The sequence below is a fragment of the Histidinibacterium aquaticum genome, assembly GCF_008710275.1.
GTDB lineage: Bacteria > Pseudomonadota > Alphaproteobacteria > Rhodobacterales > Rhodobacteraceae > Oceanicola > Oceanicola aquaticus.
This window is the reverse complement of the sequence record NZ_VYQE01000002.1, coordinates 54,868-168,998: the sequence shown is the minus strand read 5'-3', so window position 1 is coordinate 168,998 and position 114,131 is coordinate 54,868. Positions and strand designations below refer to the sequence as shown.

Annotated in this window: 109 protein-coding genes and 2 pseudogenes (2 of these 111 only partly in view); 57 read left to right on the top strand and 54 right to left on the bottom strand. The window is 63.0% G+C overall.

Going from position 1 to position 114,131, the window contains the following annotated elements:
• From F3S47_RS06195 to F3S47_RS06185, 3 genes are all read right to left on the bottom strand, one after another.
• Positions 1–155 carry the start of a multicopper oxidase family protein gene (locus tag F3S47_RS06195; RefSeq protein WP_150444385.1) on the bottom strand. Its footprint begins 1,231 nt before the window's first position, so only the first 155 of its 1,386 coding nucleotides appear in the window; the start codon lies at positions 153–155; its stop codon lies beyond the left edge, outside the window.
• Between the two features lies 1 nt (position 156).
• Positions 157–588, bottom strand: coding sequence for a c-type cytochrome (locus tag F3S47_RS06190; RefSeq protein ID WP_150444384.1), 432 nt, complete (start codon positions 586–588; stop codon positions 157–159).
• Between the two features lie 87 nt (positions 589–675).
• The gene (locus tag F3S47_RS06185; protein ID WP_150444383.1) at positions 676–987 is read right to left on the bottom strand and encodes a hypothetical protein; all 312 of its coding nucleotides are present in this window, start codon (positions 985–987) and stop codon (positions 676–678) included.
• Positions 988–1,268: 281 nt separating this feature from the next.
• On the opposite strand from F3S47_RS06185, the gene F3S47_RS06180 reads away from it, so the two are divergent.
• Both F3S47_RS06180 and F3S47_RS06175 read left to right on the top strand, forming a co-directional pair.
• Complete coding sequence (locus F3S47_RS06180; protein WP_150444382.1) at positions 1,269–1,640, top strand: hypothetical protein; 372 nt, start codon at positions 1,269–1,271, stop codon at positions 1,638–1,640.
• Positions 1,641–1,741: 101 nt separating this feature from the next.
• Positions 1,742–2,212 (top strand): cupredoxin domain-containing protein, encoded by a 471-nt coding sequence (locus F3S47_RS06175; protein ID WP_150444381.1) that lies wholly within the window; start codon positions 1,742–1,744, stop codon positions 2,210–2,212.
• A 278-nt stretch (positions 2,213–2,490) separates the two neighbouring features.
• Here F3S47_RS06175 and F3S47_RS06170 read toward each other — a convergent pair whose 3' ends face one another.
• Entirely contained in the window at positions 2,491–3,291 is an 801-nt protein-coding gene (locus tag F3S47_RS06170) for a MauE/DoxX family redox-associated membrane protein (RefSeq protein WP_150444380.1), read from the bottom strand.
• 208 nt (positions 3,292–3,499) lie between these two features.
• On the opposite strand from F3S47_RS06170, the gene F3S47_RS06165 reads away from it, so the two are divergent.
• Complete coding sequence (locus F3S47_RS06165) at positions 3,500–3,772, top strand: metal-sensitive transcriptional regulator (protein ID WP_150444379.1); 273 nt, start codon at positions 3,500–3,502, stop codon at positions 3,770–3,772.
• A gap of 243 nt (positions 3,773–4,015) precedes the next feature.
• Here F3S47_RS06165 and ald read toward each other — a convergent pair whose 3' ends face one another.
• From ald to F3S47_RS06120, 9 genes are all read right to left on the bottom strand, one after another.
• Positions 4,016–5,131, bottom strand: coding sequence for an alanine dehydrogenase (ald, locus tag F3S47_RS06160; RefSeq protein WP_150444378.1), 1,116 nt, complete (start codon positions 5,129–5,131; stop codon positions 4,016–4,018).
• A gap of 263 nt (positions 5,132–5,394) precedes the next feature.
• Positions 5,395–6,357 (bottom strand): ABC transporter ATP-binding protein, encoded by a 963-nt coding sequence (locus F3S47_RS06155; RefSeq protein WP_150444377.1) that lies wholly within the window; start codon positions 6,355–6,357, stop codon positions 5,395–5,397.
• Positions 6,354–7,340 (bottom strand): ABC transporter ATP-binding protein, encoded by a 987-nt coding sequence (locus F3S47_RS06150; protein WP_150444376.1) that lies wholly within the window; start codon positions 7,338–7,340, stop codon positions 6,354–6,356. The genes F3S47_RS06155 and F3S47_RS06150 overlap by 4 nt, the downstream gene beginning before the upstream one ends.
• A 10-nt stretch (positions 7,341–7,350) precedes the next feature.
• Complete coding sequence (locus tag F3S47_RS06145) at positions 7,351–8,304, bottom strand: ABC transporter permease (protein ID WP_150444375.1); 954 nt, start codon at positions 8,302–8,304, stop codon at positions 7,351–7,353.
• A complete protein-coding gene (locus F3S47_RS06140; protein WP_150444374.1) occupies positions 8,304–9,287 on the bottom strand; it encodes an ABC transporter permease in 984 nt (327 codons plus the stop codon). Before F3S47_RS06140 ends, F3S47_RS06145 begins: the two co-directional genes overlap by 1 nt.
• 94 nt (positions 9,288–9,381) lie before the next feature.
• The gene (locus F3S47_RS06135; RefSeq protein WP_150444373.1) at positions 9,382–10,953 is read right to left on the bottom strand and encodes an ABC transporter substrate-binding protein; all 1,572 of its coding nucleotides are present in this window, start codon (positions 10,951–10,953) and stop codon (positions 9,382–9,384) included.
• A 45-nt stretch (positions 10,954–10,998) separates the two neighbouring features.
• Positions 10,999–12,096, bottom strand: a complete 1,098-nt coding sequence (locus F3S47_RS06130; protein WP_223877740.1) for a M24 family metallopeptidase — start codon at positions 12,094–12,096, stop codon at positions 10,999–11,001.
• 9 nt (positions 12,097–12,105) lie between these two features.
• Entirely contained in the window at positions 12,106–13,512 is a 1,407-nt protein-coding gene (locus F3S47_RS06125; protein WP_150444372.1) for a M20 family metallopeptidase, read from the bottom strand.
• 561 nt (positions 13,513–14,073) lie between these two features.
• Positions 14,074–15,534, bottom strand: a complete 1,461-nt coding sequence (locus F3S47_RS06120) for an aldo/keto reductase (protein WP_150444371.1) — start codon at positions 15,532–15,534, stop codon at positions 14,074–14,076.
• 253 nt (positions 15,535–15,787) lie between these two features.
• Here F3S47_RS06120 and F3S47_RS06115 point away from each other — a divergent pair, with 253 nt between their 5' ends.
• The 6 genes from F3S47_RS06115 to F3S47_RS06090 all read left to right on the top strand — a co-directional run bounded on the left by F3S47_RS06115 (position 15,788) and on the right by F3S47_RS06090 (position 20,110).
• Positions 15,788–16,591 (top strand): transporter substrate-binding domain-containing protein, encoded by an 804-nt coding sequence (locus F3S47_RS06115; protein ID WP_150444370.1) that lies wholly within the window; start codon positions 15,788–15,790, stop codon positions 16,589–16,591.
• 71 nt (positions 16,592–16,662) lie between these two features.
• Positions 16,663–17,340, top strand: a complete 678-nt coding sequence (locus F3S47_RS06110) for an amino acid ABC transporter permease (RefSeq protein ID WP_150444369.1) — start codon at positions 16,663–16,665, stop codon at positions 17,338–17,340.
• A complete protein-coding gene (locus F3S47_RS06105) occupies positions 17,340–18,038 on the top strand; it encodes an amino acid ABC transporter permease (RefSeq protein WP_223877739.1) in 699 nt (232 codons plus the stop codon). The genes F3S47_RS06110 and F3S47_RS06105 overlap by 1 nt, the downstream gene beginning before the upstream one ends.
• Positions 18,004–18,741, top strand: coding sequence for an amino acid ABC transporter ATP-binding protein (locus tag F3S47_RS06100; RefSeq protein ID WP_150444368.1), 738 nt, complete (start codon positions 18,004–18,006; stop codon positions 18,739–18,741). The genes F3S47_RS06105 and F3S47_RS06100 overlap by 35 nt, the downstream gene beginning before the upstream one ends.
• Positions 18,738–19,628, top strand: coding sequence for a polysaccharide deacetylase family protein (locus tag F3S47_RS06095; protein WP_150444367.1), 891 nt, complete (start codon positions 18,738–18,740; stop codon positions 19,626–19,628). The genes F3S47_RS06100 and F3S47_RS06095 overlap by 4 nt, the downstream gene beginning before the upstream one ends.
• Complete coding sequence (locus tag F3S47_RS06090) at positions 19,625–20,110, top strand: GAF domain-containing protein (RefSeq protein ID WP_150444366.1); 486 nt, start codon at positions 19,625–19,627, stop codon at positions 20,108–20,110. Before F3S47_RS06095 ends, F3S47_RS06090 begins: the two co-directional genes overlap by 4 nt.
• Here the strand turns inward: F3S47_RS06090 and F3S47_RS06085 are convergent.
• From F3S47_RS06085 to F3S47_RS06065, 5 genes are read right to left on the bottom strand one after another with little or no spacing between them, the layout of a single operon-like run.
• Positions 20,090–20,686, bottom strand: coding sequence for a helix-turn-helix domain-containing protein (locus F3S47_RS06085; protein WP_223877738.1), 597 nt, complete (start codon positions 20,684–20,686; stop codon positions 20,090–20,092). The genes F3S47_RS06090 and F3S47_RS06085 overlap by 21 nt on opposite strands.
• Positions 20,687–20,746: 60 nt before the next feature.
• Complete coding sequence (locus F3S47_RS06080; protein ID WP_150444364.1) at positions 20,747–21,508, bottom strand: ABC transporter ATP-binding protein; 762 nt, start codon at positions 21,506–21,508, stop codon at positions 20,747–20,749.
• Complete coding sequence (locus F3S47_RS06075; RefSeq protein ID WP_191090099.1) at positions 21,505–22,338, bottom strand: ABC transporter ATP-binding protein; 834 nt, start codon at positions 22,336–22,338, stop codon at positions 21,505–21,507. The genes F3S47_RS06080 and F3S47_RS06075 overlap by 4 nt, the downstream gene beginning before the upstream one ends.
• Positions 22,338–23,240, bottom strand: coding sequence for an ABC transporter permease (locus F3S47_RS06070; protein WP_191090098.1), 903 nt, complete (start codon positions 23,238–23,240; stop codon positions 22,338–22,340). Before F3S47_RS06070 ends, F3S47_RS06075 begins: the two co-directional genes overlap by 1 nt.
• On the bottom strand, positions 23,240–24,232 hold the full coding sequence (locus tag F3S47_RS06065; RefSeq protein WP_223877776.1) for an ABC transporter permease: 993 nt from the start codon (positions 24,230–24,232) through the stop codon (positions 23,240–23,242). The genes F3S47_RS06070 and F3S47_RS06065 overlap by 1 nt, the downstream gene beginning before the upstream one ends.
• Before the next feature lie 245 nt (positions 24,233–24,477).
• Between F3S47_RS06065 and F3S47_RS06060 the strand changes: the two genes are divergently transcribed.
• Positions 24,478–26,067, top strand: coding sequence for an ABC transporter substrate-binding protein (locus F3S47_RS06060; RefSeq protein ID WP_150444360.1), 1,590 nt, complete (start codon positions 24,478–24,480; stop codon positions 26,065–26,067).
• Positions 26,068–26,175: 108 nt separating this feature from the next.
• Here F3S47_RS06060 and F3S47_RS06055 read toward each other — a convergent pair whose 3' ends face one another.
• The 9 genes from F3S47_RS06055 to F3S47_RS06015 all read right to left on the bottom strand — a co-directional run bounded on the left by F3S47_RS06055 (position 26,176) and on the right by F3S47_RS06015 (position 36,389).
• Positions 26,176–26,928 (bottom strand): SDR family NAD(P)-dependent oxidoreductase, encoded by a 753-nt coding sequence (locus F3S47_RS06055; protein WP_150444359.1) that lies wholly within the window; start codon positions 26,926–26,928, stop codon positions 26,176–26,178.
• Between the two features lie 51 nt (positions 26,929–26,979).
• A complete protein-coding gene (locus F3S47_RS06050; protein WP_191090097.1) occupies positions 26,980–28,128 on the bottom strand; it encodes a M24 family metallopeptidase in 1,149 nt (382 codons plus the stop codon).
• 13 nt (positions 28,129–28,141) lie between these two features.
• A complete protein-coding gene (locus F3S47_RS06045) occupies positions 28,142–29,113 on the bottom strand; it encodes an ABC transporter ATP-binding protein (protein WP_150444357.1) in 972 nt (323 codons plus the stop codon).
• Positions 29,110–30,087 carry an ABC transporter ATP-binding protein gene (locus tag F3S47_RS06040; protein WP_150444356.1) on the bottom strand — a complete coding sequence of 326 codons (978 nt, stop codon included), beginning with the start codon at positions 30,085–30,087 and terminating at the stop codon, positions 29,110–29,112. The genes F3S47_RS06045 and F3S47_RS06040 overlap by 4 nt, the downstream gene beginning before the upstream one ends.
• 7 nt (positions 30,088–30,094) lie before the next feature.
• Complete coding sequence (locus F3S47_RS06035; protein WP_150444355.1) at positions 30,095–30,985, bottom strand: ABC transporter permease; 891 nt, start codon at positions 30,983–30,985, stop codon at positions 30,095–30,097.
• Positions 30,982–31,959 (bottom strand): ABC transporter permease, encoded by a 978-nt coding sequence (locus F3S47_RS06030; protein WP_150444354.1) that lies wholly within the window; start codon positions 31,957–31,959, stop codon positions 30,982–30,984. Before F3S47_RS06030 ends, F3S47_RS06035 begins: the two co-directional genes overlap by 4 nt.
• Before the next feature lie 24 nt (positions 31,960–31,983).
• A complete protein-coding gene (locus F3S47_RS06025) occupies positions 31,984–33,591 on the bottom strand; it encodes an ABC transporter substrate-binding protein (protein WP_150444353.1) in 1,608 nt (535 codons plus the stop codon).
• A 136-nt stretch (positions 33,592–33,727) separates the two neighbouring features.
• Complete coding sequence (locus F3S47_RS06020) at positions 33,728–35,167, bottom strand: NAD-dependent succinate-semialdehyde dehydrogenase (RefSeq protein ID WP_150444352.1); 1,440 nt, start codon at positions 35,165–35,167, stop codon at positions 33,728–33,730.
• Positions 35,168–35,270: 103 nt separating this feature from the next.
• Positions 35,271–36,389 (bottom strand): NAD(P)/FAD-dependent oxidoreductase, encoded by a 1,119-nt coding sequence (locus F3S47_RS06015; protein ID WP_150444351.1) that lies wholly within the window; start codon positions 36,387–36,389, stop codon positions 35,271–35,273.
• Positions 36,390–36,492: 103 nt separating this feature from the next.
• On the opposite strand from F3S47_RS06015, the gene F3S47_RS06010 reads away from it, so the two are divergent.
• From F3S47_RS06010 to F3S47_RS05995, 4 genes are read left to right on the top strand one after another with little or no spacing between them, the layout of a single operon-like run.
• Complete coding sequence (locus F3S47_RS06010; RefSeq protein ID WP_150444350.1) at positions 36,493–37,323, top strand: sugar phosphate isomerase/epimerase family protein; 831 nt, start codon at positions 36,493–36,495, stop codon at positions 37,321–37,323.
• A gap of 17 nt (positions 37,324–37,340) precedes the next feature.
• Positions 37,341–38,279 (top strand): dihydrodipicolinate synthase family protein, encoded by a 939-nt coding sequence (locus F3S47_RS06005; RefSeq protein WP_150444349.1) that lies wholly within the window; start codon positions 37,341–37,343, stop codon positions 38,277–38,279.
• Positions 38,276–39,379: an NADH:flavin oxidoreductase/NADH oxidase gene (locus F3S47_RS06000; protein WP_150444348.1), complete on the top strand. Its 1,104-nt coding sequence runs from the start codon at positions 38,276–38,278 to the stop codon at positions 39,377–39,379. The genes F3S47_RS06005 and F3S47_RS06000 overlap by 4 nt, the downstream gene beginning before the upstream one ends.
• Before the next feature lie 53 nt (positions 39,380–39,432).
• Positions 39,433–40,122: a glutathione S-transferase family protein gene (locus tag F3S47_RS05995; protein ID WP_150444347.1), complete on the top strand. Its 690-nt coding sequence runs from the start codon at positions 39,433–39,435 to the stop codon at positions 40,120–40,122.
• Between the two features lie 15 nt (positions 40,123–40,137).
• Here F3S47_RS05995 and F3S47_RS05990 read toward each other — a convergent pair whose 3' ends face one another.
• Positions 40,138–40,899: an SDR family NAD(P)-dependent oxidoreductase gene (locus F3S47_RS05990; protein ID WP_150444346.1), complete on the bottom strand. Its 762-nt coding sequence runs from the start codon at positions 40,897–40,899 to the stop codon at positions 40,138–40,140.
• Between the two features lie 94 nt (positions 40,900–40,993).
• On the opposite strand from F3S47_RS05990, the gene F3S47_RS05985 reads away from it, so the two are divergent.
• From F3S47_RS05985 to F3S47_RS05975, 3 genes are read left to right on the top strand one after another with little or no spacing between them, the layout of a single operon-like run.
• A complete protein-coding gene (locus tag F3S47_RS05985) occupies positions 40,994–41,932 on the top strand; it encodes a 3-hydroxyacyl-CoA dehydrogenase NAD-binding domain-containing protein (protein ID WP_150444345.1) in 939 nt (312 codons plus the stop codon).
• On the top strand, positions 41,929–43,575 hold the full coding sequence (locus tag F3S47_RS05980; RefSeq protein WP_150444344.1) for a 2Fe-2S iron-sulfur cluster-binding protein: 1,647 nt from the start codon (positions 41,929–41,931) through the stop codon (positions 43,573–43,575). Before F3S47_RS05985 ends, F3S47_RS05980 begins: the two co-directional genes overlap by 4 nt.
• Positions 43,568–44,695 (top strand): NAD(P)/FAD-dependent oxidoreductase, encoded by a 1,128-nt coding sequence (locus F3S47_RS05975; protein WP_191090096.1) that lies wholly within the window; start codon positions 43,568–43,570, stop codon positions 44,693–44,695. Before F3S47_RS05980 ends, F3S47_RS05975 begins: the two co-directional genes overlap by 8 nt.
• Here F3S47_RS05975 and F3S47_RS05970 read toward each other — a convergent pair.
• Positions 44,692–45,531 (bottom strand): IclR family transcriptional regulator domain-containing protein, encoded by an 840-nt coding sequence (locus F3S47_RS05970; RefSeq protein WP_223877737.1) that lies wholly within the window; start codon positions 45,529–45,531, stop codon positions 44,692–44,694. The two genes, F3S47_RS05975 and F3S47_RS05970, sit on opposite strands and share 4 nt — an antisense overlap.
• Before the next feature lie 178 nt (positions 45,532–45,709).
• Here F3S47_RS05970 and F3S47_RS05965 point away from each other — a divergent pair, with 178 nt between their 5' ends.
• From F3S47_RS05965 to F3S47_RS05930, 8 genes are all read left to right on the top strand, one after another.
• Positions 45,710–47,047 (top strand): ABC transporter substrate-binding protein, encoded by a 1,338-nt coding sequence (locus F3S47_RS05965; protein WP_150444341.1) that lies wholly within the window; start codon positions 45,710–45,712, stop codon positions 47,045–47,047.
• Between the two features lie 79 nt (positions 47,048–47,126).
• Positions 47,127–48,038 (top strand): carbohydrate ABC transporter permease, encoded by a 912-nt coding sequence (locus tag F3S47_RS05960; protein WP_150444340.1) that lies wholly within the window; start codon positions 47,127–47,129, stop codon positions 48,036–48,038.
• Entirely contained in the window at positions 48,038–48,865 is an 828-nt protein-coding gene (locus F3S47_RS05955) for a carbohydrate ABC transporter permease (protein ID WP_150444339.1), read from the top strand. Before F3S47_RS05960 ends, F3S47_RS05955 begins: the two co-directional genes overlap by 1 nt.
• 16 nt (positions 48,866–48,881) lie before the next feature.
• The gene (locus F3S47_RS05950; RefSeq protein WP_150444338.1) at positions 48,882–49,991 is read left to right on the top strand and encodes an ABC transporter ATP-binding protein; all 1,110 of its coding nucleotides are present in this window, start codon (positions 48,882–48,884) and stop codon (positions 49,989–49,991) included.
• 26 nt (positions 49,992–50,017) lie between these two features.
• Positions 50,018–51,415, top strand: a complete 1,398-nt coding sequence (locus F3S47_RS05945) for an aminotransferase (protein ID WP_223877736.1) — start codon at positions 50,018–50,020, stop codon at positions 51,413–51,415.
• Between the two features lie 51 nt (positions 51,416–51,466).
• Positions 51,467–52,351, top strand: a complete 885-nt coding sequence (locus tag F3S47_RS05940) for a dihydrodipicolinate synthase family protein (protein ID WP_150444336.1) — start codon at positions 51,467–51,469, stop codon at positions 52,349–52,351.
• Positions 52,352–52,421: 70 nt separating this feature from the next.
• Positions 52,422–53,204, top strand: a complete 783-nt coding sequence (locus F3S47_RS05935; RefSeq protein ID WP_150444335.1) for an SDR family NAD(P)-dependent oxidoreductase — start codon at positions 52,422–52,424, stop codon at positions 53,202–53,204.
• A complete protein-coding gene (locus tag F3S47_RS05930; protein WP_150444334.1) occupies positions 53,204–53,917 on the top strand; it encodes an SDR family NAD(P)-dependent oxidoreductase in 714 nt (237 codons plus the stop codon). The genes F3S47_RS05935 and F3S47_RS05930 overlap by 1 nt, the downstream gene beginning before the upstream one ends.
• Positions 53,918–54,065: 148 nt before the next feature.
• Here the strand turns inward: F3S47_RS05930 and gcvPB are convergent, their stop codons facing one another.
• The 4 genes from gcvPB to F3S47_RS05910 form a co-directional block, all read right to left on the bottom strand.
• On the bottom strand, positions 54,066–55,610 hold the full coding sequence (gene gcvPB, locus F3S47_RS05925) for an aminomethyl-transferring glycine dehydrogenase subunit GcvPB (protein WP_150444333.1): 1,545 nt from the start codon (positions 55,608–55,610) through the stop codon (positions 54,066–54,068).
• Positions 55,607–56,986 carry an aminomethyl-transferring glycine dehydrogenase subunit GcvPA gene (gcvPA, locus tag F3S47_RS05920; RefSeq protein ID WP_223877735.1) on the bottom strand — a complete coding sequence of 460 codons (1,380 nt, stop codon included), beginning with the start codon at positions 56,984–56,986 and terminating at the stop codon, positions 55,607–55,609. Before gcvPA ends, gcvPB begins: the two co-directional genes overlap by 4 nt.
• Positions 56,987–57,008: 22 nt before the next feature.
• Positions 57,009–57,869, bottom strand: coding sequence for an ATP-NAD kinase family protein (locus tag F3S47_RS05915; protein ID WP_191090095.1), 861 nt, complete (start codon positions 57,867–57,869; stop codon positions 57,009–57,011).
• Positions 57,870–58,659: 790 nt separating this feature from the next.
• Positions 58,660–59,364 (bottom strand): IS6 family transposase, encoded by a 705-nt coding sequence (locus F3S47_RS05910; RefSeq protein ID WP_150444331.1) that lies wholly within the window; start codon positions 59,362–59,364, stop codon positions 58,660–58,662.
• Between F3S47_RS05910 and F3S47_RS05905 the strand changes: the two genes are divergently transcribed.
• Entirely contained in the window at positions 59,352–61,028 is a 1,677-nt protein-coding gene (locus F3S47_RS05905; RefSeq protein WP_150444330.1) for a recombinase family protein, read from the top strand. The two genes, F3S47_RS05910 and F3S47_RS05905, sit on opposite strands and share 13 nt — an antisense overlap.
• A gap of 407 nt (positions 61,029–61,435) precedes the next feature.
• Here the strand turns inward: F3S47_RS05905 and F3S47_RS05900 are convergent, their stop codons facing one another.
• From F3S47_RS05900 to F3S47_RS05880, 5 genes are all read right to left on the bottom strand, one after another.
• Positions 61,436–62,122: an IS6 family transposase gene (locus F3S47_RS05900; RefSeq protein ID WP_150444329.1), complete on the bottom strand. Its 687-nt coding sequence runs from the start codon at positions 62,120–62,122 to the stop codon at positions 61,436–61,438.
• 78 nt (positions 62,123–62,200) lie between these two features.
• Positions 62,201–63,145, bottom strand: coding sequence for an amino acid ABC transporter permease (locus tag F3S47_RS05895; RefSeq protein ID WP_150444328.1), 945 nt, complete (start codon positions 63,143–63,145; stop codon positions 62,201–62,203).
• A complete protein-coding gene (locus F3S47_RS05890) occupies positions 63,142–63,897 on the bottom strand; it encodes an amino acid ABC transporter ATP-binding protein (protein WP_223877734.1) in 756 nt (251 codons plus the stop codon). Before F3S47_RS05890 ends, F3S47_RS05895 begins: the two co-directional genes overlap by 4 nt.
• Positions 63,894–64,880 (bottom strand): amino acid ABC transporter permease, encoded by a 987-nt coding sequence (locus tag F3S47_RS05885; RefSeq protein ID WP_150444327.1) that lies wholly within the window; start codon positions 64,878–64,880, stop codon positions 63,894–63,896. The genes F3S47_RS05890 and F3S47_RS05885 overlap by 4 nt, the downstream gene beginning before the upstream one ends.
• A 109-nt stretch (positions 64,881–64,989) precedes the next feature.
• The gene (locus F3S47_RS05880) at positions 64,990–65,811 is read right to left on the bottom strand and encodes an ABC transporter substrate-binding protein (protein ID WP_191090094.1); all 822 of its coding nucleotides are present in this window, start codon (positions 65,809–65,811) and stop codon (positions 64,990–64,992) included.
• A 339-nt stretch (positions 65,812–66,150) separates the two neighbouring features.
• Between F3S47_RS05880 and F3S47_RS05875 the strand changes: the two genes are divergently transcribed.
• From F3S47_RS05875 to hydA, 3 genes are all read left to right on the top strand, one after another.
• Positions 66,151–67,383 (top strand): cysteine desulfurase-like protein, encoded by a 1,233-nt coding sequence (locus tag F3S47_RS05875; RefSeq protein WP_150444325.1) that lies wholly within the window; start codon positions 66,151–66,153, stop codon positions 67,381–67,383.
• A 205-nt stretch (positions 67,384–67,588) separates the two neighbouring features.
• The gene (locus F3S47_RS05870; RefSeq protein WP_191090093.1) at positions 67,589–68,482 is read left to right on the top strand and encodes a MurR/RpiR family transcriptional regulator; all 894 of its coding nucleotides are present in this window, start codon (positions 67,589–67,591) and stop codon (positions 68,480–68,482) included.
• Positions 68,483–68,493: 11 nt separating this feature from the next.
• Positions 68,494–69,879, top strand: a complete 1,386-nt coding sequence (gene hydA, locus F3S47_RS05865) for a dihydropyrimidinase (RefSeq protein WP_150444323.1) — start codon at positions 68,494–68,496, stop codon at positions 69,877–69,879.
• Between the two features lie 164 nt (positions 69,880–70,043).
• Here the strand turns inward: hydA and F3S47_RS05860 are convergent.
• Positions 70,044–70,442: pseudogene (locus tag F3S47_RS05860) on the bottom strand (DDE-type integrase/transposase/recombinase); the annotation flags it as partial.
• Positions 70,443–70,450: 8 nt separating this feature from the next.
• Here F3S47_RS05860 and F3S47_RS05855 point away from each other — a divergent pair.
• Positions 70,451–71,120, top strand: a pseudogene (locus F3S47_RS05855) (IS3 family transposase); the annotation flags it as partial.
• Positions 71,121–71,335: 215 nt separating this feature from the next.
• Here F3S47_RS05855 and F3S47_RS05850 read toward each other — a convergent pair.
• The 6 genes from F3S47_RS05850 to F3S47_RS05825 all read right to left on the bottom strand — a co-directional run bounded on the left by F3S47_RS05850 (position 71,336) and on the right by F3S47_RS05825 (position 77,580).
• Entirely contained in the window at positions 71,336–72,586 is a 1,251-nt protein-coding gene (locus F3S47_RS05850) for an aminotransferase class V-fold PLP-dependent enzyme (RefSeq protein ID WP_150444321.1), read from the bottom strand.
• Between the two features lie 114 nt (positions 72,587–72,700).
• Positions 72,701–73,375, bottom strand: a complete 675-nt coding sequence (locus tag F3S47_RS05845; RefSeq protein WP_150444320.1) for an RraA family protein — start codon at positions 73,373–73,375, stop codon at positions 72,701–72,703.
• Positions 73,372–74,898 (bottom strand): tripartite tricarboxylate transporter permease, encoded by a 1,527-nt coding sequence (locus tag F3S47_RS05840; protein ID WP_150444319.1) that lies wholly within the window; start codon positions 74,896–74,898, stop codon positions 73,372–73,374. Before F3S47_RS05840 ends, F3S47_RS05845 begins: the two co-directional genes overlap by 4 nt.
• A gap of 13 nt (positions 74,899–74,911) precedes the next feature.
• Positions 74,912–75,334 carry a tripartite tricarboxylate transporter TctB family protein gene (locus F3S47_RS05835; protein ID WP_191090091.1) on the bottom strand — a complete coding sequence of 141 codons (423 nt, stop codon included), beginning with the start codon at positions 75,332–75,334 and terminating at the stop codon, positions 74,912–74,914.
• A 45-nt stretch (positions 75,335–75,379) separates the two neighbouring features.
• Complete coding sequence (locus F3S47_RS05830) at positions 75,380–76,354, bottom strand: Bug family tripartite tricarboxylate transporter substrate binding protein (RefSeq protein WP_191090090.1); 975 nt, start codon at positions 76,352–76,354, stop codon at positions 75,380–75,382.
• A gap of 17 nt (positions 76,355–76,371) precedes the next feature.
• On the bottom strand, positions 76,372–77,580 hold the full coding sequence (locus F3S47_RS05825; RefSeq protein WP_150444316.1) for a pyridoxal phosphate-dependent aminotransferase: 1,209 nt from the start codon (positions 77,578–77,580) through the stop codon (positions 76,372–76,374).
• 190 nt (positions 77,581–77,770) lie between these two features.
• Between F3S47_RS05825 and F3S47_RS05820 the strand changes: the two genes are divergently transcribed.
• The 5 genes from F3S47_RS05820 (at position 77,771) to F3S47_RS05810 (ending at position 82,624) form a co-directional block, all read left to right on the top strand.
• Positions 77,771–78,667: a LysR family transcriptional regulator gene (locus tag F3S47_RS05820; protein ID WP_150444315.1), complete on the top strand. Its 897-nt coding sequence runs from the start codon at positions 77,771–77,773 to the stop codon at positions 78,665–78,667.
• Between the two features lie 744 nt (positions 78,668–79,411).
• The gene (locus F3S47_RS19530; RefSeq protein ID WP_223877733.1) at positions 79,412–80,152 is read left to right on the top strand and encodes an AAA family ATPase; all 741 of its coding nucleotides are present in this window, start codon (positions 79,412–79,414) and stop codon (positions 80,150–80,152) included.
• A gap of 64 nt (positions 80,153–80,216) precedes the next feature.
• A complete protein-coding gene (locus tag F3S47_RS19525) occupies positions 80,217–80,618 on the top strand; it encodes a hypothetical protein (RefSeq protein WP_223877732.1) in 402 nt (133 codons plus the stop codon).
• A 96-nt stretch (positions 80,619–80,714) separates the two neighbouring features.
• Entirely contained in the window at positions 80,715–81,041 is a 327-nt protein-coding gene (locus F3S47_RS19520; protein WP_223877731.1) for a hypothetical protein, read from the top strand.
• Between the two features lie 698 nt (positions 81,042–81,739).
• Positions 81,740–82,624: a kinetochore Spc7 family protein gene (locus tag F3S47_RS05810; protein WP_150444314.1), complete on the top strand. Its 885-nt coding sequence runs from the start codon at positions 81,740–81,742 to the stop codon at positions 82,622–82,624.
• A 262-nt stretch (positions 82,625–82,886) separates the two neighbouring features.
• Here the strand turns inward: F3S47_RS05810 and F3S47_RS05805 are convergent, their stop codons facing one another.
• Positions 82,887–85,397 carry a cation:proton antiporter gene (locus F3S47_RS05805; protein WP_150444313.1) on the bottom strand — a complete coding sequence of 837 codons (2,511 nt, stop codon included), beginning with the start codon at positions 85,395–85,397 and terminating at the stop codon, positions 82,887–82,889.
• A 172-nt stretch (positions 85,398–85,569) separates the two neighbouring features.
• Here F3S47_RS05805 and F3S47_RS05800 point away from each other — a divergent pair, with 172 nt between their 5' ends.
• Positions 85,570–86,181: a YqaA family protein gene (locus F3S47_RS05800; RefSeq protein WP_150444312.1), complete on the top strand. Its 612-nt coding sequence runs from the start codon at positions 85,570–85,572 to the stop codon at positions 86,179–86,181.
• Positions 86,182–86,412: 231 nt separating this feature from the next.
• On the opposite strand, the gene F3S47_RS05795 is transcribed toward F3S47_RS05800, so the two are convergent.
• The gene (locus tag F3S47_RS05795; protein ID WP_150444311.1) at positions 86,413–86,919 is read right to left on the bottom strand and encodes a thermonuclease family protein; all 507 of its coding nucleotides are present in this window, start codon (positions 86,917–86,919) and stop codon (positions 86,413–86,415) included.
• 287 nt (positions 86,920–87,206) lie between these two features.
• On the opposite strand from F3S47_RS05795, the gene F3S47_RS05790 reads away from it, so the two are divergent.
• From F3S47_RS05790 to F3S47_RS05760, 7 genes are all read left to right on the top strand, one after another.
• A complete protein-coding gene (locus tag F3S47_RS05790; protein ID WP_150444310.1) occupies positions 87,207–88,385 on the top strand; it encodes an NAD(P)/FAD-dependent oxidoreductase in 1,179 nt (392 codons plus the stop codon).
• A 94-nt stretch (positions 88,386–88,479) separates the two neighbouring features.
• The gene (locus F3S47_RS05785) at positions 88,480–89,448 is read left to right on the top strand and encodes a LysR family transcriptional regulator (protein WP_150444309.1); all 969 of its coding nucleotides are present in this window, start codon (positions 88,480–88,482) and stop codon (positions 89,446–89,448) included.
• Positions 89,449–89,561: 113 nt separating this feature from the next.
• Complete coding sequence (locus F3S47_RS05780; RefSeq protein ID WP_191090089.1) at positions 89,562–90,659, top strand: FAD-dependent oxidoreductase; 1,098 nt, start codon at positions 89,562–89,564, stop codon at positions 90,657–90,659.
• Between the two features lie 64 nt (positions 90,660–90,723).
• A complete protein-coding gene (locus tag F3S47_RS05775; RefSeq protein ID WP_150444307.1) occupies positions 90,724–90,960 on the top strand; it encodes a TFIIB-type zinc ribbon-containing protein in 237 nt (78 codons plus the stop codon).
• 305 nt (positions 90,961–91,265) lie between these two features.
• Positions 91,266–91,526 (top strand): hypothetical protein, encoded by a 261-nt coding sequence (locus F3S47_RS05770; protein ID WP_191090088.1) that lies wholly within the window; start codon positions 91,266–91,268, stop codon positions 91,524–91,526.
• A 15-nt stretch (positions 91,527–91,541) separates the two neighbouring features.
• The gene (locus F3S47_RS05765) at positions 91,542–91,910 is read left to right on the top strand and encodes an SPW repeat domain-containing protein (protein ID WP_150444306.1); all 369 of its coding nucleotides are present in this window, start codon (positions 91,542–91,544) and stop codon (positions 91,908–91,910) included.
• 238 nt (positions 91,911–92,148) lie between these two features.
• Entirely contained in the window at positions 92,149–93,126 is a 978-nt protein-coding gene (locus tag F3S47_RS05760; RefSeq protein WP_150444305.1) for a calcium/sodium antiporter, read from the top strand.
• 172 nt (positions 93,127–93,298) lie between these two features.
• On the opposite strand, the gene F3S47_RS05755 is transcribed toward F3S47_RS05760, so the two are convergent.
• Together F3S47_RS05755 and F3S47_RS05750 are read right to left on the bottom strand one after the other, a co-directional pair.
• Positions 93,299–93,778, bottom strand: coding sequence for a cytochrome P460 family protein (locus F3S47_RS05755; RefSeq protein ID WP_223877730.1), 480 nt, complete (start codon positions 93,776–93,778; stop codon positions 93,299–93,301).
• A 294-nt stretch (positions 93,779–94,072) separates the two neighbouring features.
• Positions 94,073–94,441 (bottom strand): VOC family protein, encoded by a 369-nt coding sequence (locus F3S47_RS05750; RefSeq protein ID WP_150444303.1) that lies wholly within the window; start codon positions 94,439–94,441, stop codon positions 94,073–94,075.
• Between the two features lie 172 nt (positions 94,442–94,613).
• Here F3S47_RS05750 and F3S47_RS19320 point away from each other — a divergent pair, with 172 nt between their 5' ends.
• A complete protein-coding gene (locus F3S47_RS19320) occupies positions 94,614–94,775 on the top strand; it encodes a hypothetical protein (RefSeq protein WP_191090087.1) in 162 nt (53 codons plus the stop codon).
• Positions 94,776–94,814: 39 nt separating this feature from the next.
• Here the strand turns inward: F3S47_RS19320 and F3S47_RS05745 are convergent, their stop codons facing one another.
• Complete coding sequence (locus F3S47_RS05745; protein ID WP_150444302.1) at positions 94,815–95,552, bottom strand: Crp/Fnr family transcriptional regulator; 738 nt, start codon at positions 95,550–95,552, stop codon at positions 94,815–94,817.
• Positions 95,553–95,815: 263 nt separating this feature from the next.
• Here F3S47_RS05745 and F3S47_RS05740 point away from each other — a divergent pair, with 263 nt between their 5' ends.
• From F3S47_RS05740 to F3S47_RS05715, 7 genes are all read left to right on the top strand, one after another.
• Positions 95,816–96,487 carry an SOS response-associated peptidase gene (locus F3S47_RS05740; protein WP_150444301.1) on the top strand — a complete coding sequence of 224 codons (672 nt, stop codon included), beginning with the start codon at positions 95,816–95,818 and terminating at the stop codon, positions 96,485–96,487.
• Between the two features lie 87 nt (positions 96,488–96,574).
• Complete coding sequence (locus F3S47_RS05735) at positions 96,575–97,663, top strand: histidine kinase dimerization/phosphoacceptor domain -containing protein (protein WP_150444300.1); 1,089 nt, start codon at positions 96,575–96,577, stop codon at positions 97,661–97,663.
• A gap of 362 nt (positions 97,664–98,025) precedes the next feature.
• On the top strand, positions 98,026–101,505 hold the full coding sequence (locus F3S47_RS05730) for a chemotaxis protein CheB (RefSeq protein WP_150444299.1): 3,480 nt from the start codon (positions 98,026–98,028) through the stop codon (positions 101,503–101,505).
• Complete coding sequence (locus tag F3S47_RS05725) at positions 101,480–101,896, top strand: response regulator (protein WP_150444298.1); 417 nt, start codon at positions 101,480–101,482, stop codon at positions 101,894–101,896. Before F3S47_RS05730 ends, F3S47_RS05725 begins: the two co-directional genes overlap by 26 nt.
• 58 nt (positions 101,897–101,954) lie before the next feature.
• Complete coding sequence (locus tag F3S47_RS19315; RefSeq protein WP_191090086.1) at positions 101,955–102,296, top strand: hypothetical protein; 342 nt, start codon at positions 101,955–101,957, stop codon at positions 102,294–102,296.
• A 96-nt stretch (positions 102,297–102,392) separates the two neighbouring features.
• Positions 102,393–102,704, top strand: a complete 312-nt coding sequence (locus tag F3S47_RS05720; RefSeq protein WP_150444297.1) for an SOS response-associated peptidase family protein — start codon at positions 102,393–102,395, stop codon at positions 102,702–102,704.
• Between the two features lie 190 nt (positions 102,705–102,894).
• Positions 102,895–103,968, top strand: coding sequence for an HIRAN domain-containing protein (locus F3S47_RS05715; RefSeq protein ID WP_191090085.1), 1,074 nt, complete (start codon positions 102,895–102,897; stop codon positions 103,966–103,968).
• Between the two features lie 77 nt (positions 103,969–104,045).
• Here F3S47_RS05715 and F3S47_RS05710 read toward each other — a convergent pair whose 3' ends face one another.
• Both F3S47_RS05710 and F3S47_RS05705 read right to left on the bottom strand, forming a co-directional pair.
• On the bottom strand, positions 104,046–104,723 hold the full coding sequence (locus F3S47_RS05710) for an IS6 family transposase (RefSeq protein ID WP_150444295.1): 678 nt from the start codon (positions 104,721–104,723) through the stop codon (positions 104,046–104,048).
• A gap of 83 nt (positions 104,724–104,806) precedes the next feature.
• Positions 104,807–106,648 carry an SLC13 family permease gene (locus F3S47_RS05705; RefSeq protein WP_150444294.1) on the bottom strand — a complete coding sequence of 614 codons (1,842 nt, stop codon included), beginning with the start codon at positions 106,646–106,648 and terminating at the stop codon, positions 104,807–104,809.
• 353 nt (positions 106,649–107,001) lie between these two features.
• Here F3S47_RS05705 and F3S47_RS05700 point away from each other — a divergent pair, with 353 nt between their 5' ends.
• A complete protein-coding gene (locus tag F3S47_RS05700) occupies positions 107,002–107,523 on the top strand; it encodes a hypothetical protein (protein WP_150444293.1) in 522 nt (173 codons plus the stop codon).
• 152 nt (positions 107,524–107,675) lie between these two features.
• On the opposite strand, the gene F3S47_RS05695 is transcribed toward F3S47_RS05700, so the two are convergent.
• Positions 107,676–108,959, bottom strand: a complete 1,284-nt coding sequence (locus F3S47_RS05695; RefSeq protein WP_150444292.1) for a hemolysin family protein — start codon at positions 108,957–108,959, stop codon at positions 107,676–107,678.
• Positions 108,960–109,067: 108 nt separating this feature from the next.
• A complete protein-coding gene (locus F3S47_RS05690) occupies positions 109,068–110,057 on the bottom strand; it encodes a TerC family protein (RefSeq protein WP_150444291.1) in 990 nt (329 codons plus the stop codon).
• Positions 110,058–110,315: 258 nt separating this feature from the next.
• Here F3S47_RS05690 and F3S47_RS05685 point away from each other — a divergent pair, with 258 nt between their 5' ends.
• From F3S47_RS05685 to F3S47_RS05665, 5 genes are all read left to right on the top strand, one after another.
• On the top strand, positions 110,316–111,182 hold the full coding sequence (locus F3S47_RS05685; RefSeq protein ID WP_191090084.1) for a mechanosensitive ion channel domain-containing protein: 867 nt from the start codon (positions 110,316–110,318) through the stop codon (positions 111,180–111,182).
• A 1-nt stretch (position 111,183) separates the two neighbouring features.
• Positions 111,184–111,447, top strand: coding sequence for a hypothetical protein (locus F3S47_RS05680; RefSeq protein WP_150444289.1), 264 nt, complete (start codon positions 111,184–111,186; stop codon positions 111,445–111,447).
• 480 nt (positions 111,448–111,927) lie between these two features.
• Complete coding sequence (locus F3S47_RS05675) at positions 111,928–112,611, top strand: GntR family transcriptional regulator (protein ID WP_150444288.1); 684 nt, start codon at positions 111,928–111,930, stop codon at positions 112,609–112,611.
• Positions 112,608–113,597 carry a sialic acid TRAP transporter substrate-binding protein SiaP gene (locus F3S47_RS05670; protein WP_223877729.1) on the top strand — a complete coding sequence of 330 codons (990 nt, stop codon included), beginning with the start codon at positions 112,608–112,610 and terminating at the stop codon, positions 113,595–113,597. The genes F3S47_RS05675 and F3S47_RS05670 overlap by 4 nt, the downstream gene beginning before the upstream one ends.
• A 4-nt stretch (positions 113,598–113,601) precedes the next feature.
• Positions 113,602–114,131, top strand: partial view of a TRAP transporter small permease gene (locus F3S47_RS05665; protein ID WP_150444287.1) — the 5' portion only. Its footprint extends 28 nt past the window's final position; only the first 530 of its 558 coding nucleotides appear in the window; its start codon is at positions 113,602–113,604; its stop codon lies beyond the right edge, outside the window.

Genomic DNA, 114,131 nt, shown 5'->3' with positions numbered 1-114,131 from the left:
CCCCAGATCGCCGTTTCCGGGTAGCCTGCGGGCGCCAGCTGGACGCTGGCGGGGCGAGCGGTCAGCACGTCGGGCTCAGCCGACCAGGCGGGACGGGCGGCTACGACGGCGGCGGCTCCCGCGCAGAAGGCGCGTCGAGTCATGCGTTGGGTCATGTCAGTTGATCCCGTTGGCGCGCTGAAGTTCGCGGACGTAGGCCACGATCATCGAGACGTCGGCCTGTGTCAGGCCCTCTTGCGGAGGCATGTTCCCGAACCGCCAGTGATGCGCCTGGACGCCACGCTGAACGGCCATCTGGAAGGCCATGTCGCCGTGGTGGGATGGCTCGTAGATCTCGTGAACGAGGGGCGGCCCAGAGCCCATCTTTCCGGCGGCATTGTCCCCGTGACAGGTGGCGCAGACCGCGTCGAAGGCCCGCTCTCCCATCGTGGCCTCGGTCGAGAGGTTCTCCGGCATCGCGACGGAGACGATCGGGTCTCCCGGTGCGGGCATCTGTTCAGCGGTTTCGGGCGCGCTTCGAGGCCCGAGGAAATAGGCGGCGGCGGCGACAGCGATCGCTGCGGCACCGGCGAAGGCAAGCTTGTTCATGATCGTATCCTGGATGGCGCGACGCTACCGCCGCGAGGGTGCATTCGGCGGTCGAAACCACCGGTCTTCGTCTCCATGAGGTGCGGCTCAGGCGCGCGGAGGCGGCAGGTCCAGGGGCACGATGAAGGAGCGGACGGAGGTCGGCTCCGTGAGCCGGTAGCGCTCCGCCGCGGGCGCATCCGCGATGCGTTCGCTCGGCGGAAGCGCGACCATGGCGGCGCTGCAATGGCCGACCTTCGAGCAGGCCGTGCCGACGCCGTCGACCGGCGCGTGACCGGGGGCGTCCTCAGAACACCCCGCGCAGTCGTGAACGTGCAGGGCATCGTCGGCCATGACGCTCTGCGGCAGGCTCGCCAGCGCAAGCAGGCTGGACAGGACGATGAGAAGGATCAGGCGCACGCTCTCTCCGATGCGAAGCACCAAAGGTCATGCACCAGGTTGGCAGCCCTGGTCAAATGACATCTCGGTCAAATGGCTGTCCACGATCGCGCCGTCTGGGCGAGTCGACCTGCGCCGCAATGCACCGACGGAGCGGCGGCGCGCTGATTGCCTTTGGGCTGGCGCGCGCCCTAGGCCGCGCCGTCATGAAGCGGTGATCCGGACCCTTCACTGGCAGGGCAGCGCCGATCTGATCCGGAGCGACTTGCTTGCCCGGCGACCATGCGGATAGGTGTCAGGCCATGAGATCGCTGGTCCATTTGTTTCGGGTGCTCTGCATCGCCCTCCTTCTGCCCGCCACGATGGTGGCCGCAGCGCAGACGGATCATGTCCCCGCCAAGCCCGACTGCTGCGGGAACATCACCCCGGAGGCGCATCATGCGGACGCATCGCCCCAGACCGCCCAGCCGGCGGGCAACGGCCATGGCGGGCCTTCTCACGAGACTTTGCATCTCGCCTGCGGCATCCACGCCTGCAACTGGCTCGAGGCATCAGTGCCGGTGGCGGCGCGGCCCAATGACCTTGTGTCGGCGGTTCTCGCCCCCTCGGTCCCGCCGAGCCCGCTTGCCGCACGCGCGGAGCCCTTCCACCGCCCCCCGGCCGCACTTCACTGATCCAACACTTGTCGGACCCTTGGGCCCGCGCTGACGCGTCGGGCGTCTTTGGGCAACGTACTTCTGCGCCCTGTTTGGGCACCTAACTTCCTGGAGCAACCATGAAAGCATACACCCTCGCATCCGTCCTGATCCTCGTCGCCGGATCGGCCTTTGCCGCCGGATCGGGCGACCACTCTCACGATGAAGGTCTGGCCGTCGGCCAGCCCGGCAATGCGGCCGAGGTCGATCGGACAGTCGAGATCGAGATGATGGAGACCGACTCGGGCATGGCCTTCGAGCCTTCCGAGCTCGAAGTCGAGGAAGGCGAAACCATCCGCTTCGCGGTCACGAACACTGGGTACCTCGAACACGAGATTGTCTTTGGAACTGAGGAGAGCAATCTCGCCCACATGGCGGAGATGGCCGGGATGGACCAGATGGATCACGACGATCCCAACGCCCTGAGCCTTGCCCCCGAGGAAGAAGGTGAACTCATCTGGACCTTCTCCAACGCCGGGACCTTCCAGTTCGCCTGCCTGATCCCCGGTCATATGCAGGCCGGCATGCACGGCCCGATCACAGTCAACTGAGATCGATCAAGGACGGCGGCGTCCATGTCGCCAGTCTCTCCGGAGGCGCCGCCTCGGTGTAGCGACGTTGCTGCTGCTCCGAGGCGGTGCTGCCAGCCCGGCGATGTAAACTTTCAATGACCCGAACTGCGGCTGCTGCTCGGCTTGGGTGGAGACCCTCAAGCACGAGGGCTTAGGGGCGACCTTGGAGGCGTGGTACGTGCCCGACGCGACGTCCGACCGCCCCGGTGCCGCCGAACGCCGGGACAGCCGGGGCGATCCCATCGTCTTGCGCTGAGTCAGATCAGAAGCATCCATAGCATGACGAGCGACATTCCCATCATCGCCAGGTTCTCGCTGAGGCTGACGAAGCCCAAGGGCACGTTCGATCCACCACCGACGCAGGCGCACTTCAGCTCGCGCTTGTCGATGTAGACCGCCTTGAACACGCTCCACGCGCCAATGGTCGAGATGATCAGTGCCGCCGGTGCCGCCATCCAGGTCAGCAGCATCCCCGTCATCAGCACGCCCGCCCCGGTCTCGACCCAAGGATAGACATAGCCGTAGGGCACCCAGCGCCGGGCCAGCACGTCGTAGTTGAGGAACATCGTGCTGAAGCTTTCGATGTCGCGCAGCTTCTGCATGCCCAGCAGGATCATCGAGATCGAGATGAACCAGCCGAGCGTCTGCCAGGTGATCGCGCCGAGAAACCCGATACTCAGCGCCAGCGCCGTCGCCGCGGCGACACCGAAGAGATAGACGACCGGCTTGTAGGTTGTGGCCTTGGGATCGTCGTCGGTCAGCCGCTGGCGCAGCGCGTCGTAGCCGCCGACCCGCTCTCCCTCGATCCAGACCTGCGGCGTCGTCGGCACGTCGAAGCTGGCTTTGAAGGCATCGACCTCTTCGCGGGTCCGGAAGGCGCGGTCGTCGACCTCGTAGCCCTTGCGGTCGAGCAGCCACCGCGCCTTTTGTCCCGACGGGCAAAGGTGGTTCGGCAGAGCCATGCGGTAGAGCACCGCGGTCTGTCCCTTCGCATCACTGGCCGGATCTGTCGTGACCTCGGAGACGTCGCGGGTGTTTGCAAGGATATCTTTCGGCATTCGGAGCTCCGTGGTGGTATCGCGTGTATCACGGCACGCCCGTCAGAGCATCCGGGGTCGCCTCGACATCGGCGATAACGCTTCGTCCGTGATCCGGGCGCGCTAAACCCGCCTGCTCAACTATACCCCCCATGGGTATCTTCAAGAGGCTGTGGTTCTATCGCGTCGGCTCTCGACAAGGCGGCCTTCGCGCCTTTTATTTCCTGTCATGCACAAGAACCGAGAAGCCGCGCTCAAGCGCCTGAAACGCCTCGAGGGCCAAGTCCGCGGCATCAGCCACATGGTCGAGGACGACCGCTACAGCGTGGACATCCTGACGCAGATTGCGGCCGTGCCCGCGGCCCTCAAGGGGGTCGAGAAACTCCTGATCGACGATCACGCCGCCCACTGCATCGAGGAGGCCCTCGCCTCAGGAGACCGGGAGGATCAGCGGGCAAAGTTCACCGAGCTTCTCGGCCTGTTGGACAAGGCGCGCGGGTGATCACGCGACGGTGCAGCGCCAAGCCCGTGTTGGAGGTGGCCTGAATGTCGGTTTCCAATCGCGCGGCTTGGATGGCTCGCTGCTGCGGCGAAGGTCAGCTGTCCGCCCCTCCCGGGGCTGGGTCATCTGCCCAGGCTAGGTCCGCCCCTACCCCGCTCAAGCGGTTCTTCTGACAGTGCCCCTGCGGCACCTCGGACGCACATTGCGATGGGCAACAGCCCGCTATTGCAGAGTTCAGTTGATTCACCCGATCAGGGAAGAGACCTCGGTGTGCGGATAGGACAGTTGCTCCGCAACCGCTTCGTACGTCACGTGGCCCATCGCGACGTTGAGCCCCATCGCGAGGCAGGGGTCGTGAGCCAGGGCCCCTTTCCATCCCCTGTTGGCGATCGAGATCGCGTGCGGGAGCGTTGCGTTGTTCAGCGCGTAGGTCGAGGTTTTCGCGACAGCGCCCGGCATATTCGCGACGCAATAGTGGACCACGCCCTCGACGATGAATGTCGGGTCGTCGTGCGTCGTCGGCCGGGACGTCGCGAAGCAGCCGCCCTGATCAATGGCGACATCGACGACGACAGCGCCTGGCTTCATCTCCGCGATCAACTCCCGGGAGACCAGTTTCGGCGCGGCCGCGCCGGGGACGAGCACGGCCCCGACCACGAGGTCCGCGCGCTTCACCTCGTCTTCCAGGGTGGCGCCGGTCGAATAGATGACCTTCGCGGAATTTCCGAAATGCGTCTCGAGGCGTTCGAGGGCGACCGGGCTCCGGTCGAGGATGGTGACATCGGCATGCAGGCCGACGGCCATCTGTGCCGCGTTGAAGCCGACGACACCCCCGCCGATGACCACGACCTTCCCGGGGGCCACGCCGGGCACACCGCCCAGCAGAACGCCGAGGCCTCCATGCGACTTTTCGAGCGCGGCCGCGCCCGACTGGATCGACATGCGTCCAGCCACTTGGCTCATCGGCTTGAGCAGCGGTAGCCCGCCGCGATCATCCGTCACCGTCTCGTAGGCGATGCAGATGGCGCCCGAGTCCACCAGGTCCCTGGTCTGCTCGGGGTCCGGCGCCAAGTGAAGATAGGTGAAAAGGATCTGGCCTTCCCGGAGCTTTGCTCTTTCGACGGCCAGAGGTTCCTTGACCTTGATAACCATCTCAGCCCGTTCGAAGACCTCATCGGAATCCTCCGCGATCCGCGCTCCGGCGTCCGAATAGGCGCTGTCAGACGCACCGATGCCGGCGCCCGCCTGCGTTTCGATGAGAACGTCATGCCCGTGACCGACGAGCTCAGCGACGCTTTCCGGCGTCAGCCCAACCCGGTACTCGTGGTTCTTGATCTCTTTCGGAACGCCGATAAGCATCTGTCCTGCCCTTCTTTTTTGACCCGCCCTCGAGCGGACGGCCCGCAGCCCGACAGCAGCATGTGTTCCGGCGACGCTTCAAGGGGCTTCTTTCATGTTGGAGCCAATCACCGCATCTTTTGACGGAGGTCACTGATGCGAAACTGCGGCTCGGGATGGCGGAGCCGGCCACGCCATACCGCTGGAGCCGGCGGCCAATAGCCGAGCGATTGATGCGGGCGCGTCTTCGCAGAGCCTAGCTGCCAGCACTGAACAGCAACCTTCTATTCGGCGTGATGGCATCGCACCCGGGTCTCTCCGATGTGGCGCGTCTGCGGCACTTCGGTCCAGCATACCTCGGTCGCCATGGGACAGCGCGGGTGGTAGGGGCAGCCCGGCGGTGGATTGATCGCGTCCGGGATCTCGCCCTTCGGCGGCTCGACCTCGCGGCCGAAGGCATCCATTCGTGGGGCCGCATCGAACAGCATCTGTGTGTACGGATGCTTGGGCTCGGCGAACAGCCGGTCGCGCGGCGCCTCCTCAACCAATGCGCCGAGATAGAGAACGCCGATCCGGTCCGCCATGTGCTGCACCACCGTCAGATCGTGGCTGATGAACAGATAGGTGAGACCCAGTTCCTCGCGCAGGTCCGACATCAGGTTCAGCACCTGGCTTTGCACGCTTACATCGAGGGCGCTCGTCGGCTCGTCGCAGATGATGATCTTGGGATTCGATGCGAGCGCCCGGGCGATACAGATGCGCTGGCGTTGACCGCCGGAAAATTCGTGCGGGTACTTGTTTGCATCGGCCGCAGAGAGGCCCACTTGCTCCAACAGCCGTTCGGACAGGCCCTCGGTGCTCTCGCCCCGGACGGCCACAGGTTCTGCGATAATCCGGCGTACCTTCCAGCGCGGATTAAGCGATGCGAACGGATCCTGGAAGATCATCTGCAATTCGCGCCGGACCTCCGAGACCCGTGCGGGTGCAGCGGAAACGGTATCGACCCCATCGATCTCGACTGTACCCCCGCTCGCGCGAACGAGGCCTGCGACGATGCGGCCAATCGTCGACTTGCCAGAGCCACTCTCCCCGACGAGCGCATAGACGCTGCCCGCAGGGATCTCGAGGCTCACGTCTGACACGGCCCGCAACGTCTCGCGCGGCAAGCGCTCGATCACTCGGTTCAGCCATGGCTTGGAGACGTCGAAATCGCGAGTAAGGCGCTCCAGCCGGATCAGCGCGGTCATGCGGGCACCTCCTCGTCTGCGACCACGGGGAACCAGCAGGCCGCACGGCCATCACAGGTCTGCAACATCGGTTCCGGTGCCTGCCGACAGCGTGCTTCCGCCCGCTCACAGCGAGGATGAAAGGGACAGCCGTCTGGCACGGCGTCGAGCCGAGGCATGGCGCCCGGGATTTGTCGTAGTCGGCGGTGGCCGCCCGATGCACTTGGTGTCGAGGCCATGAGCCCCGCGGTGTAGGGGTGGCGGGCATTGCCCACGACTTCGCGGACAGGGCCGAGTTCGGCGAGCCGACCGGCGTACATTACGGCAACTCGATCCGCGGCCTCGGCGATGACGCCCATATCGTGGGTGACCAGCATCACCGCGACGCCTCGCTCGCGGCAAAGCCGTTTGAGCAGTGCGATGATCTGGGCCTGAACGCTCACGTCGAGCGCGGTGGTCGGCTCGTCCGCGACAATCAGTTCCGGCTCGGCACAGAGAGCAAGCGCGATCACGACACGCTGCCGCATGCCTCCCGAGAACTCGTGCGGGTAGCTCCCGATCCGCTGGCGCGCGGCCGGGATGCCGACCTCTTCCAGCGCGGCGATGGCCCGCTTCCGTGCCTCGGCGGCGGAGACCGGCAAGTGCTCGAGAATCGTTTCGGTCAGCTGGTCGCCTACGGTCAGGAGTGGGTTGAGGGAGGTCAGCGGGTCTTGGAAGATCATCCCCATCCGGCGACCCCGCAGGCGCCTCAGCGCCTCACCGTTCAGCCCGTGGATCGGTTCCCCGGTCAGCAGGATCTCCCCGGCGGTGATGCGCGCGGGCCGATCAAGCAGGCCGATCACCGCATTGCCGGTCATCGACTTGCCGGCACCGCTTTCACCGACGACGCCGAGGATCTCGCCCGCCGCGATGTCGTAGCTGACGCGGTCGACGGGCCGCAGGACGCCGCGGCGGGTCGGGATCTCGACCACGAGATCGCGGACGGACAGAACGGGTCCGGTCATCTCCTCCTCCTCACCGCAACCGCGGATTGAGCGCATCGCGCAGCCAATCGCCCAACAGGTTGATCGCGAGCGCCAGGGCGAGCAAAGTCGCGGCGGGAAACAGCAGAATCCACCACTCGCCCGAGAACATGAAACCCTGCCCGATCCGGATCAGCGTGCCGAGACTGGGCCGGGTCGGAGGCGCGCCGACACCGAGGAACGACAGCGTCGCCTCGGCGATGATGGCGAGCGCGAGAGAGATCGTCGCGATCACAAGCACGGGATTGAGCACGTTCGGCAGGATGTGCCGGATCATGATGGCGAAGGGTCTCTGCCCGACGAGCCTGGCGGCGAGGACATAGTCCCGGCTTCTCTCTACCAGGGTCGCACCGCGCACCACCCGGGCGAACTGGACCCAGTCGCTGAGGCCAATGGCTAAGATTAGCACCCAGATTGCCATCTGGTCGCGGTACTCGGGCGGCGTGATGCCTTTCGCGATGCCGAAGATCAGCATGGCGACAAGGATGGCCGGGAAGGTTAGCTGGATGTCCGCGATCCGCATGATGAAACTGTCGACCCAGCCGCCGACGTAGCCGGCCAGCAGCCCAAACACGACGCCGATGACCATGGCCAGCAAAACTGCCGAGAAGCCGACGAAGAGCGAGATCCGCATCCCGTAGAGGATCGTCGAGAAGACATCCCTCCCTTGGTCGTCGGTCCCGAGGAAGAAGGTCTCGCCGGTTAAGGCGTTCGGCTGCCCCGGCGGCGTGAAGCCATTCATCAAATTCAGGGAGGCCGGGTCGAAAGGATCGTAGGGCGCGACGAGTGGCGCGAACACCGCGGAAAGCACAAGGATCAGCACGACCGCTGCCGAGACCACCGCCACCGGCGTCCGGCGGAAGGAGTAGGCCAGGTCGCTGTCCCAGGCCCTGGCAAAACGCCCCGGCGTGCGCCGGGTTTGGAGTTCGACTTGATGGTCCGACATCAATGTCCTCCCGACCGGCCGTCGACCCGGAGCCTGGGATCGATGGCGAAATAGAGAAGATCGACGACGAGATTGATCGCAACGAACATCACCGAGATCATCATGAGGTAGGCGGCCATGACGGGAATATCGACGAACTGGATCGCGTTGATGAAGAGCAGTCCCACACCGGGCCACTGGAACACCGTCTCGGTGATAATGGCGAAGGCGATGATGGAGCCGAGCTGGAGGCCGGTGATCGTGATGACGGGGACCAGGGTGTTCTTGAGCGCGTGACGGAAGTTGATCGCGCGCTCGCGCAGTCCGCGGGCCCGGGCAAAGCGGATGTAGTCCATGCGAAGCACCTCCAACATCTCGGTTCGTACGAGCCGCATGATCAGCGTCATCTGGTACAGACCCAGCGTGATCGCGGGCAGGACCAGCGCCTTCAGGCCGCTCACCGTCAGGAAACCCGTCGTCCACCAGCCAAGATCGGTGACTTCGCCCCGCCCGAAGGATGGCAGCCAGCCAAGCTGAACTGCGAATACGTAGATGAGTAGAATGCCGATGAGGAAAGTCGGTAGCGAGACCCCGACCAGCGACAGGGTCATGATGACATTCGCGCCGACCCCGCGCCTTCGGATCGCCGTGAAGATGCCCAGCCCGATGCCCCCGGCGAGGGCCATGAGCCCCGAGACCGCCGCAAGCTCCAAGGTCGCGGGCAGACGTTCGGAGAGAATGTCGCTGACGGGCCGCCCCTGTCGGTAGCTCAGGCCGAAATTGCCCTGAACGGCCTGGCCCAGGAACTTGGCGTATTGCACCACGAAGGGCTGATCGAGGCCGAGCTGCTCGCGGAGGCGGTCGACGTCCGCCTGGGTGCGCTCCTGGCCCAGCATGTTCTCGACCGGGTCACCGACATAACTGAACATGGAGAAAGCCACGAACCCCGTGATCAGGAGTACGAGCACCGACTGCGCGACGCGGCGGATGATGTAGGCGAGCATTGGCGGAGCCTGTCCCGGCTGGATGTATCGTCAGGATGCGGGGGTCCGGACAGCGGGACGTGCCCGCTGCCCGGTTTCCGTTCGCCGGACGAGGTCAGTCGGCGGTGAAGTACTTCACCTTGACCTGGTCGTCGGGGTCCACCGCTGCGCCGACATCGGAGTCCATCGCCCAGTTCAGAACCTGGTGATGGATCGGCAGGTAGACGGTGTCGGCCTTGGCCATGTCCCACATTTCGGCGATCATCTCGTCACGCGCTTCGAGATCCACCTCGGCGGCAATCGCCTTGGTCATCTCGTCCAGCTCGGGGTTGGAATACCGCGTGCCGTTCCAGGTGCCATAGAGGTCGCCCTTGGTGTGGTAGAGGAAGTTGAAGATGTACTCCGAGTCGTAGCTCGGCACGCCCCACCCCAGCATGTAAAAGTCGGACTCGAGGCCATTGACCAGGGGGAAGTGCTGGGCTTTGGGCTGAGCGTTGAGGTTCACCGTAACGCCGATCTGCGCAAGCATGCCCACCGTCGCCTGGCAAATCGCCTCATCGTTGATGTAGCGATCGTTCGGGCAGTCGAGCTGAATCGAGAACCCGTCGCCCCAGCCGGCCTCCTCCATGAGCGCCTTGGCCGCCTCGATGTCCGTCGAAACGCTGTTGAGCTCCTCGTTCCAGCCATTGACGAAGGGAGGCATGATAACCCCCGCCGGGATCGACTGGCCGCGCATCACGACGTCGCGGATCGCGTCGCGGTTCAGCGCCATGTTCATCGCCTCGCGGACCTGACCGTCCGCCAGAGGGTTGCCCGCGTCAGGCGTGCCGTTGACGAGTTCGTCGCTGACGTTGAGGCCGTAGAAGATGACCCTGTTCTGCGGCGATGAGACGATCTTGAGCGAAGGGTCGGCTTCGATCCGCTCGAGGTCCTGCACCGGCACGTCCTGGATGAAATCGACCTCGCCCGAGAACAGGGCGGCGGTACGGGTCGAGGGATTCTGGATCGGCGTGTACACGATGTCGGAGTAGCCGATCGGGAAGTCCGCGGCGCCCCAGTAGTCCTCGAAGGCGGTCATCTCGGTACGGACGTCCGGTTCGCGGCTGACCAGCATGTAGGGACCGGTGCCGTTTACGTTCTGGGAGGCGAATGTCTCTTCGCCGCCTTCCACGTCCTGTACGTCGACCGTGTCATTGGCTTCGGCCCAGTCCTTGTCGATCATCAGGATGTTAGGCAGCGCGGCGGGCAGCAGAGGGTTCGGCCCGTTGGTGGTGATCTCGACCTCGTAGTCGCTCAGCGCTTCAACCGATGCGACCGAGGAAATCAGGCCCTTCATGTCGGAATTCTCGGAAAGCGCCCGCTCGAACGAGAAGACCACGTCCTCGGCGGTGAACTCGGCGCCATCATGGAACGTCACCCCTTCGCGCAGGGAGAAGGTCCAGACTTCCGGGTTGTCGGGGTCCACGGACCAATCGGTCGCGAGGGCGGCTTCGAGTTCCCCGTCCGGATTGCGCAGGACGAGCGGCTCCATCATCTGGTGCATCAGCGCAAGTGTCGGGCCTTCGTTCTGCGCGTGAGGGTCGAGCGTGAGCGCATCGCCTGCGCGAGCCCAGCGCAGGGTCTCGGCCTGGGCCGCCCCCATCAGCAACGACATGGCCGTCGCAGCAAGAAGTGTCTGTTTCGTCATTCTTCTCTCCCTGAAAGAAACATGGTCCTTTGCGGACCGCTGGCCCTAGGCACCCGCGCCCGAGACCCTCACCTCGCGCGGCAGCGAGGACAGGACCTCGACGCCATCCGCACGCAGGATCACGATGTCCTCCAACCGGATCCCGAAACGGCCGGGTATGTAGATCCCCGGTTCAATCGAGAAGACCATGCCCTCCTCCAGCACGGTCTGGGACGAGGAGGTGAGATAAGGTGGTTCGTGGACTTCGAGCCCGAGGCCATGACCGGTGCGATGAACGAAATAATCGCCGTATCCGGCATCCGAGATGACGGTTCGGGCCGCGTCGTCTATTTCGTGCGCCCGTGCACCCGGTTTCGCGGCCGCAGCTGCAGCCTGCCATGCCCGTTCGACCACGTCGTGAACGTCTTGGTAGCCCTCGGGCAACCGGCCGACGGCTGCCATGCGGGTCATGTCGCTGGGGTAGCCTTTGAATTTTGCGCCGAGGTCGAAGACGATGGCGTCCCCGTCCTCCAGCACCCTTTCACCGGTCGCATGGTGCGGGTAGGCCCCGTTGGGCCCGCTGGCGCAAAGGGTGAAGGCGACGGCCGCGCCCTCGGCGGCGAAGGCATCACGCATGGCCTGCGCAACTTCGAGTTCGGTGAGGCCGGGACGGATCGCGGCGAAGCCAGCCTCCATTGCCCTGTCTGCCACGGCAGCGCTCGCCTTGAGAGCCGCGAGCTCCGCGTCGTCCTTGATCTGTCGGAGTTCCCCCACGAGGCGGTCGGCGAACTCGGGTTCCGCACCGTCGAAGGTACCGATGAGCGGCAGAGAAAAATCGGTGCGCATGGTCTCGTCCAGAACCAGCCGCGTTACCGTACCCACCTGCTGGGCAAGTTCGCGGAGCGCACCCTCCGGGCCGTCCTCGTCGCGCCAGGTGATGAGCGGCAGCCCCGCGTTCGCGCCCGCCTGCTCGGCATTGACCGAGGGGACGACGAAATGGGCGCTGTCCCGGCCGATCGCCAGTAGGGTGAGCCGCTCGTCAGGATGCGGATGCCAGTCGAGCACCCAATGCATATGGGCTCCGGGCCCGAGTGCGACGAGCTGAACCTGGTGTTCGGCCATGGCACTCCGGATCGCGGCGATCTTGTCATCCATACGGCTCATGCGGTCTCCTCAGGCTGCGCGCGGGCGAGCATCCGGCGTCAGGGGGCTCTCGTAGGGTGTCTTTCCGGTCCGGGCTGCGAAATCGGCACGGGCCTCCTCCAACACGGCGGGAGTCGTCAGGAGCTCTGCTGCCGCACCGGCCAGTGCCTTGGAGACCTGGACCATCGCCTTGTGCGCGGCGGGTGTCTTGCCCTGCGCGGTGATCTGCCAGGTATGCCCGGGCGTGCCGATGGCATAGGTGGCACCACCGAGTTGCGCGAAGGGCACCGTCCAGCTGATGTCGCCGAGATCCGTCGAGCCGAGCATCGGGACCCCGCGCGTCTCGTAGGGAACCACGAAATCGCAGATCGGCGTCTCCTTCGGCTCGACACCGGAGGCGAGGTAGGCCGCTTCGATATCGGCATCGGTCAGGGTGCCCTGCATCCGGCGGGCGTAGTCGCGGTCTGCCTCGTCGAACTGCGCGGGCCCTGCCGACTCCATATGCCTTTGCAGCAGCTTGTAGAGCGGCGGGTTGTCCAGCATCTCGGACATGGCCGAGATGAAATCGACCTCGACGGTCGTGTCGGTCATCATGGCGGCGCCCTTGGCGACGTTGGTGACCCGCTCCACTAGCGACTGCATGTCCTTGCGCTTCAACGAGCGTACGGAATAGCGCACCGTCGCCCGCTCCTGGACGACGTTGGGCGCGATGCCGCCCGGATCGGTGACGGCGTAGTGCATCCGGCTGTCCTGGGGGACGTGCTCCCGCAGGTAATTCACGCCGACGTTCATCAACTCGACCGCGTCCAGCGCGCTTCGGCCGAGATGCGGTGAGACGGCGGCGTGAGAGGTTCGGCCTTTGAAGTGGAAGTCGACCATTGCAACGGCGAGCGTCAGCGGCGGGATGATCCCGTTGAAGCTCATCGGGTGCCAGGAGAGGGCTGCATCGACGTCGTCGAATACCCCATCGCGCACCATGAAGGTCTTTGCCGCGCCACCTTCCTCTGCCGGGCAGCCGTAGTAGCGGACCCGTCCCGGGAGGCCCTCGGCCGCAAGCCAGTCCTTGACCGCCGTGGCCGCCAGGAGCGCCCCGGCGCCGAGGAGGTTGTGCCCGCAGCCGTGTCCGCTTCCGCCCACCTCGACCGGCGAGGGGTAGTCAACACCGGCCTGCTGGCTGAGACCGGGCAGTGCATCGTATTCACCGAGTATTGCGATGACGGGGCCACCTTCGCCTGCCTCGCCCATCACAGCCGTCTCGATCCCCGCCACGCCTACCTCGGTGCGGAAGCCCTCGGCCTCTAGCATCTCGCGATGGGCTTCGGCAGAGCGATGCTCGCGGTAGAGCAACTCCGGAGTCTCCCAAACGCGGTCGGCCAGCGCGCTGAACCCGGCCCTTTTCGCCTCGACATAGGACCAGAGGGCGTTCTCATTGCTCATGATGGCAGTGACCTCCCATTAAAAATTTTTACTCCGCACAGAAGTTCGCCTATCGCCCTTGCTGTCAACCCTCTGCGCAAGTGACGCGGGATCCGGCAGTAGCTGCACCTACGTCACCTGACGAGTGAAGCCTTGGCCTTCTGGCGGTTGATGTTTGGTTCACGGGTCGGAAGCGAGTGATCTGGCTTCCAAATGGCTTCGGAGTACCCATCGGTCGCACAGGCGGAGCAAGCAGTTTAAATGACTTCTGTTGCATCATGCGAACATTTGTTCACATTTTTCTGCGTGCGACAAGAAAATTTCGGCATTGCGAAACTTGCTGCCGGCAACCATCGGATGTGCCGGCACGCTCGCCTGACTCGCGCCGCGAAGCTTTCGCCCGGGCCCACTAGCGTGGTCGCTAGATATACCAGAAGCCCAATGGTTCTGCCGATCTTCTTTCCGCAACGGGTGACTGGCGATTCCGCCATTCTTTCCGCTCTCGGCATCACACCGAGCCGGAAGACGGCCGTCTACGCGCACATTGTCGTGCCGGCGGGGGCTCGCGATGTAGCAGAGGCGTCAGTCCAGTTCCGCTTCCGCCTCGATCTCCACCTCGTAGCCACCAATCAGCTCTTTGACCACGATCAACGTATTCGCGGGCCGGATGCCGCCAAAATAGCGGGCGTGGACCTCGGAAACCGCCTGCCAGTCGCTTTCGTGGGTCAAGTAGACTCGGGTCCGCAGAACGTCCTCGAGGGTGCCGCCGAGCGACGTGAGCGCTCCGGTGATCTTGTCGAGGATGTAGACGGCCTGCCCAGCAGCATCTCCGGCGCAGACTCGTTCGCCGAGCGGATCGGTCGCGGTGGTGCCACTGACAGTAATGCGCTTTCCCTTTCGCATGGCCCGGGCGAACCCGGCCTTCTCCTCCCATACGGAACCGCTCTCGGCGCGCATGCGGCCCTTACGCGTTTCGGTCGTCTTCATCACGGGCGGCAAGGCTCCAAGGTGATGCGAGAGATCGCCAGAGGCCGTCAGGAAGGGCGGCTTTCGGTACTCATCGCCGCAGTCACCCGGGATCGGGTCCAGCTTGGCGGTCGCGGCGGCGATTGTCTGTCGGTCGGCGTCGTCCAGTTCGATGGAGAGCATCATGCGATTGTCGTCCCGGTGAGCGCTCTCCCCCAGACGGGCGCCGACGATGACCCCTGCGGTCGCCCCCTGCTCCAGAACCCAGCGGCTGGCCACGTTCGAGACCGAGACGCCGTGCTTGCGTCCGATTTCCTCCAGCGCGGACATGAGGCCCTGGAAACGATCCCAACCGCCCGCGGCCTCTATGAAGCGTATGTACTTCATGCGGCTCCAGTCATCGATCTTCTCCGGAGCCGCCTGCCCCACCCAGCGGTCCGCGAGGAAGCCACCGCAGAGCGTCCCGAAGCCGAGAAGACCGACGCCGTGCTCCCGGGCGACCTGAGTCAATGCGCCTGCAGCTCGGCGATCCACGACCGAGAAGCAGACCTGGTTGGTCGCAATGTCGATCCCCTGTTTCAGCACCATGCGCAGGTGTGGGGCATCGAAGTTCGTCAGGCCGATGTGGCCGATCAGACCTTCCTGCCGAAGCTTCATCAGTTCCGTTAGCGCATCGAGGTACTCGGGCGACTGGTACTGCCACCAGTGGAACTGCATCACGTCGATCCTGTCGGTCGCGAGCCGCTCCAGAGCGGTCTCGACGCCCTTGCGGACGGTTCCGGGATCCATCGGCCCCGGCTCGGGGCACCATTTGGTCAGGATCGTCGGCCGCGGACCGCCCTCGGAGGCGAGGATCTTCGCGGCCTTGCCGGCGACAATCTCGGCGCTGCCGTAGTGATCGGCCATGTCGAAGGTAGTGAAGCCCTCCCGCGCATAGTCCGCGAGCGCATCGGCAGCCTGATCGAGGTCGAAAGGCTTTCCGTCCCTCTCTTGGTCCGCCATCTGCCAGAGCCCTGTCACGATGCGCGAGAGGTTGAGCCCCGAGGGCAACGTGATCCGGTCAATGGCGTCTGTCATGAATTCTTTCGCACATGTGTTCGTCTGTCGACATACCGCCGGAACTCTGTGGCAGCCGTTCGGGAAGGTCAATGCGACGAAGACCGGCCTCGCCCGACCCGCCCTGATATGCTCGGACCTGCATCTTGGGCATCCTCGACAGAGAAAATCGTTGACCGGGTAGGAGCGTCTGGCCAAAACTCATTGCGGACATTTGTCCGCAGAACGAACATTTTGAGTCTCAACCCGAAAGTAATCCCGACAGGAGAGAAACATGAAAGACTGGTTCATCGCGGGCGTTGCCGCCCTTGGCGTGACATTGACGGGGGCCGCCACAGAGGCGAAGCCGCTGGACGAAATCCTGACCGACGGCGTCATCCGCATCGGCATCAACCCCAACTTCCCGAACATGAGCACGCGGAACGACGCCGGCGAGTGGGAAGGCTTCGATATCGAGATCGGAACGATGATCGCCGAACAACTCGGCGTGGACGTCGAGTGGGTTCCGACCGAAACGGCGCAGCGTGTTCCCTTCCTCGTGTCCGACAGGATCGACGTCTCTATGGGCGCGCTGACCCGCAACTCCGAGCGCGCCAAGCTGATCGACTATACGGTGCCGCTTCATACCGAGGTGCTCGCCGTGCTCGCCACCGACGAGATCGAGGGCGAAAGCTGGGAGGACTTCAACGTCGAAGGCGTCACGCTTGCCAACATGCGGGGCAACTGGACGGTTGGCTGGATCGAAGAGAACATGCCGAACGTCGAACTCGAGCTCGTCGACAGCATCGCCGACACCGTGCGGCTCGTAGCCCAGGACCGGGCCGACGCCATCGTCGAGAACATCGACTTCTTCATGGGCTTCACCGAGAACCATCCCGACGTGAACTGGCGGGTGGTGTCCGAGCCCATCTTCGTCGCCTACTGCGCTCTCGGCGTGGCCCAGGGCAACGACAACCTCGTCGAGGTCCTGAACATCATCCTCTACGACCTCCACAATTCGGGAACCGTCTCGTCCGTCTGGGAAGAGAACTACGGCGCTCCGATGCTGCGCGAGGTCACGGCCAGCCCCTGGTTCTGAACCGCACCGGACCAATCCGCGGGCGCGGCGCCACGCCGCGCCCACATTATTCCTGACTTCAGAATGACGGCATGAATTACAGCTTCCAGTTCAACGTCGTCTGGCGAAACTTCGATGCACTGCTCGAAGGTGCCTGGCTGACCCTACAACTCGGTGTCTTCGCGTTCAGCGCCGGCTGCCTGATCGGGCTGGTGGGTGCCGCCTGCCTGAGCTTCGCCCCGCGACCGGTGCGCTGGCTCGTGATGGGCTTCGTGGTGTTCATCACCAACACGCCTGCCCTGATCCAAATATATTTTCTGTATTTCGGACTGCCGGAGTTCGGCATTCGCTGGTCCAACGAGGCCTGTGTGCTGATCGGCTTGACGCTGAATGCCGGAGCCTACCTGACGATGATCCTCCGCGCCGGGTTCCTGTCGGTCCGCTCGACGGAGATGGAAGCGGGCGAGACCATGGGCATGTCCCTGCCCCAACGCATCCGATACATCGTCGTCCCGCACATAGCCAAGTCGATCTACCCGGCGCTGGCGAACTTCTTCATCGTCATTCTGGTCATGGGGACCTCCGTCGGCGCGGTCATCGGTGTCGACGAGTTGACGGGTCAGGCAATCAACCTCTCGACGGTCAACTACCGTTGGCTCGAGTACTTCACGATCGTGGCGCTGATGTACGTCGTGCTGACCTTCATTGCCTCCATCGGGCTGGCCCTGCTCGGCCGCTGGGCCTTCCGGGTCAAGGCGAGGATTTTCTGATGGACCGCATCATCAGCCAGCTTCCCGAGTTCTTCACCTGGAACAACATGGTCCTTCTGGGCGAAAGCGCGGCCATGACGCTTTCTATGACGCTTCTGGGATGCCTGATCGGCTTCGGGCTGGCCTTGGTGCTCGTCTACCTGCGAACGACGCCGGGGCTCTGGGCCCTGCCGATCCGGGTGCTCTGCATCACGTATGTCGAGGTCTTTCGCAGGATCCCGTTCCTCGTGGTGATCTACCTTGTGCTCTTCTTCATCCAGACCGTTTCGACGGATGTCTCGCTATTCACGATCGCCGTCATCTCGATCTGCATCTACGCCATCGCATACACCGCCGACATCATCCGCGGCGGGATCGAGAGCGTGCCGCACACCCAGATCGAGGCGGCGCAGACGATGAACCTCAGCCGGTTCCAGACCATGCGGATGTGCGTTCTGCCGCAGGCTATGCCGGTCATCATTCCGCCTGCCATCGCCTTCGCCGTCAGCTTCATCAAGGACACCGCGCTGGTCAGCCAGATCGGCGTCTTCGAACTGACTTTTCGCGGCAAGGAACTGAACAACCAGGGGTACTCAGGCGTGCTGGTCTTCGGGACCATCGCCATGTGTTACTTCCTGATGTCCTTCCCGCTCAGCCTGCTCGGCCAGCACCTGGAGAAACGACTTGCCACACCTCGCGGTCAACGACATTCACGCTAAATACGGCAAGCTGGAGGTCCTGCACGGCATCGACTTCGACGTGGACCGTGGCGAGGTCGTCTCGCTCGTAGGCCCCTCGGGATCGGGCAAGTCGACCGTACTGAGGGCACTCGTCGGCCTGACACCCGTTACCTCGGGGAGTATCGAGGTCGACGGCACGCGGATCGATTATTCAGCCCCCCGCGCCGTCAGGGCTGCGCGTGACCGGATGGCGATCGTTTTTCAGCAGTACAACCTGTTCCAGAACATGAATGTCCTGCGCAACGTGACCCTTGCGCCAACCAAGGTCAAAGGCCGCAATCGCAAGGAGGTCGAGGCCGAGGGGATGGAGCTGCTGAAGCTTGTCGGAATGGATCACAAGGCCAAAGCCTTTCCCGACGAACTCTCCGGCGGGCAGCAGCAGCGCGTCGCGATCGCGCGGGCGCTGGCCCTCAGGCCCGAGATCCTGCTCCTCGACGAGGTCACATCTGCCCTCGACCCCGAGCTTGTGAACGAAGTGCTGGACGCCATCCGGCGGCTGGCTTCCGAAGGCATGACCATGCTGATCGTCAGCCACGAGATGTCCTTCGTCCGAGAGGTCTCGTCCAAGGTGGTCTTCATGGACAACGGGCAGGTCGTCGAAGCCGGCGATCCCTCCGCCATTTTCGACGGGCCGAAGAGCGACCGGGCCCGCGATTTCTTCGGCAAGGTCCTGCGCGGATGAGCGACGAGGTCAGCGCCTACCAATGGCCCGAAGCCCGCTGGCGCGAGAGAGTGGGCAAGGTCAGGGCGGGCCGGAGGCTCTGCCCGCCTTGGCCGGGCGGCGCCCGCGCCGCACTGGCCCTGTCCTTCGACTGCGATCACGAGACTTTCGAACTGGGAACGGGGCGCAGCGCAATCGGGAGGCTCGCCTGGGGCGAGTACGGGCGCCGCGCAGGCGTGCCGCGCATCCTGCGCACGCTCGCCCGGCACGACGCGAAGGCGACCTTCTTCACTCCCGCCGTCTCCGCCCTTATCGACCCCGAGGAACCACGGCGGATCGTGGCAGAGGGCCACGAGATCGGCGTTCACGGCTGGATCCACGAAGCAAACGGGACGCTGTCCCCCGATGACGAGGAGGAGGCATTGGCACGGGCCCGTGACGCACTGGAAGAGATCACCGGCCAACGCCCGGTCGGCCACCGCGCGGCTCATTGGGACCTCTCGGACGACACGATCCGGCTGGTGGCCGAGGCCGGGTTTCTCTACGACTCCAGCATGATGGCCGACGACGACCCCTACGAGCCGATCGTGGACGGCAATCCTACCGGACTGGTCGAACTGCCAGTGGACTGGAACCGGGACGATGCCGTCTACCTGCTCTACAATCGGATCCCGCCGACGCGACCGACGCTGACGCCCGACCAGGTCGCCGATATTTTCCTGTCCGAACTGGACGGCGCGCGGGACGAAGGCGGTCTCTGCCAAATCGTCATGCACCCCTTCGTCAGCGGCTACCGCTCGCGCATCGGCCTCCTAGATCGCCTTCTTGCCCACGCCCGCAGTTGCGGTGACGTCTGGATCGCGACGCATGCCGAGATCGCCCAGCATTGTGCTCAGGAGCTGACATGACCGATTTCGAGGCCCGGCTCGAGGCTGCCACCACGCCTGAAGACGCGTGGCGCGCGCTACAGGATCTCGCACAGGAAACAGTGGGGGCGAAGCTCTTTACCATCATGACCGTGGACATGGAGGCGATGCTGGCGCGGCGCGCTTACAGCTCGGATCCTGAGAACTATCCGGCCGCAGGGACCAAGGAGATCACCCGAAACCGGTGGTTCGACCAGGTTCATGGGCGTGGCGAGACCTTCGTTGCCAACACCCTGGACGACATCGATGCCGTCTTTCCGGACGCGGAGTTGATTGGCCGGCTCGGTTGCGGATCGGTGATCAACCTGCCGATCACAGAGGGCCGAACGCTCGTGGGTACGATGAACATCCTGCACGAGGCGGGCTATTACACACCGGCTCGCGTCACCCTGACGGAGCGGGACCTCTCGGGCCCGGCGCTCAGGGCCTACGATAGGGCGAGATCACTTGGGCCGCTGCTCTGAACCGGCGCCACGGTCGCCGAACAGGTCGATCGTCCCGGTCCAGAGAACTTCTGCCGTTTCGACGTAGGGATTCGACCAGCCATGGGAGCGGTGCGAGTCGTAGTGAGCACTGTCCCCGGGTCCGAGTTCCATGCACTGTCCGTCGAGCGTGAAGTCGATCCGGCCAGACAGAACGTAGATCGTCTCCTCGCCAATATGGCCCGTCGTATCCGAGGTGTAGCCTTGGTCGATGGTCAGCTTGAAGCAGGACAGCTCCGCGCCGGGAAAGACCGCCCCCAGCCGTTCATAGCGCACGCCCGAGGACCCGAGCAGGAACTGCGGACGCTCTCCGCTGCGGGTGATGCAGTCTGCGGGTTGCGGCTTTCCGACGAAGGCGTCGACGCCCACCCCGAGCGCCGCGGCGATGCGGGCCAGCGTGGTGAGCGTCGGAGTGGCCTTGTCCCGCTCGATCAGGCTCAAGTAGCCGACGGAGATCCCGGCCTCCTTCGAGACTTCCTGAAGCGTCAGGTCCAGCTTCTGACGGCGCGTCCGGATCATGTTTCCGATCCAGGCGTCATCGATGCTGCTTGCGTCCACTGGGCATCCTCCTCGCATGCCGATAGCAGACAACGTACGGCAAGTTCACGTAAATTCGACTTATACTGCATGGCGAACCCGGTCCCCCGCCCCCAGGCTCGCAGCGAATAGCTCCCGCGCGTAGGGTTCGTCGAAGGCACCCGCGCGCAATTTGTCCACCCCCGCCTCTTCTACCAATTGGCCCTTGTGCAGCACGCCGAGCCGGTCGCAGAGAAAGCTGACCACCGGTAGCGCATGGGTGACGAAAACGTATGTAAGCCCCCGTTCTTCCCGCAAACGGACGAGCAGGTTCAGGATCTCGGCCTGCACGCTGACGTCGAGCGCGCTCGTCGGCTCGTCCAACAAGAGGAGCTTGGGGTCCAGCATCAGCGCCCGCGCGATGGCGACCCGCTGTCGCTGCCCGCCCGACAACTGGTGCGGGAAACGGAAGCGGTAGCGTGGGTTGAGACCGACACTGCGCATCATCTCGACCACCCGGTGGTCGCGGTCACCGATGTTGTGGATCTTCAATGGTTCCGACAGCGTGGCGTCGACCGTTCGCCGCGGGTGGAGGGACCCGTAGGGATCCTGAAAGACCATCTGGCAGTGCCGGGCAAAATCCGCCTGGGCCATACTGCTGCGCGGGGTGCCGTCGATCTCGATCTCGCCTCGCCAGTCCGAGACCATGCCGACCGCCGCCCGCAGGATCGTCGACTTGCCGGAGCCGCTCTCGCCGACCAGCGCGTAGCTTTCGCCCTGCTCGACACTGATCGAGACGTCTTGGACAACGTCGGTCCGCCCATAGCGGACGTACAGATTGCGGATGCCGAGTGCTGGCGTCACGTTCCCACCCCCGCTCCGCGGTCCATGACGGGAAGCACCTTCCGCGTCTCATCGATCCGCGGCACCGACTCGAGGAGCGCGCGCGTGTAGGGATGCTGCGCACGGTGCAATCCGCCAGCCTCGAGTTCTTCGACCACCTCGCCCTGGTTCATCACGAGGACCCGGTCGCAGTAGCGGGCCACGAGGTCCAGGTCGTGACTGATGAGGATCAGGCCCATGCCGTACTCGGCGATCATCTCTTCGATAAGGTCGAGCACCTGCGCCTGAACGCTGACATCGAGGGCGCTCGTCGGCTCGTCTGCGATGAGGATGTCGGGTTTCGGAATCAGCATCATCGCGATCATCACCCGCTGCCCCATCCCGCCAGAGACCTCGTGAGGGTAGAGCTTCATGACCCGCTCGGGGTCGTGGATGCGGACCTTGTCCAGCATGTCCATGACCCTCTCGCGCACCTCCCGGCGCGGGATGCGTTCGTGCACCTTCAGCGCCTCGGCTATCTGGTCCCCGACGGTCATCACCGGGTTCAGCGAGTAGCGCGGATCCTGCATGACCATCGAGATCCGCGCGCCACGGACCTGGCGCATCTCGCGTTCGCTCATTGCCAACAGGTCGGCTCCGTCAAAGCGAAGGCGATCGACGCTGACCTTGGCGGGCGGGCGAAGCAGACGCAGGATCGACCGGCCGGTCAGGGATTTGCCGGAGCCGCTCTCGCCCACGATCCCGAGCCTTTCCCGGCCCAGGTCGAAGGAGACTCCGCTGACCACTTCGACCGGGCCGCGCGGCCCCGGGAAGCTGACGCGCAGGTTCTTCAGTTCCAGCAGCGGCGGCATCAGCGGCCATCCCTTTGCTTGGGGTCGAGCACATCGCGGAGTCCGTCACCCAGGAAACAGAAGCCGAGGCTGACAATGATGATCGCGAAGCCCGGCATGGTTGCCACCCACCACTGGTCGAGGATGAAGGACCGACCGCGCGAGATCATGGCACCCCATTCCGGAAGCGGAGGCTGCGCGCCCAACCCGAGGAACCCGAGGCCCGCAGCGGTCAGGATGATCCCGGCCATGTCGAGCGTGACGCGGATGATCGTGGAGGAAAGGCAGAGCGGAACGACGTGCACCGCGATCACCCGCAGGTGCGACGCGCCCTGCAGCCGGACCGCCGCTATGAACTCCGCATTGCGGAATGTCAGCGTCTCGGCCCGGGCGATGCGGGCATAGGCGGGCCAGGCGGTGACCGCGATGGCGATGATCGCGTTCTGCAGCCCGGCGCCCAGCGCGGCGACGAATGCCAGCGCCATGATCAGCTTCGGCAGAGACAGGAAGACGTCGGTCAATGCCATCAGCGTCCTGTCCACCCAGCCGCCGAAATAGCCCGCGACCGCTCCGATGATCAGACCCAGCGGAGCGGAGATGAGGGCAACCATGACCACGATCAGCAGCGTGATCCGCGCGCCGTAGAGGATCCGACTGTAGATGTCGCGACCGAGCTCGTCGGTCCCCAGCCAGTATTCGGAAGAGGGCGGCAGCAGCCTCGCTCCGAGATTCTGCCCCACCGGCGAATATGGCGCGAGCCAAGGTGCGAAGATCGACACGAAGACGAGGGCGCCGATGATGACCGCTCCCAGCACGGCCAGCGGGTTGCGGCCGAAGGCTCGGGTGATGGCCCATGCCTGTCCTGCGGAAGCCTGGAAGCGCGAAGCCGGTGCGTCGTCGGTGAGCCAGTCGTGCATGGTCATCAGCGGCTCCTTGGGTCGAAGACCCGGTATAGCAGGTCCGACAGCCTGTTGATGACGATGAAGACCGTGCCGATCAGGATCGTCGCGCCGAGTACGGCGGCCATGTCGGCCCTGAGGAGTGCCGTGGTGAGGTAATTTCCGATCCCCGGCCAGCTAAAGACGATCTCGACCATTACCGATCCCTCGAGCAGCACGGCGTAGCTGAGGCCAATAACCGTCACGAGCTGCACCCGGATAGGGTAGAAGGCATGTTTCCAGATCACCGCCCTCTCGCTCACGCCCTTGACCCGCGCCGTCGTCACGAACTCCTGCGACAGCTGGTCCAGCATGAAGCTGCGCGTCATGCGCGCGATGTAGGCAAGGCTGAAGAATCCGAGGATCGAGGCCGGCAGGACCAGGTGCGATATCGCATTGCCCAAGATCGCCCAGTCGCCCGCGATGATCGCGTCCACTGTCAGAAGGCCGGTCACCGGGGGGACGAGTCCATCGTAGAAGATGTCGATCCGGCCCGGCCCCGCGACCCATCCGAGGCCTGCGTAAAATACAGCGAGTCCGACGAGGCCCATCCAGAAGGCAGGCACGGAGTAGCCAAGCAGCCCCAGCACCCGGATCAGCTGGTCGAGCCAGCTGCCTGCCCGGGCCGCAGCGATCACGCCCATGGGCACGCCGAGGAGGACGCCGATCAGGATTCCAGCGGTGGCCATCTCCACCGTCGCCGGGAAGAAACGGGCCAGGTCCTCGATCACCGGTCTGCCCGTCGTGAGGGAGGTGCCGAAATCACCTGACAGGACATCCCGTACATAGATCAGGAACTGCACAGCCAAAGGCCGGTCGAGACCGAGCGCCTGCCGTGTCGCCTCGTAGACTTCCTGGCTGGCTCGATCACCGACCACCGCGACGACAGGGTCGATCGGAACCACGCGCCCGATGAAAAAGGTGATCGCCAACAGGCCGAGAAAGGTCAGGGCCGTCACCGCCACGAATCGACCGATGCCCAGCGCCAGGTCCTGGGCACGGTGTCGAATCTCCGGGGCTGTTTCGGACGAACTCGTCGTCAAACCGGTCGTCTCCTCTCCACGGGGAGTGATATTGTGCGCATTACGAACAAACGTTCTTTTCATGTAAACATCATTCTGCTTACAGTAAAAATGTTTTACGATGTCCGGTGGCATCCGGTCACGTCAAAACGACAGTCGCGAGTTGAACGCGGCGGACTCGATCAACAGGAGGTCGACATATGAACACCCCCAAAAAACTCGTCGCAGCGGCGGTGGCGGCCATCGCGCTGCTCGGCGCTCCGGCGCAGGCGGAGACGCCGCCGAACGTGCTAGTCGTTGCGCAGAACATCGACGACATCGTCGCGCTCGATCCGGCGCAGGCCTACGAGTTCACGTCCAGTGAGTACATGGCCAACGTCTACGACCGGCTCGTCCAGTACGATGCTGAAGACACGACCGAGCTCGTCGGTGGCCTGGCCGAAAGCTGGGAGATCGACGAAGAGAACCGGACCATCACCTTCACACTGCGTGACGGCGTGAACTTCCACTCCGGCAACCCGGTTACGCCGGCCGACGTCATCTACAGCTTCAAGCGCGTCGTGGCGCTCGAGCAGAACCCGGCCTTCATCCTCACCCAGCTGGGCTGGAACGCGGACAATATCGAGGAAATGGTTACGGGCGAGGGCAACACCGTCACGCTTCGGTACGACGGGGACTTCTCCCCGGCCTTCGTGATGAACGTGCTCGCCACCCGTCCCGCGTCGATCGTGGACAGCCAGGTGGTCATGGAGAACGAGACCGACGGCGACATGGGAAACGCCTGGCTGAACACCAACAGCGCCGGCTCCGGCGCCTTCAGCCTGCAGGACTACCGCCCGTCCGAGATGCTGCGGCTTGCTGCCAACCCTGATTACTACAAGGAAGGCCCCAAGCTCGACCAAGTCATCATCCGCCACGTCGCCGAAGCCGCGACACAGCAGCTTCTGCTCGAGCAGGGCGATGTCGATATCGCCCGCAACATGACGCCGGAACAGATCGCAGCCCTGCCTGACGAGGGCTTCGACGTGGTCGTTTCCCCGCAGGCGGCGATCCACTTCATCTCATTCAACCAGAAGGTCCCCGAGCTCCAGAACCCGGCGGTCTGGGAAGCATCGCGCTACCTGATCGACTACGAAGGTCTGACCAGCACGCTGCTCGACGGGCAGATGGAAGTGCACCAGGCCTTCTGGCCCAAGGGCTTCCCTGGCGCTCTCGAGGAGACGCCCTTCACCTATGATCCGGAGCGGGCCCGCCAGATACTCGAAGAAGGCGGTGTCGAACTTCCGATCAACGTTGAAATGGACGTCTTCAACTTTGCGCCCTTCACCGACGTCGCTCAGTCGATTCAGGCCAGCTTCGCCGAAGTAGGGATCAACTTCGATATCGTCCCGGGCACCACGGCCGCGATCATCACGAAGTATCGCGCCCGCGACCACGAGGCGATCATGTTGTACTGGGGTCCCGACTTCAACGACCCTCACTCCAACGCCAAGGCCTTTGCCTACAACAGCGACAACTCCGATGAGGGCTATGCCTCCACCACCACTTGGCGGAACGCATGGGCCGTGCCGGAAGAGCTGAACGAGCGGACCATCGCGGCGCTGAACGAAAGCGACCCCGAGGTGCGCCAGGATATGTATCTCGAGCTGCAGAGAGACGTTCAGGCCGAGGCTCCGTTCGTGATCTGGGCCCAGGCGACACTTCAGGTCGGCATGGCCGAGAACGTCGAAGGCTACGTGCAGGGCGCGACCGCCGACCTCGTCTTCTACCGCCTGGTCGAGAAGAACTGATCCCGGTGGGAGCTGCCGGGCCTGATGGCCCGATAACGACCGCGGCCTTCGGGCCGCGGTTTTTCTTTGCCGTTCCGAACAGACTTGACGTGGAGCTGACCGGGATCGTCAGGCGAGACCGGCCTCGACCGGCAGCAGTACACCGGTGATCCCCGCCGCCAGAGGCGAAGCAAGGAAGCAAGCGGCGCTGGCGACATCGGCCTCGGTCGCGAGCCGGCCTAGGGCGGTCTGGGCCGACAGCGCGCCGATGGCCTCGTCGACCGGCATTCCGCCGGCCGCAGCCCGGGTCTCGATACGACCGCGCAGGGCATCGGTGAGAATGGGCCCGGGCGCCAGGGCGTTGACCCGCACGCCATCCCGGCCGAGGTCCAACGCTGCCGCGCGCGCGATGCCGAGCACAGCGTGTTTCGTCGCGGTGTAGAGTGTTTGGTCGGGATGGGCCGTATAGCCGTTGATCGAGGACATCAGCACCGCTGATCCCTTGGTCCGGGCAAGGTGCGGCGCGGCCGCCTTGAGGCAGAGCGCCACGCCACGGACATTCAGTGCGAAGGCCGCGTCCCACTCCTCGAAATCCAGCGCTGCGATCCGCCGCCAAGGAGGCACAATACCGGCATTTGCGACGAGGATATCAAGCTTGCCGAGAGCCTCGATCGCGGCAGCCAGCTCCTGTTCCGCCTCGGGTGCGGTCAGGTCGAGCGGAACTGTTTGCCAGTCCTCCGGCAGACCGGCCGTTTCCAGCGCCTGCGGCAGGTCGACTATGCAGACGCGCGCACCCGCTCCGGCCATCGCATTCGCGGTGGCTCGGCCGAGCCCGCGCGAGCCACCGGTAATCAGCGCAGTCTTGCCGCCAAGGTCGATCATTCCGTGGTCCTTCTCGGGGCGCGCCCCGGTGACTGCGGGGCGCGCGGGGCGTCACTCGATGACGATGAGCTCCTGGAAGCCGCTTGTCAGGGCTTCGCCGCCGCCGGGCCGGGCGACGATGCAGTCCTCGACGCGAGCACTGAAGTCCATGTCGCGGAAGATGGAGGGCTCGATGGTGAAGATCATGCCTTCCTTGACCTCCGTCGTGTCGCCCTTGGTCAGGAACGGAGGCTCGTGCACGTCCCAGCCGATGCCGTGGCCCAGCCGGTGGCGGAAGTCCTTGCCGTAGCCTGCCTCCTCCAAGACGTCGCGAGCGGCCTTGTCGACCTGTTCACAGGTCACCTTGCCCGCCTTGAGCGCGGCGATGCCCGCGGCCTGGCTCTCCATCACCAGCTTGTGCACGAGGCGCTGCTCGTCGGTCGGGGCGCCGAAGGCGACGGTCCGGCCGAAGTCGTAGCACATCCCGTCCAGCACGGCGCCGAAGTCGAAGTTGACCGAAACCGGCTTGTCCAGTTTGCGCGGCCAGGTCCCCAGCTTGTCGCCGAAGCGCAGCGGGTGATCGGGGCCGGAGTTGTAGAGCGACGTGGTGAACGAAGGCCCCAGTGAGCCGTGAGCCCGCATCTGGTAGTCGATTTCGGAGCTGATCTCGAGCTCGGTCATCCCCATCCTGAGGTTCTTCACAGTGGCGGCGAAGGCCTTCTCGGTGATTTCTCCCGCGCGTCTCAGGAGATCGATCTCGTCCTGATCCTTGATGACCCGGATCGGGCGCAGCAGCTTGGTGCCGTTGGCGAACTGCACGCCAGGAATCAGCTTCTGGAGCTCCATCAGCGCCTCGGCCTCGCCGTCCTCGGAGACCGCGACCGTCGCGCCTTCCCCGATGCCCAGGTCCTTCAGAATGCCCTGCACCATCTGAACCGGATCGTCCCAGTCGCCCAGCACGCGCAGATCGACACCGGTGATCTTGCCGGCGCTTCCGAACTCGGCGGTCATCCGAGGGAGGGTCAGGATCGGTTCGCGGCCCGGCGCGATCCACATCCCCTCGAGCCAGCCGCCCGGATGCAGGTTGCGCCCGTAGGTCGGGATCTCCCGGTGCAGACCGGTGAGGTAGTCGAGGTCGGTGCCGATCGGGAAGAAGATCAGGTCGGCTTTGCCGTCGATGCTGTTGCAGAACCGGGTCATGCGGTCCGAGTAACTGGCCAAGGGGCTCTCCTTTTCAGATTTGGGATTCGGCGTGGTGACAGGCGGCCTGTCGGCCATCGCCCATGTCGCGAAGGACGGGCCGTTCGACCCGGCATATTTCGGTGGCAAGCGGACAGCGCGGGTGGAATGCGCAGCCGGGGGGCGGGTCGACGGGCGATGGGATGTCGCCCTTGATCGGGGAATAGATCGCGCGACGGCGATCGAGCCGGGGCACACCGTCGATCAGGGCGCGCGTATAGGGGTGGGCCGGAGCATCGAAAATGCGGTCCACCGGTCCGGTTTCCACCGCGCGGCCGAGGTACATCACCAGCACCCGGTCCGAGATATGTTCGATGATCCCGAGGTCGTGGCTGATGAAGAGATAGGTCAGGCCCAGCTCATCCCGCAGGTCCATGAAGAGATTCACGATCTGCGCCTGGATCGATACGTCCAGCGCGCTGACCGCCTCGTCGCAGACCAGGATCTCGGGCTTGACCGCGAGGGCGCGGGCGATACCGACGCGTTGCCTCTGACCACCTGAGAAGGCATGGGGGAAGCGGGTGGCATAGGACGGGTCGATCCCGCAGCGATCCATCATGTCGGCCACGTAGGCCTCCACTTCGGACGGCGAAGTGAGGCGGTGGACGCGCGGCGCCTCACCGATCAGCGCCTTCACTCTCTTGCGCGGGTTCAGCGACGAGAACGGGTCCTGGAAGATCATCTGCATCGGCAGCGCCCTCCCCTCCGCATCGGGCCGCGTGACCGTGCCGGACGTCGGCTCGAGCAGACCGGCGACCATCCGGCCGAGCGTGGACTTGCCGCAACCGCTTTCGCCCACGACTCCGAGCACTTCGCCCGGGTAGAGATCAAAGGAGACGTCCTCGACCGCCTGGACGACGCTCGCCGGCGGCGCCAGGCCGAGCTTACGCAAGCCCCGGGCGACGAAGTCACCCTCGGAGCCGAAGCGGCGCCCGAGACCGCGGACGGAGAGCACCGGATCGCTCATGCCGCCTCCCCGGCGGCCAATGGGTGGACGCAGCGCACTTTCCGGTCCTCGCCGAACGGCATCAGCTGCGGAACCTCGGCGCAGTTCTCCGTCGCTCGCGCACATCGCGGAGCGAATGCGCAGCCGGTCGGCAGGTCGGTCAGCGCCGGCATCCGCCCCGGGATCTGCCTTAGCCGTCCGCCGCGTTGGCCTGGCACGGGAACCGAGTCGATCAGGCCGCGCGTGTAGGGGTGGGCGGGCGCGTCGAGAATGTCGTCTATGGGCCCCTCCTCCACGATCCGGCCAGCGTACATGACGGCTATTCGGTCGGCGAGGCCGGCAACCACCGCGAGGTCATGGCTGATCCAGATCAGAGCTGTGCCGCGGTCGCGGCAGAGGCGTTGGACCAGTGCGAGGATCTGCCCCTGGATAGTGACGTCGAGCGCGGTCGTGGGCTCGTCTGCGATGACGAGGTCGGGCTTGTGCAAAAGCGCGATGGCGATGGCGACGCGCTGGCGCATCCCGCCCGACAGCTGGTGGGGGTAGACGCGCAGCCGCTCCTCGGGTGCCGGGATACCCACCTCATCGAGAGCGGCAAGAGCCCGCGCCCGGACCTCCGACTTCGAGAGTTTTTCGTGGGCGAGGAGAACGTCGCGGATCTGCGTCTCGATCCGCAGAACCGGGTTCAGGGTCATCATCGGATCCTGGAAGATCATCGCGATCTTGCGGCCACGGAGCTTGCGCATCTCGCTGTCCGGCAGTGGGAGGATATCCCTGCCATGCAGGCGTACCTCGCCCTTCGTGACCCGTCCCGGCGGGCTGATGAGCCGGTTGATCGAGAAGCCGGTGAGCGACTTGCCCGAGCCGCTTTCTCCGACCAGCCCGAGGATTTCGCCGCGGGAAACGCTCAGTGACAGCTCGCGCAGAGCGTGGACGGTGCCTTCAGGCATCTCGAAACTTGTCTGCAGATCGCGCAGCTCCAAGACGGGGGTCATCGCAGCCTCACAATCTGGGGTTCAGGACGTCGCGCAGCCGGTCGCCGAGGACGTTTACGCTGATGATGATTGCGAGCAGGACGAGCCCGGGCAGCACGCTTATCCAGTAGCGGCCCGATTGAAGATAGTCGAAGCCGTTCGCGATCAGCAGCCCGAGCGACGGCCGCGTCGGCGGCAGACCGAGGCCGAGGAAGCTGAGCGTGGCCTCGAGCGAGATCGCCATGGCCATCTGCATCGTTGCGACGACCAGCATGGTCGGCAGGCAGTTCGGGAGGATGTGCCCCATCAGGATGCGAAAGCCCCCGAGGCGCAGCCCCCGCGCCGCCTCCACGTAGTCCCGCGCGCCCTCGACGAGCGCGACACCCCGGACCGTACGGGCAAAGTAGGCCCATTGAACGACGACGAGAGCGAAAATGATCTTGTCCACGCCGCGACCGAGGATCACCAGAAGGATCAGTGCGACGAGGATGGTGGGAAAGCTCAACTGAAGGTCGACGATCCGCATCAGTAGGGTATCCACCCAGCCGCGCCGGTAGGCGGCGATCAGGCCGACGACCGTGCCGAAGGCCAACGCCAGGAGGCCGGAGGCTAGTCCGACCACCAGCGAGATGCGGATGCCGTAAAGGATGGCCGAGAGCATGTCCCGGCCCTGCCCGTCCGTCCCGAGCCAGTAGGTCATGCCGGTAAAGCTCTCGCTCCCCGGCTCGAGCAGACTGTCGAGGATATCGACCTGCGCTAGGTCGTACGGATTTTGCGGTGCGATCAGCGGGGCACCGAAGCCGGCGACGCCGAACGCGGCAAAGACGAGCAGCGCGATGACCGCGCCCGGGTCCTTGAGGAACCGCCGTGTCAGGTCACGGGCGGAGCCGGCGGCTGGAGGGGCGGAGGCGATGCTCATGCCTTGCCACCGCCCAACCGGATCCGCGGATCGAGCAGCGAGTACAGCACGTCGACGAGCAGGTTCAGCGTCACGAACATGAAAACGACGCAGATGAGGTAGGCCACGATCAAAGGCCTATCGAGCACGGCGATGGCGTCGATCAGCATCTTGCCTACGCCGGGCCAGGAAAAGATCGACTCGACGACGACCGCGAAGGCGATCACGCCGCCGAACTCCATCCCCAGAACGGTGACGATCGGGATCAGGATGTTCTTGAGGGCATGGGCTCCGAGGACCCGGCGCTCGGGCACACCGCTCGCGCGGGCGAACTTGATGTAGTCGGTGAACATGACCTCGCGCATGCCCGCCCGGGCAAGCCGGATCACCATCGCCATCATGATGAGCGACAACGTGAAGGCTGGCATGGCAAGGTGGTGGAGGCCGTCGAGAGTCAGGAAACTGACCTCGACGAACCCGAGATCGACCGTATCTCCCCGCCCAACTGAGGGCATCCAGCCGAGCTGCACCGAGAAGGTCAGGATCATGATGATGCCGATCCAGAAGACCGGTAGCGAGAAGGCGATCATGGAGAAGGACATGATCAGCTTTGCACCCCAGCCGTATGGCCGCAGCCCGGCGTAAATCCCCATGGGCAGACCAAAGGCGAGGGCGAGCACGAGAGCGGAGAAGGCCAGCTCCAATGTCGCCGGGAGTCGCTCGAAGATGAGGTGCAGGGCGGGAACACCGTGGGTGAACGAGCGCCCCATGTCGCCCTGCACGAGGTTGCCGACGAAGGTCAGGTACTGCCGCCAGATGGGCTGATCGAGCCCGAGGTCGGTGATGATCGCGTCCAGGCAAGCCTGGTCGCACTCGGACGAGGCGAAGATGTAGACCGGATTCCCGATGACATTGACGCCGAAGAACACCAGCATCGTCATCACGATCAGCACGAGCAGGGCCTGAAGCACCCGTCGGATGATATATTCGGTCATCTCTCCGCCTCGCCCGCTGCCGTACTATTCGACCCGGCTGATCTCGGTCGCCAGCGTGCGCTCGTTGGTGCGAGGCTCGTGCTCGATGCCGGCGCGCATGGCCCAGCTGTTCACCTGGAAGTGCAGCGGGATGTAGGCGTAGTCGTCCATGCCGATCCGGATCGCCTCCTGCAGCAGTGCAAGGCGGTCATCGGGGTCGATGGTTCGCTTGGCCAGGACCGAACGGGCGTCGATCTCGGGGTTAGAATAGCGGCCGAAGTTGCCATTCCCGCCGCCGGTCGCGGCGTTGTAGGTCTCCAGGGTCCCCGAGACCGTGTAGGTCGCCTCGCCCGCAACGGTGCCCCAGCCGGTCAGCGACATCGAGAACTCGGGCACGTCGAAGCCGGGCATCGAGAGCTCGTCACCGCGGATCAGGCGCGAGAAGAAGATGTTCCGCGGCATTGCATCGACCTGCGTGGTTATGCCCACTCGGCTCCACATCTGGGCGACCGCCTCCAGGATGCGGGCGTCGTTGATATAACGGTCATTCGGTCCGTGCAGGGTGATGTTGAAGCCGTCACCGTAGCCGGCCTCTTCCAGCAGGGCCTGTGCCTCCTCGGGGTCGTAGGGGTCGGCCTCGAGGTCCTCGACGTAGCCGAAGAAGCCCGGCGGCACGATGTTTTTCGCCGGAAGCGAGGCGCCACCCATGATCCGATCCCGGATGGCTTCACGGTTGATCGCAAGACTCAAAGCTCTGCGGACCCGCCAGTCGCGGAGCGGGTTCGGCATCATCGCCTCACCGTTCGCGTCCGTGATGAAGGGCTCGACGTGCTTGTAGCCGGGCATGAGGTAGATCAGCCGGTCGGAGGGGATCGTGGTGACGGTAAAGTCCGGGTTTTCCTCGAGTTGCGGCAGATCCACCGTCGGCGGATAGTCGATGATGTCGACGTCGCCGTTCAGAAGCGCCGCAAGCCGCGAGGCATCCTGTGTCACCGGACGGAAGACGACTTCGTCCCATTCCACCTCGCCGCCCCACCAATCGGGGTTCTTGACCAGCGTGATGCTGTCGCCGGGGTTGAAGGTGCCGTACATGAACGGGCCCGTGCCGATTGTGGCCTCGCCGTTGTTGAAGTCCACGGATTCCTCGGCGCCCTCTGCCGCGTGTTGCGCGATGATGGGCAGCATTGCGAGGTCTTCGGCCACCGTCGGATAGGGTCCATCGGTGGTGATGTGAACGGTCAGGTCGTCGATCGCCACCCACTCCTTGCCACCCTTGTCGAGCTGGAAGGCCGGCGATGCGGGTGCGCCGGAGATCCCGGCTTTGAGCCGGTCGAAGGTGAAGATCACGTCCTCGGCCGTGAAGGGCTCTCCGTCGTGCCAGGTCACCCCCTCGCGAAGCTTGAATTCCCAGGTCGTGTCGTCGATGGGCTCCCATGAGACGGCAAGGCCGGGGATCGGCTGCGAGGCGCTGTCGAGGCCGACGAGCTTCTCGAAGATATGTTCGTGAACCTGAACATCGGCGGACAACTGCGTCCAATGCGGGTCGAGCGAGCTGGCCTCGGAACGCACCCCGATCGTCAGCACTTCTTGTGCGGTCGCGGGAACGGCCGTGACCAGTGCGGCGCAGATGGCGCCGGTCATCCACAGTCTCATGGAACCTCTCCTTGCTGTGTTGAGGCGCCGGCCATCCGCCGCCCCTTCGGAACGGTTAAATCCGTTCACGTATGTAAAATTTTTATACAGCGTGAGAGATGATTCGGTCTACAAATTTCACAGGGCGAACTTTAGTTCACAGGCCGCCGATGCAGGTGTAGCGGGTCTCAAGGTAGTCATCGAGACCCTGCCAGCCGCCTTCCTTTCCGGTCCCGGATTCCTTGAGCCCGCCGAACGGTATCTCCGGCGTGACGATCAGCACCTCGTTGATTCCGATCAGCCCGTACTCGAGCCCGTCTTGCAGCCGGAAGGCACGGCCGAGGTCACCGGTGTAGGCATATGCGGCGAGGCCGTAGACGGTGTCGTTGGCCATGGCGATGGCCTCTTCCTCGGTCTCGAAGCGATAGACCGGGGCAACTGGGCCGAAGATTTCTTCCTGCGTGACACGCATCTCAGGGGTCGCACCGGCGATGACCGTGGGCGCGTAGAAAAGTCCCCCGCGCTCGTGCGGAGCGCCGCCGGCAAGGACCTGGCCGCCCTTGCCCACGGCATCTTCGACGAGCTCGGAGATCTTGGCGAGCGCCGGGCCATCGACCATCGGCCCCTGCTCCGCCCCCTCCTCGAGACCGGGCGCGACCTTGAGCGCCTTCGCGCGCTCGGCCAGTCGCTCGACGAAGGCGTCGTAGATGCCCGCCTGGACGTATACGCGGTTCGAGCAGATGCAGGTCTGTCCGGCGTTGCGGAACTTGGCGATCATCGCGCCTTCGATCGCGCGGTCGAGGTCGGCGTCGTCAAAGACGATGAATGGCGCATTGCCGCCAAGCTCCATGGACACCTTCTTGACCGTACCGGCGGCACCGCGGAGCAACTCCTTCCCGATCTCGGTAGAGCCGGTGAAGGTCACCTTGCGAACCAGTGCATTGTCCATGATCTCGCCGCCGATGGCGCGGGCGGAGCCGGTCAGGATGTTGACGACGCCGGACGGGAAACCTGCGCGCTCGGCGAGAACACCCCAGGCCAGGCCGCTGTAGGGCGTCGCGGTCGCCGGCTTGACGACCACCGGGCATCCGGCGGCCAATGCCGGCCCGAGCTTCCGGGCAAGCATGGACGACGGGAAATTCCAGGGCGTGATCGCCGCGACGACGCCGACCGGGTGCTTGGTCGTCATCAGCTTGCGATTGGGCCATGGGGACGGGATCACCTCGCCCCGTGCGCGGCGGACCTCTTCGGCGAACCATTGCACGTAGGTGGCGGAGGACAGAACCTCGGCCTTGGCTTCGGCTAGGGGTTTTCCCTGCTCCATCGTCAGGATGCGGCCCAGCTCGTCGACATTGGCGGTGATTTCGGCGGCGAGCGCCCGCAGGAGCGCCGCGCGCTCGGTCACCGTCTTGGCAGCGTAGGCCGGGAAAGCCGCGTTGGCCGCTTCGATCGCGCGGCGGGTCTCGGCCGCGCCGGAGTTCGGGACCTTGCCGATAACCTGGCCGTCGGAGGGATCGGTGACGTCGATGGTCTCGCCATTGTCGGCCAGGGTCCATTCACCGGCAATGAGATTAGCCTGTTGCAGCAAGTCGGACATCACGTTCCCTTCAAGTGCGCAAAATTTGACGTACAAAAGTTCGTATAGCGAACATCTGGTCGGTCTGGCAACTGATCATCGAACCTCGGTCGCCGCGGACCCTTCAGGGCGCAAAGGGAGCCAAGTCTACGTCCGGCCTTTCCCCGAGCGCCAGGGACGCGATAGCCCGCGACACCGCGGGTCCGGCAGTGAAGCCCATCCACGGGAACAGATTGAGAAAGAAGCCCGGCACCTGTGGGACCTCCCCGAGGATCGGCCGCCAGTCCTTCGTCCCGTTGACGATGGCGGCCCAGCTCCGGACGATCTGGACGTCGGCGAGCCCTGGCACCAGCCGCTGGGCCAGCGCGAGGTTGCGCAGCACGGAGCGGTGGTCGACCACGGGTCCGCCGCGCATTCGCGCCGGCCAGCCGCCGCCGATCAGGAACCCGCCCTCAGGGGCCTGCTTCAGCGTCAGCTTCTCCGAGGTGAAGTAGAGAAGCCAGGAGAGCAGCGGGGGTCGCTTCTCGGTCACGCTCACTTGGATCGGGTGGGCATCCAGGGGCACTGTCACGCCCAGGAGCGCCGCAACCTCGGCTGCCTGCGCGCCGGCCGCGTTAACGACACGGCTGGCGTGGACCGTCCTGTCGCCCGCGGCGATGGCGAAGCCACCGGCTTCCACGTCGATCGCCTTCACCGGCGCATTACGCAACAGCTTGGCCCCTGCCTCCCGTGCGCGGCGCAGGAACAGGGGGGCGACGCGAAAAGGGTCGGCTTTTCCCTCGATCGGGCAGAAAGCACCACCGGGAAATCCCTCGGTCAGGAAGGGCGCGCGCTCGGACAAGTCGCCCTGATCCCAGAGATCGACCTGCAAACCCTGCGCCCGCTCGATCGCGGATTTTTCGCGCAGCATATCCATTTCGGCCTCGGTTCCGGCCACCATCAGCCCGCCCTTGGCGACGAATCCCAGATCGCCGCCCAACTCGTCCTGAAGTCGACCCCAGAGCCCGATCGATTCGATGAAGAGTGGCAGCACCTCGGAGTAGTGCCGGGCCCAATCCGCGCCGAGGCGCCGGAAGGGGTCGAAGGGGATCTGCGCATGGATCGATCCGGCGTTGGAACCGGAGGCGCCCAGGTTCACATCGTGTCGCTCGAGCAGGACCACGCGCGCGCCTGCGCGGGCTGCGTAGTAGGCCGTGGCGGTTCCCGCCAGCCCGCCGCCGATGACGGCCAGATCGTACCGCATCCGTGCAATATCCCCGTTGAACCGATGTTTGTGTTCGATATACTAACTTTTGTCCGCATAATGAACAACGAGCGGCGTGACAGCACCACCACGGAGGTTTCCCATGGCATTAGAGGTCGCAGCCAGCACCTTTCCCTTTCTCTATTCGAAGTCAGGTCTCGACTCCCTGCGCCACCTTCAGGGCCTGGGGTACAAGAAATTCGAGCTGATGATCTTCCCGCCGCACTGCTGGCCCGCTGATCTCTCCGCTTCGGAGACCAAGGAGTACAAGGCCTGGCTCGACGGCGAGGGGACCTCGATCACGTCGCTTTGCTACCCGCTGATCGACAACAACCCGAATGCGCCTGACCGCCTCATGCGGCAGTACACGATTGATCGTTACCGCGAAGCGGTCGACCTCTCCGCAGAGCTGTCCTGCCCCTACGTGGTCATGATCCCCGGTCCCTACGGCGGCCTGATCGACCCTCCGACGGCCTGGCTCGATGACTGGTTCGTCGAAAGCGCGCAGGCGGTCGTCGAGCATGCCAAGGGCGCCGGAGTTCGCATCCTGCTCGAAAACGTGCCCTTCACCCATCGCCCCACGGCACAGGACATGAAGGAGCTCTGCGAAAAGATCGGTGACGTCGGCGTCAACTTCGACGTCTGCAACAGCGTCTACATCAAGGAAGATGCGGGCGATGCGATCCGGATGCTGGGCGATCTCGTGGAGAACGTGCATCTTTCCGACACGCCCGCCGACGTTTTCAAGCACGAGGCCCTGGGCACGGGGATCGTCGATCCGGCGCCGACCATGCAGGCTCTCAAGGATATCGGGTACGACAAGATGACCGTGCTGGAAATCATCGCCGACGCCAACGACCCCGCCAACGACCCGGACGGGGACTACCGCAAATCCCACGCCATCCTAGCCGACCTGGGCTGGTCGGCGCTGTAATCCTCCGGAGAGACGCCATGAAAGAGTTTCGCGGAAGCTATTCCGTCAACGTCACGCCGTTCACAACTGACGGTGGTGACATCGACCTCGCTGCGAACCGCAAGTTCATCGACTGGCAGATCGCGCAGGGCGTGCCGGGTGTCATCATCCTCGGCACCTCGGGCGAATTCCTGACCGTCAGCGACGACGAGCGACGCCGCTACGTCGAGGACACTGTCGCCCACGTGGACGGCCGGATCGACGTACTCGTCGGCGCGGCGAATGCCCACACGCCGACCGCCGCAAGGTATGCACGGGAAGCGCAGGAGGCCGGGGCCCAGGGCCTGATGATCATCCCGCCCTACTACTACACGCCCACCGAGGACGAGATCGTCGGCTACTACGACACGATCACGAAGACCTGCGATCTTCCGATCATGCTCTACAACAACCCGGTCACGTCGAACGTGGACATGTCGGCAAAGCTGGTCGGGCGCCTCACCCGCGAGTTCGACACCGTGCGCTACATCAAGGAGGCCTCGATGGACGTCGCCCGTGTCTACGACATCGTCGAGGAGACCGAAGGGGTAATGAATGTCTTCGCCGGGGAGCGGATCGTCGAGAGCTACCTGCTCGGCGCGGTCGGCTACGTGAACCCCTTCGGCAACTACATCCCTCGGGCCTCCACCCGGATCTGGGACATGCTACTGGCCGGCCGGATCGAGGACGCCAAGCGGATCCAGCGCCACATCACGGTGATCGAACATGTCATCGCCGAGGGCCATCCGACCTACGGGCATCAGTGCTATTCGAAGGCGCTGGCGGCAGAAGCCGGATGCCCGATCGGCGACGTCCGTCCGCCGCTGACCACCTTCGCATCGCTGGGCGAGGAGGGCCGGACCCGCGCGGCGAAGCTGAAGGGCGTAATGGATGACCTTGACCGGCTGATGGACGAGCTGGAAAGCAAGGCGGCATGACAGACATCCCCCTCTTCTCCCCGTTCTCCCTGCGCGGCGTGACCGCGAAGAACCGCATCATGCTGGCGCCGATGTGCCAGTACCAAGCAGAGGATGGCGTTCCATCCGGCTGGCATCGAGCCCACCACGGGCGATACGCGACGTCGGGCGTCGGGTCGGCCGTGGTCGAAGCGACTGGCGTCAATCCCGCCGGACGGATCAGCCCCGGTTGCCCAGGTCTCTATAACGACGCCCAGGTCGAGGGCTGGCGCCGGATTACCGCCCTCTACCACGCCGAGGAGATCCCGGTCTTCGTGCAGCTCAACCACGCTGGCGCTAAGGCCTCGACAATGCGGCCATGGGACGGCGGCGGACCCCTCGAACCGGGCAGTTCGGAACCGCCATGGCAGACCTATGCCCCCTCGGCCATTCCGGCACGTGAGGGCTGGCATACGCCCAAGGCGCTGACAGTCGAGGAAATCGCGGGCATCATCGACGACTTCGCTGCAGCCGCACGCCGCGCGCTCGATGCGGGCTTCGACGGGGTCGAGATCCACGGCGCCCACGGCTACCTGCTTCACGAATTCATGTCGCCCTTCTCGAACAAGCGGGACGACGACTACGGCGGCCCGGTCGAGAACCGGATGCGGCTCCCCGTGGAAGTGGCGCGCGCCATTCGCGCCGTGCTGCCGGATGACATGCCTCTGCTTTATCGCGCATCCTGTGTCGACGGAGAGGGCGGCAGCCTCACCCTCGACGACACGGTCGCACTGTGCCACGCGCTCAAGGCCGAAGGGGTCGACCTGATCGACGCCTCCGGCGGCGGCATTCCCGCCGGGATGCGGATCGCCCAGCAGAAGCCCGAGCCCGGCTTCCAGGTCCCCTATTCCGAGCGGATCAAGGCTGAAACCGGTCTCGCTACGGCTTCGGTGGGCATGATCACCGAGCCGGAGATGGCCAACGATATCGTCGCTGAAGGCAAGGCCGACCTCGTCGCGCTCGCGCGGGGCATGCTCCGCGATCCGGCATGGCCCTACCACGCCGCACAGGCGCTTGGGCACCCGGAGCCGGCGTCGGTCCTGCCGAAGCTCTATGCCTTCTACCTCAAGCTCGCATCCTGAACGCAGGCGGCGCCCCGACCGGGCGCCCCTGTCCTTTCCCTTAGGGAGGCCAGATGATCCGGTTTTTCTACAACATGGCGCCGAACCCCATGAAGGTGGCGCTCTTCCTTGAGGAGTCCGGGCTGGACTACGAGCCGGTGCCGATCGACACCCGAAAGGGCGAGCAGCACAGCGACACCTTCAAGGCGCTAAACCCCAACGCCAAGCTGCCTGTGCTGACAGACGGCGAGACGGTGGTCTTCGACAGCAACGCGATCCTGCTCTACCTCGCCGACAAGACCGGCCAGTTTCTACCTGACGCGAGCCAGCGGGGCCCGCTCTTGTCGTGGCTCATGTTCATCGCATCGGGGCTCGGGCCTTTTTCGGGCCAGGCCGTCCATTTCAGGAATTTCGCCCCCGAGAAGCCTCCCTATGCCGTGAAGCGCTACGACTTCGAGGCGCGGCGACATTGGCAGATCATCGAGGACCGGCTGGGCCAGGGCGAATGGATGCTCGGCGACACCTACACGATCCTCGATATGGCCGTCTGGGGCTGGGCTCCGCGCCTACCCTACATGATGGGCGACGAGGCGATTTTCGAGACTTACCCGAATATCGCCCGGATGCTGAAAGCCATCGAGGCGCGCCCTGCCGCCGCACGTGCTCATGCCCTCAAGGATCGGCACGACTGGAAGGAAGAGTTTGACGAAGTGGCGATGCGGTCGCTCTACCCGCAGCTCTTCGCGCCGGACCCGGTCGTCTGACCTGTCGGCACTCCGTCACCTAACATAGCTGGCTCCGTTGACGTCCAGCGTTGCGCCCGAGAGGTGACGGCAGCGACCGCTCAGGCAGAAGGCAGCGAGGGCGGCGATATCGGACGGAGGGACAAACTCCCCCATCGTCAGCCGATCCTCGACGACCTTTCGTCCTCCCTGGCTCTCGGCGAAGTCGCGGCTCATCTTGGTATCCACGACGCCAGGCGCGATGATGTAGGTGTGTATGCCGTCCCGCGCGTAGCCCGTCGCCACCGTCTGCAGCGCAGCCTTGAAGGCCGCCTTCGAGGCGGCATAGCCGATGGTCTGGGGGTTGGTGACGCCCTTCTGTGCGGCCCAGCTCGAAATGCCGACGATCTCTCCGCCGCCCCGTTTCCGAAAATGCCGGACCGCAGCACGGAGAAGTCGCGAGGCCGCGAAGACGTTCACCTGGAAGGTCTCTTCCCAGACCCGGTCCCAATCCTCGTCGCTATCGTCGATGCCACCGGAGAAATGCATCACGGCGGCGTTGTTCACGAAACCGTCGAGGCCACCGGTCAGCGACAGCGCCTCCTCGAACATGCGGTCGGCCCCTGACTTCGTCGCGAGATCGCCCTGCAGCAGGATCGCCCGGTCTCCCGGAACGCCCTCCATTGCAGCCGCCGCACCGGCGCGGTCACTGCCGTAGTGCGCGACCACCCGGGCGCCCTGCTCCGCCAGTTCCCGGGCGATCGACTGGCCTATGCCTTTCGAAGCGCCCGTCACGAGTATCGTCTTGCCGTCCAGCATGCCTCTCTCCGTTCGCGCCCTTGACGCCCTCCGTCATTGCGCACAAAAGTTCACATAACGAACACTTCTAGAGACGATCACGGAGTCGGGCAACATGAATGAGGCGCAGTCGGTCCTGATTCTCGGCGCGGGTCCCATCGGAACCGGCTTTGCCGCCGCATTCCTCGCCGCCCAGTTCGCCGTCACCATTTGCGACCCAGACGAGGATGCCCGGTCGGCCGCGCCCGGCCTCATCGGGCGGCACGGTTCAGCGATGGAGCTTGCCGGACTGCCCGTCCCCAGGGGCCGGGCGGAAATCCTCGCGACCTTGCCTGAACGGATCACCCAACCGTTGGTGATCGAGGCTGGACCTGAAAGGCTCGAGCCGAAGCAGGCGCTCTTCCGCGACCTGCTGACCCGCATCGACGAAGGCACCGTCATCGCAACCGCCTCCTCCGCGATCCCCGTTTCCCGGATCCTGCCGGAGCAAGCGGACCAGTCCCGCTGCCTCGTCGCCCACCCGGCCAATCCGCCCAGCCTACTTCGCGTGCTAGAGCTGGTCCCCGCGCCCGGGACAAAGCCCGAAGCCATTCAAAGAGCCGAAGAGATCTTCCGCATTGCAGGATACCACCCGGCCCTTCTTGGCCGCGAAGTTCCTGCCTTCGTCTTCAATCGCCTGCAAAGCGCCCTCCTGCGGGAGGCCTACCGACTGGTCGACGAAGGCGTGATCGGCGTCGACGCTCTCGACGGTCTGGTCCGCGACGGGCTCGGTCCCCGATGGGCCTTGTCCGGGCCGTTCGAGACCGCCGACCTGAACACTGCCGGAGGCATCCGGGGCCATGCAGAGCGGCTCGGCCCCGCCTACGCAGCGATCGGACACGACCGGGGAGAAACGAACCCCAACTGGTCTCCCGCACTCGTGGACAAGGTCGAGGCCGAGCGCCGCGCTATCCTGCCCGAGGACGACCTCCCGGCCCGCCGCGCCTGGCGCGAAGAGGCCCTCGCCCGACTTCTGGACGCGCGCCGGGAAATCCTGAAGAGTTCCGGCCAATGACGCTCCGCTTCACCTTCGACGGGCACGAGATCTCCTGCGATGCGGGCGCGTCGATTGCCGCCGCACTGACCGCAGCCGGGCATCGAGCCTTCCGCGAGACGGACAGGCAGGCCCGACGCGGCATCTTTTGCGGAATGGGTGTCTGCCAAGACTGCCTCGTGACCATCGACGGCCGCCCGAACCAGCGGGCCTGCATGACGGAGGCGCGCGAGGGTCTGACCGTGCAGACGCAAGTTGCCCGGCCACCGCTCAGCCCTCCGCAGCCCCGGACGCTGACGCCTCGGCGGCTGACGCCGGACGTTCTCGTCGTCGGTGGTGGGGCCGGAGGGCTATCCGCAGCGATCGAGGCCAAAAAGGCCGGGGCCGACGTCGTCCTTCTGGACGAGCGCAAGGTTCCCGGCGGGCAATACTACAAGCAAGACGCGGACCCGAAGCGGCCACCGCTCGACGCGCAGCAGACCGAGGGCGGTGCCCTTGTTGCCGCTGCACGGCAGGCCGGTGTGCAGATCCTGCCACAAACGGAGGTCTGGGGCGCCTTCGATGGACCCGAGATCATGGCGACAGGCCCCGAAGAGGTCTACGCCATCGCCCCGGAAAAACTCATCGTCGCCACGGGCGCCTACGAGCGGCCCGCCATGATCCCCGGCTGGACGCTGCCCGGCGTGATGACGGTGGGGGCGGCGCAGACTCTTTGGCGCAGTTACCGGACGCTCCCCGGCAAGCGCGTGGCGCTGTTCGGAAACGGCCCCCTCGTCGCACAGGTGGCACTGGAGCTGGCGGAGGGTGGCGCCGATGTCGTGACCCTCGCCGAGGCCGCGCCGCCCGCATGGCATCGCCTGCCCGCGGCGCTCGACATGTCCCGTCGCGATCCGGCGCTGTCACGAAAGGGTCTGAACATGCTGGCGAAACTGCGCCGGCGCGGGATTCGCCCGGTCCATCATGCCCTTCCGGACAGAATCCGCCAGACCGATGCCGGGCTGGAGGTCACCTACACCGCCGCCGGCCGGAGCGGGACCGTTGTCGCCGACGCGGTCTGCCTGAATTACGGCTTCCAGCCGCAGAACGAGATACTTCGGCTCCTGGGCACAGACATGACGTTTGACAGCCGTTTCGACCACTTGCGTGTGACGCGGACCGGCACCTGCGAAACCACTACGCCCGGGGTCTATGCCGTTGGCGATTGCTGCGGCCTTGGCGGTGCACCCGCCGCCATGGTCGAAGGCCGGATCGCGGGGCGCGCTGCCGTCGGCGCCGCGCCTGTGCCTGCAGACACCGCGGAACTCGCCCGGCATCGCGCTTTTCAGACCGCCCTCTGGCGCGTCTATGCCGCCACCCTGCCCCACCCCGAAAGCGCCGCGCCGGAGACCCATATCTGCCGCTGCGAAGAAGTCACCAAAGCCGATCTCGACGCGGCACTGGCCGAGGACCCGACGGATATCGGTGCGCTCAAGCGGGCCACGCGAGTCGGCATGGGCCGTTGCCAGGGACGGTACTGCGGTCCTGCCGTTGCTGGGATCATGGCCCGAAGGTCCGGGCGGCCGCTGGAAGACCTGTCCTTCTTCGCCCCCCGCGTCCCGGTCAAGCCAGTCGACATCGCGGCGATAACTGCCGCCGAAGCCCTGCTGGAGGGCGAGGGTGACTGAGACCGACCTCCTCGTCATAGGCGGGGGCATCACGGGCCAGTCCGCCGCACTCTTCGCTGCCCAGGCCGGGGCGCGCGTGACGATCGTTGACGCCCAGCGCAATGCCGGAAGCCACGCCAACGCGGGCAGTCTCCATGTACAGATGCAAAGCCGCTTCCTGCGGCTGAACCCGCATCTGGCGGACAACCTCGAAAGCTCGTTACCTCTCTATCTCTCCGCCGTGACCGCCTGGGAGGCGCTCGATACCCGGCTCGGTGGGGTTGAACTGACGCGCGAGGGCGGCCTCATGCTGGCCGAGGACGAAGCACAGCTCGATTTCCTGCGCCAGAAGGCCGAACGCGAGACGCGCAAGGGGCTCGACGTCGAGATTCTCGATCGAGACGAGCTCTTCTCGCTCGCGCCCTGGCTCGGGGAGGCCATCGCGGGGGCGGAGCTTTGCCGCAACGAGGGCAAGCTTAACCCTCTGGTCGCAAACCGGAAGATGCGGGGAGCACTGGGGTCTCTCGGCGTGGAGCATGTTCATGATCGCATCACGCGGATCGAGGAGGGCAGCCCGCCCACCGCCGAGGGAGAAGGGGCGACCTATTCGGCAGGCGCAATCCTCGTCGCCGCGGCCTGGGGCGCAGAGGCCCTTGCAAAGCCGCTCGGGCTGACCATCGGTACCCCGCCAGAGCCCCTCCACATGAACATCACCGAGGCCGGCGACTACCGCATCCGACATCTCGTCCAGCATGCCGAGCGACCGATCACGCTGAAGCAGTTCCGTTCGGGGCAGGTGGTGATCGGCGGCGGCTGGGATGCGAACCTCGCCAGCGCGGAATCGCGAGCGCCCACGATCCGGCGCCAGAGCCTTTTGGGCAACGTCGCGCTCGCCTCGCGGATCGCCCCGGGGATCGCCGGGCTCCGGGTGCTCCGGACCTGGGCGGGGTACAACACGCCCGTGGATGGCAAGGCGACAATCGGACCGGTGCGGAACGGTAGCCGCGTCTTTCTCGCCCTGCCGGGCGATGCGGGCTACACTCTGGGTCCGATCACCGGCCAGGCGGCGGCCGCGCTTTCCCTGGGGACGGACCCTCCCATCGATCCCGCCCCCTACAGCCCGGCCCGCTGGCGGAGCTAGTGTGCGAGCGAAAGCTGGATGTCTTCGGCCGTCTGTTGGAGCTTCGGCAGGTACGTCTCGATCATGGTCTCGCGGGTCGCCCGTATCGACGGAATTGCGATGTTGATCGAGCCGGCTATCACGCCCGATCGGTACCTGAGGGGGATCGCGATTGAGAGAAGGCCCTCTTCCAGTTCCTGGTCCACGAGGGACCAACCCTGCTCGCGCACGTCCTCGAGAATTCCGCGCAACTCGGCTTTGTTGGTCACACTGTGCCGAGTCCGGGGGACGAGACGGGCGTTGGCGATGATGCCGTCCCAATTCTCCTCCGGCTGCGCGGCCAGAAGCACCCGGCCGTTGGCCGTGTAAAAGGCGGATTGGCGGCTGCCGACGGTGATGCCGACACTGATGATGTTATGGGCCTGGACACCGGCGACATAGACGACGTCGAGCCCGTCGAGGATGGCGGCCGTGCAGCTCTCGCCGGTCTGCTCGGACAGGCGCTCCATGAAGGGACGGGCACGGTCCCAGACCCCGATCTTGGACAGGACTGAGAACCCGAGGTCGAGAACCTTGGGCGTCAGATCGAAGAGCTTGCCGTCGGTCACGACAAATCCTTCCTTGACCAGCGTCAGAAGAAAACGCCGTGCGGTCGCTCGGCTCATGTTCGTTTCTGCGGCGACTTCCGAAAGCGTCATCTTCCGCGACGTGCGGCTGAAGCTCGACAGGATTTCCAGGCCCCGGGACAGCGAACTGACGAAATCACGGCTCGACAGCTTCTCCTGATCGTCGCCGGAGTCCGGCGTGACGGTGCCCAGCCGGATGTCGCTGGTCGCCTGGACAGGATTGGTCTTCACGGGTTTCGCCATCTCTTCCCCACATACTGTACGCCATCCGAACTACCACCGCTAATCCGGTACCGGAAGCCTACACCACTCGCGGCCCCAGCCAAAAAAGTGTTGCGACTCGTAAGATCGCAAACCAATAATACGAACATATGTTCGAGATGCGAACATTGCTAACAGGGAGTCACGCATGACCACCAATAAATGGAAGAGCGCGGGCCTGCCGCGTCGAACCGTTCTGGGCGGCATGGCCGCCGCCGGCGCCGCAGCTTTCATGCCGCGCCGCATCCACGCTCAGGAGCAAATCACCCTCCGCTGGTGGTCGCCCCAGTCCTCGCCGGAACAGCTGGCTGCCTACGAAACGCAGATCGCCAATTTCGAGGCCCTGCACGAGAATGTCAGCGTCGTTTTCGAGCGGACGTCCGATGAAGGCTATGCCCCTCAGCTCGCAGCCGCCTTCGCAAGCGGTGACGTCCCGAACGTCGTCACCCACCTGCCGAGCTTCGCCGTTTCCAACTATTGGCGCAACGACCTGGTCGAGCCGTTCAACGATGTCATAGAGATGATCGGCCCGGACAAGTTCTATGAGGGCGTGAACCGCATCTACGAGATCGACGACGGCCAGTACGCAGGCACCTCGATCGGCAACTCCGCCGCCAACGTCATCTGGCTGCGCACGGACCTCATGGAACAGGCCGGCATCGACAAGAACCCGCGTACGTGGGACGAACTTCTGTCCGCGTGCCAGGCGATGCAGGGTGGCGGCATCTACGGTGCACCCCTGCCCTACGGCCGGAACTCGATGACCTCGCTGGTTTTCATCGGTGTCATCCACCAGGCCGGCGGCATGGTCTTCAGCCCCGACCTCGACGTTGCCATCGACAGTCAGGAAACCCGCGACGCTCTCGAGTTCTACAGGGCCATGCGCGAGTACTGTCCGCCGGGCGCGACAAACTACTCCTGGGGCGAGAGCCTGACCGCCTTCGTCTCCGGTGCGACCGCCACCGGCCTCTACACCGGCCGCGTCCTCACCAACGTTGCCGCCCAGAACCCCTCGATCGCCGATCACATCACCTGCGATTATTACCCGACGATTTCGGAAGAGGTGGAGCCCTGGACGTTCAACGACTTCCCGTCGGTCTTCATCCCCAAGGATGCGCAGAACATGGAGGCGACCAAGCAGTTCGCGGCCTTCCTCTTCGATCCCGAGGGATACATCCAGCAGCTGCACGCCGCCCCGGGCCACGTCCTGCCGGTTCTCAAGACGATCGCCGAGGACCCGGCCTACCTCGATAACGAGATCATCGAGAAGTACCGCGAGGAAGTCGACCTGATGTCCGAGGCGGCCGCCAACGGCTACAACCTCGGCTGGGAAAGCCCCGAGCACCAGCCCAACACGCGGGCCGGCGAAGTCGTCAACTCCGGCGTCATCGCGGAGATGGTGCAGCGTGTTGTGCTGAACGACGAGAACGTCGACGAAGTGCTGGGCGAGACCGCGTCGCGCATCGAAGAGATCATGGCGGGCTGATCTCCCGCCGCTCTCATGGACAGCCCGGCGGCGCAGCACTCCCAGGCGCCGCCGGGTAGCCCCTGCTTCAAGGACCGTCATGACCGCAATCGCCACCAATCCTCCGCGTGACCGACGCTCCCCCCTCGAGCGCGCCTACGCCCGTCTCGGCGTGCTGCTGATCGCCCCGACGATCATCGTCTTCAGCCTCGTGATCGTCTATCCGCTGCTGGCAGCGATCTACCTTTCGGTCTTCTCGATCTATACGCCCACGCTGCAGGGCGACTTCGTCGGCGCCGCGAACTACATCGAGCTGCTCACCGGCGGGGCCTTCTGGCATTCGCTCGGCGTCACGCTGATCTGGACCGTAGGCACGCTGTCGTTGCAGATCATCGCCGGCATCGGCCTCGCCCTGCTCCTGCACCAGAACATCTGGTTTCGGTCGCTGGCCCGGTCGCTCGTGCTATTCCCCTACTTTCTCTCCACCGTCGTGGCCGTTCTGGTCTGGCGCTGGCTCTTCAACGATCTTTACGGCGCGCTGAACCATGGCCTGATCCAGCTCGGCATTCTCGACATGCCACTCGACTGGCTTGGCTCCATGCCCAATGCGATGATCGGGGTGATCCTGGTCGGGGCCTGGAAGTACTTCCCCTTCGTCGTCATAGCCGTGCTGGCCCGGCTGCAGACGATCCCGGAGAACCTCTACGAGGCCGCCCGCATCGACGGCGCCGGGCCCGTCGGCCGGTTCTTCGACATCACGCTGCCGCAGCTGCGCTCCGTCCTCGTGGTCATCATCCTTCTGCGGGCGATCTGGGACTTCAAGGAATTCGACCTGCTGTACCTGCTGACGGGCGGCGGACCGGTGACCTCGACGCAGACACTGTCCCTGCTGGTCTACCAGGAGGCCTTCGGGCTCAACCAGATGGGCCAGGCCGCCGCCTACTCCGTCGGCATGATGCTGGTGATGCTGGCCTTCATGGTCCTTTACATCCGTCGGACTGGAGGGAAGTGATGAAAACCCTGCGCCCCATTGTCCTCAACCTGGTTACCTGGACCCTCGTCCTGCTGATCGCCTTCCCGCTGCTGTGGATGATCATCACCTCGCTAAAGCCGCAGTCCGAACTGTTCCGCATCCCGCCGACCTGGATTCCCGAAAGCATCACCTTCGAGCACTACTGGCGCCTTCTGAGCGAGACGCCGTTCCTGCGGTACTTCCGCAACTCGGTGGTCCTGGCTGTCTCGACGACGGTCTTCGTGGTGATCCTCGGAACCCTCGGAGCCTATTCGCTGGTGCGCTTCACCTACCGCGGCCGCGAGACCATGGCGATGCTGGTGCTCTTCACCTACCTCCTCCCCTCGGTCGTGCTGATCATCCCGCTCTACCTGATGATCGCCAGCCTCGGCCTGTCGAACTCGCTCTTCGGGCTGATCCTGGCGCACACGACCTTCGCTCTTCCCTACGCACTATGGCTGCTGCGTAGCTTCATGGAAGGTATCCCGGAGGACCTGGAGAACGCTGCACTCGTCGACGGGGCGAGCCGGATGGGCGCCTTCAAGGATGTGATATTCCCCCAGCTCCTGCCTGGGATCATCTCCACCGCGCTCTTCACCTTCATCCTGTCCTGGAACGAGTACCTCTACGCGCTCGTCCTGGTGAACTCGGAGTCGGTCACACCGCTGACCACCGGCGTGATGTCCATGCTCATCTCGGCGTTCAACATCGAGTGGTCCCTGCTCATGGCGGCCTCGGTGATGATGAGCCTCCCGCTCATTGTCGTGTTCGCCTTCCTGCAAAGCTACCTGACCAGCGGCTTCGGTGCCGGCGGCGTCAAGGGCTGACGAAAAGGAGCCGAAATTGGCCAACGTAACCTTTCGAAACGTCCGCAAGAGCTTCGGCGAATTCGTGGCGCTCGAGGAACTGGACCTGCATATCAACGAAGGCGAGTTCGTCGCCCTGCTCGGTCCCTCGGGCTGCGGCAAGTCGACGACGCTGAGGATGCTGGCCGGGCTGGAATTCCCAACTTCGGGCGAGATCATGATCGGAGACCGCGTGGTCAACGATCTCGCCCCTGGCAAGCGCGACATCGCCATGGTCTTCCAGTCCTATGCACTCTACCCGCACATGTCCGTGGGCGAGAACATCGGCTACCCGCTCAAGAAGCGCGGCATCAAGGGCCGAGAGCGGGACGACGCCGTGCAGAAGGCGGCCGAGCTGCTTCAGCTCGACGCCCTGCTCGACCGAAAGCCGAAGCAGCTCTCCGGCGGTCAGCAGCAGCGGGTCGCCCTCGGCCGGGCCCTCGTGCGCGACCCCCAGGTCTTCCTGCTCGACGAGCCGCTCTCCAACCTCGACGCCAAGCTGCGCAGCTACATGCGCGCAGAGCTGATCGAGTTGCACCGACGCCTCGGCAAGACCATGGTCTACGTCACCCACGATCAGCTCGAAGCGATGACAATGGCGAGCCGGATCGCCGTGATGCACGGCGGCCGGGTCCAGCAGTTCGACACGCCCGACGCGATCTACAACCGCCCGGCCAATCGCTTCGTCGCGGGCTTCATCGGCACGCCGCCGATGAACCAGGTCGAAGGGACGGTCGAGGGGGGCCACTTCATCACCGGTGGCCACAAGGTGCCAATCGACCGGAGCGCCTATGCCGATGCGCTGCGGGACGGACCCGTCGTGCTCGGCGTCCGGCCAGAAGCGATCACGATCGGCAAGGGCGAAGGTCTCCCTGCGACCGTGCGGCTAGCGGAGAACACCGGCCACGAGACCATCGTGACCCTCGAGCTTCCGGATCGCACCCGAATTTCGGCACGGGTCGAGGCGGCACGACGCCTCGATGTCGGCCATTCCGTCGCGCTGACCTTCGACCCGGACGCGATCCATCTCTTCGAGGCGAGCGCGACCGGCGCGCGCCTCAACCTCGATGCCAAATCCGCCTCGGTTGTCTCGATGCGGTCCAAATGAACAATGAAAAGGAAATGAGGCCGGGCATGACCGACCCCCGAGAGCTGGACAAGCAGTACGTCTTTCACCCCTTCAGCATGGCGCATGTGCACGAGCAGTCGGGCGCGCTGATGATGGCCCGCAGCGCCGACGGCTGCTGGATCACCGACGACTCCGGAAAGCGCCACCTCGACGCAATGGCGGGGCTCTGGTGCGTGAACGTGGGCTACGGCCGCGACCGGATTGCCGATGCGTTGGCCGACCAGGCCCGGCAACTCAGCTACTTCCACGGCTTCAGCTCAATGGCGACCGAGCCCGCAGCGACCCTTGCCGAGCGGGTCATCGCCAAGGCGCCCGAGGGATTCTCCAAGGTCTTCTTCGGCGCCTCGGGGTCCGATGCCAATGACACCCAGGCCAAGATCGTCTGGTACTACAACAATGCCCGCGGCAAGCCCGAGAAGAAGAAGATCATCGCCCGGGACCGGGGCTATCACGGCGTCACGGTCATGACGGCCGGCCTCACCGGGTTGCCGGGGCTACATGCGGGCTTCGACCTGCCCCTGCCGATGATCCGCCACGTCTCGGCCCCGCACAATGTCTGGACCCGTCTGCCGGAAGAGGACGATGCGGCCTTCACTGCGCGTCTTGCGAAGGAGCTCGAGGATCTGATCCTTTCAGAGGGACCGGACACCGTTGGCGCTTTCATCGCCGAGCCGGTGATGGGCGCCGGGGGCGTCATTGTCCCGCCGGAGGGTTATTTCGCTGCAATCCGCGAAGTCCTAGACCGCTACGACGTGCTTCTTATCGCGGACGAGGTGATCTGCGGGTTCGGCCGGCTCGGCACCTGGTTCGGGACCGAGGCCCTCGACATGCAGCCGGACCTCATGTCCGTTGCCAAGGGTATCACCTCGGGCTACGCGCCGCTCTCGGGTGTTCTCGTCGGCGACAAGGTCTGGCGCGTCATCTCGGGCGAAGCTCCTGCGAAGTTCGGCGCCTTCGGCCATGGATACACATACACCGCGCACCCCGTGATGGCCGCCGCCGCGCTCGCCAACCTCGATATCGTGGAGGAAGAGAACCTGGTGGAGCGCGCGGGCGAGATGGGTGCCTACCTGAATGAGGCTCTGGCCAGGGCCTTCGCCGACTTGCCGATCGTTGCGGAAACGCGGGGCAAGGGCCTCATGGCGGCCGTCGAGTTCGCCCGGCCCACTGCTGACGGCTGGCAGAAGTTCGATTCCTCGCTCCAGGTCGCCCCGCGCATCGTGCGTGCCGCGCTCGAGGATGGCGTTATCTCGCGTGCTCTGCCGAACAGTGACGCGGTCAGCTTCTCCCCGCCCTTCACCATCACCCCGGAAGAGATCGACCTAGCCGTCTCGACCGTCCGCAAGGCCGCCGGCGTCGTCCACGATGCGCTCCGCGCCGAAGACACGCCAGCGTCTCAATAAATTTACGAGGACTTTCAATTGGATAGGAATTCGATCACTTGGTCCGGCGCGATGCCTGCCATCACGACGCCATTCACAGGCAAGGACGAGGTCGACCACGACGAAATGTCCGCCAACATCCGGCGGTTGATGAAGGACGGAGCCACCGGCGTCGTTGCCGCCGGCTGCACGGGTGAGTTCTGGTCCCTCAGGCCAGAGGAACGTCGCGAGATCTATGCGACGGCCCGCAAGGCCGTCGGCAAAGACGGAACGGCGATCGTCGGCGCCGCAGGCATCACCCCGCGCGACGTCATCGCCGCCATGGAGGACGCCGCTGCCGAAGGCGCCGACGCCGCCCTGGTCATGCCGCCCTTCTTTGCGCATCTCAGCGAGGCCGAGGTCATCGCGCATTTCGAGACCGTCTCGGAAGCCGCGCCGCTTCCGGTCATGCTCTACAACATCCCCGGCAACGCCGGGAACGCCCTGACGCCCGCCATCGTAGACCGGCTCGCCGACCTCGAAAACGTGGTCGCGATCAAGGAAAGCTCAGGCGACTGGCTCAACTTCCAAGGCACATTGTCCATCGCCGGCGACCGGATCCGGGTCTTCTGCGGGCCCTCTTCGACCATCGGCGTGCCCGCCATGCTGGCCGGCTGTGACGGTCTCGTCGATTGCTTCCCCAATGTCTGGCCCTCACTGATCGACATTTGGCCGATGATGCAGCGCGGCGAGACCGAGGCGGCCTGGGAGGTCCAAGTGCGCGCACAGGAACTGACGCGCCTCTTCATCTCGGGGGGACGGACGCTCTATCCAGCGACCAAGGCCGCGATGGACTACCTTGGCCTGCCGGGCGGTGGCGCCCCCCGCGCCCCGCTCCAGCCACTCAAGGGGGAACCGCTGGCCGGGCTGCACCGTGGTTTGGACCGCATCCTCAGACGGGCCCCGAACGCCGCTTGATCGGGACTGCCCGCGATTGAAACGGACGCGGGAAGCGCGTCATCTGATACGAAGAACGGAAGGAACCCCAATGGACCTGGGACTGAAGGGCCGCCGCGCCATCGTCACCGCCGCCAGCAAGGGGCTGGGCCGGGCCTGTGCCCACTCGCTCGCCGCCGAAGGCGTCGACCTGGTGATGAATGCCCGTAGCGCCGACGCCCTGGAGGCGACCGCGGAGGAGATCCGCTCGGCCCACGGCGTCGAAGTCACCACCGTCGCCGCCGACATCACGAGTCCCGACGGCCGGGATCAGCTGCTCGCCAAGGCCGGCGAGACCGACATCCTCGTGACCAATCCGGGCATTCGACAGATCCCCGGCGAATACGAGGAGTGGACGCGAGACGACTGGAACCAGTGGTTCGACGCGCACTTCTTCGCATCGCTCGAGATGATCACCGGCGTCCTTCCGGGGATGCGGGCGCGCAAATGGGGCCGGATCGTCAACATCTCCGTCAGCTTCATCAAGTTCCCGCAGCCGCACTTCGCTCACAGCCACTCGGCCCGCCTGGCCCTTTCCGGCGCCATCGCATCGCTGGTCAAGGAGACGGTCCGGGACAACGTGACGATCAACACGGTCTGCCCCGGCTTCTTCGACACCGACGCGCTGCACACCAACCTGCACAACCACGCCCGCCGCGGGAACACGACCTACGAGGCCATCGTCGAGAACCGGATCCAGAGCGTGCCCGCCGGCCGCTTCGCCGATCCAAAGGAGTGCGGCGATCTCGTCGCCTACCTCAGCTCCGACCAGGCCGGCTTCATCGTCGGCCAGAACATCATCAACGACGGTGGCGTCTATCAGGGTCTGTTCTGATGGAGCCCCGCCTCGTCTTGGTGTCGGGCGGTGCCAGGGGTCTCGGCGCAGGCATCGTCCGGCGATGCCTCGCGGACGGGCACCGGGTCTCGGTCGGAGCCCGAAACCCCGAAGCCGTCCGCGCGGCCTTCTCCGATATCCCGGAGGACCGGCTGCATGCCTATCGCTACGATGCCGACGAGGCCGGCACGGCCTCCGAGTGGGTCGAGGCGACCGCTCGGGACATGGGTCCGCCGGATGCCCTGGTCAACAATGCCGGCATCCTGCGGATGGTCGACTTCACCCGGGGCGACGAGAGCGACCTCGACGCGCTCTGGCAGGTCAATGTCAAAGGGCCCTTCCGGCTGATCCGCGCCGCCCTGCCCCATCTCAAGGCCTCTGGCCGCGGTCGGGTGGTCAACATCGCCTCGACCGATGCCAAGCGCTACCGGGACACCTCGGTCTCGCTCGGCTACGTGATGACCAAGCAAGCGCTGCTGGCGATGACCCACGCCGTGCGGTTCGCCGGGTGGGACGAGGGGCTCCGCGGCACCGCACTCTGCCCCGGTGCGATCGACACCGACCTTATCGCCGACGTCCCCGGCGTGACGCCCAAGTCGGAGCGCCTCCAGCCCGAAGACGTCGCAGCCATCGTCTCGCTTCTCCTGGTCCTCCCGAACCAGGCCAGCGTCCCCGAGATCGTCGCCAACACGCGCCTAGAAAGCAGTATCTGAGCAGACCGGCCCGGCCGCTGTCCGTGCACGACAGCAGGATATATTCCTCCACCGAAAACAAGAAGACGCGGACCGCTGTGGTCCGCGTCCTCAGTCGTCGCGAAGCCGACAGGCGGGTCCGCGCACGGACCCGCCGGCTTCGATAACACTATTCTGCCGCGATCTTGCTTGGGTGCTTGCGCTCGTAGGCGCGCCAGGTCGTGGCCCAGACGCTTGGCTCGTCCAGCGCGGAGGTCAGCGCCTTGATCGGCCCGTTATGGGGCGCGGTCTTGACCAAGTCAGCGTCTTCGTAAGCCTCCGCGATCACGTGTTCGAGGACGTCGATCCAGTAGTCGATGTCCTCCTTCGACCAGAGCTCGCCCGCCTCGGGCGTGAAGGGCTCGGGGACTAGCCAGGGCTCGTGGCTCAGCCAGAGCGCGTCGATGCCAAAGTCGGTCATCCGGTTAGAGATCTCGAAGACCGTGCAGCCGGTGTCCTGCGTGACCTGGTCGACCGAGTGGCGTGTCATCTCCATCCGCGGCGCGTCGATGCCGGGGTTGGATCGGCTGACGCCCTTCGTCTTGCCGAGTCGCCAGTCCATGTAGTTGTTGGCCAGCACAGAAATGTCCGCCGCCTCTCGCAGCCCCTCCGCGCCCATGGCGCGGGCCCAGGCATAGGCCTTCATCACCTGGGGCGCGTTGCCCCAGAACTCTCGCACACGGCCGATGCTCTGCGGACGATCCTCGTCCAGCACGTAGCTGTCACCATCCTTCTTCACCACGGGGGCCGGCAGGAAGGGGACGAGATGCTCTGCACAGCCGTAAGCGCCCACGGCGGGCCCTCCTCCGCCCTTCGGCGCACCGAAGGTCTTGTGCAGCATGAACATGCAGGCGTCGAAGCCCAGCTCTCGGGCTCGCAACCGGCTCATCACGCCGTTGAAGTTGGCATGGTCGTAGAAGCAGAGCCCGCCAGCCTCGTGGACGATCTTCACCCACTCTTTGATATCCGGGTTGTAGATGCCCATGTCATCAGGATTGTTAACCATCAGCGCGGCGGTGCGCGGGCCGACGACGGACTTCAGTTGCTCGATGGACGGATAGCCATTCTCCTCCAGGCTGAGAGTGATCACCTCGAAGCCTGCCGTGTTGGCCGTCGCCGGAGAGCAGGGATGCGTCTGGATCGTCGTGATAATCTGGTCGCGCTGCTGCAGCTCTCCGCGCGATGCATGGTAGGCCCGTGTCAGGCAGGCATGGGTATAGGCCGCGTCAGCCCCGCCGCCAGCCTGGAAGATGAACTGGTCCATACCGCTGACCTCGCAGAGGAAGTCGCTGAAGTTGTCGTAGAGCTCGAGCACCCCCTGCAGCGTCTCAGCCTCCTGCAGCGGGTGCAACTTCTTCAGGTGCTCGGACGTGGCCCGCTCCCCGATCCGGGGATTGTACTTCATCGTGCAGGTTCCGAAGAGCGACACGCCCATCATGCCAAGGGTCATCTGGCTGAGGTGCAGGTAGTGACGGAGAGCGTCGTGCTCCGTGACCTCCGGAAGGACCGGGGCATTCTTGCGCGCAGCCTTGCCCGGCAGCTTCGGCGCCGGCGCGTCTTCGAAAACGACGCCGCGACGTCCGGTGCCGGTCATCTCCATGACCACCGGCTCGGACCACTTTGCGGCGTGGTAGCCATTGGAATTCTCGAGATAGTTCTTGAGGGACGCAGTCATGCCAGGGCCTCCTTTACGGCTGCGACCAGCTGGTCGATATCGGTTTTGGTATGCACCTCGGTCACGCAGAAGAGGGCCGCGTTTCCGCTGACGCCCGGCTCTCCGGTCAGGTCCTTCGGTCCGAGAAGGCCTTTGGCCCTCAGCGCTGCGTTCACTTGCGATACCGGTTTGTCGAAGGTCGCGACGAACTCCTTGAACACCGGGCGCGAGAGATCGACCGAGACCCCATCGAGGGCATCCAGCGCCTGCGCCGTCGCGGTCGAGCGGGCCATGATCAGCCGACCGATCTCGGCAAATCCTTCCGGGCCCAAGGCGCTCATGTAGGTGGCATTCGCGAGGGCCCAGAGATAGACCGAGTTGCCGGTCCAATCCTTGCCTTCCTCACGCATCCCGTAGGATGTCTGGTGAAATAGCGCGAGGCCGAAGCCGAGCTCTCCCGGCTCCCGCGTCTCGGAGATCGAGACATTCAGAGTATTGTATTCGTGGGCGTAGCGCTCGTCGTCGAGGCTCGCGATGAAGCCCCCGACCCCGCCGCCTGCGTACATGTGGACGCCCAAAGGCTGGGTCGGTCCCACGGCAATCGTGGCGCCGTATGCACCCGGCGCCTCAAGCAGGCCCAGCGATAGCGGATCGACCCCGACAATCGCCTCGGCGCCCGCCTCACGCGCCAGGGCGCAAAGCTCACCAGGGTCGGCATCGATCACCCCGTGATAGCCAGGCGTCTCGAAGTAGAGCGCACCGGCGCCGTCCAACTTGGCCTTGAGATCGGCGCGGTCGATGCAGCCATCCGCGCCCACTTTTACCGTCGCGATCTGGATGTGACGGGCCATCTCGGTGGGCTCGCAATAGGTCTCGAGCACCATGCGCCGCTCGGGGTCCATAACCTCGGGCACGACCACCTTGCGCCTGCCGGTCATGCGCGCGGCCATCCGCACCCCGTGCCCCACGGCGCAGCCCCATGAATAGACGGGCAGGCCGACGAAATCCAATTCCACCAGGGCGCCGATCTGGCTGGTGAACTCGAACCAGGCCTGGTTGCGCCCGTGGTCGGAGGTGGGCGATCCGAAGACCGAGGTCTGCCACTCGTAGCGGCCCACCACCTCGTCGCAGATCGCCGGCACGTAGTGCGGCCAGGCGCCCGCGCCGCGGAAACAGGCGCTCTGCTCGAACACCATGTTCTTGCCCATCAGATCGTCGAGGTGCCGCGACAGAGCGACTTCCGACGCGAGTTGCGGCGGAAGGTCCAAGGGCCGCTCCATCCGGTGATCTTCGGGAATCTGGACGAAGAGTTCCTCGATGTCCTTGACCCCCAGGGCGGCCAGCATCTCCTCCTTTGCCGATCCGCCGGAATTCGCCATCCATGGATGCGCCTTCATGTGCCTCTCCTTCATTGTTCTCTCAGGCCACCACCCGCATGACGAGGCTTCGGCCCGGCCCGGTGATCACCGGCCAGTATCCCGAAAGCCGGCTGTCAAGCGCCGGGTCACCCGTGTCGATCGTCAGTTCCTGCGGGTTCAGCCCCGCCAACTTGTCCGCGCCGCAGATCACGTCGATCCGAGGCATGCCGGCCGCCCGCAAGACCGCTGGAGAAATCTGCTGGTTGCCGCGTCCGAGCACGAAGCCCTGCCCGCCGACGACGGTCACCACGATACGCACCTTGCGGCCGGCGACACGCTCGATCAGCGTGTGCTCGTCGAGGTCGATGCCGGTGATCCGCCCCCCTTCGGCGAGGTCCACCCCCAGCAATGAGCCGCCGCCGAGCCGGTCCTTGAGCACCTTCATCGTCGCGCCCGGCCCCAGCAGGTAGAGCGTCTCCGTCTTCATCGCCCGCAAATAGGCGGCGATCGCGCCGTCCATCTCCCCGACAGTGTCGCTGCTGCCCGCTTTCGGATTCTGCCGATCCCCCCGGCGGTTCAGCGGGGTCCGCGCGACGGTGTAGAGCCGGGCCGAAAGACGACCGGCCCTACGCTCTTCCTCGTCGAGATCGAGGACCTCCACCATCTCGGTGCGGCGCAACGGGTCTGTCAGGAAATCCGCCGCCAGCCGCCCCGCTCTCTCGGGGCTCCGGGCAAAGACCCCGGAGTGCATCTTGACGCCGGAGGGGATGCCGAGGATCGGGATGCCGCCGCTGTTGGCGGCGCAGATGTCGCGCGCCGTTCCGTCTCCGCCGGCGAAGAGGATGAGGTCCACCTTGCCCTGCATTTCTCGGACACATGCCTCGGTGTCCGCCGCCGTGCCGAGCAACGTGGCGGGGCCCACCGGCGTCACCTCGCCGCGTGGGGGCAGAACTGGTCCCGCCAAGACCTCAACGGAACACCCCACGCGAAAGGTGTCGAGCGCCCGAGCCGCCCGCTCCGGAGACTGCGACAGCCGACCCTCAACGCTCGCACGAACGGCGATGTCGGGTTCATCGCTGCCCTTGCGGCCCATTGCACCGCCGAGACCCGCCACCGGGTTAATGATCAACCCTAGCCGCGCCACCAACTCGCTCCGAAGCTATCCGGACATTTGTTCGCATAATGAAAACATGACGAAGTCATGGCTTGCGCGCAAGTGAATTCGGGTGGGACAGAACCCTAGGTCGGAGCTTCACCACCGATTGGCACCCACTCTCAGGTCCGACGAACTGTCAAAAACCACCGGGCGAGGAGTAGCGGATTGAAGTAGCGGAATGGTGTTCGTTGGGTCATCCATAGAGACTAAGGTCTCCCCTCCCTGACTCGCTCAAGGAGTTCTCCTGACAGTGCACCTGGGCCCGCTCAAGCCACGTTCCACTGACAGCGCCCCGGGCAAAGAACGGAGCCGATCGGACGAACTGGAAGGAGGCCGAGCACCGGGCCAGCCTCGAGCCGCCTCTAGCCGATACGAACCGGCCCCAGGCGCTCGCCGCTTTCGGGAGAGAACAGGTGAACGGCACCGGAGGGGCGGAGGGACGTCCGCCCCGCCACTTCGTCGGAGCGGTGCACGCCCGGAAGGCTGACGGTGAAGGGCGCATCGGGTGCTGTCAGACAAATGCGAAACGGTCTCTGTTGTCCCGGAACGCGCAGGGTCAGGCGTCGCAGAGCCCCCGCCACTCGGCGAGCGCGGCGTCGCGGGACTGCTTGAAGTGGGTTCGGCTGGAGAGACTGCGCTGATGGTTGAAGTGGTTGAAGACGGAGGCGTGGACCGAGGCGAACTTCTGTAGACTTCGCATTTGCCGGAAGCGCAGCATCGCACGCTCTCGTCGTCGGAATGGCAGGTGTGAGTTCTCTGCGCGGTTGTTGATCCAGCGCCCTTGGGTCCGGTGACCAGTAACCTGAAGCTCCTTCATCGCGGCGCCGTAGGAGCGGAGCCGGTCTGTGACGATCTCGTCGGCTGTCCCGTACCGCCTCATCAGCTTCTTCATGAATTTCAGTGCAGCGGCCCGATCACGTCGTCTCGTCACCACGCTCTCGAGAACCTCGCCCTCGTGATCCACGGCCCGCCAGAGGTAGTGCGTCTTGCCGTTGATCTTCACGAAGACCTCGTCGAGGTGCCAGCTCCACCGGCTCGCCTTTAGCGCCTGGATGCGGCGCTTTCTGACTTCGGCTGCGAACATGGGGCCGAACCGGTTCCACCAGTAGCGGACCGTCTCGTGGCTGACCTCGATCCCCCGCTCATGCAGCAGATCCTCGACATTGCGCAGCGAGAGCGGAAACCGGACATAGAGCATCACCGCCAGGCGTATGATCGCGGGGCTCGTCTTGAAGTAGCGGAACGGGCTTGGCTGGGTCATCCGGGGAGGCTAAGTCCGCCCCCTGCCCTGCTCAAGCGGTTCTTTTGACAGTACCGTTCAACTCCCTCGACGCCCAGCACGAAGCCTGCGCGGCCTACATCGCAAGCCAGAAGCACGAAGGTTGGTCGCTGGTTAAAGCCCGCTTCGACGATGGCGGTGTCTCCGGCGGGACCCTCAACCGCCCTGCCCAGCAGCGCTTGGTGGCCGAGATCGAGGCCGGCCGGATCGACATGGTCGTCGTCTACAAGATCGACCGGCTGACGCGATCGCTTGCCGACTTCGCCAAGCTTGTCGAAAGTCTCGAGGCCGCGTCCTGCTCCTTCGTCTCGGTCACCCAGGCGTTCAACACCTCCTCCTCGATGGGGCGGCTGACCCTCAACATGCTCTTGTCCTTCGCGCAGTTCGAGCGCGAGGTCACGGCAGAACGCATCCGTGACAAGCTCGCGGCCTCCAAAAGAAAGGGGCTCTGGATGGGCGGGTTGCCACCACTGGGATACGATCCCCATCCGGACCCCCAGGTTCGCCAACTGGTCCCGAACGAGGCGGAAGCGGTGACCATCCGAGCCCTCTTCAACCTCTATGCTGAACATGGCTGTCTGAACGCCGTGGCTCGCGCCGCGGCAGATCGGGGCCTCTTGTCCAAGCGGCGGCGGTCTGCCTCGGGGAACTCGAGCGGGGGAGGCCGAGGCCCCCTTAGCCGCGGGCAGATTCATCACATCCTCCGCAACCCCGTCTATGTCGGACGCATCCGTCACAAGGACACAACCTGGCCAGCCCAGCACCCCGCGATTGTCGATGACGACCTCTGGAAGACCGTCCAGGACCGGCTTGGCGAGCGGGGCCAGCGCAGGCGCGGCCCAAACGGAAAACAGGTCGCCGCGGATAGCGCGCTCTTGAAGGGCAAGCTTCGGGACGGGACCGGGGACAGGCTTACACCGACTCATGTTCAACGAGGAGATCGGCGCTACCGATACTACGTCTCCAATCGCCTGATCTCGGGTGGCCCTGATCCGAACGCCCTGCGAATACCTGCAATTGAGCTAGAGCGGCGAGTGACAGAAATCGTCGCCGGGCACATCCAAGCCGCCGGTGAGCGCCACAGACTGGCAACACCGAGCGATGCCGTGGCGAGCCAGTCCCTCTCCGAGCGCGCCACTGCTTATGCGGCGAATTTGCGAACCGATCCTGGACAGGCCCTCGCCAGGCTCATCGACGGCGTGACGCTTGCAACTGGTCAGATCACAATTCGTCTTGACGGGACCGCACTCGCGGCGGCGCTCGACCTCAAGGAAGAAGAGATCGAACGCGAGAGCCTAACGATCGCCCTGCCGCTCCAGTATCGCCGCCGCGGTCAGGAGACGCGCATCGTGGTTGGAGAACTGCAGTCCACCCCCGATGCCACACTTCTTCGGGCCCTCAGAATGGCCCATCGGTGGGCCACCTCGATCCGCGATGGAGTCTCTTTGGCGCAGATCGCTCGACAGGAGAATGTCGGCCCCCGCTACGTCGCGAAGCTCCTTCCGCTCGCCATGCTGTCCCCGCGAATCCAGGTCGCCGTAATCGCCGGAACACAGCCCGTCGAGATGACGCTCGAGCGGCTGCTCAATAGCCCGCTCCCCTTCGACTGGACAGACCAGGAACGGGCTGTCGGACTGGCAGCCTGAGTGCCATCGCCGAGCGCTGCAGGCATCCCTGCTCAGGCAAAATTCTTTCCCTGTTCTGAGAAAAAACTTCCCTGTTCGTCTGCTTAGGGAAATCACGTCTAAGCCATTGGTGTGAGGTCAGGAATCGGCCTCCACCTTTCTGGGTTCCGAGGATCTTGGTGTGATTTCCCTGTAGATCGCCACAAAACAGGGAAAGCGCACCGGCCGCAGCGCGCAAGTGAGACCACCGCCCAAATCGGCCGTGAGCTGCAAGGCGCAGTGCGTCTCAGTCAGGATCATGCCCGGCTACCCCCCGGAAAATGGGGCCAGACTACGGACAAGAAGTTGTAGGGTAACTGAGCTAGGGGTCCTTGGCGGTGCTGTCAGACAAATGCGAAACGGTCTCTGGTGTCCCGGAAGGCGAAGGGTCAGGCGTCGCAGAGACCCCGCCACTCGTCGAGTGCAGCGTCGCGGGACTGCTTGAAGTGGGATCGGCTGCAGAGACTGCGCTGATGGTTGAAGTGGTTGAAGACGGAGGCGTGGACCGAGGCGAACTTCTGTAGACTTCGCATTCGGCGGAAGCGCAGCATCGCGCGCTCTCGTCGTCGGAACGGCAGGTGTGAGTTCTCTGCGCGGTTGTTGATCCAGCGCCTATCGGTCCGGTGACCAGTAACCTGAAGCTCCTTCATCGCGGCGCCGTAGGAGCGGAGCCGGTCTGTGACGATCTCGTCGGCTGTCCCGTGCCCCTTCATCAGCTTCTTAAGGAATTTCAGTGCCGAGGCCCGATCGCGCAAAAGGACCTCTCCCTCTTGATCCACGGCCCGCCAGAGGTAGTGCGTCTTGCCGTTGATCTTCACGAAGACCTCGTCGAGGTGCCAGCTCCACCGGCTCGCCTTCAGAGCCTGGATGCGGCGCTTTCTGACTTCGGCTGCGAACATGGGACCGAACCGGTTCCACCAGTAGCGGACCGTCTCGTGACTGACCTCTATGCCAAGTTCATGCAGCAGGTCCTCGACATTGCGCAACGATAGCGGAAACCGGACATAGAGCATCACCGCGAGACGGATGATCTCGGGGCTGGTCTTGAAGTAGCGGAACGGACTTGGCTGGGTCATCCGGGGAGGCTAGGTCCGCCCCCTGCCCCGCTCAAGCGGTTCTTCTGACAGTGCCCTTCAGAGGCTTGCTCCGGCGTTTCACTGCCGGGGTCGCGATTTTTCCAAGCGTGAAACGAACCGCGTCATCGGGAAGAGCACGACCATATAAAGTAGCGCACCGACGACGAGCGGCGTGGCATTGACGAATTGGGATTGAAGATCCTGGGCGACCTTGAGAATCTCGGCGATCGCGATCACGGAGGTCTCTGCCGTGCGCTTCATGAGGCCAATTAGACGATTGGAGTAGTCGGGCAACACGATCCGCACCGATTGCGGAAGCACCACCAAGCGCATCGCCTGCCACGCGGTCAGGCCGATGCTTCGGGCGCTGAGCACTTGGTTTCGGTGGATCGCCTCGATACCGGACCGGAACACTTCGGTGAGGTAGGCGCCCTCGATCAGGGTCAATGCCACCACACCGGTGGCGAATGGCGATAGAACGATCCCCGAGTAGGGCAGCGCCGAGTAGGTGACGAGCAGCAGTACGATCGGTGGCACTGCACGAAAGACGTCGACATAGGCGTCGATGAAGAAGTTGAGCAGCGCGTCATTTACGATGCTTCGCACGACCGCCATGAACATGCCGAGAAGCGTGGACAGCACCAGGGAAAACAGGAACACCTGCACGGCGATCCAGAGGCCGCTCAGCATCCGTGCCATTGCGCCGGGGCGGCTCATCACCTCCACGTTGAAGAAGAGGTAGCCAAGGCGGCCCCAGTCGCCATCCGCCCAGCGAAAGAATGCGGCCGTCGCCAGAACGAGCAGCGCCAGGGCTGACAGGTTCTGTAGCCAGAGTGGCGCGCCCTTGTCGATCTGCACGGGGACGAACAGGAACAGGAAGGCGACGAACACCGCGACAGTCGCGGTGATATCGAAGGCAATGCCGATCCCCGAGGTCGCCGGCGCAGCGAGAAGGTAGCCGAGTCCTACCAGAAACATCAGTATCAGCGGAATGGGCCGGGATTTGATCAGCTCTTGCCTCATCGTATCGCTCTCAGGAATTCGCGGGTCCGTTCGTGCTCGGGTTCGTCGAGTACCCGCGCGGTCGGTCCGCGTTCGACGACCTGGCCGGCGTCGAGCATGATCAGCTGATCGGCCGCCTTGCGCAGGAATCCGATCTCGTGACTGACGACGACCATCGTCATTCCCTCCTCGGCGAGTGTCCGCATCACCTCGAGAACCTCGTTCACCATCTCGGGGTCGAGCGCGGAGGTGGGCTCGTCGAACAGGATCGCCTTCGGCCGCATCGCGAGCGAGCGGGCGATCGCGACCCGCTGCTGCTGGCCTCCCGAGAGCTGCTGCGGGTGCTTCGTGACATGGTCGGCGAGGCCAACCCGTTTGAGCGCGTCAGCAGCGGTCTCCTGCGCCTCGCTGCGCGGGCGCCGGCGGACGTAGATCAATCCGAGCGCGACGTTTTCCAGAACGGTCATGTGCGGGAAGAGGTTGTATTCCTGAAACACCATGCCGATGTCCGCGCGGACCCGGTTCACGTCGGTCCGCAGGTCGGTGATGACGGTGCCCTCGATCAGGACGTCGCCTTGGCTCGGTTCCTCGATCCGGTTCAGGCATCGGAGAAACGTGCTCTTGCCGCTGCCCGAACTACCCATCAGCGCGGCCACTTCACCTCTTGCGATCGTTGCGTCGATGCCGCGCAGGACGTGCGAACCACCGAAGTACTTGTGGATGCCGCGCGCTTCGATCATCGGCTCTGCCTTGGTGTCAGACACGGCGCTCATCTTACGTTCCAAGCGTCGAGGCGACGCTCCAGCCGTCGGGTAAGGTGGATGAGCGGGATCAGCGTCGCGAGGTAGACGAACATCGACAGGACGAGAGGCGTCGGCGTGCGCTTCCAGGTGACCGCCTGCTGTGCCGTGGTGAGCAGCTCGGGCACGGTGATGACGTAGGCGACGGCGGTGTCCTTCACGAGGCTGACGAGGTTATTCGTGAGCGGCGGGATTACGATCTTGAACGCCTGCGGCAGGATCACAAACCGCATGGTCGCGCCCGGGCCCAGACCCAGCGCGCGGGCGGCGTCGATCTGACCGCGAGGGATGCTTTCGATGCCGGCGCGAAAGATCTCGGTCTGGTAGGCACTGTTCATGAGGACCAGAGCCAGTACGGCCGCCCAGAACGCCGGCAGGCGGATCCCGAGGAACGGCAAAGCGTAGAAGATGAGGACCATGCTGACGATGAGCGGCAGTGCACGGAAGATGTCGACGTGCAGACCCAGAAAGAGGTCGATGACGGGATTGCCGAGGGTCCGGAGGATCCCGAACGTCAGGCCGAAGATAATCGACAGGACTGCAGCCACGATCGAGAGCTGGAGTGTCACGAGAAGGCCCTGGGCATAGAGCTCCCAGACGCCATCCATGCGCGAGAAATTGAAGAATTGCTCCTGCACCCGATCCCAGCGCGTGCCGCTGTAACGGTAGAAAAGCCAGAAGAACAAGACGATGACGCTCAAGCTGGTGGCCCGCTTGAGAAGGATTGGCTTCTCCCGGTCGGTGAGCATCACGCCGGCCAATACGAAGCCTGTCAGGTACCAAAGGATTACGCCTGCGGCGCCGAGCGGCGTCGGCTTGCCGAAGGGCGGCAGGAAGAGCACTGCGGCGGCGATCCAGCCGACCAGGCCGATGGCCAGCCACTCGTAGCGGCGGAACCAGGGCTGGTGGGCCCCGCGATTGCGCCAATCGTCGATCGTGGTTCGAATGTCGGTCATGCGCGGACTGGGGCCTGTTTCGAGTGCGGCGCGTCATGCGCCCGCACGGGGCTGCCTATGGCCTCCGTGCGGGCGTTCGAAATGCTCGGGCGCTGGACAGCGCGCGCGATCACTCTGCGGGGACGTAGGGCTCTTCGAAGACCCGAACGACGGGAGAGTCCTCGTCGGGAGCATCGCCGAAGTACTGCTCGAACAGCTCGGCGGTCGTGCCGTCTTCCTTCATCGACCGAAGCGCCTCGTCGAACTCGTCGCGGAGCGGATCGCCCGTCCGGAAAAAGGCGCCGATCATGAAGCTTGCATCATTGGTGTCGATCACTTCGAAGAGGCCCCGCTCCTGGATGTAGACCCGGGCGGTCGGGTAGCCGAGCGTCAAGGCGTCGATCCGTCCGACTTCGAGGTCCAGCAGCTGGGTTTCGATGTCTTCGTAGGCGCGGATCTCGAACGGTCCGTACTCCTCTTCCAGCGCCTCCGCATAGGCCGCTTGTGTGGTCCCCGTTTCGGTGCCGACCACACCGCCCTCGAGGTCTTCGGGGCTCTGGACGTCGTCGTCCTCCCGAACCATGAGTGCATCGAATGCGGCCAGGTAGGGCTCACTGTGGTCCATCTCGGCATGCCGCTCCGGAGTGATGAACACGTTGGACGCGACAACATCCCATTGCTCGGCCTGGAGACCCGAGAACAGCCCGCTGAACGCCACATCTGTGACCTCGACCTCGTAGCCCGCACGTTCGAGCGCTTCCTTGTAGACCTCGTACTCGTAGCCTTGGATCTCGTCCCCGGCCCGGAAGATGCGGAGCGGAATGTTGACGTTGCTGGCCACGCGAACGACCGGGCGGTCCGAGTCCTGCGCCTGAGCCGGACCGAATGCGACAGTCGCCGCTAGGACGGTCGCACCCATCATGGGTGCGGTCTTGAGGAGTCGTGTGAACATATGTGCCTCCTGGGCAAGGGGTGCGTGGATTGCGGGAGAGCCGGAATCTGCGGACCGCGAGAGTGTCGCGATGCCTCTTTTGTCGGTCGGCTGAGGCGCCTGCCGACTTTGAAACGCCGTGACCCGGTCCATGGGTATCTTCATCAAAGATCGGCCCCCAGTAGAGCGCGACCCTTCCGGGCGCGCGAAAACCCGCTTTCGGCGCGGCGCAAGGCGATTCCCATTGCCGCCACCTGTCAGCCTTGCACGGGCTCAGGCAAAATGAAATTTTTTTTTGGAAATTGACTTGATTGGAAAATTCGTTTCACCTGCCCGAAGCTTGTTTATCACGAGGTTTACATGCCGAAACTCGACCTCGAGTACGTCCGTCGACAGTTCCCGGCCCTGTCCGAGGACGAGGTGCTGCTGGACAATGCCGGCGGGTCCCAGCTCGCCGAACCGGTCTTCGATCGGATGCGCGAGTTCCTGTTCTCGTCGAACGTACAACTGGGCGCGACCTATGGGGCATCGGTCGAGGCGTCGCGGAAAGTGGCCGAAGGACGGACGGCCCTCGCGACGTTGCTGAACGCCGATCGCCCCGAAGAGGTCGTGATGGGGGCAACCGCCACGCAATTGTTCGATCAGCTCGCGCAATCGCTGGCGCAGAAGTGGGAGCCGGGCGACGAGGTCGTCGTTTCGAACTTCGATCACGAAGCGAACATCGGTCCATGGCGGCGGCTCGAACAGCGCGGCATCATCGTTAGGACTTGGGAGCTTCCGGCCGGAGCGCACAGGCCAAGGCCGGATGACCTCGCGCCGCTCCTGGGGTCGAAGACTCGCTTGGTGGCCATGACCCATTGCTCGAACATCTTCGGCAGCATCAATGACGTCCGCGCTATCGCAGACCTGGTCCACGACCACGGGGCGATGATCTGTGTCGACGGGGTGGCCTATGCACCGCACAGGGCCATCGATGTGAAGGCACTCGGCGCCGATTTCTACGGGTTCTCCGTCTACAAGACCTACGGTCCGCACCATGCAGCGCTCTACGGAAAGTACGATCTGCTTCGTCACAAGGCCGGAAACATCAATCATTATTTCTATGGCGAGGAGAAGGTTCCCAATAAGCTCGAACCTGGCAACGCCAACTACGAACTGGCCTACTCCTGCGTCGGAGTGATCGACTACCTGGAAGGGCTCGCCAAGGCACATGGGATCAACGCATCGGGCCGCGCGGCCGTCGAGGCGGCCTTCGACATGATTGCCGATCATGAAGCTGCGCTATCCGAACGTCTTCTGGGCTATTTGCGCGGCCGGGACGATGTGACCATCGTGGGCGACTCCGCCTCGGATCGCGAGGCTCGCGTGCCGACGATCTCCTTCGTGATCGAGGGGCAGTCGTCACGTAAGACGGTCGAAGCGGTGGACTCCTCGGGTATCGGCATCCGCTTCGGGGACTTTCACTCGAAACGTCTGGTTCAGGCGCTCGATCTCGGCGATCCGGATGGCGTCATTCGCGCGTCGGCGGTGCATTACAATACACTTGAGGAAATGGATCGGCTCATCGAACAGCTTGAGCGCCTACGCAGCTAGACGCTTCAACGACGTATACTCGGAGATTGCGGATAGCAGGAAGATCATTGCCCAAGACCTGCTCGCGAAGGGAGCAGGGCTCGACAGGGTCCTTCAGACTGCTCTGCGGGACGCGCCCGGAAGCTCCCTTTTCCGGACCGTCGTGCAATTAATCGTCGAAAGGCCCAAGAGATGGTCACAGTCTGCAAACGCCCCGGAGCGCCCGATGATGCCTGACACTCGCACCGATACAGACAAGATCGAGAAGCCGCAGAGTGTAGAGGCGTTCAGGGCCCGTCTGCTGAACGAACGGCAGCTCTTCACGAACCGCATGCTCGAAGCCGGGGCCTGGGTGCTCGACAACCAACGCATCGTCGCGCTGGAGACCCTGTCTGTCATGGCGCGCAAGTCGCGGCTCACACCCTCGATTTTCGTAAGACTTGCGAAGGCCATGGGGTTCGGCGGATTTTCGGACATGCAGAAGCTGTTTCGGGCTCCCTTGCACCATGCCTACCCGGTTTCCCTGTCCGAGAGGATCTCCCACAGCCAAGGGGACGAGGTTGTTCACGATCCCTCCGACATTCACGCGATAGGCCAGTCCTTCTGCCGGGCCAACAGCGCCTCGCTCGCGCATCTCGGTGGACGGCTCGACGAGCTACCGCTGGATGCAGCCATCGACCGGATCATGGCGGCTCGAACCGTGCACCTCATCGGTTTGGACCGGTCCTTCCCGGTGGCCTCGTACTTCGCTTATGCGCTTCGGCGGGCGAACGTCCAGGCGATCCAGGTCACCGGCATGGGCAGCCTCGCCTCGGACCAGATCGGCGTTATGCAGTCCGGCGACCTGCTGGTTTCAATTAGCTTCCCTCCCTACGCGCAGGCCACCATCGACGCGACTTCGGCTGCCCGCGCAGCCGGCCATGAAGTGATCGCCATCACCGATTCACCGGTTAGTCCGATCACCGTCGATGCGGTGGAAGTGCTGACCGTCGACGATGCCGAGTTGCACGGGTTTCGCTCGCTGACCGGCGTGATGAGCCTCGTGCAGGTTCTCACCATCGGTCTCGCCTACCGGAATCGGGACAGGGGCGACCTCGATCTCGACCTGATCAACGCCTGAAAGGATCTCGGATGGCCTACGACCTGGTTATTGCCAACGGAACCGTTGCAACCGCGGCGGATGTCTTCGAGGCGGACATCGGGATCAGCGACGGGCGGGTCGTGCAGATCGGCGGCGACATGGGCGGCGCGACCCGGGTGATCGACGCGACGGGGCGGTACGTCCTGCCCGGCGGGATCGACAGCCATGTGCACATCGCCCAGCCCTCCGGGCCGGGCATTGTCATGGCCGACGATTTCGACAGCGCCACACGATCCGCAGCCTTCGGCGGCAACACCACGGTGATGCCTTTCTGCCTGCAGGAACGCGGCCAGTCGCTCGCCACCGCGTTTCGTGACTACCGGGAGAAGGCTACCGGCTCGCACGTCGATTTCGGATTCCACATGATCGTTACCGATCCGACGCCGCAGGTGCTCGGCCAGGAGTTGCCCGCGCTGATCGAGGAGGGGCAGCGCTCGGTCAAGGTCTTCATGACCTACGAGGCGATGCGCATGGATGACGCCGGCATCCTCGCCACCATGGACGTCGCCCGGCGGCACGGGGCGAAGGTCATGGTTCATTGCGAGAACGAGGATGTCATCGCGTTCCTCGCGGCCCGTGCGGCGGAAGCGGGCGATGTTGCGCCTCGCGCTCACGCCACGACACGGCCAGTGGCGGCAGAGCGGGAGGCGACGCATCGCGCCCTGACACTGGCCGAGGTCGTCGACGTCCCGATCGTCATCGTTCACGTCTCCAATGGCGCCGCAATCGACGAGATCGCCCGCGCGCGGTCGCGCGGCATCGACATCACGGCGGAGACATGCCCGCAGTACCTCGTGCTCGAGGCCGACGACCTGGCCCGAGACAACTGGGAGGGTGCCAAGTTCGTCTGCTCGCCTCCGCCACGCGATACGACCGAGCAGAAGAACTGCTGGCGCGGCCTCGAAACCGGATTGTTCGACCTTTTTTCCTCCGATCACTGTCCGTTCCGATACGAGGACGACCAGGGAAAGCGCAATCCGGCCGGACTGCGCAGCTTCAGGCACATCCCGAACGGAATCCCGGGGGTCGAGACGCGCCTGCCCATCCTGTTTTCCGAGGGCGTCATGAAGGGGCGCATCGACCTGACGCGCTTCGTGGCACTAACTTCGACCAACCATGCCCGCGCCTACGACATGTATCCGAGAAAAGGTACGATCGCCGTCGGCGCGGATGCCGACATCACCATCTGGGACCCGCAGGTGCGCAAGTCGATACGTCACGCAGACCTGCACGACGCCGCGGATTACAGTCCCTACGAAGGGTTTGAGGTCCAGGGCTGGCCCGAAACGGTCATTCTGCGAGGCAAACCAGTGGTCGAGGACGGCAAATTGACCGCGCCTGGCGCCGGCAGAGAAGTTCCAAGGGCTGCAACTTGATGAAATCGACTATCGCCTTTCAGGCTCGATAGTCTCGGTGCTCCGATAGGAAGATCTGTCGCGCTCGGCTCGGCTTTGAGATCTCTGAACAGCTGTTCAGTAGCCCACCAAATGGTGCTGTCATACAATGCGAAACAGTCTCTTTCGCCCCGGAACGCTCAGGCTCATGGGGCGCAGAGACCCCGCCACTCGTCCAGTGCAGCGTCGCGGGACTGTTTGAAGTGAGGTCGGCTGGAGAAACTGCGCTGGTGGTTGAAGTGGTTGGAGACGGAGGCGAACTTCTGCAGACTTCGCATCCGACGGAAGCGCAGCATCGCGCGCTCTCGTCGTCGGAACGGCAGATGTGAGTTCTCTGCGCGGTTGTTGATCCAGCGAACCTCGGTCCGTTGACCACCGACCCTCAGCTCCTTCATTGCGGCGCCGTAGGAGCGGAGCCTGTCAGTGACGATTCCGTCGGCCTTGCCGTGTCGTTTCATCAGCTTCTTCAGGAACTTCAGTGCTGCGGCTCGATCACGTCGTCTCGTCACCACGCTCTCGAGAACCTCGCCCTCGTGATCCACGGCCCACCTGGCATCTTCGGAACGAGGGCCATGCCGTGAACCCCAAGCGCGTCCGGCGGCTGATGCGGATCACGGGCCTGATGCCGATCTACCGGAAACCGAACACGAGCAGGCCGGCGAAGGGGCGGCGACCCTTCCCTTACCTACTCCGCGGTCTGACGATCGACCGCCCGAACCAGGTCTGGTGCGCCGACATCACGTATCTCCCTATGAGGCGGGGCTTCCTCTACCTGGTGGCGATCATGGACTGGCACAGCCGTCGCGCGCTGTCCTGGCGATTGTCGAACACGCTGGGAGCGGAGTTCTGCGCCGAGGCGCTGGACGAGGCGATCGCACGCTTCGGGGCGCCAGAGATCATGAATACGGACCAGGGCTCACAGTTCACCGCCTTCACCTGGATGGACCGCCTGCGCCGAGCAAGCGTGCGCATCTCCATGGACGGCAAGGGGCGCTTCCTCGACAATATCTTCATCGAACGGCTGGCGCAGCCTCAAATACGAATGCGTCTACCTGCACGCCTGGGAGACAGGATCGCAGGCGCACGCGGGGCTGCGGACCTGGTTCGACTTTTACAACCACCGGCAGCCTCACGCTGCCCTCGACGGACAACCACCGGACGTGGTCTACCGCGACGGCACGACGATCATGCAACCCGACCGGGAGACCCAGAAAGTAGCTTAGAAAACGGCAGATCCTGTCCAAGGATCGGGGAGCACCTCACGATGGCGTCGCTCCCAATCAGTTGTCGGCGAGACGACAAGGCGATTGCTGCTACAGCAGCCCAGAATGGATGGGCTCCAAGGGCCTCACGCCACACGTCCGTCAGGCTCGGGTCCAGGGTTGAAGAGTATGGAGTTCAGCTCGACGGACACTAGACCAATTGCACCCTAGCTTGCTCATGCCATTTCGTTCACAGCCGCCAGGAGCTTCGCGACTTCCTGCTCGGTGTTATAATGGCACATCGAGATACGGACGCAGTCTTCCAGGCCCAGGGGCTTCAAGACATTGCCGCTGAAGTGGTCCGCTTTCCGGGAATGGGTCCGGATGCCCTGCCCGTTGAGAGTCTCCACGACCTCCGGAGAGGTCATCCCCCTGACCGTGAAGGAAACCAGTCCCTCGCGGGCAGGGTTGTCAGCGCCACCGATGATCTCGACATGGGGCATGTCCGCGAGACCCGGAAGGTTGCCCGTCCCATGGATAGCGCGGGTTGTAAGGTGCATCTCATATTCATGGACCGCACGACCGGCGGCCTCGATGCGTCCCCGGCGGCCCGGAGCATCGGAGACTTCGCCTCCAAGCCAGTCGAAGTAGGACACGACATCCGACATGGTGGCGTAGGCCCCGGCGTCACGCGTGCCGAACTCCCATGCCGTTTCAGGCGCGCCCATCAGCTGTTCGTGAGGCAGCTTGCTCAGACGATCGGACAACCAGGCAACACCGTAGCCGTGGCGAGAGAAGACTTTGTACGGCGAGATTGCATAGCCATCGACATCGTATGCATCGAGATCGATCTGGCCGTGGGCGGCGTGCTGGATGCCATCGACGATGATGAAGCAGTCCGGGGAAACCTTGCGTATCGCTTTGACGATCTTGGCGATGTCCATGCCCATGCCGGTCACTGGCGAACCGTGTAGGATGGTGGCCACCGAAACTTCCGGGGTCATCTTCTCGGCATAGGCCTCGGCTGTAACGATCCCGGCCTCGTTGTCGTGCGGCACACTGACGTAATTGAGTTCCATAACCTCGGCCCAGCGGTGGGCGGCGCTGCGGCTTGCCGGATGCTCGATCGTCGTACCGATAATCTTGCTGCCCTTCGGGACGTTGACGCAGGCAGTCCGGATCATGCGGAAGAGCAGCTCTGTCCCACTCTCGCCAACGATGAACTGGCCCGAGCTAGAATTCGTGAATTCGGCAAGATCGGCCTTGGCCTTTTTGATCACGTCCACGAGGCCCTGGCCTGCAGGGTTGGCCCGCCCCTGGTTGTCGGGGATCGTCGCGTAGTAGGCGGATGTCTCGCCGACGGATTTCAATGTCAGCGCGCCACCGGCGTTCTCGAAGAAGATACGGGGCCCCTGGAACGGGCAGGTGTCGACATGGGCGAAGCGACTACGGATGGCTTCGATGAGCTCGGGTTTTTCTTGGATCATGAGATCATCCTTTCTAGGGTGCCTGTCGGCTGCGCCGATGGCGTCCTGCTCGCTGATGACGGCAGGCTGGTGTTGTTCGGCCCCGCATTCGGGGCGGCTTGTGGTGGGGCCAAGCTAGTCCACGAACTCGCAGGACCCGGCCGTCAGGGCGCGATCGACCCAGCTGCGGTCGAGCGTCCCGGATTTGGTCTCTTCCATCTGTTTCTGTTCGGCCGCCTGCTTGCGGCTGGCCAGTGCGTGGATCGTCGCGGCATCGCCCTGCGGGATGGCGACGATCCCATCGTCGTCCCCCACGATCAGATCGCCGGGATGCACGACCATGCCACCGACGGAGATCGGCACGTTCACTTCGCCCGGCCCGTCCTTGTATGGCCCGCGATGGCTGACAGAACGGGCGTGCACGGGAAGTCCCATCGTGCGGATGGTTCCGACGTCTCTGATCGCTCCATCGATTACGAACCCGGCAATGCCACGTCGCAGCCCATGGGCGACCATCAGCTCTCCGATGATCGCGTTCTTGGTTTCGCCACCGGCATCGACCACGATGAGATCTCCGGGTTCGGCCATATCGAGTGCCTTGTGAACCATGAGATTGTCACCAGGACGCGTTCGGACCGTGAGTGCGGCACCGACGAGGCCGTGTCCGTCACCGTGCATGGGCAGAAGATCAGCACCAATCACCCTCGACATGACATCGCTGATGTTGGCCACTGGGAGGTCGCGGAACTTCTGGACCCAAGCGTCGTCGACCTTGCTCCGGCGTGTACAAACTCTGAACCCGATACTCATGATTTCTCCGTGGCACTTTCATTGCCGATGGACTCCGCGATTGCCCGCTTGGCTTTGCGGTGCTGCCAAACCGGAAGAGCGACTGCGGCGACCACTAGGACCATCAGGAAAATCGTCAGAGGGCGATCGAAGAAGATCGTTAGGTCCCACGAGGAGATCTGCATGGCCCTGCGGAAGTTCACTTCGAAGATCGGACCAAGGATAAGCGCGATCACGAGAGGGGCAGCAGGGTAGTTCCGGCGCTCCATGAAGTAGCCGAGTATCCCGAAACAGAGTGCGAGACCGACATCGAAGAGGTTGTTGCGTAGCGCGTAGGTGCCGATGAAGCTGAAGGCCAGAACCAGCGGCCCCAGGACCGAACCCGGAATGCGCGTGACGTAGACAAGGTACCGACCAACGCCGAGCCCGATGATGGCAAACATCAGGTTTGCCAGGAAAAGCGAGAGGATCAGCGTGTAGGTGACATCGGCGAAGTCGGTGAAGAGCCGGGGACCCGGTGCCATGCCGTGGATTGTCAGGCCGCCGACAAAGACCGCCGTCACCGCGTTCCCGGGAATGCCAAGGGTCAGGGTCGGAACAAGCGTGCCGCCGGTGACCGCGTTGTTCGCGGCCTCGCTGGCCGCCACACCCTCGATCTCGCCCTTGCCGAAGTTCTCGGGCGTCTTCGATGAGCGGCGCGCCTCATTATAGGAGATGAAGGCGGCGATGCTCGTGCCTGCACCGGGAAGCACACCGATGGCTGAGCCGATGATGGACGATTTCATGATCGTGCGCAGGCATTTCCGGATGAGCTCGACACTCGGGTACGGGCGTCCATGGCTGATGTCGGCTGTTTCTGACAGGATACTGGCGCTCTTTGGCACGCTGAGTGCGATCGCCTGGGAAATCGAGAAGAGACCAATCAGGGCCGGGAGCAGCGGAACGCCGTCGAAGAGTGAGCTTTCACCGAAGGTGAACCGCTGGGTAGCGGTGAAGTTGTCCATCCCGATAGTTGCCAGGAGTAGACCAGCTGCAGCCGAGACGGCCCCCTTGATCGGGTTGCTCGAGACGACCCCGATGATGGTCACCATGCCGAAGACGGCGAGGACGGCGTAATCTACGGGCCCGAACGAGAGCGCGATCCTGGAAAGCGGAGGAGCGACGGCGATCAGCAGAATGGTACTGAAGATACCCCCGATCAGTGAGGCGATCGTCGCCATGCCCACGGCTTCGGCACCGCGTCCCTGCTGGGCGAGAGGGTAGCCATCGAGCGCCGTTGCGATCGAGGCATCGGTGCCCGGTGTTCTGAGCAGGATAGCGGTGATCGAGCCGCCGTAGACCGAGCTGACATAAACGGCACCCAACAGGATGAGCGAGTTTTCAGGGCTCATGCTGAAGGTGATCGGGATGACGAGGGCCACGCCCATCGTCGAGGACAGGCCGGGCAGCGAACCGATGACCATGCCCGCCAGCGTCCCGATGATGAGGACGAACAGCGAGTCTGGCTCGAAGATGTTGCCGAGGGCGATCAGGAGATCTTGCATGCGTCCTCTGAAGTCAGAACGTGTTGAAGAAGGCTTGGAGCCTGCTCGGCGTCGGGACGTTCAGCAGAAGGTCGAAGCCGACAAATAGGATGATCGTGAAGATGGCCGCGAGTGTGACGGAAAAGACGACGCCTTTCTTGGCCAGGATCAGGTAGGACGCGACGATGAAGCCGAATACGCCAAGATAGAAATCGACCTGCCAGACAATCATGAAAAGCAGGAGTGCGAGCCCTATCCATGTCAGGAAGCGCTTGCCCTCGAAGGCGTCGTCGGGCTCTGCCGGAGCGCTCTTTCGCAGCACGGTCTGCGCAATCAGGACCAGGCTGGCCACGATGAGGAGACATCCCATGGCGGTCGGGAAAAACCCGGCGTCGCCCCGGAAGCCTTGGGAGAGGTAGATTGCCGTGGCGCCGACAAGTATCAGCGCCACGGCCACCAAGCGATCTATGTTGCTTGCTGACACGGTGTCATGCCTCGCAGATTACTGCTCGATCCAGGGGTCTTTTTCCCAGAGGTTCTGCAGCGTGTCGCGGTTGTTCTCGAGGAACTGGACGAAGTCTTCGCCGTAGATCGGAACCACCGGCATGTTGAGCTCGGCGAGCTCGGCCCGGAATTCCTCGTTCTCGATGACGCCGCGAGCGGCCTCGAGGAGCGTGTTGTACTGCTCGTCGGAGAGCTCCGCCGGGACGGCCAGACCACGCGAGGCGGCCGAGATCACGTCATACCCCTGCTCCTGGCCGGTTGGGACGTCCGGGATCGCATCCATGCGCTCGGAGGACCAGACGGCGAGAGCTCGAACGCTGCCGTTCTCGATCTGGTTCGCGACTTCACTCATGTTGCCTTCGAAGGCGTCGATGTGGCCGCCTTGCAGGGCAGCGGTTGCCTCGGCATTGCCGTCGAAGGTCACGAAGTTGACGTCGATCCCGGCCTTGTCAGTGAAGTCGAGGGCCGCAAGGTGGTCATCGCCGCCGACGCCTTCGTGGGAGACCGAGAGCTCACCAGGGTTTTCCTTGGCGGCTTCGACGAAATCATCGAGCGTCTCATAGGGGCTGTCGGCCGAGACGGCGATCACGCCGGGGTCGGTGACCACGTTCACGAGAGGGCGGATGTCTTCCATCGAGTAGCCGACGTCATCCCGCACGATGCCCTTGGACTCGAAGGACGGCGAGTTGATGAGGCCGATCGTGTAGCCGTCGGCTTCGGCGTTCGCTAGAGCGGTCCAGCCGACCTCGCCGCCTGCACCTTCACGGTTCTCCACCACGAAGCGTTGACCGAGGTCCTCGCCGATGTAGTCGGAAAAGATGCGGGCCATCGTATCGGTGCTGCCGCCAGCGCCCCAGGCAACGATCATGGTGACCGGACGCTCGGGGTATTCCGCGAGCGCGGGCGCAGCTGCCACCGAGAGGGTGATCGCGGCGGTTGCCGTCGCGGACTTGAAAAGGGTCGTCACTGTCATTGGATAGCTCCCTTGCTTCAGGACAGTCTGTGGCAGGCCCGCGCGATGCGAGCGCATGCCTCGTCTAGCTTTTTTTCTTCGATGGCCAGCGAACACCTAAGGTATCCGGGCATCCCGAAAGACGTCCCGGCAATTGTCGCGACACCGGCCTCCTCAGCTAGATACTCGGCGAGAGCAACATCGCTCTCGATGTCCTTGCCGTTGGGCGCTGAGCACCCCAGCAATTTCATGATATTAGGGAAGAGGTAGAAGGCACCTTCTGCCTTGGCACACTCGATCCCCGGGATGGCATTGAGTTGGGTCCATGCACGGCCACGCCGTCTCTCGAAGACCTCAACCATGGCTTCGACAAATTCTCTCGATCCGTTCAAGGCTGCCACCGCCGCGACCTGGCTGATAGAGCTTGCGCAAGTCGTGCTCTGGGAGGTCACCTTGTTGATGGCACCTATGATCTGGGCTGGGCCCGTCGCGTATCCCAAGCGCCAGCCCGTCATCGCGAAGGCTTTCGAGACCCCGTTCACGGTCAGGCAGCGGCTGGCGATCTCGTCATCGAGAGAGGCCAACGAGACATGGGTCCGGCCGTCGAACGTGAAGTGCTCGTAGATCTCATCCGTCATGATGAGGATGTCAGGGTACGGTCGCAGAGCTTCAGCGATGTCCTGCAGTTCCTGCCTCGTATAGACGGCACCGGTAGGATTGGTCGGCGTGTTCAGCAGCAGCCATTTCGTTCGCGGTGTGATCGCGCGACGGACATCATCTCCAGTGATCTTGAAATCATGATCCGGATCACCCGTCAGAACGACCGGGATGCCGCCGTAGAGCTTCACAATGTCGGGGTAGCTAACCCAGTACGGAGCGGGGATCAGGACCTCGTCGCCGGGGTTCACGGTCGCCGCCAGGGCGTTGAAGATGATCTGCTTGGCGCCGGTGCCGACCGTGACTGTGTTCAGATCAGACTTGATACCGTTTTCACGGTCGAACTTGTCGACGATTGCCGATCGCAGTTCCTCTATTCCGGCCCCTGCAGTGTAGCGGGTTTTGCCGGAGGTTGCGCCGACGATGGCGGCCTCCACGACGTGCATCGGAGTGCCAAAATCGGGCTCACCGACAGTCAAGCCTATGATCTCATGACCCTTCGATTTCAGCGATGAGACGAGGGCACGGGCGGCAACACTGGGAGAGGGCTGAATGCCCTTGACCCGCGCTGAGAGAATGGCCTCTTCCATCTCGTGGTCTCCGCTTTCCCGTCTATGAAGACGCGTTCTGGGTACCCAAGCACTCCGAACAGTTCACTTCTAGCGATTTTTTTCGATGAATTAGCATCGCCTAGGGGAATTAATGGGAAGGCTACCGGCGGTGCGTTGACAGGTTGGCTGCGCCCCTGACTAAGTGCGGCGGGAAGCCAAGCGAGGGAAGATGCGGATCACATTGGGCCAGCTCGAGGCATTCGTTGCCGTCGTCGAAGCAGGTACCTTCGAGGAAGCAGCGCGCAGGCTGAACCTGACCCAGTCGACGGTGTCCAAGCGCATCAGTGATCTCGAGGCGGGATCAAGGATAGACCTCTTCGATCGGTCCAAGCGGAGGGCCAGCCTGACTGAGGCAGGAGAGAAGTATTTCGAGCGTGCCAAAGACTTGATGTCCCGTGCCGCCGATCTCGAGACCGATAGCTATGCCATGGGCTCGAAGCGATCCGTTCGTATGGGCGTGACCGAACTGTCTTCCTTGACCTGGTTGCCGACGTTTCTTGAGCAGTCAGTTTCGCAAAGCCCTGATCTGGAATATGAAATCACGATTGGGCTCAGTCGCGATCTCATGCAGATGGTGGAAGACGACGAGCTCGACATCGTGGTGATCCCGGAAATGCACTTTCCGCGCACCGTGAATTTCCGCAAGATATCTGACCTTGAGGTGGCGCTCTTCTCCAAGCCTGGCCGGATCACCGATCCTCTGCCGATCCCGATCGCCAATCTCAAGGACTACGACATCATCATGCAGGGCAGCCGTTCCGGGTTTTCTGCGCGTCTGTCGTCTTGGCTTCAGAAGCACAACGTGACGCGCCGACCAACGGTGAAGATCGACAGCCAGCATGCCACATTGGGGCTAGTCGTCGCCGGGAAGGGTCTCTGTATTGCAGCCAAGAGCTACATGTCGACGCTAACGGAAAGCGGTCGAGTCGAGATCATCCCGACCAAGCCCGAGCTGCCTCCCGTCGCCTACTATGCCGTCTACCGGCAGTCCGCCCGCGACGCGTTTTTCGATGCATTGTGTGAGCAGATTGCCGAGCAGGTCGATTTTGCGACCTCGTTCTTCTAGTGCGAACAGGAACGCCGCCGGTCGAGCCGAAGTCAGAGCCGATAAGGTGGACGCCCTGAGGTTTGAGACGTTAGGTGGCATTGCTGATGCCAGCCACACACACCTCCGAGGATCATGATTTCGACGAAGTCCCGACCATTGAGCAGAGCATGACGTCCGATCATCCTGCCGTCGCTACGACAGATATTCAGGTCGCAGGGCAGCGATCGACAACTCGGGAGTTGTAAGGCGACGCGCTTTCCAGGCCCCACCCTCTAAGCGCCCTCCAGATTCTCGAAGTTCCAACAAAGACACTTAGCAGCGTACGAGTTCAAACCTGGGTCGGCAAAGCGGACTTTCCGGACCTTCGTTCCGGGCGCTCGGTTTCCACTGCGCCTGCGAGGGCATGCGTAAAAGGGCAGACAGCCTACCTTCGCCGCATGAGTGAGCCATCCAAGCTGCCAGGTAGGAAGCAGACATTCAGACCACGCCGAACTCGGGCTTGGCGCTGCACCGCCGCAAGGCGGCTTCGAGCTGTATGCGGACCCTGAGACGCGCACGGCGGAAGTGAATCGCCGCACGATCTACATGTTCGCGGATGACCAGTAATAGAGGATCTCGTGCTGCCGGTTGTCGTTGGGTTGCCTCGTAGCGGCACTGACCTCGTTAAACAGCGGTGCGCCGGTATAAAAAGGCAACGGGGCCGGTTGTGAAGGCTTCACGCCCTCGGTAGCATCACCAGAAAATAGAAAATCGCAGAGCACTATGACTTTCAATATTTCTATCCCAACCCAAGGTGAAGCTCTCTCAGTAGAGTTCGACCCGGGTGAGACCGTCATATTCGTCGGCGCGAACGGTGGTGGAAAAACTCGTCTTACTGTTTATATCGAAGATAGCTTGAAAGATGCGGCACACCGGGTATCTGCACATCGAGCACTTTTGATGAACCCTGAGGTTCAAAAAATCAGCGAAAGGCAAGCGCTCTCCGGGTTGCGGTTTGGATACACCGGCAGCGCGAGCCGAGATGCTGACGTCAGAAATAGGCGTGGCAACAGATGGGGCGATAAAAGCGCGACCCATCTCTTGAATGATTTTGATTACCTCGTCCAAGCGCTTTTTGCCGATCAATCCAACACCTCATTGAAAGCCTATCATCGGCATAAGCCGGGCGCAGATCATAACGAAGACAGCTTCGAGATCACCAAGTTTGACAAGCTTCTTGAAATCTGGAGCCGACTTCTTCCTCATCGTCAACTTCACATCTCCGGGGATAACATCACGGTTTCAGCCGGTGGCGTTGGTGAAACATACCCTGCCTCAGAGATGAGTGATGGGGAGAGGGCCATTTTTTACATGACAGGGCAAGCACTGGTTGCAGCGGAAGGAACGGTCTTGATCGTCGATGAACCAGAGCTTCACGTTCATCGCTCGATAATGGCGAAGCTATGGGACGAAATAGAAGCCATTCGAAGGGATTGCGGATTCATATATTACTCACGACCTTGATTTTGCGGCAGCACGATCCGCAAAGAAATATGTGATTCGGGATTTTTCACCTCGACCACATTGGGTGATTGAAGAGATTCCGGAGAACACTGGATTTCCAGAAGAGCTGGTCACACTCATTTTGGGTAGCAGGCGCCCCATCCTCTTTGTGGAGGGCACACATGGTAGCCTTGATTACGCAATATACCGCGCATGCTATCCAGAATGGACAGTTGTTCCAAAATCTTCTTGCTCCGAAGTAATCCATTCAGTGGTTTCAATGCGGGCCAATGCGAGTCTGACCCGGGTAACATGTTCCGGCATCGTGGACGGCGATGACTACAGCGATGAGGATGTGGCTTATTTTGAAGGCTTGGGAATCAAGATCATTCCTGTATCGGAGGTCGAGAATCTTATCGCACTTCCAGTTGTATGCTCCGCGATTGCCGAATCTGAAGGCTTCACTGGGGCCGACTTACAGAAATAGCTCGATGATGTCTCCAACGGAATATTCGGCTTACTCGATAGCGATGAAAAGATTGACAAGGTTGTCGCCCGCCATTGCCAAAGGCGTATTGATCGCATGCTGAAGCAGCTCGATTTCTCAGGCTCAACAACAAGTGAAGAAATTATTCGGGATTACAATACTCGCACTGCAAATCTGGATATTTCTGGGATCGTAGAAACTCGAACGCGAGAGATCAAGGCTGCCATAGAGCAGAGAGATTTGGAGTCACTTTTGCGCTTTTACGACAATAAAAGGGGGATCACCGCAACCTTGGCGTCAGTTTTGAAAGGGACCAGAAGGGAAACCTTTGAGTCTTGGGTTATCAGAGTTGTTTCGGCAAATAGCTCGAGCGGCATAGCAGACGCTGTGAAAGGCGTTCTTCCAGTTATCGAGCCTCGGTAGCTCGATCCGTTCTTTCCGCACACCTGGCCTCCGACGGCACCCGCAGGACGCACGCGCAGCGAAAGTCCGGTTCGACGGACCGCGCCGCCGCATACCCGGTATCGCTTCAACGGCAGCTCTGGGCCGACCAAGTCGAGCCGGACCATGCTGCAAGCGCGAAGCAGACTGCCGTCAGCGCGGTCAATATGAGCTCAAAGCAGACATGCGGCGGTGTGACGGGTCCAGGCCGACGGCTCTGGCCAAACCCTCTGACGCTCCCGGCCCAGAGCTGACGGTCGGGACGAACGGCGCCAGGGATCAGCGTTGGCACTTTTCCAGTACTGGAGCATGCTGGTTGTCGTTGTTCGGAAGTCTTGGCTGTTCCAGCACATGTTAGAGCCACTACGGACTAAGTAGTACCGCTCGTTCTCGCAGGGCAAATCAGCAACTTAACAGCGTTCGAGCCAGCTCCACGGCGCCGCGCAAGTCGTTGGTCTCCCCGGGTTCGGCGTCGCGCGTCGCCAGTGTATTAGGCCCGTTGAAGCGTCGTCTCGTCCGGCTTGGAGAACCAAGCGCTCTAACCGCTAGGCGAGCAGGCCAAACGCGCGATTGGCTCAAGAGGTTTCGGAGCCCTCATTTGAACGAGCTTCGGCCACACTGTGTCCAACGTTTCCGCTGAACCGAGGAAGAACGGACGAAGTGGTTGAAGGGTGGAACTCATGATATCGAAGATCGCCATCGGGATCGTCGCAATCGCGGGACTCGGCTACGTCGGCTACTCCTCTATTGCTCGGGCCCAGAGCATGGATGTGGGCCCTACGACCGTTGAAGGCGAAGGGTTCGATGCTCTCAGCCAGCAAATCATGATAATCTGCGAGAGCGAAATGTTGGGCGGTCCGATCTTTGTGCAGGCCGCACCAACAAACGACGGCGAAGGCTGGCGAGGACTAGGGCAGTTCGCCGAGGCCGAAGTGAAGTTGGCGGGCGAGTCGCTTCGCGTCGAGACCGAAAGCATGCTGCTTCAGATCGGAGCTGACCGGGGAAGCCTTCTCTTCGAGGATAGGTCCGAGAACATACCGTGCATGGACGGTACTGAAGAGCTCTATGAAGCGATCCGGCCGTTCGTCCTCGACGGCAACCTTCGTTCCTTCGTCGCTGACCTCGAACGCGTGACTGGGGAATATTCCGAAAATATTCAGAACGTCGCCGACCGAGCCGCCGAAGAAGTCGCGGAAAAGGAGAAGCAGATCGAAGAGCTGCGGGGCGAGATCGCCGATCAGCAGAGCCGGATCGGTTTCCTCGAGGCGTCAGCCAGCGAGGTACATGACAGCCTGATGAATACGATCGATGAACTCCAAGGTGTTTGCGGCCGTCGCGAGACGATCGGGGATCAGGGATGTCGATCAAAAGTGATCGCGCAATTGCGCATGTGGGAGCCGCCAGAGCTCACGGAACCCTCTTCGGCTTCCGTGAGCTGTCGGGCGAACGTCAGAATGCTTTTTAGGGATATCCAGGAGCTCTCCCGAGACGGGCAGCAGGTCGATCTCCGGCAGTCAGGGATCGAAGAACGCGCTGCTCATGCGATGAATTCCTGCGGTATATGATTGGCGCCGTCTTTCGGAATCGAAGGGTGACGTCCACTCCATCTCCTTCGACAATTCTCACCTAGCGTAAGACGTACGAAGCAGCCTGTCCAACTTCCTCGGATCGGCGTGAAGGCTCATCACTGATCATTTCTCGCCAAAGGGATGTCACACCAGTCAGCCCCCGAGACCAAGCAAGCGTCTAGCGAGTGGAAGCGCAAGCCTACTGGGCAAATGATCGAACGGGAGCTGGAGAACGCCTGACCCCGAGAGGAGCCGGGATTCACTCGCCACGGCTGACGACGTAGAGACTGTCCAGCGCGATCCCTCGTTCTTCCGCGCTCTTTCGGACGGCTTCCATGATTGCCGGACTGCGCGTGAGAAGTCGTCTGAAGCGCTTGTCATCGAGAGCGAGCAACGTTGTCGGAGCGATCGCCTGCACTTCGGTCCTGAGGGTGCTCTTCGACAACAGTGCGAGCTGGCCAAAGAGGTCTCCTCGACCAAGACGATACGTCTGACCGGCTCGACGGAGCTCGACGGCGCCGGAGGAGATGAAGAAGACTGTCTCTGCTGGTGCGTCCCGCGAGACGATGATTTCTCCGGGTTCGGCATAGCGCGTCACCAGGGCCTTCTTGAGCCGTTGAAGGGAGGCCTCATCCAGCTCGGAAAATAGAGGGAACTGGCGGGCGAGGTCCGCCTTCTGAAGCGCGATATCCAGCTTAGGACGTCGGTCCTGCTGGGCGAACCGTGCATCGAGCGTGTGTACGAGATCGACGTATAGTTCGTCTCCAATGAGGCCCTCTTCGTGCAGCGTGCTGTATTCCTCATATTCCAGTCGGATCGCCGTCCGTCTGATGAAGCGACGCTCCAGTTCTTCGGCGTAGCCAGGATACTGCAGCTTCAGCCCGTCGAGCGCCTGGTCGACGAGCTCGGCCCGTCGTCCGAGGAGTTCATGAAGGATTTCCGCGACCCGTCGCCCATGGATCCGCCGGATGCGGGTGTCGATGAAGCGGTCGAGATCGCGAATGATGAGGCGTTGGAAAACGAGGAGCTCGAAGCGATCTGCGGTCTGGCGCGCCAGGGGCATGGAGATGCCAAGTCGGTTGTAAAGGAAGACGGCGAACCGAAAAACACGTGTGAGTTCGACCACGCGACGCGAAGCACGCCGGTATCCGGTGCGGCCATCCGTGCGAGTGGCTTCGATCAGCGCATCAGCATCCGATATAATGCGGTCGGCGAGCCTGGAAGAGACTGCCCTCTCCCGGAACCGTTCAAGGGCGATATCGCGTTCGGCGCCAGCCAGAGCGATGAGTCCCAGCGTGACCCGGTCCCTGTCGAGAATATCGGAGCTGTCCTCGGCCTCCCGGACAGCGGCCTCGAGCCTTTCACCGAAGGTCTTCGCTTCAGATCGGACGAGTTCGCGGGAGAGATCATAGTCTTCGGTCGCCCGCTGGACGTCCTCCCGGACGCTCTGCAAGGCTACGGCGATCACCTGGTTCGACAATGCCCTGTCGATAGGCGACAGCTTGTCGAGCCCGAGGCGTGAGATCACCCAGCGAAGGGTGCCGCCCTGCACGACAAGCGTGAAGAGGGTGTAGCCGGTTGCGACGATGCCGACCATGCGCCGGACATCCGGCGGAACACGGAAGCTCTCGGTAACGGCAAGAGCAAGCGCGAGAGTGACCGCACCGCGCAGCCCGCCCCAGAGGATCGCCGTCTTGTAGGGCGTATCGATCTTGGGGCTGAGCTTCGCGGCCGAGAGCAAGGGCAGCATGCCGTAGAGGACGACGGCCCGGGCCAGAAGCGCCGCAATGACGACGACGGTAATCAGCCCGATATCGACGAAAGTGACGTCTTCCAGGAGCCTCGGGATCAGGAGAGCTGCGAGCACGAAGATGAGCGCCCCGGCCCAATGCGCAAGCAGATCCCAGACCTCGCGCATGTTGGTCCAGGCGGTTGGACCGAGCGCGGATGGTGCTGTCACATTGATCGTCAGACCGGCGGCCACCACGGCGATGACGCCGGAAACCCCTGCCCCGTTGGCTGCGATCACATATGCCAGGTATGGGAGCGCTACCGAGATCGAGAGCTGGGCGAGCTCATGACGCGAGAACTTCGACATGACCCAGACGGCGATCCGGCCGAAAAGCCAGCCGATCGCGGCACCTCCGGCTAATAGGACCGGGAACCTCGCGATGGCCTCGATTGGATCGGGGTTCGGCAAGCCCTCCATGACAAAGCCCATGAGAACGCCGAAGAGTGCGATTGCAGCGGCGTCGTTCATCAAGCTCTCGCCCTCGATGATCCGTGTCAGGCGCCTTGGCGCCGCGATGGAACGGAAGATGCCGACCACGGCCGACGGGTCAGTGGTCGAGACGATCGCCGCGACGAGCAGGCACGCATAGATCGAGAAGGAGGAGACCAGGCTGAGCGCGGAGCCCACCACGAAGGTGGAAAAGATGACCGCCACCACGGCAAGGACGATAATCGGCACCCAGTCGTCCATCGCCCGTCGCACGTTCATGCCGAGGGTCACCTGGAACAGCAGGGTCGGCAGGAAAACGTAAAGGAAGACATTCGACCGTATCGGCAGGTTCAGGATCGCTGCTGAGACCGAGTTGAAGGCGTCCGTCAGCTCAGTCTGCAGAAGGAAGCTGGCGCCCGCCCCGATAACGATCCCGATCATCGCCAGGATCACGCTGTAGGGCAGCCGCAGGCGTGCTGCGAGCGGTTCTGCCAGGCCGACCACGAGAAAGAGCGAAGCAATAATCGCGGTGATGACGACAACGCTCATGGAATTCGTACGGCCCCTTCGTCGATATCCTGTTCGCTCTCAACTATACCTTTGAGGAAGTTAATCGATGATCTCTCTGTCATTCCGCACACTTCTGCACCTGCTTCTCCTCTGGAACACTGTGCAAGGGCGGTTGCTTCCATAGGGATTGGATGCGCGCGGAGCTCGCTAGATGACCCTGTCGGACACGGATACCGAAGAACATGGCAAACGCGTCAAGCGCTGGCTGGAGCGCCTTAGCCGGTCGAAGCGTGCATTATGGGTGCTCTTCGGCGCGTCCTTCGCCGAGACTCTGATCGTGCCCATCCCGATCGAGCTGATCCTGATCCCCTTCATGGCGGCCAACCGGTCACGGATCTGGATCACGGCGGCGGTCGTAACCGTGGGGTGTCTGATTGCATCGCTCGTCGGCTATGCGGTCGGACTGCTTCTCTTCGAAACCCTTGGCTTACGTTTGATCGAGGCAATGGGATGGTCAGAGGGGATGGATCGCTTTCGCACTGTCTTCGATGACTACGGCTTCTGGGCCATCGTTGCAGTGGGGGTCCTGCCGATCCCGTTCCAGGTCGCCCTGCTCGGTGCCGGAGCGGCCGCCTACCCCATCGTCTGGTTCCTCTTGGCGGCGCTCATTGCCAGAGGGACACGTTACTTCGGGCTGGGCTTGCTTGTTCGCCTCTTCGGGGAACGCACGATCGATCTCTGGAAGAAGCACAAAGGACGGGTGCTCCTCATCGCTGGTGGAGCCGCAACCTGTGTGCTTGCCGCTGTGGTCGTCCTACGCTGAGGCGATCTAGTGCATCCATCCCATGGCACATTATCCAGGCTGGACAAATCACAGGATTGACGCCAACGTCACCTCATGACCGGGCCCTCCTTGGACCTGTGGGTGCGGGTGCCTTCGTAGGCTCGGTTCCGGTCGGTGTCTTGGGTCCACATGCGCCGTGATCCGGGAGCTTTCGAGCTCAGCGCTCAATGCGGGAGGGTTCCCGAGGGCTCTCCTCGCATTGACTGTCCGTCACCGATATCTGTCACAGACACCCTCAGAGATCATGATCTCACCGAGGTCCCGGCCGTCAGGCAGACGGCAGCTTCCGATCATTCTGTCGTAGCTCCGGCGACCTGTCAGCGTGCAGCTCAACTGTTGTCCCTGAACCAGTTCGCGCATGAGTTGCGTCGCCATCCGACCATACGGGGTCCCAGTCTCGTCGCAGTCGAGCTTTTCAAAGCGGATTGGTGTCCCCGCGACCTCGATGGTGTCGCCATCGCGGATATGGGTCACCGATCCCTGGACGGAGTTGTCCAGCGTGATCCTGGTGACTTCTTGGTCGGAGCCGCTATCCAGGTTCAATGCACCGAGAGCACCCAGCACCAGTATCGCGAGGATGGCGACAACCTTCGCCTGGCGGAGGCTGAAACGTAGTCTTCTAGGACGGGTCCCGTAAGCGCGCCGTCCCACGGCCTTCGCGTCTGTGGACTGACGGAGGTTCACGACACTCCCGGTCCGCCTACCCCTGTACCTCATGGCAACTCATCCATTGGACACGGAATAATGCTTGCCCCGCGAACCAGACGAAATCTTGGCCCCGCTGAGACGATTAGGGAATGCCGCCAGACCGGTGATCCGCTTAGCTGGACTACATCTCGGCACCATTGGGCCGTCGATCATTTCTTCATTGAACAAGTGAGACGCCACGACAAGGACTGTGCGGCCCATTCTGTTCGGCAATCGTCACAGCTGTTCACCCCTTGGATCCTGAGCGGCTCTGGAGCATCGTCGGTTGATCAGGGCAGAGGCAGGCACCGAAAACCGTGAGTTCAGCATTCGATATCATAGTTATCGGTGCGGGCATGATGGGGAGCGCCGCTGCAAGACATCTCGTGGAGATGGGCGCGAAGGTCGCCCTCATTGGTCCCGACGAACCATCTGAAAAGCAATGCCACCAAGGAGTGTTTGCCAGCCACTACGATCAAGCCCGGATAACTCGGCGATTGGACGAAGACCCTGTTTGGTCACGCTTCGCTGACGCAGCCATGCGCCGCTACGCTGAGATCGAGCACAGAGGTAAGCAGGCATTTCTGACGCCGGTGGGGGCCATGATGGCTGGGCCCGAGAGTGGAGCGGGCAGCGATTTCATCGCGAAGACCAAGCAAGTCGCAAAGGACCATGCCATCCCGCATCTCGAGCTTCGTGAAGAGGCGCTTGCGGCGCACTTCCCTTATCTTTCGTTCCCGACTGGCGTCACCGCACTATACGAGCTCGATGGTGCTGGCTGGATCAACCCGCGTCTGCATGTACGGGCGGAAATCAACATTGCCGTGTCGGGCGGAGCCATCCTCCATCGATCTGAAGCCTTCGATGTCATGGAAGACGCCAGAGGTGTCGCCGTCAAATGCAAGGACGGTACAACCTGGTCTGGCGGTAAGGTCATCGTCGCGTGCGGCGCTTTCTCGATAGCTGAGGGCCTCCTCCCCGATCCGCTGCCGATGAAGGTATTCGCGCGGACTATCGCATTCCTCGAGATCGGTCCGGAGGAGTGTCGCCGCCTCAAAGGGATGCCATCGATCGTCTACGTCGCCCCCGACGGTTCTTGCGAACCCTATATCCTCCCGCCTGTCTGCTACCCGGATGGCAAGAGCTACCTCAAGATCGGGGGCGACCTCGAAGACATACAGATCGAAACCCACGCGGAGCTCCGAGAGTGGTTCCGTGGGAGCGGCAACCGGTCCTCAGGTGACTTCCTCGCAAAGCAGCTTCTGCGCCTGATGCCTGGGCTTGATGTTCGATCAATCACGACTGGGAGCTGCGCCACGTCGTATTCTCCCACCGGCATGCCGTTCATCTATCACCAGACTGACCACATCATGGCTTTGACAGCAGGCAACGGTGCAGGTGCCAAATGCGCCGACGAACTTGGACGTCTTGGCGCATACGTCGCGTCCGGGAAGCCGCTGCCGGAGGAATACGGGCCAATATCCTTCGGTTGGTAGCTCTATCCAGGAGCACAGGCATCGACCTGGCGACGCTGTCTCGAAACCGGAACAGCGCATCGCTAGACTGTCTCCGACGCAAGGGCATTACCAGATGAACTCGGGCGACGACGACACTCCTTCATTCCACTCAGCCCCAGCTGCGGAGCTGAACGATCTACGAGTGTTCGCTCTCGTCGTGGACGAAGGAACGATGTCGGGTGCGGCCCGCCGCCATGGCCTCCCCAAGGCGACTGTCAGCCGAGCAATCGCGCGGCTGGAAGCGGTGACCGGTTCCCCTTTGTTCGACAGAACCGGTCGTGGGCTACGCCCGACCTCCCTCGGCGTGTCGCTGATACCAGCCGCCCGCTCTGCACTTGCGGCTGGACGTGAAGCAGAGGCTGCTCTACGCGCCCGAGCTGGAGAACCGACAGGCCCCCTACGCATTCTGGCGAGTGCACTCGCATCTCGCCACTTGCTCGCCGCTGTGATCGCTGAACTCATTGCACGCCATCCCGGTGTGCGGCCTGAGCTCATCGTTACCTCGCAGCCTGTCGATCCGCTTGAAGAAGATCATGATATCACCGTGAGGATTGGACGTCCGTCGAATCCCAAGCTCGTCGCGCGCCTCATCCTTCGGGTCAGACTGGGTCTCTATGCCCAGCGAGAAGCAGTGAATGGACTGGATATCCATGATACCGGGGCCGTGAAAGCGCTGGAGCGTATTGTCGTGCGCATGGAGGGACTGCCCGAGGTATGGACGCTCACACGAGCCAGAATGAACGAAACAGTGACTCTGGACCGCCCGCCCCTTCTGACCGTGACCGATCCAACCGTCGCCCTGGGCGTCCTTCCTGCAGGACCACGAACGATGCTCGTCCCACGTTTTTGGGCCGAGAGCATCGCGAGCCAATCAAAAGGCGACTGCGACGCCTTGATTGAAGTCCTGCCACAATGGCAGGGGCCCGAGATGGAGATATTTGCCGTCATGCCGCCAGGTCGCGCCTCGGTGCCTGCGGTGCGGGCAATGCTCGATATGCTCTATGCGCGTGCGAAAGCGCTGACCGAGGTCGGCAGCGGCTAAGGCGCTTCTTCCGTTCCGGAAATGAGACACAACGTTCCGCCGCCACGGCTCGAAGCAACCGGCTCGGGTCGATACTTCGCTGGGAGATGCCAACAGCCAAGAATGTAGTTCCCGTGAATACCAGAATACCCATGGACACCCCGGTGCTCATCGTCGGCGCCGGACCGACCGGACTGACCGCTGCGCTCGAGCTCGCTCGCCGGAATGTTCCCGTGCGGATCATCGAACGCCGCGATGGCCCGTCCATTCTAAGCCGCGCCGTCGGGATCATGCCGTGGGCCATGGACATTCTCGACGCATCCGGCGCTGGTCCTCTTGTACGAGAGGCATCCCAACCGACCCGACGCTTGGAGGTCTGGAGCGGTTCGCGGCGCGCGGCATCCCTCCGGATGGACGTTGACCCCGATCCACACGTCCGGCTGTTCTGCCTTCCCCAGAATGAGACCGAGACGATACTCGCAAGCCGCCTCTCCGCGCATGGGGTTACCGTCGACTATGGCCAGAGGCTGGACTCCATCGAAGAGACCGAAGACGCCGTTAGGTCGACGATTAACGGGTCGATCCATATGGCCTCCTACGTTCTCGGTGCCGATGGCGTGCGGTCCGCCGTGCGAGCGCACCTCGGACAGGAGCTGCGCGGATTCGACCTTCAGTCGAAGTGGTCGATCGCCGACGTAGACGCTCCGGAATGGTCGGAGCCCGGCGTCTTTCGCGTTTTCCTGAGAGACGACGGGGAAGCGATATTCGTCATCCCGATCGGCCCGACCCGCTTCCGCGCCGTCGCGTCTGTGCCGGACGCCCTTGCCGCGATGCCTGTCCCCATTCCGGTGACCCGCGTTCACCGCGAGGGCGACTTCATCATCGGAATTCGCCAAGTCGGATCCTACGGTCGTAGACGTGTCTGGCTCGCGGGCGATGCCGCGCACACCCATTCGCCCGTCGGGGGGCGGGGCATGAACCTTGGCATCGAGGACGCCGCAGAATGGGCAGAACGGCTGATCGGCGACCGTCTCGAAAGAGGTATCGACGAAGGCTATAGCGTGTCCCGTCACGTCAGAGGACAAGAGATTATCGCCTTCACCGAAAGAGCAAGACGCCTGGTTGCTAGGCGTGCCGGTCTCGGTCGGAGCCTCGCTCTGAATGCCCTCGGCACCCTCGGCAACATGGCGCCTCTAAATCGTGCCATAGCGCGCCGAATGCTTCTGACATGACCCCCCGCCTTGCGCAGCCATTCACTGCTACCCAGATCTGTCTCTGGAAAAAGGGAGAGATCATATGCAGTGTCCCGTGGACGGAACCCAGCTTGTCATGAGCGAGCGCGCTGGCGTCGAGATCGACTATTGCCCGCAATGTCGCGGTGTCTGGCTGGATCGAGGCGAACTCGACAAGATCATCGAGCGGACTGAGCCCGCTGAGCCCAGGGTGCGTTCCGAACCCGACTACCGAGGATCGGAGCCACGCTCCTACAAAAAGAAGCGGGGTGGCTTGCTGGGTGAGATCTTCGACTTTTGATGGAGGATTTGCTCCGCGAGAAGACTCCCAAGACACCGACCATCGGCCTTCGGAGGACCGGCGTATCTCTTAGAATATCTTGATAACCCGCTCCGGTCATATCACCTGATCTCGCGCGGCCGGTGGTCGCCAGATATCTCGTGCTCCAACCTCGCAGTACGTGATCTGCGGGGGATGGGCGGACCTTATACTTAAGATATTGTTTTATTTACTTTTTTATCGTCCCTGATCTTGAAGTCCCCTTGGCAGTGATCACTTTTCGTTCGGGCGGTTGACCGCTCTTAATGCTCTCAAGGAGACAAGACATGAGACGAGTGGCTTTAGGCGCTCTTCTCGCGACCATCGTGGCCCTCCCTGCCATCGCACAGATGGAGGAAGTGGACACAGATGGAGACGGAATGGCGTCCCTGCAGGAACTCCAGACAGTCTACCCCAACCTGTCCGAGGATGACTTCGCGATGCTTGACGCGAACTCCGACGAAACGCTCGATGCTGACGAGATGACCTTAGGCATCGAAGACGGCGTTCTCGCAACCGAGGACACGGAAGCGGTAGACACCGAGTAAGTCGAGGGCCCTTCCATGAACAGGTTGAACTGGCAGGATTGGCTTATCGGGGTTGTCGGCCTGTGGCTGATCGCGTCGCCTTTCATGTTGCCTTACGGCCCTGCTGAAGTGGAAAGCAATGCCTCTGCGGCGACTTGGGGTTTTCTCGCTGCCGGACTGCTCACGATTGGGGTCATGGCACTCGGGTTGTTCGAACAGCGTGAGTGGCAACTCTGGTTGGGCATCGCACTGGCTCTTTGTGTGATCGCGCTTCCATGGGTCTTCGGCTTCACCGATGCTGCAGCTCTGGTCTGGAGCGCCATGGCGTCGGGCGTTCTAATCGGGCTTGCCGCCGTCGGCGAACTGGTCTGGCCAAGCGACGACTACAGGACCCCGCACCATTGAAGCGGAGGGCCGGGAAACCGGCCCTCCTTACAAGCAGACCGAACAAAGACATGATTTCATGACCAGAGCATTTCAGGACCATCGGAGCACGGGCTTGGCCCCGTGCTCCCTTAGTTTGCACTGTTGCTGCTACGGCCCTTGCAGGCCAGGGGCAGCGAACCTTGATCTGACCGACTGCTCTGTTGCACTACGCCAGAAACAAGATGTGCCCGGCTAGTGAGACGGAAGGACTGTAAGTATGCTTGATGTTTGGGTTCCTCTCTTCGGCGGCCTCGCCCTCTTGATCCTGGGAGGCGACTTGCTCGTTCGAGGGGCTGTCAAGGTTGCCGAGACCCTCGGTGTCTCACCGCTCGTGATCGGTCTCACGCTCGTCGGCTTCGGCACGTCGACACCGGAATTGGTAACATCGGTTCAGGCAGCGCTCACCGATGCGCCTGGCATTGCCTATGGAAACATCGTTGGTTCGAACATCGCGAATATCCTGTTGATCCTGGGCTTCTCTGCGATCCTCTTCCCGATAGTCGTCTCCTCCTCGGCCCTGCGTCGAGACGCCGTTTTCATGCTCGGTGTGGCAGCGGCTTTCGCTGCCTTGTCCTTCCTGGTGCCGATGGGCCGGGTTGTCGGTTTGCTGTTTATCGCGTCCCTCGGGGCATACATCTACGTGGCGTTCCGACAGGAGAGCCGGTCCTCCGAACATGGTGCGGTATACGACAAGGCTGCAGCACTCGAGGCAGTCGACCCCGCTGTTGCGCCCAAGACAGAACGATCCGGCGGCCTTCTTCTGCCTCTTCTGCTATCACTCGGTGGTCTGGTGCTCGTCGTGCTAGGCGGGCGCTTCCTGGTCGATGGTGCAATTTCAATCGCAGAGTCCTTCGGTATCCCGGAGACGGTGATCGGGCTGACAATCGTTGCAGTCGGAACCTCCATGCCGGAACTCGTCACCTCCGTCCTTGCGGCTGTGAAGCGTCAGAGCGACGTGGCGTTCGGCAATATCGTTGGCTCCAACATCTACAACATTCTCGGTATCGGCGGCGCTACAGCACTGATCTCGCCGACACGCGTGCCGCAGGAGATCGTGACCTTCGATAACCTGATAATGGTTGGCGTCTCGCTTCTGCTGGTGGTGTTCGCTGCCACTTCACTCAGGATCGCGCGCGGGGAAGGTGCCGTTTTGGTGGCGGGATATCTTGCCTACCTGTACGTTCTCTGGCCCTGACCCGGAGCAACATCGAGCATATCGCTCTGGAATGGTCTGTCCCGGAACTTGTTGAAGGCTCATCACCTGCGTGCCCGGTCACCTCAAGCCGAGCCGTTCGAGGAACGGCTAGGCCCGTCCCCAACCTCCTGTATTTGAGGCTGATGGCACGATCAGCAGCGCAATGAACGACTCAGTCCACCGTTAGCCTGGCATCGGTCGTGAAGAGAAAATCCTCTCCTCCGGCGCCTTGGTGGCATGCGATGCACCCCGCATCGGCACCCTTGCCGACTAATCCGGCGAGAGCCATTCCAGCTGGGTTCTGGTCAAGCGTTCCGTCGGGCAGATACTTCGCCCAGAACCAGTTGTTCGTCTCCGGGTCGTAGCTGTCCTCGCGTTGGAACATCACCGTAATCGATCCGAGGTGCTCGTCGGGATCAGAGAGGACCTCGTCACTGGTGACGCCCTCCGGTCCATAGTTGCGCTTCACGACTAAGGCTCCGCTGTGCCCCCGGACCATGGCCGAGGTATAGAAGGTCTCGAGCATCAAGCCATGGGGTTCAACTCCTTCGTATGGAAACGACCGGATGACAGTATCGCCTGCGAGACCGAGGTCAGCCATCTGGGCCCAGAGATCGGCCGCATAGGACTGGTCTTCTTCGGTGCCTGCCATCTGCTGGCTCATCGCCGCAGTGGCAGCAGCGCAGAGCGCTACGGTTAGTATCGCATTTCGCATATCAGCCTCCCTTTGATTGACCAAAGGGAACACCCTGTGCCGAAGCTGGGTCTAGTCACGTTACTTTGATGCTGACTCTTCAGGAGTGCTTGAGATGCTGAGTATCTGTAAGTCCGGCAGTTTCCGGCAAGCGGTGGACCAACCAAGACGGATAGCCTCGCATTGAGGAGGAATTTCGTACCCCTTCCACCGACCCACGCTCTCGCGTTATCCGCGAGAAGCTTGCGTAAACTAGCGGTGTTGATCGATGAGGATCTGGTTCCCGTCGGGGTCGCTCAACGTGATGCTCGCAGGGCCGGACGTCTCTTCGTTGGCTTCGCTGGACAGCTCTATTCCTCGCCATTTCAAGGTGCGCTGAAGCTCCCGGATATCGGTGAAGGAGCCAAGCTCGTTCGCTTCCTGATCCCACCCGGGATTGAAGGTGAGGATGTTGCCCTCGAACATCCCCTGGAACAGGCCAATGACATGGTTCCCGTTCTTCATAATGACCCAGTTCTCCTCCGGGTTTCCGCTATGGGTGAAACCGAGCTCCTCGTAGAACTCAATCGACTTGCGGATGTCCTTCACCGCCAGGCTGATCGAGAATGCCCCAAGGTCCATGTGTTCATCTCCCTGTATCTCGGCAGAGCATAGCACGACGGCGGCGATATTGGACTGATCACCGAAACCATGCGAAACGACGGTCCCGAATGCGACCTAGCGTCACCAGGAACTGCGATGCCTTGGCCCTGTTCACCTCGCGACACGAGGGCGCGACCAAGGACGACAAGTAATGGAAACGGCTCAGAAAATCGGAACCTCGCTCTACCTCGCCGGGAGCTCCCTGCTACAGACCGATCGCTCAGAGCCCACGATGGGCCGCGCTGCGATCCGCTTCGTGGGACTGCATCTTGTCACACTCGGTCCGCCGATCGTGAATGCCCTGATCAGCTAGGCATCCGGCCCCTGCCCGCTCAGGAGGATACGGTGATCTTCATGCGACTGCCGAAACCGACGGACATCTGCCTCTCGCGACCTGCAGCAATTTACGACGGTCCTTGACGACGACCATGTCGGGTGAAGGCATCTGGATAGCGCCGAAATCCGTGATTGTGTGAAATACCCGACAAAGCGTCTCGGCGGACATGTCGAGAAGTGAGGCGAGGTCTCGTCGACTTATCTTTAAGGCCAACCGTATTTCGGTCTTTCCGCTTTCCTGCGGCAGCTGGGTGTAAAGCCACACTGCAACGCGTTGTTGGGTCTTCCTCGATCTCATGGACGATGCCCATAGACGCTCCTTCTGAAGCTGCCGACGAGTGGCGGCCGAAAATGCCTCCAGCAGAGATCGATGCTCGGACAGAAGCCTTTCGAAGGTGGGTCGCTCCAAGCCACAGATGCTGACATCGGTGGCCGCCTCCCAGGACAGCTGGTTCTCCGACGTGCCAATCTCGCCAACGATATCCCCAGCCGAAAGAAGGCTGAGCACATGCTCGGAGCCATCTTGGGTGAGATCGACGATCTTCACGATCCCTTCGGTGACGATCCCGATCCTATCGGCAGGATCACCCTGGCTAAAGATCGCTTCTCCGGCCGTGAAGCTGAGCGGACGAGTTACTGCTGCCAGAGACCGGGCCGCGTTCGGATCGAGCTCCGCGCACAGGCCGAAGTGTCGACTAACGAAATCCAGGCAGTGCGACTTCCGTTCCGGGATGAAGGTCTTGTTCGATAGCATGTGAGCCTCGCCAAAACATGCAGGTGTCCTGCGCGCCTGTTATGAAAATGACTGCTCGAATGCCTCCAGTCGTACGTAGTGAGAGTAGGACGAACATGCACTGATCTGGATCATGAAACGTGTTTGCACCCCAGATCATCACCGTCGGCATCTCTCGCCGCTCTGACATCGACCCAGGGGCAGCCGTGGGTCATAACTGATCCAGGAGAGCGACTTACGGTCCATAAATGACCCATTGAAGATGTCGCTGGGAGACTTCGTCTATGTGCAATCTCTACTCTAACACGATGCCCCAGGACGCCATGCGGGACCTGTTCAAGGTCGCGGCCGAGCGGGACCGGTTGGGCAACTTCGAGCCAATGAAGGCGATCTTTCCGCGCTACGATGGTGTAGTCTGCCGGACCGGGGAAGACGGCGAGCGTGAGCTGGTGACCGCGCACTGGGGTTTCCTGATGCCGCAGGTCTCCAAGAAGACCGGCAAGCCGATCCTTCCGAAGGCGATCAACAACGCCCGCGATGACAAGATCCGCAGCTCTCGCTTCTGGAAGAAGTCGTTCGAGGATCGCCGGTGCCTCATCCCGGCCACGGCCTTCTGCGAGGCCAAGGGCAAGAAGCCCGCGACCTTCTACTGGTTCTCGGTGACTGATGAGCAGAAGCCGGAGCCCTTCGTGTTCGCGGGCCTCTGGAACCGCTTCAAGGGCAACTACCGTGACGAGTATGTCGAGATCGACACATACACGATGGTGACCTCGACCCCGAACGAGCTGGTGAAGCCGGTTCATCCCGATCGGATGCCGGTGATCCTGCCGGAGGATGCCCAGACCACCTGGATGGATGGCTCACCGGACGAAGCCTTCGAGGCTCTGAAGGTCTTCCCGGCCGAGAAGATGCAAGTTCTCGACAAGGGAGAGGACATGAAAAGCGAGCCATCGTAGCAATCATCACGAGATCCGGCGGTCGTTTCATTGCGTCACGTACCAAGTGCTAATACTGACCTGTGATTCTATTAGGGGGAGGTCCGGATGCGCGCTGCCAATCATCCGCTTCAGCAAGACCGGCTTGCTGCACTCAATGGCTACGCCATTCTTGATACCGAGCCCGAGGCCGAGTTCGACGAGATCACTAACTTCGTCGCGAAAGCCTGCGACGTGCCGATCAGTGTCATCAATTTCATCGATGCTGAACGCCAGTGGTTCAAGAGCGAAACCGGGCTGGGCGTTCGGTCTACGCCTATCGACACTTCGATCTGCGCGCACATCATCCTTGAAGAGGACTTCGTCGAGATCGAGGACACCCTTCGGGACCCACGCCTGGCAGACAACCCACTCTGCATCGACGATGACGGCCTGCGTTTCTACGCAGGTGCCCTGCTGAAGACCGAGGACGGTTTACCAATCGGAACTCTCTGCATCCTGGATCGGCGCCCCCGGAAACTCACGGAGTTCCAGAAGGAACTCATCCAGGTGATGTCTCATCAGGTCATGGCCCGGCTGAATCTTCGGCGCTCTCTGGATCAGGCGACGATCCTGCGACAGGAGGTCGACCACCGCGTCAAGAACTCACTCCAGAGCGTGGCATCGATCGCCAGCATCAAGTCGCGGCTCGCAACTGACCCGGCAGTCAGCGCCGCGCTCGCCGACATCCGGGACCGGATCGACAGCGTCGCAAGACTGCACACGCAGCTCTACAAGCTGGACAACGACGGGCGGGTCGATGTCTCGAAAATCATGAAGGCGGTTGCCGACGAGGTGGCTGCCGTTGTCGAAGACGTTGCGGTCGAGTTCGATGGTCCCTCTGTCTTCATCGAGGGAAAGCCAGCCGCAGCTCTCGGCACCTTGCTGAACGAGCTCACATCGAACTCGATCAAGCATGCTTTCGATGAGGAGCCGAACGGCAGGATTACCTGCGGAGTCTCGCTGGAGGACGATGCTCTCCACGTAGACTACCGCGACAATGGATGTGGGGTCGATGTCGATGCGCTCACTTCGGCCAATGGCCTCGGTCTGCGGGTCGCAGAAGCCGCCATGCAAAGCTGCGGCGGCACATTCGAGGTGGTCCGGAGCGAGAGCGGGTTCAAAGCTAGCGCTATACTGCCACTACGTGAGAACTAAAGGATGCCGTTGGTGGCCATCCACCAGGCAAGCACGCCGAACAAGATGGCAAAGGCCAGTATAGTCAGCGGGTCTTACATGGGGGCCTTCCAGGTTACTCTCTACAACCTGTCGGCAAGTACGCTTGTTCCCTGCAATGCTGCGGCGGAAGCGCCCAGCATCTAAAATCCATGGTCCGCCCAACATATTACTTGGGCGTCCGAAGGTCGGAGCTTGTGCACGACGCCTTAGGCACTGTCACCGGCTCACCGGTGGCAAGCGATGCAGTAACCTTCGAGCCGTACTACTTGTTGGAGTAGCCCAGGAATGAATGCGGGCTCCGCCACCACCATCGCCAAGCTCTCGCTGCACGAGGACGACCAATGAACATCGAGAACGAGCAGTCCGACGGAAAGTCGGCCCGGGCCGCCGAGGTGGATGCCTCGCGTCTATGCATCGTGGGCATCGGCGCATCCGCTGGTGGTCTCGAGGCCATCGGCGACATGCTGGCCATGGCCGACCCGGACAGCAATCTCGCCTATGTCGTCATCCAGCACCTCGATCCCGACCACGAAAGCCTGCTGGCCGAGATCCTGAGCCGCAAGACGCGGCTCGAAGTCCACCAGGCATCGGGTGGTGAAACGGTCGAGCGCGGCCGGGTCTACATCATCCCGCCAGGTCATAAGATGACGATCAGGGATGCGAAGCTCGAGCTGACAGAGTTTGCGCAACCGCGTGGTCTGAGACGCCCGATCGACGACTTCTTCGAAAGCCTGGCCGAGGACCAGGGGCACTACGCCGCCTGCGTCATCCTGTCGGGGACCGGGGCCGACGGCAGCGCCGGTCTTCGGGCGATCAAGGAGTTCGGTGGGGTCTGCATCGTTCAGTCACCGGAGACCGCCCGATATGACGGCATGCCGAAAGCGGCCCAAGGGACGGGGCTCGTCGACTTCGTCAGATCTCCCGAAGAGATCTTCAGCGCCCTGCAGGGCTACTACACGCACATGATCATGACGGAGACGGATACCGAGCTCCAGGAAGCCGTTCGAGACAATATCGACGAGATCTGCGATGTCCTGTCGACGACCTCCGGTCATGATTTCAGCGAGTACAAGCGCACCACGCTCGTCCGCCGGATCGAAAGACGTATCAAGGTCCTCAACCTGCAGGACGCGGACTCCTATCTCGAGCGCGTCAAGGACGATCCCGAGGAGGCCGAAGTCCTCTTCCGCGAACTCCTGATCAACGTCACCCGCTTCTTCCGTGATCCCGACCAGTTCGAGAGACTGCGGGAGAAGGTGATCGCACCCATGATCTCCGAGAAGGATCACGAACCGATCAGGATCTGGGTGCCTGGCTGTTCCAGCGGCGAGGAGGCCTACACGCTGGCCATCATGATCGCCGATGAGATGCGCAAGCAGAAGAAGTCTCTGGACGTGAACATCTTCGCCACAGACATCGACGATCAGATGCTGAAGAACGCGCGCACGGGCATCTATCCGCTCTCCGCGATGGTCGATGTCCCCGAAGAGCTGCGGGACAGCTACACGATCGCCCGGGATGGCCACTTCCAGATCCCGGCCCGGATCCGGGACATGATCCGGTTCTCGATCCACAACGTGACCCGCGATCCGCCGTTCTCGAGCTGCGACCTGATCTCCTGCCGGAACCTGCTGATCTACTTCGGCGACAAGCTGCAGAACGCGACCCTGCCGACCTTCCAGTATGCGCTGAGGCCCAAAGGATACCTGTTCCTCGGTTCCTCGGAGACCATCGGCCGCTTCGATAATCTCTTCACGGCGGTCGATGACCGCGCCCGCATCTTCCAGAGAACCCAGCGGAGCGTCGACTACCCAAGCCATCTCAGGTCGCAGCAGAGCGGCAGGAAAGAGCCAATCGGCGCTTCCGTTCCTGTCTCACGCGGCAGGAGCAGGTCCAGTCTGATGCCCGACCGTGTGGCCGATCGCATTCTGAACACCTACGCGCCTTCGACCATCCATTGCGCAAAGGACGGCGAGATTCTCTCCTCGTCAGGCTCGCTCGGGAAATACCTGAAGGCGACACCGGGCCGGATGGATGACCAATACGTCCAGTCCCTCGCTCTCCAGGGCCTGAGGGAGCCTCTCTCTGGCATCCTTCGCGACACGCTCACGCCCGGCAGGCGCCGGGTTATCCGTGGACTGGAGTCGCGCGGCGAGTTCGGCTCCCAGAAGTTCGACCTGATCGTCGATCCCCTGGCGGACAGCACCCTGATCCTGGTGTTTATCGAACGAGCGAAGTTCGAGCCGATCGAAGACGAGGATATCGAGGACTACGAGCCGAGCGAAAGCCACGTCCAGAGCCTGGAGGAAGAACTGCGGAACACGCAGTCCCGGCTCTACACGACCGTCGAAGAACTCGAGACGGCGAACGAGGAGCTGAAAAGCTCCAACGAAGAGATGATGTCGATGAACGAGGAGCTCCAGTCGGCGAACGAGGAGCTTTCCACGGTCAACGACGAGCTCTCCTCCAAGGTCGAGCAGCTGACCCAGGCCAATGCAGACCTGTCCAATTTCTTCGCCTCGACCGACCTGCCACTTGTGGTCGTCGACACCAAAAAGTGCATCCGGACCTATACCGAGGCGATCCTCGACATCTACCCGTTCCAGGGAGCCGATGAGGGCCGCCCCCTGTCGGAAATCACCTCTTCACTGCGCGAGAATTCATCCGTGCTGGATAACGTGACCGAGGTCATGGAAAGCGGCGAAGTGAAACAGCTCCAGGTCCGTGAGCGATCCTCGGATGGCAGTCGCATCTGGTCCCTGTTGATCACGCCTTACCGGACCAACGACGACCAGGTGGACGGAGCCACCCTCGTCTTCACCGATCTGACCGAGTCCACCAACCTGCGCGATGCGCTCGATGTCGAGGCCGAGCGCCTGAAGCTCGCCCTGAAGGTCTCAGAGCTCGGAGTGTGGGAATTCGATGCTGACCGGCAGGTGATCGATCTCGACGAGACAGCCCGTAGACATCTTGATGCCCAGATGGCGGATGGCGGAAGCGTCGAGCTCAGTGAGCTCATGAGCCGTCTGAGCAAGTCTGAAAAGGACGAGATTCAGGATGTCTTCGCATCCTCCAGAAAGGAGGACGGCCCGTTCGAGTTCACATTCAGCCTGGCCGATCGCACTGGTGCGATGCGCACCCTGCAGGCCGTTGGTCGGCACGTGGAGACCGGCGGAAGCACCAAGCTCCTTGGCGTGGTATTCGACGTCACCAAGGCCAACGAGGCGACCCAGATCCGCGAGCTGATGCTTCGCGAGATGAACCATCGCGTGAAGAACCTGTTCTCGATCATCACGGGGATGCTGCGGGTTGTCGGCCGACAGGCCGAGTCAGTGCCGGAGATGGTCCGGGGCATGGAGGATCGCATCTCCGCGCTGGCGCGGTCACACGATCTCACCCAGAAGAAGATGGGCGAGGAAGCGATCCTACTGCAGGATGTCATCGACGTTGCCCTGGAGCCCTATTGCGATGCCGCCGATTGCCGGATCGAGGGCCCGGATGTCTCGGTTTCGAATGCCGAACTCACGTCCCTCGCCCTCCTGCTGCACGAATGGGCAACCAACACCTCGAAGTACGGCGTCCTCGGTCCGGTCGACGGGCGTCTCGAGGTGACCTGGTCGCAGGGCAATGATGGAACCGTCACACTCGAATGGAACGAAATCTACGAGAATGAGTTCGAAGTCCGTGATGAACGAGCAGGCTTTGGAGCGACACTGGTCAGGATTGCTGCAGCACAGTTGAACGGCAGCGTCGATGTGAACCAGACCTCCCACGACAGAAGGACCATCCTGGAATATGGCAAAGGACACGAAGGCGATTGACGATGCTGCGCCCGGTCGCGGCACCGTTATTATTTGCGAAGACGAGGCCATGGTTGCCATGGATCTCGAGTTCATCTTTCAGGATCTCGGCTTCGAGGTAATCGGCACATATCCGTCCGTGAAGTCTGCCATGAAGGCGATCGAGCACGGCAACGTGCCTGATCTCGCACTCCTCGACGTCCGTCTGACTGACGGCAATGTCTTCCCCGTGGCCGATGCACTTGCCGAGCACGACGTCCACATGATTTTCCATTCCGGCCATGCCGGTCTCGAGGAGGTCAGCAAAGACTACCCGGATGCCCTCTGCTGTCCAAAGCCGACCACCGAGCGGAAAATCGAGGCGACCATTGCCGAGCTCGGAATCAAGGAGAGGCTGCCTGATCCACTGTAGCCAGATCGGACTCGCCCGATTAGCCTGATGGCGAAATCATGATCGGAGCGGGGAGTGCATGACACAGCAGTCACTGCCGTTCGCAGGTGGCAGCGTCTCCTGCCCATTGAGCTGCTTCGCTTTTGCTAGGCGAAACGGCACGGTAATGGACACCGGCTGTTACCTGGCAACTGGAGCGGAGAAGAAGCTTCACGGTTCTAGCGCCAAGGCGTTCCTGGCCCACGTGGCGGAAGGCCTCGATGCGGGATATCGCCACGAGATACTCAATGCGAAGGTTCGTTTGGGTCATCAGGGATCGATCGAAAGCGCAGATGGACACGTCGAGGTGCTCTACCGGGCGCCGTCGTCCTCCACCCTACCTACTACCACCAAGATCACGACGGGGCGCCGAACACGTTGAGAGCAGTCTGCCGCAAGTCTCGAAGCAGACCGGCAAGCTCATCTTCCCGAAGGCGATCAACAATGCTCGCGATGACAAGACCCAGGTCTCGCGCTTTTGGAAAAAGTCGTTCGAGGAACGCCGTTGCCTGATCGCGGCCAAGTCTTTGCCGGGCTCTGGAACCGCTTCAAGGGCAACTACCGAGATGAGTATGTCGAGATCGACACATACACCATGGTAACGTCCACTCCGAACGAGTTGGTGAAACCAGTTTATCCGGACCGGATGCCGGTCATCCTGTCCGAGGACGCACGGCGCACGTGGACAGACGGATCACCAGACGAGGCATTGGAGGTCCTCAAGGTCTTCTCGGCCGAGGAGATGCAGGTGCTGAAGAAAGGCGAAGACCGGAAGAGCGAACCCACGTAAGCGTAGCCGTTAGTAATGTCGTTCGATGATTCCTGCGCGCTCTCCCCCTTTTTCCGATCCTGCCCAAGACCTGCCGCATGTACCACTCGGTTGGGGCAGCTCAGGCAGTCCAACTGCCGGGCGCCTATTACGTCTTCCACTTGCCGATGCAGCCCACCTTCGCCATGGTTTCCCGAGTATCGGGGGTCAGATGGTATTTGTTTATCTTGCTGCGATTGCAGCTGCCTGCTTCTTCCTTGCCTGGGTCATCTCGAGAATACAGAAAGCCTTCGGGCTCGAAGTCGACGGTCCTGAACACAGACCGAAGGCAACTGAGCGGTCATCTGCGCTTTCCCTGAAGAGGGGCCAGCCCGATTCCTATTCCGACGTGTTCGATCGATACGAACTTGATGAAAACCGTCCAGAAGGCGAATCGGTAAACTGGAACTGGCCGTGGCTCGAGGTCGCTGGAACGCAGCACCGTATGACGGAAGTCAGCACGTTCCTGACAGCAGTTAGTTCTAGTTCTGATTTTTCAATTAGGTTGGAGCGTGACCCGAAAAACGCTCACGATCCGAATGCGATCAAAGTCATTGGCGTTCTTGCGCGACCAAGCCGGGAAACCATGCTTGGCTACGTCCCCGCACAGGTTGCGGAGGACATCGCAAGCTACCCACCGGAGATGCCGATCGCGGTGCAGCTCAAGCGGGCGGCGATCGTGGATCATGCGATATATGTAACGATCGCTGGCCTCATGCCGAACGTGAAGGAGCGCCGCTGGATGGGGTACGAAGAGACCCCGCCAAAGGCGCCGTCCAAGATCACCCTTGGGGAGACTGAGATCGCAGAGCTCGAGACGCTGATCGAGAAGCTTCGCACGCGACGGCCCCTGACCGACGAAGAGGCATCTCAGGCGCAGCGCGACATGACCAGCGGACTAATGAGCCGGGTCCAAGCGGGTGAAGCTCAGGTCAGCATCGAACAGAAGGGCTTCGACCACCTGGATCTGCCCTACCGGGAACACAAGAAGCTCATGCGTCAGGCCGACAACGATCTGGTCAAGCAGGTCGGCATCCTCGACGGGGCCTTCGATAGCTATTTCGACACAGGGATGTCCGAGCCGCCCAACTATGCCGAGAGGGTCGCGATCATCCTGCGGAAGGCGGGCCGTCGTGACCTGGAGAAAGCGTGGCTGGAGACCTGGCTGCGATATTTTCCCCCTGGCAGTGCCATTGGACAGCGATATGAAGCTCTCGCGGAGAGAGCCAGGAAGCTCTCGGCTTAGAGGAGGTCCAGACAGCAAATGATACGGTGCTGTCAGACAAATGCGAAACAGTCCCTGTGCCCCTAGAAAACGTAGGCTCAGGAGACGCAGAGATCCCGCCACTCGTCGAGAGCAGCATCGCGGGATTGTTTGAAGTGGGGTCGACTGAAGAGACTGCGCTGATGGTTGAAGGCGGAGGCGTGAACAGAGGCGAACTTCTGTGGACTTCGCATTCGGCGGAAGCCCAGCATCGCGCGCTCTCGTCGTCGAAATGGCAGATGTGAGTTCGCCGCGCGGTTGCTAGTCCAACGCCCCTCGGCCCGGTGACCATTAGCCTTTAGCTCCTTCATCGCGGCGCCGTAAGAGCGGAGCCCATCTGTGACGATCTCGTCGGCTGTCCCGTGCCCCTTCATCAGCTTCTTAAGGAATCTCAGTGCCGAGGCCCGATCGCGCACAAGGACCTCTCCCTCATGATCCACGGCCCGCCAGAGGTAGTGCGTCTTGCCGTTGATCTTCACGAAGACCTCGTCGAGGTGCCAGCTCCACCGGCTCGCCTTCAGAGCCTGGATGCGGCGCTTTCTGACTTCGGCTGCGAACATGGGGCCGAACCGGTTCCACCAGTAGCGGACCGTCTTGTGGCTCACCTCTATGCCACGCTCATGCAGCAGATCCTCGACATCGCGCAGCGAGAGCGGAAACCGGACGTAGAGCATCACCCCGAGACAATTGATCTCGGGGCTCGTCTTGAAGTAGCGGAACGGGCTTGGCTGGGTCATCTGCCGAGGCTAGGTCCGCCCCCTGCCCCGCTCAAGCGGTTCTTCTGACAGTGCCCGCCGGCCTGCTGACCATTTCGCAATAGTCAGAGGGGCCAGACCGCCAGCAACAATGGGACGCTGATGGCGAGCACGAGCCCTTCAAGCGGCAAACCGAGCTTCCAATAATCTGAAAACCGGAACCCAGCGGGCCCGAGGATCAAAGTATTATTCTGGTGGCCGATCGGAGTGAGGAAGGCACAGGACGCACCAACCGCAACTGCCATGAGGAAAGTGTCAGGGTTGGCGCCGAGCGTGGAAGAAATGCCGAGTGCTACCGGACACAAGACTGCAGCTGTCGCGGCATTATTCATAAGGTCTGACAGGAACATCGTGGTGACCATGACCACAACCAGCGCGACTACAGCATTGCCTTGGGCAACCGAGTCCACCAGGCCTCTCGCCAGCAATCCCGCTGCGCCCGTACTCTCCATCGCGCCTGCGACCGGTATCAGCGCTGCCAGCAAGACGATTACTGGCCAATCGACAGACGTGTAGACCTCCCTGAGAGGAACAGTGCCGAGCACCATCGACGCCAACACGCCGAGGGCGAAAGCCACGGCAGCTGGAAGCAATCCAACAGCGACGAGGGCGATCGCACCAACCATTATTGTCCCAGCAATGATGGCCATACGCTTGTTCGGAATACGAAGATCGCGTGCGACCAGTGGAACGCAACCCATCTCGTCGATAAATTCCGATGCAGCTTCCGCCGGCCCCTGAACCAGCAAAAGGTCTCCGGACCTTATCTTGACGTTCCGCAAGCCGGAACCCGGCGGAAGGCCCTCGCGTGAGACCGCAAGCAAGTTCAGTCCATAACGAGCGCGAAGGTGGATATCCCGAGCGGAACGGCCAATGATAGATGACCCAGGGAGCACGGCAAGCTCGCGGAGGATGACGTCCCGGCTTCCCCTTCGGTCTGCGCCCAAGTCGGCATTGGGCCCGGAGGGGACTTCTTCCTCTAATTCACCGTCGGCCCCGTTCCGCTCTTCGGGCACCACAATGGACTGCTCTAGCTTGATATCGAATACCGACAGCGCTTCTGCCAGTGCGTCAACTTCCGCCTCGAGCACCAGGATGTCATCTGGACGAATACGCCGCTGGCCATGTGGAGCATTCAGGTAGACCTCGTTGCGGATCAGACCCACGACCTGCACGTCGCTGTCCTCGATCTCTCGCTCGAATTTTCGCAGGGTCAGACCTACGGCCTTGCTACTTTCGGGCACGCGCAGCTCCGTGAAGTACGCGCCGGTCTCGAACCCATCGTGTGTTGCCGGCTTTCGCTCAGGGACGAGCCGCCAACCAATCATGGAAATGAAGATCACGCCCACAATCGCAACGGGCGCCCCGACCGCTGAATAGTCGAAAAGGGAGAATTGCCCGAGCCCCTCGTCGGCCCGAAAACTGGATACGATCAGGTTCGGTGGCGTACCGATCAGCGTTGTCATACCTCCCAGTATCGTGCCGAAAGCGAGGGGCATCAGTACCTGGCCCGGTGTCAGATCCAGTTGATTGGAAACCTGAAAGGCGATTGGCATCAGGAGGGCCATCGCTCCCACATTGTTCATAAACCCGGAAAGCGCCGCCCCCAGACCCATCAGTGCAAGCAAGCTGGGCAGTTGCCCCGCATTCCGTGGAAGGATGCTGCGAGCCAGCCAATCCACCGCGCCAGTAGCTCGCAATCCATGGCTCAGGATGAGAACACAAGCCACGGTGACAACCGCCGGGTGTCCGAACCCCTCAAAAGCACCTGACGGCGGGACCAGTCCTGCGACCACGCACGATAACAACGCAGCCAAGGCGACGATATCGTGGCGCAGCCTCCCCCATAGAAAGAACGCCATGGTGGCGACCAGAATGGAGTAGATCACGATCTGGTCGATACTCATGGCCTGACCTTGTAAACGATCGTCTTCCGGCCTGCCATCCTGTCCGCTTGCACCTGATCATGGGTTCGGCGAACTAAAAAGCGGGAACTGGGCAAGGCATCTCCCCACGGCGCTTGATCGCTGCGCTGGCCGATATGTTGCAAAACGGGTCCGATTGCTGAGGCGCGACCGGCAAACGAACGACCCAGCCGCATTAAATCCGGACCTACTGATATTTGCCTACAGAAGCCTGAAGGTGACGGTCAGAGCACTGCGATCAAGGTCCACTTGCATGCCTCCGATGCCCCTGTTGGGTTGATGCAGTCTTGGGTCCGCGCGACCGGGTCTGCAGTAACCAGCAGAGAGGTATCGAAATGCATAAGAAGCTTCATTCGATACGCTTCGCGAAGGCGGTCTTCTTGGGATCGGTCGCGATGGGCGCAACGCAGACAGCGGCGCAGGCCGGCATGAACACGATGAGCCTGCAGGACGAGGCCGTTCTCACGGGCCAGAGCAACATCTGGGGCATGGCATTTGTCGATGAAGACACAATGCTGTTCACCGAGAAATGCCTGGGCCTGTCGGTGCAGATGCCGGACGGTTCGGTCAACGAGCTCCTCGGCATGGGAGCGTCTGGGGAAGATGTCTCGAGCTACTCGGCGGTCGCCGATGATCTCTTCTGCGATTACTCGAGGCAATTGAGGGCCGGAATTAGAACGGTGCAAGAGGTTAAACGATGTCCATTTCCCGCCGAGACCTTTTCGCGATCTCCGCGGCCATTGGGGCTGGTCTTGCGAGCCCCTTCGGACTCGCCCCGGCGCGGACGGAGGCCGCCCTCGATGATTGGAGCGCCATCCGCAATCTCTTCCCCCTGTCTCCCGATCGCGTCCACATGAGCTCGATGCTTCTGACCTTTCATCCAACTCCGGTGCGTAATGCCATCGAACGTCATCGCAGCAACCTTGATGCCGATCCCACCGAGTATCTCGAAAGGAACGGAGTTGCTCTGGCCTATCTCAGAAGCCACCGTCCTCGCGCCGGATCGGGCTCATTCGTTGGGGTCAGGCACCCTGTCGACAAGCAGCTTGTCGATCCTGCGGCCATCGAGATCGACAACCTCGATCCGCCATCCCCCGACCGTGATGCGCTGGCCGACCTGGGGCAACTCGCCGGCTCGGTCGAGGACCAGGCCGCCAACCGTTTCGAAGGTGAGATCGTCCCCGAGCTCGAGGCCGATCCGGTCCGCGAACTCATCGACGGGCATCCAGCCAGCGACGAGGAGCGACCCGTCCGGGCGCTCCACAACTTTCGGCTCATCCTGCTCGGTCTCGTCGAATCCACCGACGATCGCGCCCAGGACATCCATAGGTGTGATGACGCCCTCGAAGTGACCGAACTCGTCGTAGACGACGAGCATGTGCCCCTCGGAGAGTTTCAGCCGTTCGATCACCCGTGTTGCCGGAAGCGCCTCGTGCACCACCTCGACCGGGAGCACCAGCTCGGCCGGCCTGAACGGGTCCGCGCTCGAGAGAAGCACGTCGCGGCTGTGCAGAACGCCGATGATATCGTCCGGGCCGCCCTTGCTCAGGGGCAAGCGCGACCGCCGAGAGCGCCGGAACCGATCGAGGATTTCCGCCCGGGTCTCCGAAGCGTCGGCGATCTCGACCTCGACCCGTGGCGTCATGAGTCCCCGCGCCGTGCGGTCGGCCACCCGCATCACGCCCGTGATCATCTCGGTTTCGGCCTTCTCGATCACGCCGGCCCCCTCGGCCTCGGCAATGAGCATGCGGATTTCTTCGTCGCTGACGCTTGGCGACCGCCGGCCCGACTGGCCAATCAGCGCCAGGACAACCCGCCCGGAACGATCGAGAACCCAGACGAGCGGCGCCGCCACCCGCTCGAGGACCCGCATGGCCGAGGCAACCCGCGAGGCCACCGCCTCGGGGTTTGAGAGGGCGATCTGTTTCGGGACCAGCTCCCCGACGATGAGCGACAGGTAGGTAATGGCGATGACCACGAGACCCACCCCTACCTCATCGGCAAGACGCGCCGGCACGCCGAGCTCCGGCAGGACAGACGAAAGCCTCACACCGAGCGTGGCACCGGACAGAGCGCCGGAGAGGATACCGACCAGTGTGATGCCAATCTGAACCGCGGAAAGAAAGCGCCCCGGGTTCTCCGCGAGGCGAAGGGCAGTGGCCGCGCCCCGGTCGCCCCGATTGGCGCGTGCTCGGAGCCGCGCGGGCCGGGACGAGACGACAGCCAGCTCCGACATCGCGAGACCGCCGTTCAGCAGAATGAGGGCGAGGATGATTGAGATCTCGATCAGCACTGGGTGGTTCGATCCGACTTTTGTTCAGTTTGCCTCAAGCGAGTAGATCGCGCGAGCAGAGACGCCCCGAGACATGCTCGAGGCGCCCACTTGGCACTCTTGCGCCGCCTACTCGGCAGAAACCACCCTGCGGGAGCCTCGACCGGTCCTCCAGAGCGAGAACCCGATCCCGGCGCCGAGGATCGCGAAGGTGATGCCGAGAGACCAGGCGGGCGGAAACTTCTCCCAGCCCATGAGGTCCGCCACAAAGATCTTCGAGCCGATGAAGACCAGCAGGACCGACAGGGCATACTTCAGGTAGGCGAAGCGGTGGAGCACCGCGGCCAGCGCGAAGTAGAGGGCGCGCAGCCCGAGGATCGCGAAGATGTTGGAGGTGTAGACGATGTAGGGGTCGGTCGTGATCGTGAAGACGGCCGGCACCGAGTCCACCGCGAACACGAGATCGGCGATCTCGATGAGCACCAGCGCGAGAAAGAGCGGCGTCGCGAAGCGCGTGAGGCGGCCTGTCGCGGGGTGCGGCTCCCGCACGAAGAATGCGTGCCCGCGGATCTCGTCGGTGACGTGCATCCGGCGCTTCAGGAAGGCGAGGAGCCGGCCGTCTTCGACGCTGTGCTCCTTCTCGGAGACCAGGAGCATCTTGATGCCGGTGAAGACCAGGAAAGCCGCGAAGACGTAGAGCACCCAGTGGTATTGCTCGACGATGGTCGCGCCCATGGCGATCATCAGGCCCCGAAGCACGATCACGCCGAGAATGCCCCAGAAGAGAACCCGGTGCTGATACTGCCGCGGGATGGCGAAGAAGCTGAAGATCAGGGCGATGACGAAGATGTTGTCGAGCGCGAGGGTCTTCTCGACGACGAAGGCTGTCAGGTATTGTGCCGTCGCCTCGGCGTCCATCTGCCACCAGATGAAGCCGGCGAACGAGAGACCGAGGACAATATACATCGCCGAGAGCTTCAGGCTCTCGGCCACGCCGATCTCGTGGTCGTCCTTGTGCAGGACGCCCAGGTCGAACACGAGAAGCCCGATGACGAGCGACAGAAAAAGCATCCACATCCAGAGCGGCTTGCCCAGGAAGAGCAGGAGAAGGATGTCCAAGAGAGCGACCTCGAATGCACCGCACGCTCGGGAGGTCACGGTCGCGGGCTTGCGGACATGACACCGGGCGGCCCGGTGCGGTCCGACATCACGACAGAGGTCCGCCGTCAGAGGGGCCCGGCCCGCGTGCAGCAGATCGTGATGCGGCCGCAGCGTTCAAGTGAGCGTCGAAAATAATGTTTGCACCGGGCCAGGGGAGCCGACCTTGTCACGAGCCCCGCTGCGCCACAGGTTCGGCGCATGTTGGAAGATATCAGTTTGCCGTTTGACCCCGCGCTTCTGCCGCAGTTCGACCTGCTCGCCTCGTTCCTTCTGCTGCTGTTGCTCTGGATCGCCCGGAAGATCGTCGTCAGGTCGATCCGCGCGCGGACGGAGTTGGCACCGCAAGATCAGCGTCGCCTGATCACCTCGGCCCGCAATGTCTTCCTGCTGCTGCTCCTCATCGGTCTGGTGATGATCTGGGCGCCCCAGCTGCGAACCTTCGCCCTCTCCTTGACCGCCGTCGCGGTGGCCATCGTCGTCGCCACGAAGGAGCTCATCCTTTGTCTCTCCGGAGCCGTCCTCCGCGCCACGACACGTGCCTTCGCCGTGGGCGACTGGATCGAGGTCGGCGAAAACCGTGGGGAGGTCACCGATCACACGGTGCTCGCGACGACGCTCCAGGAGTTCGGCGCGGGCCCGAACGCCTACGTTCCGACCGGCCGCACCATCGTTGTGCCGAACAGCCTCCTGCTGACCGCCCCGGTGCGCAACCAGTCGGCCTTGCGGGACTTGACCTACCACCGGTTCGTGGTGACGCTCGATCCCACGCCGCGGATCGGTGGAGCCCATGCCCTGGTCTCGGACATCGTGGGCCGGCACTATGCCCCCTTCCGCGATGAGGCCGCACGGGCCAACGCCGCGATCGAGCGACGAACCCACAGCGATCTGCCCGACCCTGCGCCCCTGGTCAGGTTCCGGACCTCCGAGCTTGGCAAGCTGCGTGTCGAGGTGACACTCTTCTGCCCGGCAAACGCGGCCGAGCGGCTGGAGAGCGAAATCACGCTCGAGCTGCTCTCGGCGATCGAAGCCGATAGGGAGCCAGACCCCATGTCGAGCTCATCCCCGGTGTCGGAGGCCGACTGACATGCCGACCCTCTACATCCTCCTCGACCTCGCCGCGATCCTCAGCTCCCTGATCGCGGCCGGCCTCTGGTATCAAGCCGGGGCGAGGACCATCCGCCGCGTCTCGAGGTTCGAGACCCTCGATCATGCGGACCTGAACCGGATGGTCGTCGCGATGAACCGCAGCGCCATTCTCAACCGCCGGGCGGCGCTCGCCTCGGCGGCTGCTGCGATATGCATCGCACTCCGGTTCGCAGGCTCGCTTATCGCGGATGCGACGATTTAACTGCCACTGCCTCAGCGAGCTACTGACGGCGCCGCCAACGGATGTCCGGTTCTGACAAGAGTACCGTCAGTTTCGCCTCTGCGGCGAAGGTCGGCTTTGCGTCCTTCGCGCTGTGCAGCCCATCGACGCTTACGGCCCAATCCGGACATTCGACACGGCGCCCATCGCTGAAGTGTGGTTCCCAAAGCGGCCATCCACGCCGTCGCGCAGCATCCTCGCGTCGGTTGAAGTCAGCTACGCGGACCGTGCAGCCGTTCTTGCACTCGACCCTCCTGCCGGCTCCCGGAACAGCGTTTCGTAGAACGTACCAAGCAACACGGTCCTCCCGAAACGCCTGCCATCGGTGCCCTTGGTAGAACGGGGACGGTGTCCTGCAATTTCCAATACGAGCTTCGCAAGCTGCTTTCGACTGACGAAGATGAGCCGAAAGAAAGCGGAGCCTGTGTTGACATTTCAACTGGCATGCCAGATGATAGCCCAATGTCGCGATCTCTCACACAAGACACTTATGAAGCTTTGCGCTCCGCCATCTTGGTGGGTAAGTTTGCACCTGACACGCTCTGGTCCGACCGCGAACTCGCGGCGCAGCTCGGGTTTTCGCGCACGCCGGTTCGGGAGGCGATTCAGCGCCTTGCTGCCGACGGGCTGGTCGAGGTGATCCCGCGCCGCGGCACCCGCGTTCTTCCCCTGCTCGCCGATGATGTCCGCGAGATCCACCAGGTCGCACGGGCATTGGAGCTTGAGGCCGCGATCATGCTCGCCACGTCGCGCAAGCGCGATCTCGGCCCATTGCAGCGGCTGGTCGCGGAGATGGCCGAGGCCCTGGAGGCGGCGGACCGCGATCGTTGGGTGCGTGCCGACGAGGCCTTTCATCACGACCTCGTGGAGGCCTGCGGCAACCGACGCCTCGCCAGAATGTATCACGCCCAGCGGGGTCTTACCGATCGCGCCCGCTACTTCGCGCTGCATCTTCGCGATCTGCCGACCAAGTCCGCCGATGATCACCGCGCGATGCTCGAAGCAATCGAGCGCCGCGACACTGCGCGCCTTTGTGAACTTTACCACGAGCACTGGGACCGCACGACCGCGGAGCTCCTGGCGCTCATCGAAAGGCACGGATCGACAATGCCCGTGCAATCAACCCTGAGGGAGGAAAAGAAGTGAACTATATCAGGATTACATCCGCGTTCTTAGCGGCCACCGCGCTGTGCGTGCCGGCCTATGCGCAAGATGTCACCATCAAGGTCGGGACCGTTGTCTCCGGCGATCATCCCGAGAATGTCGGTGCCCGCGAGTTCGAACGCCTGGTCGAAGAACGTTCTGACGGAGAAATCGACGTGCGAGTTTTCACCGACTCGCAGCTGGGAAATCAACGCGAGATGGTCGAACAGCTTCGCTCCGGCACTCTTGAGATGACCTGGGTGACGACCGGCTTCTTCGGCTCTTGGGAGCCCGTGCTGGGAACCTTGGAGATCGGCTACCTTTTCGATGATCGCGAACACGCCTTCCGTGCCTTCGACGGCGAGTTGGGCGATGAAGTGGCGAACCTGGTGGAGAACCACGGTGTCGAACTTCTTGGCTATTATGAGGCCGGGATGCGCCATCTGACCAATTCGGTCCGCGCGGTCGAGGGGCCGGACGACCTTCAGGGGCTCAAGATTCGCACACCGCGGGCGACCTACCACCTCAAGACGCTGGAGCTGATGGGTGCCAACGCCACTCCTATGGCGTTCAATGAACTCTACACGGCGATGGAGCAAGGTGTCGTCGACGGGCAGGAAAACCCGCTGTCAAATATCTACAACGCCCGCTTTTCGGAGGTGAACGACTACCTATCGCTGACCGGGCACCTGCATCTGACCCACATGGTTCTCTACTCTGAGGACCTCTGGGGAGACCTTTCCCCTGAGCATCAGGAGATCGTGCGTCAGGCCGTGCTCGACAGCGCGCAGGTGCAGCGCGACAAGGTGGCCGAAGACGACGCCAATCTTCTGTCCGAACTCGAAGAGCAGGGCATGGAAGTCACGGAGCCTGACCGGGAGGCATTTGCCGAACAGGTCGCCCCGCTTCGCGATGAGGCCGTCGCCGAGTTCGGGGACGATGCGCAGAAGCTGCTCGACCTCGTAGACGCGGCGCGCAGCGGCAGCTGAGGCAATGCGCGCTCCCGATCCTCTTACCCTCGGCCCGTTCACGCGGGCCGAGGTGCTTCTGGCGACCGCACTCGGATGGCTGCTGGTCACGATGATCTCGGGCATGACAATTATCGTTTCGATGCAGATAGTCTCGCGCTACCTGCTCGATATATCCCTGATCTGGTCCGAGGAAGTGGCGCGGCTGCTGTTTATCTCGATGGTATTCATCGGTGCCGCCCTTTTGGCGCGACAGCGCGAGCATCTCGCCGTCACCGCCTTTGCCGACATGCTGCCGCAGCGGGGGCGACACTTTGCCGATGCGCTGGTCGAAGGCGTCGCACTGGTCTGCGCTGGTTACCTACTGCGCGGCGCCTGGACAACGCTGTTAAGCGAATGGGACCAGCTCACGCCCGGCCTCCAATTTCCCATGGGGGTCGTTTTCGGAATAGTCCTGCTTTCGAGCCTGCTCCTGACCGCATGGCTTGCGCTCAACGTGGCCGCAAGCGTGAGGGCCGCGATTTTGGGCTTGCCGCATACTCGCAACGCCTTGCC

Coding starts and splice junctions, on each gene's coding strand:
- F3S47_RS06190 (WP_150444384.1), bottom strand. CDS start 588: ATGAACAAGCTTGCCTTCGCCGGTGCCGCAGCGATCGCTGTCGCCGCC.
- F3S47_RS06180 (WP_150444382.1), top strand. CDS start 1,269: ATGAGATCGCTGGTCCATTTGTTTCGGGTGCTCTGCATCGCCCTCCTT.
- F3S47_RS06175 (WP_150444381.1), top strand. CDS start 1,742: ATGAAAGCATACACCCTCGCATCCGTCCTGATCCTCGTCGCCGGATCG.
- F3S47_RS06170 (WP_150444380.1), bottom strand. CDS start 3,291: ATGCCGAAAGATATCCTTGCAAACACCCGCGACGTCTCCGAGGTCACG.
- F3S47_RS06165 (WP_150444379.1), top strand. CDS start 3,500: ATGCACAAGAACCGAGAAGCCGCGCTCAAGCGCCTGAAACGCCTCGAG.
- ald (WP_150444378.1), bottom strand. CDS start 5,131: ATGCTTATCGGCGTTCCGAAAGAGATCAAGAACCACGAGTACCGGGTT.
- F3S47_RS06155 (WP_150444377.1), bottom strand. CDS start 6,357: ATGACCGCGCTGATCCGGCTGGAGCGCCTTACTCGCGATTTCGACGTC.
- F3S47_RS06150 (WP_150444376.1), bottom strand. CDS start 7,340: ATGACCGGACCCGTTCTGTCCGTCCGCGATCTCGTGGTCGAGATCCCG.
- F3S47_RS06145 (WP_150444375.1), bottom strand. CDS start 8,304: ATGTCGGACCATCAAGTCGAACTCCAAACCCGGCGCACGCCGGGGCGT.
- F3S47_RS06140 (WP_150444374.1), bottom strand. CDS start 9,287: ATGCTCGCCTACATCATCCGCCGCGTCGCGCAGTCGGTGCTCGTACTC.
- F3S47_RS06135 (WP_150444373.1), bottom strand. CDS start 10,953: ATGACGAAACAGACACTTCTTGCTGCGACGGCCATGTCGTTGCTGATG.
- F3S47_RS06130 (WP_223877740.1), bottom strand. CDS start 12,096: ATGAGCCGTATGGATGACAAGATCGCCGCGATCCGGAGTGCCATGGCC.
- F3S47_RS06125 (WP_150444372.1), bottom strand. CDS start 13,512: ATGAGCAATGAGAACGCCCTCTGGTCCTATGTCGAGGCGAAAAGGGCC.
- F3S47_RS06120 (WP_150444371.1), bottom strand. CDS start 15,534: ATGACAGACGCCATTGACCGGATCACGTTGCCCTCGGGGCTCAACCTC.
- F3S47_RS06115 (WP_150444370.1), top strand. CDS start 15,788: ATGAAAGACTGGTTCATCGCGGGCGTTGCCGCCCTTGGCGTGACATTG.
- F3S47_RS06110 (WP_150444369.1), top strand. CDS start 16,663: ATGAATTACAGCTTCCAGTTCAACGTCGTCTGGCGAAACTTCGATGCA.
- F3S47_RS06105 (WP_223877739.1), top strand. CDS start 17,340: ATGGACCGCATCATCAGCCAGCTTCCCGAGTTCTTCACCTGGAACAAC.
- F3S47_RS06095 (WP_150444367.1), top strand. CDS start 18,738: ATGAGCGACGAGGTCAGCGCCTACCAATGGCCCGAAGCCCGCTGGCGC.
- F3S47_RS06090 (WP_150444366.1), top strand. CDS start 19,625: ATGACCGATTTCGAGGCCCGGCTCGAGGCTGCCACCACGCCTGAAGAC.
- F3S47_RS06075 (WP_191090099.1), bottom strand. CDS start 22,338: ATGCCGCCGCTGCTGGAACTGAAGAACCTGCGCGTCAGCTTCCCGGGG.
- F3S47_RS06070 (WP_191090098.1), bottom strand. CDS start 23,240: ATGACCATGCACGACTGGCTCACCGACGACGCACCGGCTTCGCGCTTC.
- F3S47_RS06060 (WP_150444360.1), top strand. CDS start 24,478: ATGAACACCCCCAAAAAACTCGTCGCAGCGGCGGTGGCGGCCATCGCG.
- F3S47_RS06055 (WP_150444359.1), bottom strand. CDS start 26,928: ATGATCGACCTTGGCGGCAAGACTGCGCTGATTACCGGTGGCTCGCGC.
- F3S47_RS06045 (WP_150444357.1), bottom strand. CDS start 29,113: ATGAGCGATCCGGTGCTCTCCGTCCGCGGTCTCGGGCGCCGCTTCGGC.
- F3S47_RS06040 (WP_150444356.1), bottom strand. CDS start 30,087: ATGACCCCCGTCTTGGAGCTGCGCGATCTGCAGACAAGTTTCGAGATG.
- F3S47_RS06035 (WP_150444355.1), bottom strand. CDS start 30,985: ATGAGCATCGCCTCCGCCCCTCCAGCCGCCGGCTCCGCCCGTGACCTG.
- F3S47_RS06030 (WP_150444354.1), bottom strand. CDS start 31,959: ATGACCGAATATATCATCCGACGGGTGCTTCAGGCCCTGCTCGTGCTG.
- F3S47_RS06025 (WP_150444353.1), bottom strand. CDS start 33,591: ATGAGACTGTGGATGACCGGCGCCATCTGCGCCGCACTGGTCACGGCC.
- F3S47_RS06020 (WP_150444352.1), bottom strand. CDS start 35,167: ATGTCCGACTTGCTGCAACAGGCTAATCTCATTGCCGGTGAATGGACC.
- F3S47_RS06015 (WP_150444351.1), bottom strand. CDS start 36,389: ATGCGGTACGATCTGGCCGTCATCGGCGGCGGGCTGGCGGGAACCGCC.
- F3S47_RS06010 (WP_150444350.1), top strand. CDS start 36,493: ATGGCATTAGAGGTCGCAGCCAGCACCTTTCCCTTTCTCTATTCGAAG.
- F3S47_RS06005 (WP_150444349.1), top strand. CDS start 37,341: ATGAAAGAGTTTCGCGGAAGCTATTCCGTCAACGTCACGCCGTTCACA.
- F3S47_RS06000 (WP_150444348.1), top strand. CDS start 38,276: ATGACAGACATCCCCCTCTTCTCCCCGTTCTCCCTGCGCGGCGTGACC.
- F3S47_RS05995 (WP_150444347.1), top strand. CDS start 39,433: ATGATCCGGTTTTTCTACAACATGGCGCCGAACCCCATGAAGGTGGCG.
- F3S47_RS05990 (WP_150444346.1), bottom strand. CDS start 40,899: ATGCTGGACGGCAAGACGATACTCGTGACGGGCGCTTCGAAAGGCATA.
- F3S47_RS05985 (WP_150444345.1), top strand. CDS start 40,994: ATGAATGAGGCGCAGTCGGTCCTGATTCTCGGCGCGGGTCCCATCGGA.
- F3S47_RS05980 (WP_150444344.1), top strand. CDS start 41,929: ATGACGCTCCGCTTCACCTTCGACGGGCACGAGATCTCCTGCGATGCG.
- F3S47_RS05965 (WP_150444341.1), top strand. CDS start 45,710: ATGACCACCAATAAATGGAAGAGCGCGGGCCTGCCGCGTCGAACCGTT.
- F3S47_RS05960 (WP_150444340.1), top strand. CDS start 47,127: ATGACCGCAATCGCCACCAATCCTCCGCGTGACCGACGCTCCCCCCTC.
- F3S47_RS05955 (WP_150444339.1), top strand. CDS start 48,038: ATGAAAACCCTGCGCCCCATTGTCCTCAACCTGGTTACCTGGACCCTC.
- F3S47_RS05945 (WP_223877736.1), top strand. CDS start 50,018: ATGACCGACCCCCGAGAGCTGGACAAGCAGTACGTCTTTCACCCCTTC.
- F3S47_RS05940 (WP_150444336.1), top strand. CDS start 51,467: ATGCCTGCCATCACGACGCCATTCACAGGCAAGGACGAGGTCGACCAC.
- F3S47_RS05935 (WP_150444335.1), top strand. CDS start 52,422: ATGGACCTGGGACTGAAGGGCCGCCGCGCCATCGTCACCGCCGCCAGC.
- F3S47_RS05930 (WP_150444334.1), top strand. CDS start 53,204: ATGGAGCCCCGCCTCGTCTTGGTGTCGGGCGGTGCCAGGGGTCTCGGC.
- gcvPB (WP_150444333.1), bottom strand. CDS start 55,610: ATGACTGCGTCCCTCAAGAACTATCTCGAGAATTCCAATGGCTACCAC.
- gcvPA (WP_223877735.1), bottom strand. CDS start 56,986: ATGAAGGCGCATCCATGGATGGCGAATTCCGGCGGATCGGCAAAGGAG.
- F3S47_RS05910 (WP_150444331.1), bottom strand. CDS start 59,364: ATGACCCAGCCAAGCCCGTTCCGCTACTTCAAGACGAGCCCCGCGATC.
- F3S47_RS05900 (WP_150444329.1), bottom strand. CDS start 62,122: ATGACCCAGCCAAGTCCGTTCCGCTACTTCAAGACCAGCCCCGAGATC.
- F3S47_RS05895 (WP_150444328.1), bottom strand. CDS start 63,145: ATGAGGCAAGAGCTGATCAAATCCCGGCCCATTCCGCTGATACTGATG.
- F3S47_RS05890 (WP_223877734.1), bottom strand. CDS start 63,897: ATGAGCGCCGTGTCTGACACCAAGGCAGAGCCGATGATCGAAGCGCGC.
- F3S47_RS05885 (WP_150444327.1), bottom strand. CDS start 64,880: ATGACCGACATTCGAACCACGATCGACGATTGGCGCAATCGCGGGGCC.
- F3S47_RS05880 (WP_191090094.1), bottom strand. CDS start 65,811: ATGTTCACACGACTCCTCAAGACCGCACCCATGATGGGTGCGACCGTC.
- F3S47_RS05875 (WP_150444325.1), top strand. CDS start 66,151: ATGCCGAAACTCGACCTCGAGTACGTCCGTCGACAGTTCCCGGCCCTG.
- F3S47_RS05870 (WP_191090093.1), top strand. CDS start 67,589: ATGATGCCTGACACTCGCACCGATACAGACAAGATCGAGAAGCCGCAG.
- hydA (WP_150444323.1), top strand. CDS start 68,494: ATGGCCTACGACCTGGTTATTGCCAACGGAACCGTTGCAACCGCGGCG.
- F3S47_RS05850 (WP_150444321.1), bottom strand. CDS start 72,586: ATGATCCAAGAAAAACCCGAGCTCATCGAAGCCATCCGTAGTCGCTTC.
- F3S47_RS05845 (WP_150444320.1), bottom strand. CDS start 73,375: ATGAGTATCGGGTTCAGAGTTTGTACACGCCGGAGCAAGGTCGACGAC.
- F3S47_RS05840 (WP_150444319.1), bottom strand. CDS start 74,898: ATGCAAGATCTCCTGATCGCCCTCGGCAACATCTTCGAGCCAGACTCG.
- F3S47_RS05830 (WP_191090090.1), bottom strand. CDS start 76,354: ATGACAGTGACGACCCTTTTCAAGTCCGCGACGGCAACCGCCGCGATC.
- F3S47_RS05825 (WP_150444316.1), bottom strand. CDS start 77,580: ATGGAAGAGGCCATTCTCTCAGCGCGGGTCAAGGGCATTCAGCCCTCT.
- F3S47_RS05820 (WP_150444315.1), top strand. CDS start 77,771: ATGCGGATCACATTGGGCCAGCTCGAGGCATTCGTTGCCGTCGTCGAA.
- F3S47_RS19530 (WP_223877733.1), top strand. CDS start 79,412: ATGACTTTCAATATTTCTATCCCAACCCAAGGTGAAGCTCTCTCAGTA.
- F3S47_RS19520 (WP_223877731.1), top strand. CDS start 80,715: ATGCTGAAGCAGCTCGATTTCTCAGGCTCAACAACAAGTGAAGAAATT.
- F3S47_RS05810 (WP_150444314.1), top strand. CDS start 81,740: ATGATATCGAAGATCGCCATCGGGATCGTCGCAATCGCGGGACTCGGC.
- F3S47_RS05805 (WP_150444313.1), bottom strand. CDS start 85,397: ATGAGCGTTGTCGTCATCACCGCGATTATTGCTTCGCTCTTTCTCGTG.
- F3S47_RS05800 (WP_150444312.1), top strand. CDS start 85,570: ATGACCCTGTCGGACACGGATACCGAAGAACATGGCAAACGCGTCAAG.
- F3S47_RS05795 (WP_150444311.1), bottom strand. CDS start 86,919: ATGAGGTACAGGGGTAGGCGGACCGGGAGTGTCGTGAACCTCCGTCAG.
- F3S47_RS05785 (WP_150444309.1), top strand. CDS start 88,480: ATGAACTCGGGCGACGACGACACTCCTTCATTCCACTCAGCCCCAGCT.
- F3S47_RS05775 (WP_150444307.1), top strand. CDS start 90,724: ATGCAGTGTCCCGTGGACGGAACCCAGCTTGTCATGAGCGAGCGCGCT.
- F3S47_RS05770 (WP_191090088.1), top strand. CDS start 91,266: ATGAGACGAGTGGCTTTAGGCGCTCTTCTCGCGACCATCGTGGCCCTC.
- F3S47_RS05765 (WP_150444306.1), top strand. CDS start 91,542: ATGAACAGGTTGAACTGGCAGGATTGGCTTATCGGGGTTGTCGGCCTG.
- F3S47_RS05760 (WP_150444305.1), top strand. CDS start 92,149: ATGCTTGATGTTTGGGTTCCTCTCTTCGGCGGCCTCGCCCTCTTGATC.
- F3S47_RS05755 (WP_223877730.1), bottom strand. CDS start 93,778: ATGGCAGGCACCGAAGAAGACCAGTCCTATGCGGCCGATCTCTGGGCC.
- F3S47_RS05750 (WP_150444303.1), bottom strand. CDS start 94,441: ATGGACCTTGGGGCATTCTCGATCAGCCTGGCGGTGAAGGACATCCGC.
- F3S47_RS19320 (WP_191090087.1), top strand. CDS start 94,614: ATGGAAACGGCTCAGAAAATCGGAACCTCGCTCTACCTCGCCGGGAGC.
- F3S47_RS05745 (WP_150444302.1), bottom strand. CDS start 95,552: ATGCTATCGAACAAGACCTTCATCCCGGAACGGAAGTCGCACTGCCTG.
- F3S47_RS05740 (WP_150444301.1), top strand. CDS start 95,816: ATGTGCAATCTCTACTCTAACACGATGCCCCAGGACGCCATGCGGGAC.
- F3S47_RS05735 (WP_150444300.1), top strand. CDS start 96,575: ATGCGCGCTGCCAATCATCCGCTTCAGCAAGACCGGCTTGCTGCACTC.
- F3S47_RS05730 (WP_150444299.1), top strand. CDS start 98,026: ATGAACATCGAGAACGAGCAGTCCGACGGAAAGTCGGCCCGGGCCGCC.
- F3S47_RS05725 (WP_150444298.1), top strand. CDS start 101,480: ATGGCAAAGGACACGAAGGCGATTGACGATGCTGCGCCCGGTCGCGGC.
- F3S47_RS19315 (WP_191090086.1), top strand. CDS start 101,955: ATGACACAGCAGTCACTGCCGTTCGCAGGTGGCAGCGTCTCCTGCCCA.
- F3S47_RS05715 (WP_191090085.1), top strand. CDS start 102,895: ATGGTATTTGTTTATCTTGCTGCGATTGCAGCTGCCTGCTTCTTCCTT.
- F3S47_RS05710 (WP_150444295.1), bottom strand. CDS start 104,723: ATGACCCAGCCAAGCCCGTTCCGCTACTTCAAGACGAGCCCCGAGATC.
- F3S47_RS05705 (WP_150444294.1), bottom strand. CDS start 106,648: ATGAGTATCGACCAGATCGTGATCTACTCCATTCTGGTCGCCACCATG.
- F3S47_RS05700 (WP_150444293.1), top strand. CDS start 107,002: ATGCATAAGAAGCTTCATTCGATACGCTTCGCGAAGGCGGTCTTCTTG.
- F3S47_RS05680 (WP_150444289.1), top strand. CDS start 111,184: ATGCCGACCCTCTACATCCTCCTCGACCTCGCCGCGATCCTCAGCTCC.
- F3S47_RS05675 (WP_150444288.1), top strand. CDS start 111,928: ATGTCGCGATCTCTCACACAAGACACTTATGAAGCTTTGCGCTCCGCC.